This is a genomic window from Blautia sp. OF03-15BH, from assembly GCF_003463065.1.
GTDB lineage: Bacteria > Bacillota > Clostridia > Lachnospirales > Lachnospiraceae > Limivivens.
Window position 1 is genome coordinate 453 of sequence record NZ_QSCM01000009.1, and the last position, 114,098, is coordinate 114,550.

Sequence of the window (114,098 nt, forward strand, 5' to 3'; positions counted from 1 at the left end):
CCTTTATCATTGCATTTGTATTCAAGCTGTTTTCTAAACAAAAAAAATCCTTGTTCCTGTACTGCTTTGGATAAATGTCTATTTTTCATCATTCCGCTGACATTCAGATCTTCTATACAAATAAATCTTGGCTTTCGATTTACGATCTCAGATATGGTCTGATTCAAATAGTTTTTACGGATGTTTGTTAATCTGTGATTTCGTTTTAATAAAAGTTTTTCCTTTTTGATTACATTATTTGTTTTACAGTAACTTTCTCCTTTCTTATTTTTCTCGTAAGAACGAGAGATACTACGCTGTAATCTACGTTTCTGTTTTTCTAGTTTCTTTACTTTCTGACTCTTATTGATGTTCTTATACTTAACGGCATCAGAGCAGACAGCTAAGTCTTTAATTCCTAAGTCTATGCCAACTCCATCATCATTAAGTGTTTCCTTGCAGTTAGGAAATTCTACACATACACTGATCCACCAGTTCCATCCATCAAAGGATATTCTCGGATTCATATATTTAACATCTGTTGGAATACGTCCATGTTCTGCAAGTCTTACCCAATTCTTTTTTTGCTTATTTGCTTTCCTGCTGGAAGAAAAACCTTCAAGCTTAACGTGGGTATTACTGAATTGTATCTTAACGTTGTCCTGATAGAACTTCGGCATTGATCTCTTTCTGGACTTGAATCTTGGGAATTTTTGCAAACCCTTGAAAAAGTTCTTATACGCAGTACAGGCATCTTTGATTGCCTGTTTGGTTACATTATTTGAAATATTTAATAACCATGCGTATTCATCAGAATGTCTAAGCTTTGTAAATTCTTTTCTGAGTTCTGAATCTGAAATGAATTTGCCACCTTTTTCGTAGCTTTCTTTTTCCCTGACCAAAGCCCAGTTATAAGCAAATCTTGAAGCTCCTGCGTACTGAAACATCTTAGTTTTCTGTACGTTGTTTGGTATCAACATTACTTTTATGGCTTTTACCATCTGTTTCCTCCTGTATCAATTCTCGGATAAGTTTCTTAGCTTTGTTCGCTCGTTTTCCTTGTAATTTGCAACTGAATACTGTGATTATTTGAACCAGATCTTCAACAAGTTCCTGCTGTTCAGATTTTTCAGTATTATCAATAATCTCAATCTCACAATTATAAAGTGAAGCGATATATTCTATCAACTCAAAACCAAATCGCAATAGCCTATCTTTATATAAAACAACAACCTTTTCAACCTGATTTTGAGAGATTCGTCTGATCAATTCCTGAAGCCCTTTTTTCTTATAATTAATCCCAGAACCGATATCACTTATTATCTCAAACGGCTGCCCTTTTGCTAGAAGATATGTCTTGACATGATCAATCTGTCGTTCCAAATCATCTTTTTGTTTATGGCTGGAAACGCGACAATATCCAATTGTAATGCGATTTTTAGGCTTTACATTTATTACTTGGTTGAGTTGCTCATCGGAATAATATCTATAGCCACTTACTGTAGTATGATGCGGATGAAGTTTTCCATTGGCATCCCAATTTCGTAATGTCTGAGCAGATACGCCTATAATTTTTGAAAATTCATGTATAGAATAATATTTACTCAAAGTATCAACTCCTTTCAATAATATTCTACTCTAATATCTTATAAAACTCAACACCGGCTTATATAATTTTATAATTTATATTTAACTGTTAACAACCTCCTATCTGTCACTCAAGTAAAAGCGATTCCCTTTTTCAATATTATAACACACAACGTCAAAACCTACATCTGCGACTGATCCACGGCAAATTTGTTCAGGCATCCAATGAAAAAATCGACGACAGGTGATTTTTTGGAATCCCTCCATAGTGCTATTTGTGTGATTTGATTCTGGGTAATCGGCTCAATGGGCAAGTCAGCATATTCCATCACAACCGGGGCGCAACGAAGAAGCACCATCCGTGCATTATAATGAGTTTTTTCCGATACAGCTGTATTCTCCGGTAAAAAAATTATGTCCAGTTTGTGTGTTTCCAGTTCTCTGCACAGTTCACTTTCTTCTCCGCTAAAAATATGGATAGAGACATCTGGATGCTGTTTTCCGTAAGTTTCGAGAACATCTGAGAGGCTACCTGCCATTAATGGGTTGGAAAAACCAATTCTCAAGCTGCTTTCGCTGTAAGTCAGAGCATGTTCCTGCTCATTCCAATTGCTTTCCAGAAAAGCATCCAGTTTTTTCATCAGAAAATACCCAAAAATAAATATAGCTGATGTACTTACAAGTAAAATAACATCCTGCATGAATTCACCCCCCAATTCCTTTGATTTTTCTTAAAATCAAGTATGAAAGCACTTTTGCAAATTTCTGTTACTTCCCAACACCAACATGGTATCTCCTGCTTTCAGCACTGTGTCTGAAGAAATAGATAACTCCAGCTTGCCGCTTTTCTTGATTCCCATAATGTTAATGTTGAATTTTTTACGAATATCGAGCTTTCCAATCGAATGGTCCGCCCAATCTTTTGGAACGGGAATCTCAAACATGGCATGATTTTCATCCAGTTCTATGTAATCGAGAATATGGTCCACACTGTAACGGATCGCTGTCCACTTTGCAAGCTGTTTTTCCGGGTAGACTACCTCATTTGCACCGTTACGCAGCAAAAATTTTTCCTGAACATCGGTTGCAGCTCTGGAAACTACAAACCTCGCTCCTAATTCACTGAGCAGAGAAGTTGTTTCCAACGAACTTTGAAAATTGTTGCCGATGGCCACAATGCATACATCATAATTTCGAACACCGAGAGATTCCAAGAAATCGGCATTCGTACTATCTCCAATCTGTGCGTTGGTAACAATGGGCAGAACAGCCTCTACACGTTCCTCCGAAGTATCTACCGCCATCACTTGATGGCCCAAATGATTCAAGTGCAGGGCAATATGCTTTCCAAATCGCCCCAGACCAATTAAAAGAATTGATTTCATAATGTCTCCTTTATCCTACTGTTATTTTTTCCTTTGGTAGTTTTGATACTTTCTTTTGCACACCGGATAAGGCCGCAAAAATCAATGTAAGGCCACCGACTCGTCCAAAAAACATCAGCAGAATCAAAACAACCCGTGAGAGCAGATTCAGTTCCGGAGTAATCCCCAGGGACAGGCCGACTGTGCCAACAGCCGAGGCTGTTTCAAAAAGGCAGGTAAGCATGGGAAGTCCTTCGGAAACGCTGATGATAAGGCCACCGGTACAACATAGCGTGATATACATAAGCGAAATTGTCGCTGCGTTTTTTACGACATCATCATCGATACGACGTCCAAAGAGGTTTGCATTTTCTCTACGCCGAAAGGTGGAAATTGCGGTAGTAAGCAAAACAGCAATGGTTGTTGTTTTCAAACCGCCTGCGGTAGACCCGGGGCTACCGCCGATCAGCATCAGCGCAATGGTGATAAATTGTCCTGCCTCACTTAAATCCGTTAATTCCACCGTATTAAAACCCGCCGTTCGTGGTGTCACGGCTTGAAAAAGAGAAGATAAAAGCCGTTCCTTTCGCGTGAGATCATCAAACTCAAAAAAATAAAAGTACATTGCCGGAGCGATCAATAAAACCGCTGTGGTACAAAGAATCACCTTGCTCTGCATCCGGTATTTGCGCAAATGCAATCGATTTGTCCGAATATCATCCCAAGTCAGAAAGCCGATGCCGCCAAACACAATTAAGAACATAATAGTAAAGTTTATGACTGGATTTGCTGCATAGCTGGTCAGGGAGGAAAAGGGAGTGCGCACACCCAATAGATCAAAGCCTGCGTTACAAAAAGCGGACACGGAATGAAACAGTGCCATCCAAAGTCCCTTTTTCCCGAAATCACGGCAAAACACCGGTGCCATCACGGCTGCACACAGCAGTTCCATCACCAATGTCACCCTGACGATAAAGCCAGTCAGGCGAACGATTCCTCCTACCTTTGGCGCTGAAATCGCCTCCTGCATGGTACTGCGCTGCATCAAAGAAATCTTCCGCCCGGAAATCATTGCAAAGGATGCGGCTACGGTAATAACCCCCATGCCTCCAATCTGAATCAGCAGTAAAATGACAAACTGGCCGAAGGCCGACCAGTATGTTGCCGTATCATGTATAATGAGTCCGGTTACACAGACTGCTGAAGTAGAAGTAAACAATGCCTCCGAGAAAGGCGTTGCCAATCCGCTGCGACTGGAAAACGGTAGCATTAAAAGGAAAGTACCAAAAAGAATCACCCCGGAAAAACCGAGGATGATAATTTGAAACGAAGTCAACTTCCTTTTTAACAACACTGCCCTCATAACTGCAATCCTCCTTTATACCCCTTTATGTGTCCTTAATCATAAATCAAAAGGAGTAAAGAAGGTAAAAGAGAATGCGTATCTGTATTAAGACCGTCTAAAGATGCAGGACTTATTCTTTTTATCACGAACTTGCGCCAGAAATTCAATCAGCCGTTTCCTTGTCAGAATCCTGCATAAGACATCACAATTTTTGCTATGTTCATTTATTCATCCAGGATACCATCCAGCATCAGATTGACTTCCAGCACATTGACGGTCTCTTCACCAAAGATGCCAAGGAATCGTCCGTCGGTGCATTTTCGGATGATCTTGCGTACTTCATCATCGGTCATATCATTCGCTTTTGCAACACGTGCTACCTGATACTCCGCTGCCGCCGGGGAAATATGGGGATCAAGCCCACTGCCGGAACAAGTAACAAGATCCACCGGAACAGCTGTTTCATCCATATCCGGGTCGGCAGCCCGGAGCTTTTCCACCCGCTCTGCCACGAGCTGTGCATACTCCTCGCTTGCCGGAGAGATGTTAGATGGGGCGGCATACATCAGCGCCTTTCCGTTTTCATCTGTATAGGTAGAAACATCGATATTCATAATGCGCCCCCACATATGGGACTCATCCGTATATTGCTGCCCCAGCAACTCACAGCCGTATTTTTTCCCATCTACTTCAATGATACTTCCATTGGCATTATCCGAGAAAATAAGCTGAGCAATTCCTGTGACAACACCCGTATAGATCACGCCGCACAGCAGAGTAAAGATTAAAAAGATCATACCTGCCTTTGGTAATACACTTTTTATTGTTTTCATGATATATCCTCTCCTTATACCAGGCCGGTGAACACCAGCAGAACATCAATCAGTTTCACAAAGATAAAGGGAGCCGCCAGACCGCCCAGACCATAAACAAGCAGGTTCCGTGACAGCAGCTTTCCGGCAGCAACTTCACGATATTTCACACCTTTCAGTGCCAATGGAATAAGCGCAATAATGATGAGTGCATTATAAATAATCGCAGAGAGGACAGCACTTTGCGGGGAATGCAGCCCCATAATATTCAGAGCAGACAGTCCCGGATAAAGTCCCATAAACAGTGCCGGAATAATGGCAAAGTATTTTGCCACATCGTTGGCAATGGAGAAGGTAGTCAGGCTGCCTCGTGTCATCAAAAGCTGTTTGCCGATGCGCACAATGTCGATCAGTTTTGTGGGTGAAGAGTCCAAATCCACCATGTTACCTGCTTCTTTTGCTGCTTGTGTGCCGCTGTTCATTGTAACTGCAACATCTGCTTGTGCCAAAGCCGGAGCGTCGTTGGTGCCGTCGCCTGTCATGGCGACCAAATGACCCTTGGCCTGAAAATCACGAATCATTGCCAGCTTTCCTTCCGGCGTTGCTTCCGCAAGGAAGTCATCCACACCGGCCTCGGCAGCAATGGCCGCAGCAGTAATCGGATTGTCACCGGTGATCATAATGGTCTTGATGCCCATTTTCCGCAGATCTGAGAATTTCTCCTTCACACCCTGCTTGATAATATCCTTCAAATAGATAACGCCGAGAATCTTGTGGTTCTTAGCCACAACCAGAGGTGTGCCACCCTTGGACGCAATAGACTTGACAACTCGATCACAGTCTGGAGAATACATTCCGCCTGCATGGGTCACATAACTCTGCATGGCATCTGCTGCGCCTTTTCGGATTTCGTTGCCGTCAAAGTCGACGCCGCTCATACGAGTCACGGCAGTAAATGGGACAAAGTGCATATTCTTGTCCTGAAGGCTTCTGCCACGAATTCCAAACTGCTCCTTTGCCAGCACAACAACGCTTCTGCCCTCGGGGGTTTCATCGGCCAGAGAAGAAAACTGAGCGGCGTCCGCCAGTTCCTGAATATCAACACCATCTACCGGAATGAACTCCGATGCCTGTCGATTGCCCAGGGTGATTGTTCCGGTTTTGTCAAGCATCAGAATGTCTACATCACCGGCGGCTTCAATGGCACGTCCACTCATGGCCAGAACATTTGCCTGGTTCAGTCTGGACATACCGGCAATACCGATGGCAGAAAGCAAGGCACCAATGGTAGTAGGAGCAAGGCATACCAGCAGCGCTACCAAAGTTGTTACAGAGGTTGGATTCTCAATTCCCGCCAGCTTTGCAGAAAAAATGGAATAAGTGTAGAGGGAGACTGTCACCAAGATAAAGATAATGGACAAGGCTACCAGAAAAATCTGCAAAGCAATTTCGTTGGGCGTCTTCTTCCGGGCAGCACCTTCTACCATCGCAATCATCTTGTCCAGAAAGCTTTCTCCGGCTTCGTTGGTCACTCTGACAACAATCCAGTCCGACAGTACAGTGGTGCCGCCGGTTACAGCGCTGCGGTCGCCGCCTGCCTCACGAATTACAGGAGCGGATTCGCCGGTGATGGCGCTTTCATCCACAGATGCCGCACCTTCTATGACTTCGCCGTCTGCCGGAATCTGCTCTCCTGCTTTGACAATCACCAGTTCCCCTTTTTTCAGTAGGGCGGATGGAACCACAGTCACGCTGTCCTTCTGCGATACGGAGGGAATTTTATGTGCGTCCACATCCTTTCGGGATGCCCGGAGAGAATCTGCCTGTGCTTTACCACGACCTTCTGCAATGGCCTCGGCAAAGTTGGCAAATAGCACGGTAAACCAAAGAATAATGGCAATCGCCAGTGTATATCCGCTTGGAGCGTCTTTTAACCCGAACAGGGATACCACCCAAAGGATACTGGTCAAGATTGCAGACACAAAAACCAGAAACATGACCGGGTTTTTTGCCTGTGTTTTCGGACTTAATTTCGCAAAAGAATCTTTCATTGCCCTGCCGAGCATTTTCCGGTCGGCAAAAGCACTTTTCTGTTTTGTACGCATATCTGTAAACCTCCTTTATGCAATGCTGCCAAAGAACTCAGCAAGTGGACCAAGGGCAAGCGCCGGGAAGAAGCTCAGTGCACCGATCAGCAATACCACAACAATCAGCAGGAAAACAAACATTCCATTTGTGGTAGACAAGGTGCCCGCAGTCGTGGCAATTTTCTTTTTCCCAGCCAGGCTGCCTGCAATTGCAAGTGTGCCGATGATGGGCAGGAACCGGGCAAAGAGCATCACCAATCCCAGGCTTACATTCAGAAATACGGTATTCGCATTGAAACCGGCAAAGGCAGAGCCGTTATTGCCGCCACAGGATGAGTAGGCATACAGCATTTCAGAGAAACCGTGGGCACCGCCGTTATGCAGGCTATCCATGACAGAGGGTACTACAGCGGCAAGGCCGCTGCCGACCAGAATTGCAATGGGTGTTGCAAGGCAAACCAGTACCGACCATTTCATCTCATAAGGCTCAATTTTCTTTCCAAGGAATTCCGGAGTGCGGCCTACCATCAGGCCAGCAATAAACACCGCCAGAATGGCAAAAGCAAGCATACCGTAAAGACCGCAGCCCACGCCGCCGAAAATAACCTCGCCGAGCTGCATCAGCAGCATAGTCACCATACCGGCAAGCGGCGTGTAGCTGTCATGCATGGAATTTACAGAGCCGTTAGAAGCTGCTGTGGTGAAGGCTGCCCAGGTAGAGGACGCTGCAATGCCGAAGCGAGTCTCCTTGCCCTCCATATTGCCGCCTGCCTGTTCTGCCATTGACATATTGACTGCGCCGTTTTGTGCAAGCTGGGATGTTCCAACCTGTTCAGTAACGGCGATGCAGCTCAAGGCAACAACCAGACAGAGAAACATTGCCATAAAGATTGCAATACCCTGCCTCTTGTTCTTTACCGCAGAACCGAATGTGAAACACAGTGCCGCCGGAATCAGCAGAATGGAAATCATTTCGATCAGATTGGTAAAGGCATTGGAATTTTCCAAAGGATGTGCGGAGTTGACGCCCATATAACCGCCGCCGTTGGTGCCGGTCTGTTTGATTGCGACCTGGCTGGCCGCAGGACCCATCGGTACGAACTGCTCGGTGACGATCTGTGCATTCGAAACGATTTCGCCATCTACAGTGACGGTTTCGGTGTCTAAGTCAATTACCGCATCCTCAAGGATTTCGCCTTCTGCACTGACGGCAATCGGTTCTACAAGGGATACTGTTTCTGCACTTTTCAGGTTCTGAATCACGCCGCCGCCTACCAGCAGCAGAGAAATGACCAGATTCAGCGGGAGTAGGATGTGAACCACAATGCGGGTCAAGTCCACCCAAAAGCTTCCCAACCCGGAGGATTTCACCTTGATAAAGCCACGGGTCAACGCAAATAGAACGGCGATACCTGTGGCTGCGGAAACAAAGTTCTGAACAGTCAGACCTAAAGCCTGAGTGAGATAACTCAATGTGGATTCACCGGAATATGCCTGCCAGTTTGTATTGGTAATGAAACTTGCAGAAGTGTTAAATGCCAAATCCCATTTCACACCGGAAAGATTCTGCGGGTTTCCGGGAAGAACTCCCTGCAGAAGTTGAAGCAGGAACAGAAAAACAAGCCCGATACCGGAAAAAATCATTACACTTACCGCATATTTTTTCCATGTCATCTGTTCTTCTCTGTCTACACGCATAACCTTGTAAATCAGGTTTTCGCACGGTGTCAGAACTTTGGACAAAAAAGTTTTCTCGCCGCTCATGACGTTTTTTATGTATGCGCCCAGCGGAATTGCCAAAACAACCAGAATGGCAAGGTATAAAACATACTGAATCATGGTGCTCATGCCTGATCATCTCCCTTCATTAAAATATAGACATACCACAGCAGCATTGCTGCCGCACATACACCTATGAGTGCAATTAGCATTTGCATAAGATTTATCCTCCTTTTTTGCTGTCCCCAATATCATAAAACCTTTCCTCTAAAAATGGCATTAGTCATCTTTTGTGCGTTTAAAGATGAAATAAAAATTACAACCAACCCAAAAGCCATGCCATAGGAAAGGTGATAACGATCGTACTGATACAGACACACGCCAAAACCAGTAAGGGCATTCCAACAAAGATGGAGATGAAGCCAAGTAGCGGATGATGCCAAATAAAGCGCTCCGCTTTTGCGTCAAATCTCTGTTCAAATCTTCTCGCCGCATTTGTAATGCTCATAATTGTTCACCTCATTTCTTTCTTGCAAGGCCATAATACCGCTTAAAGTATTAAGTGGGGAAAAGGGTCCTGCAATCGAAACTAAGATTGTATAAGTTTTTATAAAAAAAGAGACAGCCCCGGAGGTGAGGACTGACTCAGCCATATTATGATTCTATACAGCAAACTCTTGTTTTTGATGTAGGAATGAATGTAATTCTATAATGTAGCGCTTATCATTGTTTTAAAATCGGTATAATCATACCTCTGTACAAGCATGATAAGGTTATTCCTTTGCAAGAATCGGAACGATACAATATTGTTGAGGTGAACGATTATACCGATTGACGATTTAACCGCTTTGGGCCAAATAATGCGGAAGGCCCGAAAGGAAAAGGACCTGACACAGCAGGAACTTTCAGACCTAAGCCATGTTTCTGTAAAGCAAATCGCCAATATCGAAAAGGGAAAAATGAATCCTTCTTATTGGATTTTAAGAGCATTGGCAAAGGTCCTGCACATCTCTTTAGATACGCTTATAAATCCAGATATTTCTCTGGAAGATGAAGGTGTCAATCAGATAAAAATGCTTTATTCCAGCTGTCCGCCAGAAATGCGTGACACCCTGCTGCATCACACCCAGGAAACGGTGAAAGAACTGACAGAGTTGTCCGAGAAATTTGAAACGAATTAAGCCAGTGAGTGAAATTTAACGATTCTCTCACTGGTTCTTTTCAATTTCGGAGAAAAGGGGTATGTGCTTTCTTCCCTAAGAGAACTGCCCGCAAATCTTCCAATCCATATTCTTCGCCCAAACTGTCCATGCGGGCGGCTTTCTCCCAACCAGAGAGCTTCAGTCGATACGATTTTCCGCGCTTTGAGACTTCACAACCATACTCTTGCAACAGCTTCAGCAGTTCTTCAAAGTCAGCAGGACTTTGTGATAATGCGTTGTCAATCGCTACACGAAGCAGCTCTCGGTGAGAGGGCTTTGCCTGATCGCCCAGCCATTTGTTATAGCTCTTTCCGTGAGGTTTCGGATTCTCTACAATGGACAGTCCATTCTCAATACAGATGGTGTCACTTAGCCGACGAACCGCCTTGGTGCTGCCCCAAAAGTTTCGGAATTTCCGGTCATATTCTAAGCTGACCAATGGCCAGATAATGTGATTATGAATGTGCGACTTGTCTATGTGAGTGCAGACTACAAAGGCATGATTGCCTTTAGTAAAACGCTTTGCAAATTCTACGCCCAGCCGGTTTGCTTCTTCCGGGGTAATCTCACCGGGGCGGAAGGACTGGCGCACATGATAGGCAATCACATCATCCGCGCCACGCACTCGTCCGGTAGCGGCAATGTACTGCCGCTTTGCCAGAAGGATTTCCGCATCCGCAGTCCGGCTGTCACACATATAGCCGGTAATGAGCCTGCCGTTATCTGTTTTCTTTGGATTGGCCACATAGTCGATGATGTCACTGATCGCCCGGCTCTCTGTGCGGCCCTTGCCGACATGAAGCGGCATGATTCTTGTAGTTGCCATAATGCTTCCTCCTCTCCAAACACAAAAGCTGCCACCCAACGAATTTTTATCGTCGAAGTAACAGCTTTCTGTCATTATACACACCTTTGTAATGGTGCTTTTATGTTCTTTTACTATTCAAAAATTCAACCAGCTCATAGACTGTCGTTACCGGATTACTGTCTCGGCAGATCACAGCAACCTGATCTCTGGTTAATCTCTCCACTCGTTCTTTTGCGTACTGAATAGCTTCTGGCTGGTGTTCCTGCAATTCTTCAAAAACATCCACACTTTTTCCGTAATTTTCCAAATATCCTTTGTTTTTCAAGATGTCAATTACCGTAGCGGAATCTTTCAAATATCCATTCCGTTTTTCAAAATGGAGCAGATACCAATATTCAAATGCCGGATTGGAATATGCGATTTTGTACCCATGCTTCTCCGAATAGGAAATTGCAGCTTGAAGCTCAGAGTCTTTATTATCATCACAGTCAAATACACACCAAAGCTGAGCTCCGTCTTTCGGATAATAATCTGCTTGGGAGATCAGAGATTTTGCGTGTTTCACCAAATGTTCCGCCGCTTAACTTTGTTCGGATCGTACTCTTTTCGCATCTTGTTCATCAGGCGTCACCTCCGATAAAAGGGATTGCGCCAAACCGTCCCTGAAGATAACCCTTACGCACATTTTCTCCTTTTCTTGGAGAGAAAGATGCCAACGAGTAAAGCTCTGTTGCACAAGTCTCATCGTTTTTTTCAGCAAACCAAATCTGATCTCTACGGAAGAAATTCAGGTCGAGCAGCATTTCGTCATGTGTTGTAAAAATCAGCTGCGCTCCCTGAGAGTGCCAAATCACCCTCAAAAATACCCCCGAAATTGCTCTCCGTTTAGGTATAAGAAAACCCCGGAAAACCTTGGCTTAACAGTGATAAGGAAGTAATTCTTATTTTTACTGTTGGCTGACAGATTCGGGTGTGCAGGGCAACCGTAAGGCTGCAAAAGCTGTCTGTTTCCAACAGAAACAGACAGCTTTTAATTTGCGTTGAAAGCATCTCGCTGTTTTCTCTCGAGCGGGGCGGTCTTCCCACGGACCGCCCCGCGAAACCGTTACGGCTCGATGATGTTGAAGGGGTTGGCTCCGGTGATCGGGAACTGGTTCATATTCTCCATCATCAGCGTCAGCAGCTCTGCGCTGCCCTTGACCTTGACGGCCTGTGTAACCGTTTCCTGATTGTTGGTCAGGATCGCAAACAGCGCATTCTTCGGGCAGGTAATAGACACGTCCGCATCATCAGACAATGTATCCGCATAGACCAGCAGCACACCATTCTTCACGCGGAGCATGTGCTGTTCGCCCACGTCAGGCAGGATCACGTTCATGGTGAAGTCGCGGTCAGCCAGCGCCTGCTTGTCCATGACAATGGCCATATAGTCAAACAGCATGGGCGCGGAGAGGGCCTTGACCATGTCGCCGGTAGATTTGGTGGAAGCGGTGAAATTGGCGTTTCCATGGCGCAGCTCCTGCGCGGCGGTCAGATATTCGTTGCGCCACGGACCGGACTCCGCCTGATACCCCAGCTGCTCCAGTGCATCGGCGCACAGAAGCCGTGCATCGGTGTTCGTCGGGTCGGCAAAGACGATGGTATTTGTGACCTCGGCGACCCACTGATATTCACCCTTGTCAAAATCCGCCTTTGCCATTTGCAGGACATTATCAACATCCCCCAGGTACTCCACCCATTTTTTTGCGCTGTCGCTTGGCATGAGGTGGTTCAGGTTGACAGGGTTGCTGTCATACCAGCCCATGAACTTCTGGTAGACCGCCTTGGCGTTGTGGGCGACCGTCCCGTAGTACTGGCGGGTGTACCAGATTTTATTGAGCGCCTCCGGCAGCTCGATCATGTTGGAGATCTCGTCGCTGGTGTAGCCCTGATTGATATAGGTCAGAGTCTGGTCGTTGATGAACTTATACACGGCAGCCGTGTTGACCATGTAGTCGTTCACCACGTTGTTTCCCCAGTGCGGCCAGTTGTGGGACTGGAAGGTGACCTCCGCGTCCTTGCCGTAAAGGGAAATGGCCTCGGTGATATAGCTTGCCCATGCCGCGCCGTCGCGCACCTCCGCGCCGCGCAGCGTGTAGAGATTGTGGAGCGTGCCGGTGCAGTTTTCCGCCATCCACAGCGCCTTGTACTGGGGCAGCCACGTGTTCATTTCGGCGGGCGCTTCCGTACCCGGCGTGAGCTGGAACTCCAGCTCCACACCGTCGATCGTCAGCTTTTCGCCAGACTGCGTGATTTCATAGCTGGGCGTCATGAACGAGACCGTTCCGGTGGACTGTCCCATGCCGATGCCCTGCGCCAGCTTGCCGGTCACGCCGGGGGTCAGAAGGATGCCATACTGATAATTGCTGCGGCGGCCCATACCCTTACCGGCGTAGACATTTTCCTTCACGGAGTGCTCCGTGAAGCCCACAGGCGTGATCACGGGGATCTTGCCGCTGGCGAGCTGATCTTCAATAGAAAGTGTCTCGTCTGCCTTATCCTCTTTCGCCATCACGCCGGCGATGCCGCCAAAATGGTCGACGTGGGAATGAGAGATGATGACGGCCTTGACCGGGAATTTACCAAGATTCTTTTCGATCAGCTGCATGGCAGCCTGACTGCACTCCACGCTCATCAGCGTATCAAAGACGATCCAGCCGGTATCGCCCTTGACAACGGTGAGGTTTGCCATGTCATAGCCGCGGACCTGATAGATGCCATCCGTCACTTCAAAAAGGCCATAAGCGTGGTTGTTCTTCGTGTTCTCCCAGAGACTTGGATTTACGCTGTCAGGCGCTTTTTCGTAATCGTCCAGGAACGCATAGGCTTCCTGACTCCAGAGGATCTTCCCATCCTCGTCCTTTAGTTCCAGTGTTTCCGGCGCTTCGATCAGTCCATGGGTGGCGAATTCATATTCCTGCTTATCATCGAAGTCAAGTTCATCGTAGATGGCGGCATTTGCCTTTGCCGTAAAGTCTGTGGCGGGCTTGACATCGGCAGTCAGACCCAGGTCTGCCTTTTCCGCGCCCGGCTCTTTGCGCCCATCCTGCGCACAGCCGACGCAGGACAGCAATAGTACCGATGTAAGAAGCATTGCTGCAATACGTTTCATAGCCATTCTTTTCCATCTCCTTATTGTTCGCGGATAACAGGTGGCTGCCAGCTATCCAGTGCTGTCATATCCGGTACATAGATCCGCATGAACAGATGAAATTCCCCATCGGAAACAGGCAGCCAGTTAGAGGTGTCTTTCGGTGCATCCTTGGACAGGATAATATCCAATGTGCCGTCCGCATTCAGCTTGAAGTCGGAGCGGTCGTTGATGCAGTAGCGGTCGATGGAATTGTCAATGAGGAAATCATCCTCTCCGTAGGCGGTCACGGACCAGAAGCCGCCCTCCAGCGTGGGAGGAAGGGTTTCAAAGTGGAGTGTATACTTCTTTTCTCCGGTCAGCGCTGCGCCGGTCTCATCCACCGCTGTCTTGGGATAGATTGCCACGTCCACGGTGTTGGCGCCAAGCCCCACCAGCGCTACCATCGCGCGGTAGGTATACTCCGTGCCGAAGTCGCCGATGGGCTTGCCGTAATAGATCCACTGACCGAGTTTTTGCGCATACTTCGCGCCGTCGGCGGCAAGCGTGGCGCGAAGCCCCTGAAGCATCTGCGTCCAGCGCTCGGCAGCTCCTTCGCCCAGGAGGGCGGCGTCGAAGGTCTTACCCGCGCCCACGTTGATGGCGGAGAGTTTCTTCAGCAGTTCCTCATCCGCATCGGCGGGCGGGTTGACCTGCATCAGAGCGTTCGCCGTATTGAAAAACTCTGCTGGCGTCATGGAAAGCACCTTGTTCACGGGAACAAAGTCATTTTCCTCTTTATAAGCTCCCTGCGGTGCGGTATACTCGCCTCCTTGTACATAAGCCGAAAGAGGCAGGAGCTGCATCTGCTCCTGAATGGCATAGACATTGGGCAGATCCTCGTTCCCAGACAGCACCGTGCGGGTGATCGACCACATCGTTGCGGTGGGCACGTCCACGCGCGTCACACCGTCGGGCAGCTCGCCCTCCCAGCCGGGAAGCGCAATGACATAAGCACCCGCCTTGTCCAGCACGGCGGCGGTGTTCGTCCACGCATCCAGAAGCTGTACATTGCAGAAGCGATCCGTTTCCGGCAGGACGTAGACCATAGGCTCTGTGCTGATGTCAAGCCATGCCTGCGAATAGACGGTATCGACGTTCGGCGTCACGACGGTGCGGAAAGAGGCGTCCGCCAGCTTTTTTGCATGGTTGAACTGATTGATGGGCGCACGGCCAGTCATGGTCCCGTCCGTATTGGTCGATAATGTTTTGGTTGCGTCGGTCAGCACCAGCGGGAACGCATAGATGTATGCCTCGCTGACCGTTTCCCACACGGTTTCAGTATCCAATGTATCCGGCTGCGTTTTTTCGGCAGAGCAGGCGGAAAGAAGCCCGCAGGAAAGCGTCGTAAGCAGCGATAGTAGAATTGCAAGTATCTTTTTCATGTTGTCCTCCTATGATTCTTTTCTGTTTTGGTCATCTCCTCGGAACGGTTTGTGCGTATGGATTAACTATGAAGTCGTTTGTGATTTTCTCTTTATAGTAAACTATCGATTATTCCGCCCCTTTCTTTCTGCAAGCCTTGAAAGCTCTTTTTTGACCGCTTCGATTTGTGGGTCAAACAGCGCTCGCTCGGCAAAGATCATATAATTGTTGATGGCGAGGATCGACAGATGAACGAACGGCGCAACCTCTTCGTCGGTGCAGCCGAGGATCTCCGCAATCCTACCCGTGTAATAAGGGTATCTTGCCGCAAGCCGCACAAGTGAAGGTTTTACCTTTTCTCCGTATTCGCGCGACACACATACGCCGACCAGAAAGCGCATGGTAGGCGACATTTTATCCGCCAGCTCACCGAGATGATCCATCATGCTTTGGATGTCACTAATATCTTCAAACACGATGCCAAACGCAGCTTTTTCAATTCGACTGATCGCTTCCTCGGCACAGGCAAGAACGATTTCCTCTTTGGTGGAGAAGTAATAGTAGATGCCGCCGTTTTGCAGCTTTGCCGCCTTACAGAGATCCTTTGTGGTGGTAACGGTCAGCCCTTTTTCGACAAAGCAGCCAAGGCAGACGCCTACAAGCTCCTGTCTCTTTTCAGCTTTCTTTTCTTCCCGCAAAACACAATCCCCCCATTTCTGTGCATTATCCAGTTTTTCTCGTAATAAGATATCAGACTTTACAAAATAAATCAAGCGATTGCTTGAATAAGAGTTATAGATTTTTAGGATCACAATGCCTGATCAAACATCACAACAGCCTTTTTCAGCAGCCGCACCTTCGGCAAGCTCTGGATGTACCGAATCGCCGTCCTTGCAAAGATATTGGACTTTATCGTGTCCCACTCCGCCAGCCAGACGATCTCCGCTGTGCCGGTTGCAAAGTCAAATCTGATCTCTCCCCATTCGCCGCCGCTGTCTACCTGATATAGGTAGACAGCGGCGGCTATTTTTTGTTCCTTTTGCGGCATTCGGTCTGCTTCAGCGTCACGGTATGGACAAGCCTGCTTTCAAGCAGCTTCATGCGCAGCTTGTCAAGCGTCCGCCGGTAGAATCGCTCCGCGCCACTTGCGGTTGTACCCTCGAAATCCACCGCCAAGTCCTCAAAGGTAGACTGCGTGGACAAAGGGCTGACGCGTCCACAGGTCATGCAGAGGCTTTCGCCGCCGACAGTTGCTCTGATCTGCTGGTTTTCCTTCTTGACATGAACAATGCTCCCTTCGTGATTGACAGTGTTTTTATTTCACTATCTCTCATAAAGGGAGCATATCAATCAGAAACGGGGGTGATTTTGTAGTTTTTTGACAGCCTTCCTTGAGTCTTACTTTGCAAGTACAACGGAAATTTTGATCTCCTTTTCCGCCTCGCTCAGGTCGAACGCGTCGCCGTCTGCGACACTCACACGCAGCTCATACAGTGTGCCATCGGACAGGGTATCCACGGCAGCGCCTTTCTCATCCGTGATCGACCACAGCTCTTTGCCGACCTCCGCCAGCTTTCCGTCTGCACCGTAGGCATAGAGTTTCAGTCCGGCGGCGTCCCCGGAAAGGTTGTTCATCCGGAACGAGACCGTCGTGTTGGGATGAACATTTTCTACAGTGACAGTATTGCGCCAGCTTGTGACCTCACCTTTGCCGCCGCCCTGTTCAAACTGTTCCTGTGTCAGCACGTTCCGCGCAGCCTTATCGAGATCGACCTCTCGGTACGGCATTTCGGGCAGATAAACGAAGCGATCCTGCAAGCGCAGTAGCTCCAGATAGCCCGTTGGGCAATAGAGTGCGTTGCCGCTGTTGCCGGCATACATGCCGATGGCCATGTTGTTGTAGCCGTATTTGTTGGAGACATCCATGGTAAAGACAGTCTCACCGGTTGCAAAGTCCAGGATGATGTACTGCCACATACCGGTGTTCAAGTCCTGCACATAACCGTAGATATAGCCGGTCGCGGTGGAGAGCTTCATAATCGACGTGTCGCTCAGATCATTGCGGCACCAGACGCTTTTCATCTCATAGCCGGAATCGGTTTTGACCGTATCGACACGTTCGACGCCGGGCGCGATCATGCAGTTGCCCTTTGTCAGCCAGTTCGTATCATAGATGTTGGCGTAGCTCTGGATGGAAGAGTCGCTGTTGGGATCAGCAAGACCTGCGTTGCCTGCGCCGAACCAGTTGCACACGATGGTGCTGACGGTGCCCTCGCTGTCATCATAGACGATGGCAGAGTTTTCAACCGCCACCTGATAGCCCTCGGGCAGATCATCCAGCACCGGCATGCTTGCAACGATCTCACCGGTCTTCATATCGAGCGCCCGCAGCTTGACGGGATCCGCGTTGTCGGTGAACATCACAAGATCCGGCGTCAGCGACGGGGAGCAGCCGCCGCCCCAGGCAAGACCGCCGCCGGTGGTCTTGTCACCCTCGCCGCTTACCTTTGCGCCGACACTCTCATACGGCGTACACCAGACAGCCTCGACACCGTTATTGGCACGCAGCAGATAGCAGTTCTGGTTCGTCAGTATGACAGTGCCGTCCTTGGAGGCGGCAATCCCGTTCTCCGCACCCTCACCGGGGGTGAGCTCATAAACAAAGACTGCATCGGAGAGGTCAGCCTGTTCGCCATTTAAAATCGCGTCGATGGCGGAGCGCGCAATGTAGCCCATCACGCCCTGCTGCTCGCGCTCCGGGTAGATGCGGAAGCCGCCGGTGGCAAACCAGAGATTTCCTTCATAATCAAACACTACAGACAGCAGGTTCTGCTCCAGCGTCTTGCCAAGCGCAGCCTCGGCGGCAGCTTTGATGTTGATATCCAGCACCTTTTCAAACTCCGGCAGGACGTTTCCTGCTTCATCGGTTGCGCGCAGCATCAGCACATGGTTGTTGCTGGTGGGGCAGACGATGCGGTTTTCCGAGTCCAGGAACGTATAGGAGCTCTGGATGACGTAACCGCCGCCGTCATGCTGCTTTGGGGAGAAATAGCCCAGCGTCGTGGTTTCCTCCGCGTTCAGATCGCGGATGGCGATGCCGCCGAGCAGCGGAACGACTGCGTGGCCGTAGCTGTCAAAGTAAATGGCAGGCGAAGCGTTCGCGTTGGTTTTTTCATAGGAAACATTGATCTCCGGATAGATGCCAAGAGGCAGGACTTCATCCGTAGAGTCGGTATTGTAGCCGTCGTGGTGAATGTTGGCGTCGCTTTTTGCCATATAAGGGTTTTCGTCAACACGTTTGGCATTCATGGCCTTTACCGGCAGGGCAGCGCTTACCGCGGAGTCTGTATCCGATGCAGGCACGTCGGAAGACTGCTTCGCACCGCAGGTCGCCGATGTCAGGCACAACACACCGGCCAGCAGAAGGGTTGGTACAGAACATTGTAACTTTTTCTTTTTCATTGATATCCTCCATTTTTGTACTTGTTGTCCCGGTTTGGTTCGATGCCCGTTTATTCAATCCAGGCATTCAGTCCTCGCTGGAATGCTTCTTCGGAAACCGGCTTCATCAGGAAATAGTCGGCCCGCAGCCGGAAGGCATGAAGAGAGAAATCCAGGTCACTGCACCATATCATCCGGCATGCGGGGCATAAGGACCGAAGGTGCTCCGCCGCATTCAACCCTGCCACCCCGGAAAGTGCAATGACGGCATTGGTTAGATCAGCTTTCTGCGCCATTTCAAAAAAATGTTCCTGATTGTCATATTGCATGACCTGCGGAAACAGCCCCTTCGCTTCACAAAACCGGGTAATTTGCTCGGCATAGCGCTGCCGCTCTGCTTCCTGTTCTGCCAGCACGGCAATACGATACACAGATCTCACTCCTTCCTTCATCCGATTTAGCATCTTGCTTGCGCTCAGTATAAAAAGGCCATTCGTTTTTTTCAAGTGCCGTGGCACGAAAGGGGAGATTTTAGCACGAATTCCGACAGCAGTTCTTTGTCATCCTCGACAAGCTGTGATATAATTATCTTGGAATTTAAGCACAAGGAGAGAAACCTGCATGAGAATTGCGATTGTGGATGATCTTGCCGCGGAACGCACACTGCTGAAAGGCCGGCTGGAGTGGCAGCTTCAGCGGAGAAAAGTACAGGCGGATATTCTGGAATACGAAAGCGGTGAGACATTTCTGGAAGCGGCAAGGAAAGAGCCCTTTACTGCCGCATTTCTGGATATTTATATGGATGGCATGACGGGCATGGAGGCGGCAAAGAAGCTGCGGAAAACCGACACTGACTGCCTGCTGGTTTTTATCACGACCTCGACCGACCATGCATTGGAGGGCTTTCAGGTACGGGCGCTGCACTATCTGGTCAAGCCCTTTACCGAAGCGGACATCGACGCGCTGACGGACGAGCTGCTTGCCCGCATACCGCAGCCGGACAAATATATGGAGCTAAAGGTGGAGGGAAGCGAGATCCATCTGCGCTATCAGGACATCGTCTATGCAGAACACTTCGCCCACTTGATCTACGTCCATACGACGGTTCAAAAGACGCTTGCCACACGCCAACCCTTCAAGACGTTCATCGCCCCACTAAAGGATGACACACGCTTTTTTGTGTGCGGGCGCGGAGTGATCGTGAATCTGGAACACGCGAAGGATCTGGAAGGTGCCGCCTTCCGCATGGCGGACGGAAACCGCGTGTTTGTCAGTCAGGACCTTCTGAAAAGCGCCCGGCAGGCGCTTATGGAATTCCTGCTTCAAAGGGGGCGGATGGTATAATGGAGTTGCTGCGTCCAATTCTTGAACTCGGCGTGGTGATTCCCGGCATGCTGCTCGCCTGCTTCCCGGTAAAATCCAGTTTAAAGCAGCCGCTGTCAAAGCTTGTTTTGTGGCTTGCCCCGCTGCTTGCGCTGCTTTGTGCCGCCGGAGGCGTGATGTGCTATGCGCGCCGCATGCCAACTGCGCCGATACTTGCAGGCCTAACCTTGCTTGCAGTCGTGATCTACATAAAAACGCTCCGGATTTCGCTTTGGAAATCCGGAACGATTGCGTTGTCCGTCTGTGCGGTATTTGCCTGTATCAACAGCCTTGCAAGAGCGCTCAACGCCGCTATGCTGGCCGGTTTGCCACAGGCGCAGGCTGCGCCATGGTTCTGTCTGCGGGCCGTGATTTGCTATCATGCGATCTGCTGGCTGTTTGCCGCCATCGCCTATTATCCTGCGACGCACAGCGTGCGGAGGATGGTCGAGGACGAAAATTTTGCACAGACCTGGTATGTGTTCTGGGTGCTGCCGCTGGTGTTCATTGCGCTGAATCTGTTTATGATTCCCAAGTATGCGGACACGCTCTATACCGGGCGTGTTTTGCAGGGGTATTTTGTGGTCAGCATCGCACTTTTGTTTTTGATGCTTTTCTTTAACGCAATCTTCCTTCTGATGGCGATCAGCATCAACCGGAATGTGAGATTGCAGCAGGAGAACCAGCTGCTTTCCATGCAGCAGCAGCGCTACGAAAGCCTGAAAGCTTCCATTGAGGAAGCACGGCAGGCGCGGCACGATCTGCGCCACCAGCTATGTCAGCTCGCTGCCCTTGCAGAAGAAGGGAATCTTGAAAAGATCAAAGCCTATCTTTCCGGCGCAGTTTCCAGAATCCCGAGTCTGGAGCTGCATTTCTGTGAAAACCGGGCGGCAGACGGCGTGGTCGGGTATTACTGTGCACTTGCGAAGCGGGAGCAGATCCCATTTTCCGTGCAGATTGATCTGCCGGAATGTCTTCCTGTAGACGAAATCAATCTGTGTCTGGTTCTCTCGAATCTGCTGGAAAATGCGCTGGAAGCCAGCCTGCGTACTGCACCTGCCAGACGCAGGATCAAACTGACAGCCTATCTGCATGGCAACAGTCTGGCACTGATTCAGGTTGAAAACACCTATGACGGAGTCATCCGCGAAATAGGTGGCATATTCCAGTCCTCCAAGCGAAAAGGAGACGGCGTCGGACTTCAGTCCGTCCGTCACATCGCAGAAAAATCCAGCGGGGTGAGTACGGTTACCTATCAGGACGGCCTGTTCTGTATAAAGGTCATGCTCTGCGGGTAATTATGCCCTGCCTTTCCAAAACGGCACGGTCACAGATTTCAGCAGTCCCGCTTCCGGAAATCCCTGTATGTACCGGATCGCCGTTTTTGCAAAGACGTTAGATTTCACTGTGTCCCAATCTGCCAGTTTTACTATCTCGGCTGTGCCGTTTTCAAAATCGAACCGAATTTCGCCCCATTCGCCGTCGTTGTCCGCCTGATATTGGTAGGATAATCAAAGTTCTTGAGGGTTTGCCAAACTTGTTGAGGGGCTTTCGTGAGGGTTTCACTATAAAAACAAGCATAGTTAATAAAAAGCAGTGGAAACCAAGTTCTATAAGTAGTATTGTTAAGTCACCACAACCAACAATCAAACAGGAACGACATCCCCACTGCCTATGAAAAGAATACCATTGAGTTGCCTTTCTGGCAAGCAGTTTTATTATGCTAATGCTCCTCCATGTAAGCAGTGTTTTTACATTTACGATTTACTTTACATGGAGGATTTTATTATGTACGAAGAAATTTTTAATCAGATTAGATATGCTGCGAATAAACGGAATCTCAAGGATTCCACGATTCATGCATACTGTACCAGTGTTGCTCATTTTTTGAACCACACAGCCAAGGATATAGATGCATTAACAAATGATGATGTTGATATATTTCTGACCGAAAAGAGACTTTCCGGAATTTCTCCGGAAACATACAATCACTACCATTCAGGAATCCGCTTCTTTTACAAGAAAGTATTGAAGATGAATTGGAACGATGATGACATACCTCGTATTTCTGATTGTTGCTGTTGCTTCTGGACGAGATAACAATCTCGTTATCGCGGTATTCGCCGAATAGATATGCAAGCATATCTGCCCGGCTCATTACTCGCGTAAATAGAAAAAGCCGCCACTCCAAAATAAAAAGTGAAGTGACGGCTCTTTCTATCGCCGGAATCTCTGAAATCCGGTGTCTGAGAGTGCCAAAATCACCCTCAAAAATACCCCCGAAATTGCTCTCTGGTTGTCCTATTTTTTAACAACTAAGGCTGTTTTTTGACCCCATTTTTGCCGGTTGTCCTATATTTAACCACTAAAAATCGGGTGAAAACGGCTCTCGTTTGGTCAAATGAGGTCAAACTTTTGTCACCCGTTTAGGTATAAGAAAACCCCGGAAAACCTTGATTTTCCGGGGTTTTGTAAACCTTTTGATATAGTCTGAGCAGTCGATTATCGTTTGCTGAACTGCGGAGCGCGACGAGCTGCTTTGAGACCCGGTTTCTTTCTCTCTTTCATTCTCGGGTCACGAGTCAGGAAGCCTGCTTTTTTCAGAACAGGTCTGTAATCAGCATCTGCCTGGCAAAGAGCTCTTGCGATACCATGACGGATGGCACCAGCCTGACCGGTTGTACCGCCACCACGTACATTTACAAGAACGTCAAATTTATCAGCGGTCTCGGTTGCTACCAGCGGCTGACGAACGATCAGTTTCAGGGTCTCAAGACCAAGATACTCATCGATATCTCTTTTATTGATGGTTACTTTACCGGTTCCCGGTACTAAGTATACTCTTGCGATGGATTTTTTTCTTCTTCCAGTGCCGTAGAATTTATTAGCCATTGTTTCCCTTACCTCCTAATTAAAATGTTAATGTTTCCGGTTTCTGAGCCTGATGATTGTGCTCAGCACCAGCATAAACATGAAGTTTGGTCATCATCTGTCTTCCCAGGGGTCCCTTCGGAAGCATGCCTTTAACTGCGAGCTCGATAACCTTCTCCGGTTTCTTGTTCAACATTTCTCTCAGAGTGGTCTCTTTCATTCCACCAACATAATCAGAATGATGATAGTAAATCTTCTGATCCAGTTTCTTACCGGTTACTTTGATGTGCTCAGCGTTGGTGATGATCACATAATCACCTGTATCTTCATGAGGGGTGAATACCGGTTTATTCTTTCCTCTCAGGATCTTTGCTACTTCAGAAGCCAGACGACCTAAGGTCATGCCAGTAGCGTCTACTACATACCATTTTCTCTCAATCTTTGCTGGATTAGCCATAAATGTTTTCATGGATTTACCTCCTTGGAAATTTTCATTGCATTATAGTAAAACGCCATTACCGGGGCTTTGGCTTATGCGTTTACAAACTATGTCACAGTGATTTATTATATTATACGTTGCCACGTGTGTCAACCTTTTTTTGAAACTTTCTTTGCGGATTTTCGGGATTTTTCCACATTTTCTGAAAAAAACCTTCCTTTTATCCACAGAAAAAAGGCATAAACACACAAACACTGTTATTATATCAGCTTTTTTCCACACGTCAAGCGAAAAATCCACATTTTCCACATTTTCTTCCAAGCATTTTACCTATGTCTACGCGGATAGTTTCCCTTGCTTGTGATTGTGCTGCCGAACGTTCATGGATTCCCTCTTTATTCCGGACGGTACAGATAAACCCCTCTGGCATAACCGGCCATATGACCATCCATCAGCCACTTTTTATAAGCCCGTTCCAGACCTGTGTTTTCTGGAAGATTCTCAAAACCCTTCTCTTCGGCTCCATAATAGATTCTCCAGAGATCTCCGTTGTCTTCGTTTGACTTATAAACATCAAAATCATTCATAAACGCACGGATATTAGAGTATTCCGGCAAGATCTCCTTATGAGCCGGGAAAAGCAGCCAGGAATTGCAGACAAAGACCAGCGGCTGATCCTGGAACTCTTCCTTATAAAATTCCGCCGCCTTTGCATAAGATGCCTTGAACGCCTCCGGATCCAACGGCCCGCAGGAAGGAATATGAACATTTATCACCGGACTGTCCTTATGAAGAATCAATCCGTCTTTTTCATATTCATCTCCAAAAGTAATCCGTTCAAACTGCAGACGTCCCAGTGCAAAACGCTTCAGCCGGAACCACCAGGGGAACCATTCGATCACAAAGGTGCCCCAGATGCCATACATTTTGTGGCACTCCAGAAGTTTCCAGTGCATATCCGCCATGGAATCGTGGAAGATCTCCATGCTGATGCCCTGCTCCTCATAAAGTTCTCTGGTGTGTCTGCTGATTCCGATGATAAAAAGAAGCTCCAGCGTATATTTGGAGATTCCGTCTGTTCCATCCAAGGCCTCCAGAGTCGCCCAGAGTGTCTGATAATCCATATCCGGATCTTTCCAGTAATTTTCTTCCCAGGTGCGGAAGATTGCATACAGGCGGTCATCCGCTCCGATGATCTCCAGAGCATCCTGCAGGCTTTCTGTGGCCTCTGCAGGAAATTCATGCTCAGATGCAAAATCCTGCAGGTTTGCCTGCCAGTCTTTTAAAATCTCTTCTCTTGCTGTTTTGTAGACAGTCATATCTCCTTTTCCTCCAGATAAAAGTTTGGGGAGAAGCGCTCTTCTCCCCGTTTTCATGCTGTCTTTTATTATAGCTTATTTTGTACGGCCATACAACCGTAAACTCGTTTACTGGGCGACAAACTGTACTAGTTTCATGTCCTCGTCGTAGCCCACGGTATACTTGATTTCGCCCTCCGCATACTTGACCACATAGATCACAGCCGCATATTTCTGGCCTTCTTTTTCCTGACCCACAAAGGCGGTTTTTCCGAAGGATTCAAAGTCGCCTTTCTTCGCAAGCATATCCAGATAGGGCTGATACACCTCTTCCGTGATGCTGCTCTGCAGGGAATCCGCAAAACGCGCTTTCCAGCCTTCAAAGTCATTGGATTCCGCCAGCTTGATATCGGCTTCCGCCTGGGTCTTCACACCTTCCTCCGTAAAACCCTCGGGAAGCTTGCTGCTCTTGCTGCAGCCCACAGCCAGAAGGGCCACCAGCGCTGCCAGAACTAATAATTTCCAACCATATCTCTTTTTCATCATGATCTCTCCTCTCTCCGGACAAACCGGATCACCAATAATAGCACCGCCACGGCTTCAATAGCCAGGAGTCCCTCCACGACAGCCAGATTTCCGATAACCAGCTGAAAATCCGTCAGTCCGTGAAGGAGCACCGCCAGAAGCCACCAGCGAGCCTTTTTTTCTTCTACTCCTTTGAAAATCAGGAAGCTGAAGCCCACATGAAGCGTCATGGCAAAGAGCCGCTCCACGCCCCCTAAGAGAACCTGGCTGCCGTCCGCAGTAAAATCAAGATTTCCAGCCAGAAGACCGGACACCGCCACCCAGACCGCTTCCACGCCTCCATGGCCCAGGCCCAGAGCCAGCGCATCCTTCCAGTCTAAGGCTCGCCGTCTTCTCTTCATCAATCCGAAGGCCGCCCAGCGCCCCGTCTCCTCAAAAAGTCCCGCCGTCAGTCCCAGAAACCCATAGTAGAGCACCAGGCTTGTGTAGGGAAGAAGCATCAGCCACTCCCATTTTTTCCCGGCGTACTGTAAGAGCGGGATCCGGATCAGAAGCTGGGACACCGTAAAGGACAGAATCCCCGCAAAAAACATCCAGATTCTGCCGTCCCGCCTCCATAAATAATAAATACAGGCCGCCAGGGGAACGCCGAGCATCAGTAAGAAGCCGATGACGTTTCCCAGTATATTTCCAATCATTCTCTCACCTCTTTTCCATAGGAAGCATCAGCCGCACCTGAAACTCTTCTTTCGTCTCCTCCATTTTCATCGTGCCATGATATTTTTCCAGCGTATTGCGGACATTTCCAAGGCCAAGGCCCATATGGCCTTCCTTTTTCTTCTGCTCCGCCTGGATGCTGTTTCGGATCTCGCCCACCCGGAACTCCCGGACCTCATCCAACTTGATGGAAAGCCTGCCGTCCTTCCCCGCCGCCTCTATAGCATTATCCAGAAGATTAGCAAAAATCGTGGTAAGATCGATCTCCTTGATATCAGAAAGGTCGATGTCTCCCACCCGGACAGTCACCGTGATGCCCTTTGCCTCCGCCTCCCGGATTTTCTCATTCAGAATGATGTTGAGCATCTGATTTTCTGTGTAGCGCTTCTCTCCCAGCACATTTAACATATGGTAGAGATCCTTCACATAGCGATCCCCAGCCTCTGTTTTCTGGCCGGCGTAGAGATCCTCCACGGCCTGCAGATGATTTTTCATATCGTGGATCACCTTCCGGGACTCCCGGTATTTCCGGTCCAGCTCCTCATAATAGTGGTAGCGGAGCTCATTTTCCCGCTGATAAAGCGCCAGCTCCTCCTCCAGCCGCCGGGAGCGGATGAGATGGGAAAGCAGGTAGAAAAAGTACACGTTCATCAAAAGGACCGCCGCAACATTGGCCGTCAGAAGCTCCATCCCGTAGAGCTGCAGGTAAACGCCGCTTATTTCCGTCAGAGAAGTAATATAAAAAAGACTGAACCCTGGCAGGATCAGGATGGATAAAAGCTGCTTTCCTGAAAGTCTCCCTTTGAGCTTTTTTCCCATAAAAAAGGTCAGAAGCCTGGTGCCGATAATCAGTAACAGGCATTTCAAAAACATGGCGAGATTCCCATAGAGCAAAATGCTGCTAAATTCCAGTCGGACCGAAAGCCACATGGCCGCCAGGATTCCGCCCTGAATCGTCAGGAGCAGAAACACACCGTAAAGCCCGTCCAGCACCAACGCTTTCGCCCTCCGGTGAAAACCGATGGCTCCCATCACCGGCACCCCGAAAATAATCACCAGAATCGACAACAGATTTCCCACAGTAGCCGGTATTCTGCCGTCTGCCCCCGTCAGAGCGGTTGCCGCAAAAAGCGCCGCATAATCCACAAAAAACAGGAGAAAATACCAGCCTTTTTTCAGATAAATCATCCTTTCATTATGGGAAAGGAACTCATACTGGCAGACGCTTAATGTCAGAAATTCCAGCATAAGCAAAAAAAGATTCAACCAGGCCACTTTGCACCTCCTTCAGATCTGTTCTGACAGCCAGACCGCCAGCTCTTCCCGGAACACGGATGATTTCTTCTGGGAAAGCGGCACCAGACTGCCGTCCGACATCGTGATATCGTAGCCTTTCAGGTTCTTCACATGGAAAAAATTGACCACGAAGCTTTTGTGTGGCATGTAGAAACTGTAGGGCGCCAGTCTTTTTTCCATGGCTCCGATGCTTTCCCGCAGCCAGAACTCTCCCGCCAGAGTCACAAGGCGGACTTTTCGATTCCGGTATTCCAAGTAGAGAATATCCCGGCTTCCGATTTTGCGAAAGCCAGTCTCCGTCTCAAAGCCCAGAAGAACGTCCACCTCTTCCTCCGTGTACTCCATGGCTTCCTTTAAAATCTGCCGTATTTTTTCCCCGTCCAGAGGCTTCACAAGGTAAGCGAAGGCGTGGACGGAAAAAGCGTACTCCCGGAAGTCATCGTAGGCCGTCACATAGATAATCTTCGCTTTCTTGTCTTTTTTCCGGAGGAGGCGGGCCGTCTCGATCCCGGAGATCCCTTTCATATCAATATCCAGGAAAATGACCGGAAAGGTTTCTTCCAGGCGGAGCAGCGCTTCTCCGCTTTCAAATTCCTGTATGGAAACCAGAAAGCCCGTCTCTTCGAGAAATTTTCGAAGCCGTTTCCGGTCCTCCCGGCTGTCATCACAAATGGCTATGTTCAGCATGCTTTTTTCTCCTTCTGTTTTGACTGTCCTCAGTATAAACGGAACTCTCCCGTTTCGCAAGAGGTGTCGCACAAGGTACGGTTTTTCCGCCTGAAAGACAGAAAAAAACTGCAAAGCCATTTCCATAGAAACAGCTTTGCAGCCTTTTTATACATATTCGATTTTCACCAGTGTCAGTCCTTCCGGGCGGGCCGTCTCGCCTGCAGCGCCCCGGTCTTTTGCTTCCAGGATCTTCGGGATATCCTCCGGCTCCAGAAAACCGCCGCCCACACGGATCAGGGTACCGGTGATGATCCGGACCATATTATAGAGAAAGCCGTTTCCCCGGATCCGGAGGGTGATCATATCATCCTCCCGTTTCAGATCCAGTGAATATACGGTACGGACCGTATTGGTCACTTCCGGTTTTGCCGTGCAGAAGCTCTTGAAATCATGCTCGCCGACAAGATAGGCAGCAGCTCTCTGCATTTTCTCCACATCCAGAGGATAATGATAAAAAAAGGAATAGAGACGCTTCGTCGGATCCGGGAATTTCCGGTTAAAGATCCGGTACTCATACGTTTTCACCGTATTGGCAAAGCGTGGATGAAATTCCATCGGAACCTCTGCGGATTCCTGAATCCGGATATCTGCCGGCAAACGGGTATTCATGGCAAAAGAGATCCGATCCGCCGCCATCCGTGCGCTGGTATTGAAAGCCGCCACGTTTCCCAAAGCATGGACTCCCGCGTCCGTCCGGCTGGCTCCGGTGATACGGATCTCCTCGCCCAGCAGGTCCGAAAGATGTTTTTCCAGCACTTCCTGTACGCTGAGGCCGTTAGGCTGGACCTGCCAGCCGCAGTAATTGGTGCCGTCATAGGCCACCACGATCTTTACACGCTTCATATCCTGTCCTCATCTTTCCGTAGTCATAACTTCTGTCCGCTGTAGGCAGCGGAGTATGGAAACCGCCTTTTCCCGGCTGATCAAAACGGAGCAAACCGTCCCACAAGGATCATAACTGCAAGATATCCCAGAAGCACTCCATAAGCCATCCGGTCTCTTTTCTGATAGATCAGAGGCTTCATTTTTGTTCTTCCTTCACCGCCCCGGTAGCCTCTGGCTTCCATAGCCATGGCAAGATCATTGGCACGGCGGAACGCAGAGATAAAGAGCGGCACCAGTAAAGGAACCAGACTCTTGGCTTTCTGGATCAGATTTCCGGAGTCAAAATCCGCTCCTCTGGCTTCCTGCGCTTTCATGATCTTATCTGTTTCCTCCAGAAGGATCGGAATAAAACGAAGTGCGATCGACATGATCATGGAAACCTCATGGACCGGTACATGGAGTTTGTTCAGCGGCGCCAGACCTTTTTCCATACCGTCCGTCAGATGATTCGGTGTGGTGGTCAGTGTCATCACGGAAGAGCCCACGATCAGAAATGCCAGCCGGATCGCCATAAAAGCGGCCTGTTTTACACCTTCCACCGTAAGGGTCAGCTTCCAGATCCTGATAAACGGCGTTCCCGGCGTGAGGAACATATTGAAAACCACGGTGATCAGAAGCAGTACCATGATCGCCTTTAAACCTTTTATCATAAAGCGGAAAGGCACTTTGGAAGCCTTGATCACAATGGTCAGGAAAACAGCTGCCACCAGATACATCAGAAAGGAACGGTGCAAAAACAGAGAAATGATAAAGGTCAGTGTTCCGACCAGCTTCACTCTGGGATCCAGCCGATGGATCACGGATTCTGCCGGATAATACTGTCCGATGGTGATATCACGGATCATAAAGCTGCCCCCTTTCCGGGATCTGTCTTCTCAGATACCGTCTTTTTTAACGGGCGCTTCAGGGCTTTTAATATTGCATTCTTCGCTTCTTCCACAGTCGTGGCATCTGTGTCTATATCCCAGCCTTTTTCTTTTAATGCATGGGTCACATAAGTGACCTGTGGTGCCGCCAGTCCCAGCTTTTCCAGCTCTTTATAGTGAGAAAAGACTTCTCTTGGCGTTCCGTCAAAACGGACTTTTCCATCGTCCATAACGATAAGCCTGTCTACGTATTTGGCCACATCCTCCATACTGTGAGAAACCAGCACAACTGTGATTTTTCTCACCTGATGAAGTTCTGCCACCAAATCCAGAATTTCATCCCGTCCTTTGGGATCCAGTCCTGCGGTTGGTTCATCCAGAACGATCACTTCCGGCTCCATCGCCAGAATTCCCGCAATGGCAACTCTTCTCTTCTGTCCTCCAGAAAGCTCAAACGGTGATTTTTTATAAAAATCCGGTCCCAGACCTACATGCTCCAGAGCTTCTTTTGCACGAGCCTCGATCTCTTCCTGTGGAAGTCCCAGATTTTTCGGGCCAAAGCAGACATCAGAAAAAACATCGATTTCAAAAAGCTGGTGCTCCGGATACTGAAAAACCAGTCCAACCTTGCTTCTCAGCTTTTTCATATCATAATTTTCCTGATAAATATCTTCATTATTATAGTAGATCGTTCCGGAGGTTGCTTTCAGAAGACCATTCAGATGTTGGATCAGCGTCGATTTTCCGGAGCCGGTATGTCCGATGACACCTAAGAACTGTCCATCCGGAATCTCCATCGTTACATCATTCAGTGCTTTTTTTTCAAAAGCCTCGCCTTCCCCATATAAATGGCTTACATGTTCGATTTTAATTGACATAAATTATCCACCAATTCCTCAATACTCAAAATGCCGGCAGGCAAATCCAGTCCGGCTTTCTTCAGTTCGTAGGCCAGAAGCGTCACCTGTGGAACATCCAGCCGGTATTTTTTCAGAGTATCCACCTGAGAAAAAATCTCTCCCGGTGTTCCCTGCATGACGACTTTTCCATCGTCCATGACAATCACTTTGTCCGCATAAATGACCTCTTCCATATAGTGGGTAATGAGGACGACTGTCACATCTTCCACCATATTCAGGGCACGTACGGTACGGATAACATCTTTTCTTCCCACGGGATCCAGCATAGCCGTCGGCTCGTCAAGAACGATACATTTCGGATGCATAGCTACTACACCTGCGATTGCCACCCGCTGTTTCTGACCGCCGGAAAGCTTATTCGGAGAAGAATGGCGATACTCCCACATTCCTACTGACCGCAGACTCTCTTCCACCCGCTCCCAGATCTCTTTCGTGGGGATTCCCATGTTTTCCGGTCCGAAACCTACATCTTCATCCACCACAGAACCAATGATCTGGTTGTCCGGATTCTGAAAAACCATACCGGCACTCTGACGGATATCCCAGACCTTTTCCGGATCCTTCGTATCCATTCCGTCCACATAAAGAGTTCCTTCTGTAGGGACCAGAAGAGCATTGATCTGTTTGGCCAAGGTTGATTTTCCAGAACCATTGTGACCCAGAATTGCCACAAAATCACCCTTTTTTACATCCAGATCCACGCCGTCCACCGCCCGAAGCGTTTCTTCCACCTGTCCGTCTTCGCCGTAACGCTTGTACTCGTAGGCCAGTTTTACTGCTTTAATGATATTCATGTTTCCTCCTGGTTAAGAACACATCTGAATCGTTTTCGCGTCCGGGAGTCCTAAGGCTTCCCGGCGCACGGAACCTCTGTCCCTGCTTTGGACAAATGTTCCTTTTTGTATCCCGTCCATTTTATTTCATTTGACAGACCTTGTCAACGGCTCCGCTGAATGGTTTCCTAAAAAATGCAAGCATGGTTTCCATCTGCCCAAAAAGCAACAAAAAAAATCCCGGAAGTTTCCTTTTCAAACAGGCTTTCCGGGATCTTTTCATTCACTTTCTCTTTTTTACCGATTCTCCTGGCACCAGCTCCCCGTCAAAGATCAGCTGCTGTACTTTGGTCTTTTTCTTGATACTGTCAAAAAGAAGCTTGATCGTCTCTTTTGCCATGATTTCCGCAGGCTGGCGGATCGTTGTAATGGCCGGATTATAATAAGCAGCCATCTCCGTTCCATCAAAGCCAGCTACCGAAATATCCTCCGGTACTTTTTTCCCGGCATCGATCAGGGCACGGACAGCTCCTATGGCCATGCTGTCAGAAAGGGCAAAAATCGCTGTACAGTCCACTCCTTCATCCAGAAGTTCTCTCGTCAGCTTATAACCGCTCTTTATGGAATAGGTATCCACTTCCGGATCCATATGGCGGATCCTGCTTTCCTCCACCGGAATCCGATGGCTTTCCAGAGCCTTTTTATAACCGGCCAGACGGAGCGCACCGATACTCACATCATTTTCACTGGAACAAAGAATTGCGATCTTTTCATGTCCTTGCCGGATGAGATAATCCGTCATACGGAAGCTCTCCTCCACATCATTTACGGAGACAAAAGAATAATCATTCTTATATTCTTCTCCCAGAAGACTTACCGTACTTAAAACAAACGGCACCGGTATCTTTTTCAGCTGCTCCTCAGAATGGGAGGCGAAACCACCCAGAAATACGATTCCTCTCAGCCGTTTCTCTTTCTCCAGCTCCAGAGCCACTTCTGTCTCATCCTGCCACTCATCTACATGCTGAAGAACCAGCGTATATTTCTTCTTCTGGATCTCTTCTTCAAATACCTTGATCATGCTGTTAAAAAATGGATTGCTGATACCCTTGATCAAAATGGCAATGGCTCTGGCATCGGAACGTTTCAGATTACGGGCACTGTTGTTTGGAACATAATGGTTTTCCTTGATGACCTGCATGATCATTTCCTTTGTCTCCGGATTGATATCTGGATGATTGTTGATCGCGCGGGAAACCGTACTGACTCCCACGCCGCAGATCCGTGCCACATCCTTGATCGTAATACTCTCCATGCCTTCACCTCTTTTCCGTTTTTTCATAACTGTTTTGCAGGGTCACAGTTCTATTTTCTTCTTATGCAGTCAAAGTCTCTGCCCGGCTTTTGTTCCAGCCAGGCGGAGACTCTCTGTTAGTGAACTCTAAATTTTTTATGCAAGACGACCGTAAAGTTTGGTCATCCGGCGAATCCTAGCTGTCAGTTCCGGAGTGATCTCTCCCTCCAGCATTCTCCATTTCCAGTTATTTCCAAGCGTGGACGGAGTGTTAATCCGTGCTTCTTTTCCCAGTCCAAGATAGTCCTGTACCGGAATGATCGCCGTATCAGCCACACTGGACAGAGCCGCACGGACAAATTCCATGGGGATCTCTTCTTCTTTTCTTCCATAAAGATTCAGATAATCATCCGCAAATTTCCGATCCTGATCATTCAGTTCCTTGTACCAGCCGCTGACGGTTTCATTGTCATGCGTTCCTGTATAAACCACACAGTTTCTCGGATAAGTGTGCGGCAGGTAATCGCTCTCTTCTCTGGAATCAAAAGCAAACTCCAGCACCTTCATACCCGGATAACCGGTATCTTTTACCAGCTGAAGAACCGTTGGTGTCAGAAATCCCAAATCCTCCGCAATAACGGGAACCTCTCCCAGTGCTTCTTTCAATGCATTGAAAAGATCGATACCCGGTCCCTTTTCCCAGTGCCCGAATTCTGCGGTCTCATCCCCGTAAGGAATGGAATAATACTCGTCAAAACCACGGAAATGATCGATACGTACGATATCATAGAGTTTAAAGCAGTACTCGATCCGGCGGATCCACCACTGATAACCTGTCTTTTTATGATATTCCCAATCATAAAGAGGATTGCCCCACAGCTGACCTGTAGCGGAAAAACCATCAGGCGGGCAGCCTGCCACAGCCTTCGGTTCGTTTTTCTCATCAAACTGGAACATCTCCGGTGCAGCCCAGGTGTCCGCACTGTCAAAAGCCACATAAATCGGAATGTCACCGATGATCTGAATTCCATTTTGGTTGGCGTAATCCTTCAGTGCTCCCCACTGGGTATAAAACTCATACTGCAGCCAGGCGTAGAAGTCGATCTCCTCCCGGCACAGCTCACGGTAATGCTCCATGGCCTTCTCTTCCCGGTTCCGGATATCTTCATCCCACTGATTCCAGCTCACACTGTTGAAGTGTTTTTTTACAGCCATATAAAGACCATATTCTCCGACCCACTCGCTGTTTTCTTTTTTGAATACTTCAAAAGCTTCTTCCGGCTTTTCCAGACTGCGGATATAAGCTTTTTTCAGCAGAGTAAAACGGGATCCGTACAGTTTTCCATAGTCGATATATCTGGGATCACTGCCAAAATCACAGGCATCACACTCTTCCTGCAGAAGCAGTCCTTCTTTGATCAGCTGATCCAGATCGATAAAATAAGGATTTCCAGCAAAGGTGGAAAATGACTGATACGGAGAATCCCCGTAACTGGTGGGTCCCAACGGCAGGATCTGCCAGTATTTCTGTCCGGCTTCCTTTAATGTGTCTACAAAACGATATGCGCTCTCTGAAAATGCTCCGATACCATAGGGAGACGGAAGGCTCGAAACAGGAAGCAACATTCCACATGCTCTCATAATTTATCCTCCAACTCTTTTTCCAAATTTTAAGTATAATCAAATCCTTTATCCTTTGCAAGGAAAAAATCCGTTCTGCAAAAAATCAGCCCTTTACAGCTCCTGCCACAACGCCTTCAATAATATATTTCTGGCAGAAAAGATAGAACACAATAATAGGGATGATCGCCAGAACCAGTACACCCATCATAGCTCCCATATCAACAGAACCGTAACCGCCTTTCAGATACTGAACAGCAATCGGAATGGTGGTATATTTTTTCAGATCCAGTACCAGATAAGGAAGCAGATAGTCATTCCAGATCCACATGGTCTGAAGGATCGCTACGGTCACGCAGGTCGGTTTCATGATCGGAAGTACCACGCCAAAGAAGGTCTGCAGCGGGTTACAGCCATCGATCATAGCCGCTTCCTCGATCTCCAGCGGAATGGATTTGACAAAGCCGGTAAACATGAAGACCGCAAGACCGGCGCCAAAGCCAAGATAGATGATCCAGAGTCCCCAGGGAGTGTTCAGCTTCAGAGTGTTTGCCAGCTTTGACAGGGTAAACATCTCCATCTGGAACGGTACGATCATAGCAAACAGGCACAGATAATAAATTGCGCTGGTAACAATGCTTTTCACACGAACGATATACCAAGCACACATGGAGGTACACAGAAGGATCAGGAATACAGAACCAACGGTAATGACCAGGCTCCATTTGGCACCTTCGAAAAAGTTTGCCTGTTTGACGCCGCGGAAATAGTTGTCCAGTCCCACATACATTTTTCCACTGGGGATAGCAAAGGGTTTGCGGCTGATGTATGCCTTCTTCTTGAAGGAGTTCATCAGAACCAGCAGGATGGGGAACATATAGACTACGGAAATGATGCTGAAAATCGTTGTCAGCAGTGCACCGTGTTTCGTTTTTCTCTTTTCCATTACTGCTGAACCTCCTTTCTTCTGGTCAGATAGTTCTGTGTCAGGGCAATCGCTGCAACCAGAATGAAGAAGATCACTGCTTTCGCCTGGCCCACGCCTTCATAACCGGCTCTGCCGTAGAAGGTATTGAAAATATTCAGTGCAAGCATCTCAGACATCTTGGACGGCTCACCATTGGTCAGCGCCAGGTTCTGGTCAAAGAGCTTGAAGGAGTTGGTCAGTGTCAGGAAGGTGCAGACGGTGATGGACGGCATTACCATGGGAATGGTAACACTCTTCAGGACCTGTCTTTTGGTGGCTCCATCGATCTCGGCTGCCTCGATCAGTTCTCCCGGGATATTCTGGATACCGGCAATGTAGATGATCATCATATAACCGATCTGCTGCCAGCACATCAGAATGACCAGTCCCCAGAAACCAAAGGTGGAGGAATACGTCAGCGTACGGCTGAATTTCATCAGGATGCCGTTTAAGAGCAGCTGCCAGATGTAACCAAGCACGATACCGCCGATCAGGTTCGGCATGAAAAATACGGTACGGAAAACGTTGGTTCCTTTGATGCCTTTTGTCAGAAGCAGTGCCACTGCAAACGCCAGTACATTGATCAGGATCACACTGACTACCGTAAAGGCTGCCGTATACCAGAATGCGTGTACAAAGGTACTGTCTTTGAATACTTTGCCATAGTTGGAAAGTCCAATAAATTTTGCATCATTAACCGTTGTGAATTTACAGAAGGACAGGTATACACCTTCTGCAAATGGAATGATAAATCCCAGTGTAAATGCGATCATCGTAGGAAGCACGAAGATCGGAAAATATCTCTTGATTGCTTTTTCCATAATCTCACCTTTCCAGTCTTAAGGTTTTTGCCGGATAGGAAACCCGGGGAAGTTTCCTATCTGGCAAAAGAAAGGCAGGCGATCTCTCGCCCGCCCCTTTTTTCATTGCTGCTTATGCGGCCTCAGTTGCTGTCTCGGTCTCAGTTTCAGCTGCTTCGGTATCTGCCTCTGTAGATGTCTCTGTAGCTGCCTCAGAAGCTGCTTCGGTATCTGCCTCAGAAGCTGCCTCTGTAGCATCCTCTGCTGCTCCCTCATTCTGCTCTGCATACTCAGCTGCCCAGCCGTCAACAAATGCGGTCTTCACTGCATCCCAGTCGCCAGTTCCCTGTGCATACTCAAGAAGTGCACTACCCACGCCGTTTTTCCAGTTCTCAGACGGCATTGTGGTGAAGCACCATGCAACAGACTCTTTACCTGCATCGATGTACTCGTTTGCTGCGGTTACAAGCGGATTCTGTGCCTGATACTCTTCTGTGAAGGTATCAAACGGAGTTACAAAGCCCATATCCTGGGAGAGAGAGGTTCTTCCCTCATCGCTGCTGATTACCCAGTTCATGAAGTCCAGAGTTGCCTGAATGTCAGCCTCAGATGCCTTGTTGTTTACGCACCAGTAGTTCTCACTTCCGGTACACAGACCCTGATTCTCTTCTCCTTCTACACCAATGTAGATCGGAAGCATACCCAGATCTTCATCTGCTACTTCGTTATCTTTGATATCATTGTATGCCCAGGTACCATTCTGATAGAAGACAGCCTCGCCAAGTGCGAATTCGGAAGCTGCATCCTCACCGGTCTTGCTGGAAAGTACAGTCGGCTCACAGGTGGAATCTGTGATGTAAAGATCGAAGATCTGTTTGTAGTTGTCAAGGTAGGTTCCTTTGATCGCATCGGTAGAGTTGATGCCATCTGCCTTGTACTCATAGTAGATCGGCAGGTTTGCCAGATGTGTCTTGAATCTCCAGTCGGAAGAAGAATCAAAACCGGTAGAAGCGAAAGCTCCCTCGATTCCCAGATCATCTTTCTTTGCCTGGATGTCATCTGCTACTGCTTTCAGAGTTTCAAAATTGTTGAGCTCGTCAACAGAGGAGATCACTGCTCCGTCCGTTGCCATGTAATCGTTCAGAAGTTTCTTGTTGTAGATCAGACCGTAGGTCTCGATTACGTAAGCGATACCCTGTACGGAACCGTCATCGTTCTTCAGTGCGAAATCATCGCTCTTCAGATGTTTGTAAATCTCACTGTCTTTCAGGTCATAGCAGTAATCTTTCCATGTAGCAAGACCAACAGGACCGTTTACCTGGAACAGGGTCGGTGCCTCTGCCTTTGCCATTTCAGATTTCAGAGTGGATTCATAGGTTCCGGAAGCTGCGGTAACTACGTCTACCTGTACGCCGGTCTCCTCGGTGTATTTTGCTGCCAGATCTTCCCACTGTGTAGCCTGCTCCGGTTTGAAGTTCAGATAGTAAACCTTTCCTGTTTCCTCATCTGCAGATGCCAGTGTTGCCGGAACCATGCTCATTACCATGGCTGCTGAAAGTCCAAGTGCTGTGATTTTCTTTAAATTTTTCATTTTGAAATCCCTCTTTCTTTCATAATTAGATAGATAATTAGTGCCGACTGGAACGTTTCGGGAACGTTGTCAGTAACGTTTCCGGTAACGTTACCGGTTGATGGCTTTATAGTAGCACCAATTGGATAGTTTGACAAGTGTTTTTTGAGTGTTTTTTATTTTTTATTCACTTTATCCAAGTTTATTATATGCTTTTTGTGCAGTTTTTATACTGGTGGGAATTTTTACTTTTTTTGTAGAAAAAATGCTTTGTGACTATTATGTGGATTGGAAAATCAAAAGATTTAGTAAGGTTTGCCCTGACTCCACATGGAGCCTGACGAAGTTTGGGATTCGGCACTGGTAGTGACTGATTGAAAAAAAGAGACTGTCCGAAGGGCTTTCGGCATAACAGAGAGTTCTATTGGATGTTGGAACTTTCTGATACAAAAAAACCTGACTGAACAGGGGGAGCTGTGCAGTCAGGTCTGATTTTCTTACCAGAGTTTTTCGTAAATCTCCATGATGTCATCTTTGGATGGCTGTCTCGGATTGGTTGGAGTGCAGGCATCCTGAAGAGCTGCTTCTGCCATATCCGGGATCGCTTTGAAATATTCTGCTCTGGTGCATTTTCCGGTCTGGGAAATACTTAAGGGAATATCCATCTCCCGGAGCATAAACTGTACCCAGGCTACCAGGGCACGGATCGTGGTCACAGTGTTGAAGTTCTGTACGCCAAGAAGTCTTGCGATCGTGCAGTACTTCTCTACCTGGCGCGGATAGGTCTTCTGGCTCCGGCTGTTCTTGGAGATCATGCTGTTGTACTCAATGATGTGAGGAAGCAGCATGGCGTTGGCTCTTCCGTGAGGAATATGGAAATGAGCTCCCAGCTGGTGTGCCAGGCTGTGGTTGATCCCAAGAGAAGCAGCATTAAAGGAAAGACCGGCCAGACAGGAAGCGATATGCATCTTCTTTCTGGCATGCGTATCGTTTCCGTCTAGATAAGCTCTGAGAAGGAAGGTTCCGCAGATTTCAATGGCTTTCTCGGAAAGAGCTGCTGAAAACTCTGTACTCTGGGTGCTGACATAGGCTTCCAGTGCATGCGTAAAGACATCCATTCCGGTATCAGCAGTAATAGAAGGCGGAACCGAACGGGTGAGTTCCGCATCCAGGATTGCCTCTGTCGGAAGCAGGCTGTCGGAAACCAGCGGATATTTTCTCTGCTCCTGCGGATCTGAGATCACAGAGAAAGAGGTTACCTCTGATCCGGTTCCACTGGTAGTCGGAACTGCAATAAGGGCAATATTGTCCAGTCCGCCTACCCGGGAAGCAAACTCACGGATCGCTTTGGCGGAATCAATGGCAGAACCGCCGCCCACTGCCACGATAGCCTCAGGCTTATAATCCATGACTGCTTTCACTCCGGCTACCACTTTATCAATGGGTGGGTCTGGAACGACATCCTTAAATACTTCAAATTCAATCTTTGCCTCATCCAGGCGGCTGGTGATCATCATAACCATACCGCTCTGCACCACGAACGGATCTGTGATGATCATGACTTTTTTGTACGGTATCTGAGTCAGGCGGTCCAGCGCACCGTCGCCGTAGTAAATCTTGGTTTTAATGTCAAAACTATGCATACCTTTACCCCTTCTGCTATCCTCCGGGACAGCTTTTGTTTCCCCCGTTTTTTCTTTTGGTGATGGATTGTGAATCGTTACATAATTAACATAATTATAGCATAATCCTTCTCAAACCGCAAGGAATTTCACACAAAACAACGTGAAACCAACTGAGAAATCCTCTCACATCCGTTTTACAGAAGATAGACCGGCAGTTCCTTCGTAAAAGGAATATGATTCGTTTCCGGCTTTTTCTCTGTTGTGTCAGCTTTTACTTCTGTTGTTTTGGTTTCTGCTGTTTTGGCTGCTTCCGGTTTTCTTTTCCGTGTTGTCTTGGTTTTTTCCGCTGCTGCAGATGTTTCTGCTGCGGCTTTTGTCTTTCTGGAAACGCTGCTCTTCTTCGGTTTCACTTCTGACGGCTCCGCCTTTTTTTCTTTCTCCGGCTCTGCGGCTGCCTGTACCTTTGCAGCGGTCTCTGTAACGGTTTCTGTTTTTTCCGGTGCTTCCTTTTCGGAAACCGGAATCTTCTCCGTCTTCACTTCCGTTTCTGCCGCTTTTGCCGCCCGTTTTAAACTTGCTTTACCTACTGCCATACTCCATTACCTCCTTGGCTAATTCCATATATTCACCGGCACTTCTGCTGCTCTTTTTAAACTCCACCACCGGGGCACTGCTGTCCTGTGACCACTCGATAGAACTGTCTACACGGATCAGCGTGTCAAACAGATGAATGTCCGGCATTTCCTGAAAGGTTTCCATGGTCTGTCTGAAATAATTCTTTCTCGTATCTACCTTCGTAAGAACCACACCCATGACCATGAGCTCCGGTGCGATCTGTTTTACATCATTGAGAAAATCAAACATGTTTGCCAGCCCGAACATCCCCCAGGGACTGGCTTCCACAGGAATGATGACCCGGTCTGAGGCACAGAGAATATTCATGACCCAGCCGCCGAGTGTAGGCGGCGCATCAATCAGGATATAGTCATAAACGCCGGAATCTTTGATCTTCTGCAGGCACTTTCGCAGAATCAATTCCCTCTGCCATTTCGTGAAAAGCTCGTACTCAATGGAACTCATCAGCGTAGAAGATGGGATCAAATCCAGGTTCGGATAAGCCGTATGCACAATAAAATCTGTAAGATCCTGCTGTTTTCCGATGGCATAATAGAGATTTTTCTCTCCTGCCGCCATTTCCAGCACTTTATCCTCGGAAAAAAAGGAAAGGGAAAGATTCAGCTGCATATCCCCATCCACCAGAAGTACTTTTTTCCCGGCTCTGGCCATGGCTGCTCCCAGATTGGAGCAGGTAGTGGATTTGCCACTGCCTCCTTTGTTATTGGTAAAACAGATGGTCATTGTCTTGTCCATTGGCACCTTCTTCTTTCTGTCATATCAATCTTTTTTATCATACAAATACCGTACGGACAGAAGTTTTTTTATCCATACGCTTAAATTATACCGAATGCTTTCTCTCTTGTAAAGCAAACATTCGGATTTTACCATGCCGTTTGTGTAAAAAAACGCCTGTTTCGTCAAAATAATCTCATAATTTCCGACTGTCAGCCTTCTCCTGATCCACAACTGTCTGAAAATGCTCCGGATAGAGCGCACAGAGCTTCTCCGCCGTCCTTCTGGAGGGCTGGTTATCCGGATGACAGAACAGATACGCCTGTGTTTCCCCGGTAAGTTCTTCCATCTCTCTGACCAGAATCCCCGCCGCTTCCGTGGCAATCCCCTGTTTCCGGAATGCCGCAGCCGTAAGATAGCCGAATTCGAGCACCGTTTTCCCATGATATTCCCGTTCTTGAAACCCTGCCCAGGCTGCCAGTTCACCTGTTGTTTTCAAAAGGACGGAATAGAAACCATATCCGAAAAAGGCATAGCGGTTCCGGACATAAGCTTCCAGCTTTTCCCGCTGCTCTTCCCGGGAATAGTTCTCCTTTTCCTCATCAAAAAGCCAGCGCACCGCTTCCGCATCTGAGAAAAGCTCCAGCAGTTTTTCCACATCTTCTTCCGTACTTTCCCGTATTTTCAACCGTTCTGTCTCACCGATACACCAGGGAAGCCCATAATGTCTCTCATAGACTCTCTGAAAAAAGAGCTCATCCAGATCATCCAGACTCTGCACGGTATAGTCTGCCTCATAGACCGGCTCTGCTCCGGGACGTTCATAATAAATCACCGGCAGGCCTCTGGCTGCTGTCTGCCTGGCAAGAACCGGCGAATCTGTGAGTAAACAGTCCTTACGAAAATCTTTTTCTTTCATGATCCTGCTCCTTGTATACTGATCCATTCATTTCTGTGAACGGATGCCTGCGAATTGCTCCGCTGCAAAGCAGCTCCAGCAAGTTCTCCGCTTCGGTCGGTGCTAAACGTGTTCCACTGGCACACCGCACCTATATTTTATCCGATTATGAAAAATCCGTAAAGCGCTTCTGTCAGCTTGCCATCCGCCCGGAAAAAGATTATAATAGCCACAGAATATTCAACAAAGGAGATTATATTATGGCACAGAATCCGATCGTTACCATTACCATGACCAATGGCGACATTATGAAAGCGGAGCTTTATCCTGAGATTGCTCCCAACACCGTAAACAATTTCATCAGCCTGGTGAAAAAGGGCTTCTATGACGGCCTGATCTTCCACCGCGTCATCAGCGGTTTCATGATCCAGGGCGGCTGCCCGGATGGAACCGGCATGGGCGGCCCGGGCTACAGCATCAAAGGTGAGTTCGCCCAGAACGGCTTCAACAATTCCCTGAAGCATGAGGCAGGCGTTCTTTCCATGGCAAGAGCCATGCATCCCGACTCTGCCGGAAGCCAGTTCTTCATCATGCACAAGGCTGCTCCGCATCTGGATGGCGCTTATGCCGCTTTCGGAAAAATCACCGAGGGCATGGATGTCGTAAACAAGATCGCTAATACCGACACCGATTACAGCGACCGCCCGCTGGACGAGCAGAAGATCCAGTCCATGACCGTTGAAACCTTCGGCGTGGATTATCCGGAACCGGAAAAACGCTAAAAATAAAACTCCATGGAGATCAGGTGGTATCTTGCCTGATTCCATGGAGTTTTTTTATTTCAGAATCTGTCTTTCTCTGCTTTCCCACAACGCAAAATCTCCTGCGGGCAGACTTTGATATAGGGCAGGATCACGGCAGCATCTTTCCTGCTGCCATATATAATTCATACCACTCTTCTCTCGTAAGCACGAGATCCGCAGCCTTTGCAATATCTGCCAGGCGTTTTTCATTCATGGTTCCGACAATGGGCTGGATCCCTGCCGGATGACGGAGAATCCAGGCTACCGCGATGCCATTGAGTGTGGTATCGTATGTTTCGGCCAGACGGTTCAGGACTTCATTCAGTTTCGGATATTTCTCACTCCCGATGAAGATTCCCTCAAACATGCCGTACTGGAAGGGGGACCAGGCCTGGACTGTGATATTTTTCAGGCGGCAGTATTCCAGAACACTGCCATCACGGTCACAGCTTTCGTTTTTATACATATTGACATTCAGTCCTGCATCGATCGTCGGACAATGGGCTACAGAAAACTGGATCTGATTGACTTTAACGGCCCCTTTTGTTGCCTGATTTAACAGTTCGATCTGCATGGGATTGTGATTGCTCACACCGAAGGCCCGAACCTTTCCCTGCTCTTTCAGGGTATCAAAGGCTTCAGCCACCTCTTCCGGCTCCATCAGTGCATCCGGCCGATGCAAAAGCAGGAGATCCACATACTCGGTATTCAGTCGTTTCAGGCTGTCATCTACCGACCTCAGAATATGCTCTTTTGAAAAATCAAAGCAGATTCCCGGACGGATGGCACATTTGGTCTGGATCACCACCTGCTCCCGAAGAGAAGGTGTCAAAATCTTTCCGAAAGCTGCTTCCGCCTCTCCTGCCGCATAAATATCTGCATGGTCAAAAAAATTGATGCCGTTTTCCAGGGCAGTGTCCACGATCGCACGGACCTCCTGATCTGTCTTTTTTTCTGTCAGACGCATACAGCCAAGTCCGACTCTGGATACGTTCTTGATATCTTCGCTGATTTGAAACGTTTTCATTTTATAAAATTCCTTCCTTTTCACTTTAATCCAAATTCTTTATTTTTTCCCTCAGTGGAAGGATCCTGGATGGCGGCACGGAAAGTTCATCCACTCCTTCTTTTACAAAAAACTCTGTCAGCGTTTCATCGCCTCCCAGATCTCCACAGATCCCGACCGGGATTCCTGCTTTTCCTGCATTCTTCACCGTGTAGCGGATGAGTCTTAAAAGTGCAGGATGGTGCGGATCGAAATACTCCTCCGTCCGCGGATTTTCCCGGTCCACTGCCATCGTGTACTGAGAAAGATCATTGGTACCGATGCTGAAAAATTCTGCTTCTTCTGCCAGAAGATCACTCAGAATGGCAGCTGCCGGCGTCTCGATCATAACGCCCTGGCGGACCTTTCCAAAGGGGATCCCGAGTGCTTTCAGCTCCTCCTCCACTTCTGCCAAAAGTGCTTTCGCTTTGCGAAATTCCTCTACAGAAGCGATCAGGGGATAAAGAACGGATATCTCGCCAAAGGCTCCCGCCCGGAGGATTGCCCGGAGCTGTGTCTTGAAAAGCTCTCTTTTTTCCAGAGAAAGCCGGATTCCCCGAAGTCCCATGGCCGGATTGGTCTCTTCCTCCAGATAGAGCGAGCTGTCTTCTTTTCCCGGTTCCGGTTTTTTTTCCATATAAGCAGCCCGTTTATCCGCTCCGATATCGATTGTCCGGATAATGACTGTTTTTCCGGCCATCATTTCCGCTGCCAGCCGATAGGTCTGAAACTGTTCTTCCTCCGTCGGACAGTGGTCTGCCGTGAGAAAAAGAAACTCACTCCGGAAAAGACCAATGCCCTCCGCTCCGTTCTGAAGAGCACCCGCTACATCTGCAATGCTCCCCACATTGGCACAGAGGCGGATTTTCCGTCCGCTTTTCGTCACGGTCTCCCGGTCTTTCCATTCCGTCAGAAGACGCTGCCGCTCCTGTTCTTCTTTTTGAAGAAGCTGCATTTTTTCCAGCGTTTCTTCATCGGGATCCACATACAGAATCCCGTTTATCCCGTCAATAGCTGCCAGTTTTCCGTCCCATTCCGCCTTTACCGGAATTCCGATAAGGGCAGGCAGATTCATCGTCCGGGCAAGGATGGCCGTATGAGACTGGCTGGAACCCTGCCTGGTCACAAAACCAAGCACCTGAGATTTGTCCATTTGAACGGTCTCGCTGGGTGCCAAATCTTCTGCAACCACAATTACCGGCTCCTGTTCCATTCTTTTTTTCTTTCGTCTGCCGCTCAGGATACCGATGACCCGTTCGGAAATATCCTGTACATCCTCTGCTTTCGCCCGGAAATATTCATCCTCCATGCCGGAAAACATCCGGGCAAAGTTATCTCCTGTAGCAGCTACCGCATATTCTGCGTTGACACTCTGCGTTTCAATGATATTTTTTACGGAATCACTGTAATCCCGGTCCTCCAGCATCATGGCATGGGCTTCAAAAATCGCGGCATTGATCTCTCCAAGCTCCCGGACAGCCTTTTTCTTCAGCCCGTTCAGTTCCCGGACCGCTTCATCTTTCGCCGCCTCATAACGATCCCATTCTTTTTCCGTATCCTCTACCTTGTATCGTTTTACACTCTGTTCTTCCTTCGTGTAAAACCAGATCCGCCCGATAGCAATCTTCTGTACGATAATCCGGCCTTGGTACTGTTCCATGGTTCTCCCTCCCTCACGCAATGCTTTACTTATTTCTCAGTAAATCCCTTTTGTCTGCCAGAGTGTGTTTGAAAAAGCCTTTCTGCAAAATGTACGTTACAATTTGTGGGAATGATTTGTAAAGCGGACATTCGCAATCCGCTTCGCTACAGATAAGTTTCAAAAAACTCTTTCAGCCTTGCCAGAACTTCTTCATCATCCGCACTGACTGTGATCTCATCACCTTTATGAATCCCAAGACCCATGACTGCAATGAGTTTTCCTGCATCAATAGACTTATCTCCTTTTGCGATGGTCACAGCACAGTCCGCATCTTTGACCAGTTTCGCCAGCATTCCGGCCGGTCTTGCATGAAGTCCGGTTTCATCTTTGATCACATACTGAAATTCCAGCATTTTATCTTCTTTTATCTCTCGTTCCATCTGTCTTATCTTCCTTTCTGTTTTGTGTCCATTTTTCAGGTTTCCGGCATGGCATCGGCAAAAGCTCTCATCATGGCAATCTCTTTTGCCCAGCCTGCATCGTCATTCGGTGTTTCCATGACAAATGGCAGCCCCTGAAGCTTTGGATGAGAAGCAATTCGTTGAAAGGCTTCCAGCCCGATGCAGCCCTCTCCAAGCCTTGCATGCCGGTCTTTGTGTGCTCCCAGCGGATTTAAACTGTCATTGCTGTGGATTGCTTTCAAGTATTTGAGTCCAATGACCCGGTTAAATTCTTCCAGCACCTCATCCAGGTGATCCACAATGTCGTAGCCCCCGTCCCAGACGTGACAGGTATCGAGGCAGACGCCCATTTTTTCCTTTAATTCCACCCGATCCAGGATCGCACGAAGCTCTTCAAAGCTCCGGCCAACCTCCGTTCCTTTTCCCGCCATGGTTTCCAGAAGCACTGTGGTGCTCTGCTCTTCTTTCAAAGACTGATTCAGAAGCTCTGCAATGAGCTCGATCCCTTTTTCTGCCCCCTGTCCCACATGGCTTCCGGGATGAAAATTATAATAGTTTCCCGGTATGTATTCCATCCGTTCCAGATCCTCCTGAAAGGCCCGGAATGCAAAATCACGAACCTCCGCCTTTGCCGCACAGGGATTTAACGTATAGGGTGCATGGGCAACCAGTTTTCCGAAATGATGCTCTGCTGCCAGTTTCCGGAAACGGGCAGCATCATCGGGATCGATGGCTTTGGCGTTTCCGCCTCTTGGATTCCTTGTAAAAAAAGCAAAAGTGTCCGCTCCAAGCTTCAGGGCATTTTTCCCCATAGCCTCAAAGCCCTTGGATGAAGAAAGATGACATCCTGTATAAATCATAAAGTTCCTCCTGTATCAATTCCGTTTTTTCAAATAAACCACTTCCTCTGCCGTACACTCCTGCCGGCTGTAGCGGGCTTTCTCATAGATCTGATGTGCTTTTGTATCGGCTACACCGGCTGTTTCTTCCGCTTCCTCGGGCGTACTGGTGTTTCCAGGCGTTTGTCCCGGTCCTCCCATGACCCATTTCCGATAATATTTCCGGATCTGTTCTGAAGCTGTCTTTTTCCTGAAAAATTTCGGGAGGACGATCTTTGGAGGAGCCAGACTCTCCGTCACATCGCCGCCCTCTGTCTTTTTCTCCGGCGTCCATTTTTCGTAACGGTTCCGATAGGCTTTCAGAAGCTTACAAACCGTCAATGTAACCAATGCGATAAAGCCTGCGATCAGCGCAATTGTCACCACATAATAAAGGATATTCTCCAGCGCTGTTACCCAGGCTGGCGGTTCGTAAACCTCATCGTCACCGAGAAGTCCGGACAGATCCATCTCCATGCCGCCGGATGGTTCAAACTGCTCCATGGTAACGGTCATATCCGGCGTATTCTCAGACTTGGTGAATTCCGGGTCCGCCGGCGCTTTCCAGTAAGCCACGATCATAGCCAGAGTCAGAAAGACGCCGAAAAAAATCATGACATGACGGTTTCTTTTTTCCAGACGCCGTTTCGGAAAACGGTGCAGCGTTTCATTCTCTTTAAGGTAAATCAAAAGCCGCTCCCGGTTTCCACAGAAAATCTGTAAGAGAATGACCAGCGCCGCAAAAATGCACACCCGGCCTTTGATGTAGTCCATTTTTTCCACATGAGCGATGAGATAAGCCACCGCAGGCACCGCCAGCATCGGGAGCGCCGGGCCGCCTAAGAACAGGTAATCGCCCTTCCAGCGCCCGTAAAAACAGGCAGCACCACCAAAAATGATACTACCTGTGAGGCAGGCTTTCTCAATGAGATCCCGTCCCGCCTCAAAGGCTGCTGCCCCAAAAGCAATCCAGATCAAAAGGTAAAGGAGAATGCTTTTTCTCCTGAGGGCCGCCTCGTAAAGGCAGAAGGCCGCCGCCATGGGAAGCAGAAGCCGCCAGAGAGAAAGTTCTCCCGGGCAGAGAAAGATGGGAAGGCTCATACAGATGCCTCCGTAAAGGATCTCGTAGATCCGAAGTTCTTTATCCTTCATGCTCCACCTCCCATTTCAGATAGTCTACGCCGTGAATATTCGGGCTGGACCAGCCTTCTTTTTTATAGAAAACGCCCAGCCACAGGAAACTCGCTCCCTTTACTGCCATTTTACGGACAGTATCCTGAAGCTCCCTGCTCTGGTTTTCTGTGATCAGGACCACCACCTGCTGCGTACCAGTCAGCTCCTGCTCCGCTTTCAGAAGCTCGGAATAAATGGGACCTGGCCGTTTCTTTGCATTCAGATCCAGACGGCTCAACGAACGGTTGACCTTCTCCGTCTGTCCCCGTCCGCTGCCCTCCGGTACCTGGACCAGACTGCCGGAAAGAAGATCTTCTCCATTCGTATAGAGAGAAGCCGGAATGCCCTTTTTCAGAACGCTTCGCAAAAGGGAAGCTGCCAGACGGATGGCCTCCTCGTGAATCTCCATATGTTTCCACATGGTCACATCCTCCACATCCACAAAGCAGGCCACCCGGGGCGAATAGGTGGAATTCTGAAGATTTACCATCAGGTTTCCGGAACGGGCCGAAGCCTTCCAATTGATGCGGTTCATAGGATCCGTGCCATCATATTCCCGCATCCCCGCAAAAGCAAAGGGATCTTCCACCATTCCACGTCTTCCTTCCAGCAGTCCGCCCAGCCGGTGCATGGGAAGCTTCAGCCGGTCAATAGGAACATCCCCCGGATAGACATAAAGAAAGGTATCCTGCGGAAGATCCTTGTAATAATTTTTCTCCATCTGGAGGCCTCTTGCAACCAGATTGGCTTCTCCGATGTGATAATACCCTCTTTTCCGGCATTTCAGTGGGATTGTCCGGCTGATCTTCTGATAAAAGGATACAGAAAAAACATCCCTTTTATACAGACGGTCGGAAAGCGAGGCGTTTTCCTCTTCATCGATCCCAAGACTCCGATCCAGCAGAAATTCCACCTGAAGCATAGGGATCGGAAGAATTTTTCTGTTTTCAATGATTTCTGTCAGGCAGGCTTCTTCTCCCTCTCTGGCCGGATAAGACTGAAAATGAACTTCTACATGAAGATCCTTACTCCAAAACCTTCGATAGCCCCTTTCCAGAAGAAAAAGAAGCAGAAAAGCCACCCCTAAGATAAGGATCAGTTTCATTTTTTCTTCCAGTCCTCCACAGGTACTTCCACACGCTTTAAGATTTCCTCCATGATTCTCCGCTCTGCATCCGTATCGCCGGCTCCTGCCAACACCAGACGGTGAGCCAGCACCGGAACAGCCAGCGCCTTCACATCCTCAGGAACCACATAATCTCTGCCTTTGAGCCATGCATAAGCCCGGATTCCCTTAAAGAGGGCCAGTGTTCCTCTGGGACTTACACCGGAAAGAAGTTCCCCGTCCTGACGGGAAGCCTCCGCAAGATCCACCAGATATTTCTTGATCTCCGGATGGACATAGATTTTCCGGATCTCCTCCATTGCTTCAAGAATTTCCTCTCTCGTGCAGACCGGCTCCAGTGTTTTCAAAGGTTCTTCGATCTGGAAACGGTCCAGAATCGCAAGCTCCTCCTCCTTACTCGGAAAACCCATGGACAGCTTCATGAAGAAACGGTCCATCTGTGCCTCCGGAAGCGGAAAAGTACCGGAGCTTTCAATGGGGTTCTGCGTCGCAATAACAAAAAAGACCTCGTCCAGCTTTCTCGTCTCTCCGTCAATCGTCACCTGGCGCTCCTCCATACACTCCAGAAGACTCGACTGCGTTCTCGGCGTGGCACGGTTGATCTCATCTGCCAGAAGAATCTGGGTAAACACCGGTCCCTCCCGGAACTGAAATTCTCCTTCCTTCTGATTAAAATAATGAAGTCCCGTCACATCCGAAGGAAGCAGGTCCGGAGTAAACTGAACACGGCGGAACTCGCCGTTCATGGACTTTGCCAGAGATTTGGCCAACACCGTCTTTCCCGTGCCCGGAAGATCCTCCAGAAGCACATGTCCCCCGGAAAGCAGCGCTGTCAGGATCTTATCCATGACCTCGTCCTTTCCGATAATAACCTTCTTCATATTTTCCTTGATACGCAGTATGTTTTCTCTCATGGTTCTCCAATCCGCCAGTCTACGGCTGTTGTATTTCACTCCAATTTCTGGTATGGTCATAGTGTACCATAAATTTGAATCAGGAGGAGAAATTTTATGAAAAATTTCGTTTTTTTAGGGGACAGCATCACGGACGCCGAACGGCTATGGATTCCGGAATACAACGGACTCGGAAACGGATATGTACAACTTCTTGCCGAAAAGCTTTCCAACAACTTTACTGTCATCAACAAAGGCCATGACTCCTTCACCCTCCCCTTTCTCCTCCGGAACCTGGAGACCGACTGCCTCTCCTTTTCCCCCGCTGCCGTTTCCATCCTCATCGGCATCAACGACATAGGCGTCGCAAAAAATACAGGAAAAAGCCTCCGGGCTCAGGAATTCGCATCCAACTACGACACTCTGATCCGAAGGCTTCTTGAAGCTTCCCTTTCTTCTGTTTTTCTGCTGGGATCCTTTATTTTTTCCCGACCCCAGGAATACTTAAACTGGCTCCCGGAAGTCCGGGAAGTTGAAAATACCATTGAAAATCTCGCCCGCCAGTATCAACTCCCTTTCCTGCCTCTTCAGGAACGAATGCAGAAATCTGAAAAACAGTACGGCACAGAAATGCTCACTCCTGACGGTATCCATCTCACACCGTTCGGCCATAAGCTGCTGGCGAAGTGGTGGCTGGAAGCTTTTGCCGACCTTTACTGATTTTCCGACGCAAGCTTTACGAAAGTCTCTGCCTCTTCTCCCTTCTGAATCATCGCGCAGTCGATCCAGGAGTTTTGGAAGTTCCGATTGTTCACTTTCTCAAACAGGAAGTTATATATCTTCTTTAAGGCGCAGTAAAGATTTTTTTGTTTCAAATCCGTCTGGATATCTCATCTTTAATTTATCGATATTTGCTTGAAAAATATCTTCAAGAGACATATCCAGCGCTGTTGCAGCTTCTGCCAAATACCAAGCTACATCTCCAAGTTCCTTTGCCAAATGTTCCTTGTCCAATTCATGTCCCTGAGCCATCCATTTTTTAACTATGTCAATGACTTCTCCTGACTCACCACATAAGCCCATTACACTATTTATTAATATCTCTCTTTTACTTAGTTCAGGATTTAAAGTAGTCATTGCCAATTCCTGATATTCATTAATCGTCATTCTGGTCTCCTCCATAATCCACAACTCTCGATTGAGATTCCGCCTGTTTTACCTTTCACTTCCCAGCCCTTCCCGGTACATCCGGTTGATCGCTGCCTGGGCCTGTTCCAGTTCTTTTTTCTGGATGATCGCATTGCGGTCGCTCTGGATTGCCAGCATTTCGTCTACCACGTCTTCGATCCTGGGCTCGGAGATCCGGTAAAGGTAGCCCAGCATTCTGGTAGCGGTATAATCGGTGTTCAGTTGTCGGTAGGCCAGTTCCCTGCAGAAATCATCCGGGTAGCCCTTCGCCTGTAAGGCCTGATAAAGTTCTTTGCTTCTGGATGATGCCATATATATCGCTCCTTCCTATCACTTAGTCAAACAAAACTTTCCCGTTCTCATCTTTTTCCGCTTTAAAACACATCTCGATCTACGCCTTTGCAGCCTTTTCCCACAGCTTACCATAAAACTCCCCAAAAATCTATCCTGCAAAAAATATGGAACCCGATCGGCATCATACCTTTTGGATTCCACATTCTTAATCACATTTCTTTTTTCGTACAGATTCCTTCCCGGATCTCGTAGATCTCGTCGCAGACGGTCTTCGCCAACACCTTGTTGTGGGTGATGAAAAGGTAGGCCGTCTCGTGCTCTTTCTGGTATTCCTGAAGGAAATGGACGATCTGGGCCTGGGAGATCACGTCCAGCATGCTGGTGGGTTCGTCCAGAATGATGAGTTCCGGCTCCAGCACCAGGACCCGAGCCAGGGCGGCTCGCTGAAGCTCGCCGCCGGAAAGCTCCAGCGGTGTCCGGTAGAGATGCTCCCGGTGAAGGCCAAACCGCTCGATATCCGCAAGGATCGCTTTCTCACTGCTGTCTTTTTTCATGAGCTTATAGGGCTCCACCATACTCCGGATCAGAGGCAGCATCGGATTGAAGGAAACTTCCGGGTGCTGGAAAAGGATCTGGATCTTCTTCCGCAGCTCCCCTTTCAACGGATAGGAAAGGCGCTCTCCTTTGTAAAAAATTTCCCCGGAAGAGGCCTCGATCAGCCCCACGATCATCTGGCCCACGGTGGATTTTCCGCTGCCGCTGGGCCCCAGAAGGCCTACGGTCTTTCCCTCCGGAATTTCCACGCACACCTCTTTGGCCGCCCAGAAAACAGGCTCGCCTTTTTTCCGGCTCTTGTAAGCCTTAGAGAGCTTTTCCGTTGTCAGAAGCATGACGCTCTCCCTCCTTTCCCGTATAAAGCCAGCAGCGTACCTGATGGCCCTCCACCTCCAGCATCGGAGGCGTCTCCTTGCATTTTTCCTTGCAGAACCGGCAGCGAGGCGCATATTTGCAGCCGCCCTCGGCGTAGTCCTCGTGGGCCATGGCAAAGCCCTCGGAAAAATGAAGTCCGTTTTCCGGCATCGCCGCGATCATATCCTGTGTGTAAGGGTGCAGCGGATGCTCCAGAAGTTCCTTCGCAGAGGCGTACTCCACCTGGTTGGAAGCGTACATAACGGAGATGCTGTCGCTGATCTCCCGGGCAAAATTCAGGTCATGGGTCACACAGAGCACAGCCTGGTCTTTCAGGCTGTGGAAAGCATCCACCACCATCTCGATGCGCTCCTCATCCAGTCCCTTGGTAGGCTCATCCGCCAGGATCATATCAGCTCCCGCGATGATGCCCATGGCGATCATGGCACGCTGCTTCATGCCGCCGCTGTAGGTGAAGGGATACTGAGCGGCCACCTCTTCCTCGTCACCGATGTGAAAACGCTTCATCAGCTTTACCGCCTCGGCGATGGCTTCTTTTTTTCCAATCTTCTGATGCTCGATCATGGGTTCCGCCACCTGAAAACCAACGGTCAGAAGAGGATTCAGGCCGTTTCCGCTTCCCTGGGGCACATAGGAAATTCTGGTTCCGCGGATCTTGTCCAGCTGGCGGCGCTTCATCCGGATCATGTCCTCCCCCTCGAAAAAGGCCTCGCCTGTGACGATGGCATTTTCCGGAAGGAGATGGAGGATTGCCAGAAGGAGAATACTTTTTCCACTTCCGGTTTCACCGACGATGCAGACTTTTTCTTTTTTATTCACCGTCAGGCTCACATTTTCCACTGCCTGGACCCCATGGCCGGAGGCAAAACGCACGGACACATTTTTTACGTCAAGAAGCATCTTACTCTCCTCCCTTCTTAATCTTTCCATAGTAGCCGATGAGCATAAAGCCCAGCACGCAGACGCAGATGCAGACGATAGGCGGCACATACCACCAGTACTGTTTTTTCATGATGCTGTTCCGGAAAAAGGCATAGTGAAGAACGCTTCCCCAGCTCTTCTCTCCGAATTCTCCCAGTCCCAGGAAGCTTAAGCCCGCCTCCGTCATCATGGCGCCGGAAATAGCCATGGCTCCTCTGGTCAGAATGATGTCCTTGATATTCGGCAGAATGTGTTTGAAAAGGATCACCGCCGGGTGAACGCCCATCGTCTTTTCGATCTTGATGAAAGGCAGTTCTTTCAGCTGCATGACCCGGGCTCTTAAGATTCGCGCCGTACCGGTCCAGGCCGTGATGCTGATCGCGATGATCAGGCTCCATTTGCCGGGATTCAGGTAGGCAATCAGAAGAACTGTCAGAGGAAGACTTGGCACCGCCATGGCAATATTTGTAATGGCCGTGATAATCTTGTCTGCCAATCCGCCGAAATAACCGGATACCAGCGCCAGCACCGTTCCCACACCGGTCACGATGAAAGCGGCAAAAATGCCAATATAGAGGGAAACTCTTGTGCCGTAAACCATCTCCGAGAAAATATCCTGGCCCACATCGTTGGTTCCCAGAATGTGCTCTTTGCTGGGCGGCAGATAGGACGCGATCATCTCTTTCGGGTCATAAGGGGCAATCACCGGAGCGAAAACAGCGATGATCAGGAAAAAAAGAATGATCAGAAGGCCTGCCGTAGCCGCCGCATTCAGACGAATTTTCTTATGCATCCTGAATTCCCTCCTCTCTGATTCTCGGATCGATGGCCGCGTTGACAATATCGCTGATCAGGTTTGCAAAAACCACCAGGGCCGCAGACAGAAGGAAACAGAACTGGGCTGTGGGGAAATCCCGGTTGGACACGGCATTATACAGGATCGTTCCCATTCCCTTCCAGCCAAAAACGACCTCAATGATCATGGAGCCGGAAAGAATACCGCCGAACTGCATACAGAAGGAAGTCGCATAAGGAACCATCGCATTTTTCATCACATGACGGAAAAGGACTTTTCTGGAGGGAAGACCTTTGGACTCCGCCGTCATGATGTACTCCTCGCTCCGCACCTGGGAAACTGCGCTCTTCATCAGCATGAAATCACCGGAAGTCCGGTAAAGAATCATGATAATCAGCGGCAGGAACATATGCTGGAGGATGCTCTGCACCCTCGCCATTCCTTCGACGCCCGGGGAGACCATTCCGTTGATGGGAAAAAGCTTCATCCGGTAGGCCAAAAAGATCAGCAGGATCAGACAGAAACAGTTTGAGGGGATCGTATTCACGATCAAAAGAATAGGCGTCATAATCTTATCAAAGAGTTTTCCCGGCTTCCAGCCCGCAATAACTCCCAGAAGGGCTCCTAAAAGTCCGCCGATGATCCAGGTGGGAATCGACAGAAAAAGCGTCCATTTGCAGGCTTTGAGAACGTTGGAGACGACCGGTTTCTGGTTCGTATAAGAAGGACCGAAATCCATGGTCACAATGTTTTTCAGGTATTTTCCGTACTGCACCGGAAGGCTGTCATCCAGGCCGTACCTGGCAATGAGTTTGTTCAGGGTCTCCGGATCGTTATCCAGCAGATAATAATATTCCTCCTGGCCCACCAGATGGATCACCGGATCTCCCGGCATGATATGTACCAGAAAAAAGCTGATGGTGATGATAACAAAGATCGTCACAAAGGCCGTCGCAATTTTCTGTGCGATATGACGGGTCATAAACGATTTCTCCTTTCACATGAATCAGGGCGTTCTGTGCTTTCGCTTTTTCCCGCCCATACAGAAAAACCGCCGGAACCCTGAAAGTCCCGGCGGCAAATGCTGTCTTTCTATAAATTATTTCGCAGTCAGGCGATACCAGGTTGTCGCATGAACAGTACCCCAGGACGGATAGTTCTCCCATCCGGTATATTTATCGGTACGATAGGGGAAGAAAGCAGTCTCCCAGCACAGAGCCTCTGCTGCCATGGTATCTGCCACATACTTCTGAAGCTTCTGATTATTTTCGATATACTGCTCGTCATTGACAGCCTGTGTCATTGCATAGTAGGTATCACGGAAGCTGTCATCGCGGATGGTTCCCCAGAGCCAGGAGCTCTCGCCGTCTCTCAGCTCGCCCATGAAGTAACGGAAAGCGGTGCTGTAGGAAGCCATTCCGGAAGTGGTCAGAGTGATGGAGATATCATAGTTTCCTTTGGTAACGGTATCTTCCCAAACTTCGCTGTTGGAAAGGCTGTCGTTATCCACATGGTTCTTAATGCCAACTTTGTCCAGGCTGTTCATGATAACCTCTGCGATACGGTTTCTCATATCCATGGATTTGGAGCTGTACTGCGGGATCACAGTCAGATCCATCTGGCTTCCGTCCGGAAGCTCACGGTAACCGTCGCCGTCCACATCTTTGTAGCCAGCTTCATCCAGCATCTCGGCTGCCTTGTCAGCGTCAAATTCCAGAGAACCGATGCTCTCGTCGTATCCTTTGCAGGAAGGCGGAATCACACCTTTTCCCGGAACCTTTCCGTACTCGCCGTTGATGGTGGTTGCCAGCTGATTGTAATCGATTGCATAGGAAGCAGCCTCACGGAAAGCCTGATCATTTCCCGGAGCTCTGTCTTTACCATACTCCATCTGGTAGCAGCCGGTGAAATCGCTCTCGCCGAGGTCGAGATCCGGTGTACCCTGAACGGTGTCGATGACGTCAGCGTCGATCGGGTTTGCATAGTTATACATGGTATCGATCTCGCCGTTCATCATAGCCATCATCAGAGTGGTCTCGTCAGAATAGCTCTGTACGGTTACTTTATCAACGGTGATCTCGCCTAAGAAATCGTTCTCCGGAACAGCCTCATAATAGGAAACCTGAGCGTCGGAATCGTAGGAAACCAGTTTGTAGGGACCACAGCCGATGGCTGCTTCCGGTCCGTCCAGAGTGGTCGGATCATCAATGCCCTCCCAGATATGCTTTGCGTATACGCAGGAATTGTTGTTGCAGGAAGAATTGATCCAGTAATAAGCATCCGGCTCAGAGAAGATCAGAGATGCACTGTCATCACCGGTTACTTTTACTTCTGTAAGATTCTGAAGGCTTCCGTTCTTCCTCACATCTCTCATATATTCGAAGGTGAATACCACATCATCCATGGTTACCGGCTCGCCATCATGCCATACAGCGTCCAGCGGAATTGTGAAATCGATCTGTTTTCCATCCTCGGAGATCTCAAAGGATTTCCAGAAATAGGGCTGCAGATTGTTGTTCTCATCGCGGTATACGAAGTCACCCTGGGTAAAGCCATTGTAGTTCATACGTCCGAAAGCGTCGGTCTGGGTCAGGGAGTTGAATACGTTCTGATCTGCGATGGTTCCAACGATCAGATTCTCTACATGGTTGCCAGTGCTCTCGCTGACTGCCTCGGTCTCGGTCTCTGTGGATGTCTCTGCTGCAAATACGCTCTGTCCCGGCAGCATGGTCAGGCACATAGCCAGACTCAGCAGCAGACTTACGGTCTTCTTTTTCATTTGTTTCCTCCTTAAATGCTAGGTATAGTAGGTACAAAATGCTTACCGGATTGCTCCGCTGCAAAGCAGCTCCCGCAATCCTCTCCCCGCCATTCGCATATCGCGAAGCTTCGCTCCGCTTTTATGCTCATGTCGGGCGGGTCTCAAGGTCTTGCACACCTCTGTGCAAGCACAGGCGTGCAAGGACTTTTCGACCCTATAAGCACAAAAAAGTGCCTGGAAGAATTTTCCAGACACACAGAACCAAAAGAGACGTCAGATCGACCTTCATCCGTCTCTTTGGAACATGCATCAGTCTTCCATTGAAACGGATACATCTCAAAATCAAAGGGGAGGTCTTCTGGCTCGGGGTCAGCCTCCTGGTCTTCCTTCTCAGCTTTCGCCAATGGCTATTGACCATTCGTCACCCTTACAGCAGCAAGGACTGCCGCAGATTCACACTGCGTTCCCTTTTCCCTTCGATCTATTCACTTTTTTCCTTTCGCCGAAAAGACCGGCTCTGCTTTGTAGTATAGCACACAAAAAACAAAATGCAAGAACATTCTGTCATTTTATTTTTTATGAACCAGAAGGTATTTTTATGAGTAATTTTCTTTCCTCTTTTTTAATCATCGTCAGCACCGGCACATGTTTTTTCCGCAGGGCATGGACGACCGGATAGGTGTAAAATACCTCCCCTTCCACATAGACCGCCTCGGGCTTTTCTTTCAGAATCGCCTTCACCTGGGCTTTAATCCGGTTCTTCCATTCCTGCTTTTCCATAGCCACTTCGGTGAAAATCCCATCTTCATTAAGTTCCGGAAGCTCCGGCAACGCCATCCGGACAATCTTCACTCCCGTCAGACCCGGAAGCTTTTGAAGAAGTGCCTCCGCTTCCTCTCCTCCCCCAAAGTTTACGAGAACCGGAGCCTCGTGAAACTCCGCCAGGCTGATTTTTGCCGCCTGAACCGCCTCCTCCAGCGTCTCCGTGGTCATGAGAAAACCGCCTTTGTGACAGAACACTGCCCCTGCAATGCCGGAAGCTGCCTCCAACTCCTCATTTTCCAGGCCCAGCCATGCCGGAGGAAAACTGCACTTATAATTCAGGGAATATTCCCGTTTCTGAGGCTGAATGCAGTAGCCGCCCCGGTTGGAGGGAAAGATCACAAAAGCGATCTCCGTCTCGGAGAGATGCTTCTGGCAGGGCACAAATTCCGGCAGAATCAGAATCTGTCGATTCTCCGCGGGGATTTTTCCAGCTTTGATAGCCCGCTCCTGTTCCGCCAGGATCTCCTCCACCCGACGGTCCGCCCGCTCATTTCCGCGGCAGCGCTCAAATTTGTTTTCCAGGATCATCCCGGCCACGCTCACCGCCTGGAAAAAAGCCTCATCCGTGCCTCCCTCCGCGTCCCAGGCCGGATTGAAATTGCCAATGAGAGACGCCAGCTCATTTTTCTCCCCGGTGTTGTCATTATTGTCCAGAGGCTGAACGAAGGTCTCGTCAAAAGAAAGCGCCAGTTCTTCGCCTAAAATCTCCGCCCCCAGCGCCTCCCAGAGAAGGCCGAAGGCCGCGTAGGGCACGCCGTTTTCCCGAATCCGGCTGTCCTTCTGGTGATGGTCGTAAGCGCCTCTTCCGATGTCAAAGACAATGCCGTCAAAATCTTCCGGCACCTGATTTCCCCTGCTGATCTGAATCTCCGGGTTCAGGTACAGGAGAAGGGCCGCGGAAAACACGTCGTCCGCGTGAAATTTTCCCCCATGGGTGAAGGCTTTCGCGTCTTTTTTTCTGATCTCATTTAATAACTGATTCATGATCCATTCCTTCCATAGATAAGTTCAGGGACCCGGCGCATCTGCTCAGGTCCCTGTGTTTTTTATTTCAGATATACAGCGTTCGTTCCCGCAAATTTTCCTTTTCCGTCCCGGATCTGGATCCGCACCCAGGCATCCTTTCCGTTCAGCGGAAACTCTACTTCCGCGATGGTCTCCCCTTTCGGAGCCAGTTTCTTGTAGCAGGCACGGCTGTCCGTCACCACAAAAATTTTCTCCACCGGAGAAGTTTTTACCTTCAGCACACCGTCCTCAATCTTCGCCTCGTGGATCTCTGGAGCCATGGAGAAATAGAAATTTCCCTCTTTCATGGCTTTGATCACAGCCTCATAGGTCAGTTCCGAGGCTTTGATCTGAATAAAGCCGCCGAAGGAATCGCACATGGGATCTGTCACAGGAAAAATGTTGTGGTTATCGTCGGTAGCCACGGTGAAAAGCTTCTGCCCGCTCCGGAGCATCTCGTCGTAGCTCTGGGGATTAAAACCGTAGAGACCGTCGTGCTCGCAGCCATGGTTGTAGATCTCCATGGCCCAGAGTCCCTCGAAATCCTTGTAATCGTCATAATTCTGCAAAGACCAGTAGGGATGATTGTAGCAGCACAGGAAACCTGCCTCCGTCCGCTCCTTTATGTAAGCGTTCTGTCCGGCCATATCCTCGTAGACATAGGTCGGCAGCGGGAACTCTTTTCCCTCCTCCGGATGCTCGTCGTAGAAATTCAGATGATAGCATTTGGCATGAGGCCAGCCGCCGCATTTTTCCGGATTCTCGGAAACATCCACCTCAATACCTGCCAGCGCGATGAAATTTTCATCCGTCAGCTCCGGATGGCAGCCATAGGTCCGGTGATCTGTGAACGCCACGATGGAATAGCCTCTTTTCTGGTACTCTTCCTTGATCTGTTCCTTGGTCAGTTTTCCATCGGAGATCACAGTATGACAGTGCAGATTTGCCTTGTAAAATTTACCCTCTCCCGGGAAAAAATCATAATCCTTCATTTACTTGCCCTCCATACATCAGGATGGGTCTATTGTACCACAGAATGAAGAGCTGCGGCATACTTTCTTTTCCGTTCTTCCATTTTTCCTTCCTGGAAAAAATCTCCTCTTTTGCAGTAACGGTTGATGGGTTCATGGGAAAACATATACAGCCGGTTGACTTTTTCCCCGAGAAGGCCCTCGGGATCGTCAATGACCGGTGCTCCGGGCCAGATTGCCGCCCTTCTTAAATAATCTTCCATCCGTTATCACCAGCCTAACTGCTTCTTATTCTCCATCTGCTTATCCAGCATCTCGATGAGTGCTGGGATTTCACTGGGATCACAGACCACATAATCCGGCGTTTCCTCCTCATTTTCCGGCTTCATCCGGTACCGGGGACTGTAACCTGCCAGCACGGAAGTAATTCCCATTCGGTTGGCTCCGACGATATCACGCTCCAGGTTATTTCCGATCATAATTATATACTTTTTGTCCGCCTCTTCAAGGTTCATTTTCTCCATGGCCGTCTTAAACATTTCTCCGGCCGGTTTGCAGACACCTACAGTCTCAGAGATTGCGCGCACCTCGAAATAAGTCTCCATCTCGTGCTGCTGATAAATATTATCAAAGGATTCCACCAGGCCGTCCGCCACCAGAGCCACCCGGAAACCCGCATTTTTCAGCTGAAAAAGGACTTCTTTGATTCCCGTAAAAAATTCTGCATGATCTACAACGTCACCTTTTATTCTCACCTCGGTGGATTCATCCACCAGCGTATCTCCACTGTCCAGAAAAATAATCGCATTTCTCATGATTTTTTACCCCTTTCTTTCTGTTATTATAACAGGCCTACGGGGTTTTTTTCTATACATGAATATGCCGAATTTATATATTTTTGTAACCTTCCATTTCAAAAAAAGACCATGTCCCCGGATCTCTTCTGATCTGAAAACATGGTCTTTTCTATAATAATGCCAATTCCAGCTCTTCCAGCATGGTTTCCACCTTGAAGGGTTTGGCGATATGACCGTTCATTCCCGCTGCCAGAGCTTTCTTCCGGTCCTCGTCAAAAGCGTTGGCCGTCATGGCCAGGATGGGAATCTTTCCTCTGGTTCCGAGCAGGTTCCGGATCGCCTTTGTCGCCTCGTAGCCGTTCATTTTCGGCATCTGGATATCCATGAGAACTGCGTCATAATAATCCTCCGGCTTCTTTTTCAGAGTTTCCACACATTCCTCGCCGTCTCTGGTCCACTCTGCCTGAAGGCCACATTCCTCCAGAAGCGTCACTGCAATCTCCGCGTTAAGCTCGTTGTCCTCCGCCATCAGAATCCGTTTCCCTTTCAGCATTTCCGCAAGATCTGCCCTTCCATTCTCTTTCTCGCGCTCGGGATCCGGTCCATCTGCCAGAGCAAACGGAAGCCGTATGATAATCTTCGTGCCGGCTCCAACCTGGCTTTCCACCTCGATAGAACCATCCATAAGCTCCGTCAGGGCTTTCACGATGGGAAGCCCCAGGCCGGTTCCCGTCACCTTGCTCTCCGTACTGGTTCGTTCGCGGGTAAACTCTTCAAAAATGTGAGGCAGGTACTCCTCACTCATTCCGATGCCTGTATCTGTAATCTCAAAACGGTAGGAAACCCAGCCTTCTTTTTTGCAGGGCTCTTCCTGGATCCGCACAGAAACACTGCCGCCCTCCGGCGTATACTTGATGGAATTGCTCACAACATTCAGAAGAATCTCCCGCACTTTGGTCCGGTCGCAGCGCACATATTCATGCTCCACCTGAAACTCGCAGCGGTAAGTCAGCCCTTTCTTGCTGACCGCCGGCTCAAAAACTGCATTCAGCGCTTCCTTCAGCTCCTCAAAATAGCCCACTTCCATTTTCAGTGTGGCTTTACCGCTCTCGATTCTGGCCATCTCCAGCACATAGTTGATGAGAGACAGAAGAAAGGAACTGGAGGAACGGATCTTCTGGATATAATCCCTGGCCCGCTCTTTTTCATCCATATGTTTTTCCAGCAATTCGGAAAAACCGATGATCGCATTCATGGGCGTCCGGATATCATGACTCATATTGAAGAGGAAGCGCGTTTTTGCCTCATTGGCCAGCTGTGCCTCCTTCGCCGCTTTTTCCAGCTCCTCTGCATGCACCTGGTCCCTGTAACGCCGCAGCTCAAACTGCCAGTAACCCAGCGTCACGAGAATGGTCAGCGCAATTACCAGAAGATAACCACCCGCCGCCTGCGTCGTTGACACCCAGCCACCCTGAGGGACAATCTCAAAATACCAGGTGTCGTTCGGTACCTCACAGGCTACCTCCATCGTATTCTCAAGGCCTCCGTCCTGGCACTGAGCGATGGAAACCCTCTCCCCGGTAGACATGGTCCGCTTCCAGATCCGGTAGTGGTAGCCCACATCCTTCAGTTTATCCAGCTCAATCTCATCGATGAATTTTTCCCAGTTGATAACCAGGAATGAAAAACCCCAGAAGGTCTCCTTCCCCTCTTTCATAAAATAGATCGGATTGAAGAGCAGCATTCCGGTTCCACCCTGCTTCAGCTCAAAAGGTCCTGCAATCGTGTACTCTTTGCTGTCCCTGGCCAGTCTGGCCTCCATTCTACGCTCCGAATTTTCCAGCATATCAAGACCCATGGCCGCCTCATTTCCCTCCAGGGGATATATCTGGTTGAAATGTCACCTAAAAAAATATCTGCGCACTTACTGCTATGGAAGTTCCTTTTTAAAAACGGTGTCTAATCGAAATACAAAAAGAAAAATGAACGCAAAAAAGACCCTACAGAAAAATCTGCAAGGTCCATTTTTTTCATCAATCTCAGATTAAACCAGCTCCAGAACAACTTCCATAGCTGCGTCACCTTTACGGAGACCAATCTTAACGATTCTTGTGTAACCACCGTTGCGGTTAGCGTATTTCGGAGCGATCTCGTTGAAGAGTTTCTCAGTAAGATCGATCTCTTTTGCTTTCTTACCCTCAACCTCTTTTACAGGGTAGAGAACTTTAGCCATCTGACGACGAGCATGCAGTTTGGAAGGAGCATCTTTCTTGATCTCTTTCTGAACTTCATCGTAAACGGTTGTTTTCTTTCCGTCAACAACCTCTTTTACTCTCTTGCCGTCTTTGTCCTTGCGGGCAACTTTAGCGGTAACAGTAACGGTCTCAAAGTTGTCTTTCTCACGTACTGCCATAGCGATCAGGCCTTCAGCGACCTTGCGGATCTCTTTTGCCTTTGCCTCGGTAGTAACGATTTTGCCGTGCTGGATCAGAGCGGTAACCTGGCTTCTGATCAGTGCTTTTCTCTGGTCTGCAGTTCTGCTAAGTTTTCTATAACCTGCCATTATTCTTTTCCTCCATTTGTGGAACACCAGTTAATGCTCTTCGGTCTTACTTAAAAGGTGCTGTCTCGTCCATTCATGTTATTTCTGTAAAAGCCCGGTCGTGAGCCTCACAGATAGTAGCTGCGATCGATCACTCGTCGCTGGGGTTCAGCTGTAAGCCTAACTCCTTCAGTTTGCCTAAAACTTCTTCCAGGGACTTGCGGCCCAGGTTACGAACCTTCATCATATCCTCGGAAGTTCTGTTGCAGAGCTCCTCAACGGTATTGATGCCGGCACGTTTCAGGCAGTTATAAGAACGAACGGAAAGTTCCAGCTCGTCGATGTTCATCTCCAGAACCTTTTCCTTCTCGTTGTCTTCTTTTTCAATCATGACCTCTGCGGATTTTGCATTCTCAGAAAGGTCGATAAAGAGATTCAGGTGTGCACTGAGTACCTTAGCGGCAAGGCTGACTGCCTCGTCCGGAGCCAGAGTTCCATTGGTCCATACGTCCAGTGTCAGTTTATCATAATCGGTAACCTGACCCACACGGGTATTCTCCACCTTCAGATTGACACGCTCAACAGGAGTGTAGATGGAATCTACAGCGATCACACCGATGGGCATATCATCTGTTTTGCCTTTTTCAGCACTTACATATCCACGACCCTTGGTGATGGTCAGCTCCATGTACAGCTTGCTGTCAGCTCCGCCGTTCAGGGTAGCAATGACCTGATCCGGATTCATGATCTCGATATCCTGATCAGCCTGAATGTCAGCTCCGGTTACAACGCCTTCGCCTTCAAACTCAATGTAAGCAACTTTCGGCTCATTGGTCTCACTGGAATTTTTGATTGCCAGTGATTTGATATTCATAATAATTTCAGTGACATCTTCTTTTACGCCCGGAATAGAACTGAATTCATGCAGGACGCCTTCGATTTTAACCTGGCTGACAGCCGCGCCCGGAAGGGAGGACAGCATAATTCTGCGAAGAGAATTGCCCAGGGTGGTGCCATAACCTCTTTCCAGAGGTTCCACAACAAATCTTCCGTACTTCTTGTCTTCTGAAATCTCAGCTATCTCAATTTTTGGTTTGTTGAAATCGAACATAAGCCCCTCCTTTTTTGGGTTTTAGAATCATGAGGGTGATCCCGAAGGAAACCTCAAGCGTGCCTGGTAAAACAGACACGCTCGGAAGTTTTCCAGGATTCTGATACGAAAATGCGCTGTTAATTATTTAGAATACAGCTCGACGATCAGCATCTCATCTACCGGAACGTCGATAACTTCTCTGGACGGAAGCTCTTTAACAACACCTTTCAGGTTCTCCTGATCAGACTCAAGCCACTCCGGAACCAGTCTTCCACCGGTTACCTCCAGAATGTCTTTGTATCTCTGCATGCTCTTAACTTTCTCTTTGATCTCGATGGTGTCACCGGCTTTTACAAGGTAAGACGGGATGTTTACCTGTTTGCCGTTAACGAGTACATGCTTGTGGTCAACGATCTGACGTGCTTCCTGTCTTGTACGAGCAAAGCCCAGACGGAAGATTACGTTGTCCAGACGGCTCTCCAGGATGGTCATCAGGTTGGTACCAGTCATACCCGGCATTCTCTCAGCCTTCTCATAGTAGTTGTGGAAGGGTTTCTCCAGAACGCCATAGATGAATTTTGCTTTCTGTTTCTCACGAAGCTGCAGACCGTACTCACTTACTTTACGGTTTGCTCTCTTCAGCTCTCTCGTGGATTTTTTATCAATTCCTAAATAGATCGGATCCAGGCCGAGGGATCTACATCTTTTCAGTACAGGAACTCTATTAACTGCCATCTCTCATTTACCTCCTAATTAGACTCTTCTACGTTTCGGCGGGCGACAACCGTTGTGCGGTACCGGTGTTACGTCACGGATGCTGGTTACTTCCAGACCACATGCCTGCAGTGCACGGATAGCAGCCTCACGTCCTGAACCCGGACCCTTTACAAAAACGTCAACAGTCTTTAAACCATGAATCAGAGCTGCTTTGGTAGCAGTCTCAGCAGCCATCTGTGCTGCATACGGAGTAGATTTCCTTGAACCTTTAAATCCCAGACCACCGGCACTTGCCCAAGATAAAGCATTTCCCTCAGCATCCGTCAGGGTAACGATGGTATTATTGAAGGAAGACTGAATATGTGCCTGTCCGCGTTCAACGTTTTTCTTTACGCGCTTTTTTGTCACTTTTTTGGTAACTTTTTTAGCCATTTTTAAACTAACCTACTTTCTCAAATATTCAACGATGGTTTATTATTTCTTCTTGTTAGCAACAGTTCTCTTCGGACCTTTTCTGGTACGAGCGTTTGTCTTGGTCTTCTGGCCACGAACCGGAAGTCCTTTTCTATGACGAACACCTCTGTAGCATCCGATTTCCTGCAGTCTCTTAATGTTCATTGCGATCTCACGACGAAGATCACCCTCAACGGTAAGGGTCTCGTCGATTGCATCACGAATACGTCCTACTTCTTCATCGGTCAGATCTCTGACACGGGTATCCGGATTGACATTTGCCTTCTCCAGAACTTTTACGGAACTTGCTCTACCGATACCGTAGATATAAGTTAATCCGATCTCTACACGTTTTTCTCTTGGTAAGTCTACACCAGCAATACGAGCCATGTAACATTTCCTCCATTAATATTTGATATCGTCTTAAATTGAGGCAGTGTGAATCTTTCTGATTCCACAGCCCAGCACAGCGAAGCCATGCCTTTCCGTACACTCGAACTTATCTGTGAGGCGCTTTGCAGCACTCTACGTTCAACTGCCGACCCGGTACAAGTCGGGAGCGGTGGGCTAACCGCAGCGTCCGGTATTGTAAGCAATATACGGTGAAACAAGTCCACTTTCTATTGTTATCAGTGTTTCCACGCCTCCTGGCGTTTCGCACTGCAGCCGCTCTTCATTGTTTGGAAAATCTCAGTATAAAGTGTGAATAAAATCAACCCTGACGCTGTTTGTGCTTCGGATTCTCACAGATAATACGGATACTTCCTTTTCTCTTGATGACTTTGCATTTCTCGCAAATCGGTTTTACTGAAGATCTAACTTTCATGATGGTCCTCCTTTCCACCTTGTCGTGAACATTTGGGCATAAAAAAAATAAGCCCTTTGCACAGTTCGTGAATGAGTATAACACCTTACCTAATAAAAAGCAAGCTTTTTTTCGTTTTTTCTTGTTCACTTTTGGGGATTTTTTTAAAAAACCGCACTTCCGACGATTTTCACTCGTCTGAAGTGCGGTTTCCTTTTATTTGGCTTATTTATCTCTCCAAATGATGCGTCCCTTGGACAGATCATACGGGGACAGCTCGATGGTTACTTTATCACCCGGCAGGATACGGATGAAGTTCATCCGAAGCTTTCCGCTGATATGAGCCAGAACTACATGCTTGTTCTCCAGCTCTACTTTAAACATAGCGTTGGGTAATTTTTCCAGAACGGTTCCTTCTACTTCAATAACATCTGCTTTTGACATCTGCCTTCAAAAACCTCCTATGACTCTTTCCTGAGATATTGTTTTATGATTCGCTTGACCGCCTCATTGGTGAGGGGGGCTGGCACTTCTTCCGTGCCTTTTTTAATAACCTGAATGTGTTTCCGGTTCTTCCGTTTGGGAGAATCTGTGTTTTTCAGTTTTCCGTCGGAAAGCCAGACAAATCTTTCATCTGCTTTCACGATATAATAAAGGCTGCCTTTGTCATGTCCGGCCAGAGAATACGCCAGCATGCCCGGTCTGATCTCTTCCATAGATCTGCCTTCCATTATATATGACCCAGAGTCAGGATATCCGGTTCGCCCTCTTCATTGATGAGAATCGTATTCTCATAATGGGCAGACAGGCTTCCATCCTCGGTTACAACCGTCCAGTCATCATCCAGCCATTCCACATCCGGACGACCAATATTGATCATTGGCTCAACCGCCAGTGTCATTCCAGCCATCAGGCGGATACCTTTTCTCTTCTGGCGGAAATTAGGGATCTGAGGATCCTCATGAAGTGCATGACCGATTCCATGACCAACCAGCTCCTCTACAATACCATAACCGTATGGCTCTACATAATCTGCAATGGCATTGGAGATGTCAAAGAGATGATTGCCGGCTGTTGCCTTCTTGATCCCTTCAAAAAAGCTCTGACGCGTCACATCGATCAGCTTCTGAGCCTCCGGAGAAATCTGGCCTACCGCATGAGTTCTGGCCGCATCGGAATGCATGCCTTTATAGATCAGGCCTGCATCAATGCTGACGATATCACCCTCATGAAGGATCTTTCGCTTATTGGGGATGGAGTGAACAACTTCGTCGTTTACGGAAATACAAAAGGATGCCGGATAACCATTATAATTCAGGAAATTCGGAATGCATCCAAGGCTGCGAATCGTTTTCTCACCCAGATGATCCAGTTCCCAGGTGGAGATGCCCGGCCGGATCGCTTCTTCCAGTTCTTTATGAACAATCTCAAGGAGTCTTCCGGCTTCTCTCATTAACTCGATTTCTTTCGCAGATTTAATTGTTACTGACATATGATCATTCTCCTAAAATATTGACAATTGCCTGGAATACGTCTTTCATATCAACGGTTCCATCCACATTTTTCAGAATGCCAGCCTTCTCATAATAATCAATCAGCGGCTGTGTCTGCTCATGATAAACATTCAGACGTTTCTGAACCGTTTCCGGCTTGTCATCATCACGAAGAACCAGATGCTCACCGCAGGTATCACAAACATCCTTTGCCTTCGGTGCATTGTAAACCACATGATAAGTCGCTCCACAACCAACGCAGGCACGTCTTCCTCCCATACGGTTAACAATGTTCTCATCCGGTACATCTACATTGATGGCAAAATCCATCTTCTGGCCAAGCTTATCAAGCGCTGTGGTCAGGCACTCTGCCTGGGGAATCGTTCTTGGAAATCCATCCAGTACATAACCATTGGCACAATCCGGCTGCTGAATACGATCAACTACGAGATCACAGGTCAGTTCGTCCGGCACCAGTGCGCCCTGATCCATATAAGTTTTCGCTTTCTTTCCAAGCTCGGTTCCGTTCTTGATATTTGCACGGAAGATATCACCTGTGGAAATGTGCGGGATTCCGTATTTCTCAGCAATCTTCTTTGCCTGAGTTCCTTTTCCAGCCCCCGGTGCTCCTAACATAATAATTTTCATACCGTTGCCCCACCTTTCTTCTTCATGAAACCGTTCCTTTATGGCATGACACAAAGATGTGTATCCTTGTAATCCCCCATACACATCTTGTTTGATGTTCATTCGGAACAGCCTATTCAGTTGGATTATATCATATATTTCAAAAGTAGTACAGAAAAAAATCCGCTTTAAGCGGCTTCTTCCTGAGATAATTTTCCCGAAAAAAAGAGAAGTGCACGCTCCTCCACCGCAGGAACTGCGGAAGAGAGAGCGTACACCATCAATCTCCCAGGAAACCTCTGTAATTACGAACGAGCATCTGAGACTCAATCTGTTTGAGAGTCTCCAGAATAACACCTACGATGATGATCAGAGAAGTACCACCAAAGGATACGCTTGCTCCGAAGACACCATTAAATACAAGAGGAATGGTCACAACAATGATCAGACCGATTACACCAATAAAGATGATGTAATTCAGGATCTTGTTCAGGTAATCCTGAGTCGGCTTACCGGGACGGATACCCGGGATAAATCCACCCTGCTTCTTCATGTTGTCCGCTACCTCAATCGGATTGAAGGTAATGGATGTATAGAAGTAAGCAAAGAATACGTTTAATACCACATACAGTACGAAACCAAGTGTATATACCGGCTGATGAAGATTAAACCAGCTGCCCTGATTCAGAGCGGTGATGATCTTACTGCCGATTCCAGTTCCACCAGTCTTTCCCATAAAGGAAGCGATCATGGTGGGCATGGACATCAGGGAAGATGCAAAGATAACCGGAATGACTCCTGCTGTGTTGACTTTCAGAGGAATAAAACTGCTCTGTCCGCCAACCATCTTGCGTCCCTGCATTTTCTTGGAATACTGTACCGGAATTTTTCTGGTTGCATCATTGAGGACAATAACCAGAACAATGGTTAACAGAATAATAGCAATGATGATCACAGCTGCCAGTGCACCCTTTGCAACCGTCTGACCTTCTTTGAAAACAAACATGTCAAAGAGGGTGTTGATATCGCTCGGGATACGTGAGAGGATGTTGACCATCAGGACGATGGAAGTACCATTTCCTACGCCTTTTTCCGTGATACGCTCACCGATCCACATGAGGAATGTAGATCCTGCCGTCAGTGCTGCTACTACAGTGATCACGGAACCCGCTTTTGTGAAGAAAGTAGCACTGGAGGAAGACATTGCAGGGATCAGACCCTGGTTTCCAAATCCAATTGCCATTGCTGTACCTTCAATAAGAGAAAGTGCAACAGTCACATAACGGGTGATAGCAGTCAGTTTCTTTCTTCCATCTTCGCCATCCCTCTGCATTTCCTCAAGCTGGGGAATTGCAATGGTTAAAAGCTGAATGATAATGGAAGATGTGATGTACGGTGTGATACTCAGAGCAAGAATAGACATCTGCTCAAAAGAACCTCCTGTAAAGGCATTGAAAAAGTTGAATGCCTCGGCACTCTGCTTTGCAAACCAACTGGAAAAATAGGTTCGATCAACGCCCGGGCAGGGCAGCTGGGAACCCAGACGGATTACCAGCAGCATAAGAAAGGTAAAGCACAACCGCTGCCTAAGGTCTTTCACCTTTAAGGCGTTACGCAGTGTTGCTAACATTAGATCACCTCTGCTTTTCCACCAAGAGCCTCGATCTTAGCTTTTGCACTCTCACTGAATGCGTTTGCCTTTACTGTCAGCTTCTTTGTCAGTTCGCCATTTCCGAGAATCTTCACGCCATCTTTCGGGTTTCTGATAACGCCGGCCTCAATAAGGGTCTCAACGGTAACCTCTGTGTCGTTATCAAATCTCTCAAGAGCACTGATATTGATTGCTTCGATATCCAGTGTATTTCTGTTGGTGAATCCTCTCTTCGGAAGACGTCTGTACAAAGGCATCTGACCACCTTCGAAACCGGTACGCGGAGCGCCGGAACGAGCTTTCTGTCCTTTATGTCCTTTGCCGGCAGTCTTGCCATTTCCTGAAGCATGACCACGGCCTCTTCTGAAGTTATCGCTGTGCTTGGAACCTGCTGCAGGCTGTAAGTTGGATAATTCCATGATGACACCTCCTTATATCAATAATTGTTATTAGATCTCTTCTACTTTTACTAAATGTTTAACCTGGTTAATCATACCTTTGGTAGCATCATTGTTCGGCAGCTCTACAGATTTGTTGAGTTTCTTGAGTCCAAGAGCTTCAACAGTAGCGCGATGCTTCGGGATGGCACCGATGGTTGATTTTACTAAGGTGATTTTTAACTTATCTGCCATTTTTGAAGACCTCCTTAAGCAAGAATCTCTTCTACAGATTTACCACGGAGTTTTGCAACCTCTTCCGGGGATTTCATCTGTTTCAGACCATTGATGGTTGCCAGAACAACGTTCTGTTTGTTTCTGGATCCCAGGCATTTGGTACGGATGTTCTTAATACCAGCCAGCTCCAGTACGCTACGAGCCGGACCACCGGAGATGATACCGGTACCTTCGGGAGCTCTCTTCAGAAGAACAGATGCACTTCCGAATACTCCAGTCCAGTCGTGGGGTACAGAATTGTTGGCATCCAGCTCAACCTTGATCAGTTTCTTGGTTGCATCCTCTTTACCTTTGCGGATTGCTTCCGGAATCTCGGTAGCTTTTCCAAGGCCAACACCAACGTGACCGTTACCATCGCCTACAACTACCAGAGCAGTGAAGCGCATAGTACGTCCGCCTTTAACAGTTTTGGATACACGTTTGATTGATACTACTTTATCATTTAATTCAAGCTGACTAGCATCAATAATTTCATGCCTCATGTGTTCTTTTCCTCCTTGTCTTAGAATTCCAGACCAGCTTCACGAGCTGCCTCAGCTAATGCTTTCACTTTACCCTGATAAATGAAGCCGCCTCTATCGAAGACAACGGTGTTGATACCCTTTTCCAGAGCTTTTTTAGCGATTACGGTTCCTAATTTTGCTGCAGCTTCAACGTTATTGGTTTTCTCAAGTCCCTCTTTTACATCCTGCTGAAGGGTGCAAGCGGAAACCAGAGTTTTTCCAACAGTATCGTCGATAATCTGAGCATACATATGATTGTTGCTTCTAAACACAGCTAATCTCGGTCTCTCGGTTGTGCCGCTGAAACGATTGCGGATCTTGCGGTGCTTATTTTCACGAACTTTAGTTCTAGATTCTTTGCTAACCATTTTCACACTCTCCTTAGATTATTTCTTACCAGTCTTACCAACTTTACGTCTGATAACCTCATCAGCATATTTGATTCCTTTGCCCTTGTAGGGTTCCGGAGCTCTCTTTTCTCTGATCTCGGCTGCGTACTGGCCAACTTTTTCTTTGCTGATACCTTTGACGATGATCTTGTTGCCATCTACAACGGTCTCAATGCCATCAGGATCTTCCATATCTACGGGGTGGGAATATCCAAGGGACAGAACCAGTTTCTTGCCCTGTTTTGCTGCTTTATAACCTACACCATTTACCTCAAGGGTTTTCTGGTAGCCTTCGCTTACACCAAGAACCATGTTGTGGATCAGTGTTCTGGTCAGACCGTGCAGAGATTTCATCTTCTTCAGATCATTCGGACGGGTAACAACTACGTGGCCATCCTCAACGGTAATGGTCATCTCTGCCGGAAGAACTCTCTCGAGAGTACCTTTAGCGCCTTTAACGGTAACTTTGTTGCCCTCAGCAACCTCAACAGTAACACCTGCCGGGATGACAACGGGCTGTCTTCCAATACGTGACATATGATATGTCCTCCTATAACTTAGATTTTCGGAGAAAGCCGAAGCTTTCTCTGTTTTCAGTTTCTATTTTCAAGCTTTCTGGAAGCCTGTTTTCGTTATCGGTAAATTACCAAACGAATGCCAGAACCTCGCCACCGATCTGGAGCTTACGAGCCTGTCTGTCAGTGATAACGCCCTGGTTGGTGGAAAGGATAGCTACGCCAAGACCGCCAAGTACTTTCGGCAGGTTCTCTTTGTCAGCGTATACACGTAAGCCCGGTTTGGAAATTCTCTTCAGGCCAGTGATGATCTTCTCATTCTTATCTGCACCGTATTTCAGTTCGATGTGGATAGTTTTGAATACGCCATCCTCGATAATGTCATATTTCTTAATGTAACCCTCATCCAGAAGGATATTGGCGATTGCAATTTTCATTTTGGATGCCGGTACATCTACGGTATCATGTTTCGCAGTGTTAGCGTTACGGATTCTTGTAAGCATATCTGCAATCGGATCACTCATGTTCATTGAGTTTTGCCTCCTTTACGTTAAATATATGGAATAATGGATATTTGAAGTTGAAACAGATGGTATATGGCACCTCGAAGCCTTCGGCTTCTCGGTGAAAAAGGGTTCGCTGATATCCAAAGGCAAGAGCCATAAAAAATGGCTGGCCAAAGAAGAAATCAGGACGCATGTCGGCAAGTGTGAATACTCACACTTGCTGTCGCAGTAAATCCGTCATAGCTTCAAAAGCCTGCGAGCAGTCTTTTGAAACGCTGTCGGTTTTCCTGCCGACATGCTGGTTGGGGATGGGAACCCTTTTGCTCTCCCCTGCTTACCAGCTGGCTTTCTTTACGCCCGGGATCTGGCCTTTGTATGCCAGCTCACGGAAGCAGATTCTGCAAATTCCATATTTTCTCAGGTATGCGTGCGGACGACCGCAGATTCTGCAGCGGTTATACTCTCTGGTGGAGAATTTCTGCTTACGCTGCTGTTTGATTTTCATTGACGTTTTAGCCATGAAATTGTCCCTCCTAATTATTTAGCAAACGGCATGTTGAACTGTGCCAGTAATTCACGAGCTTCCTCATCGGTCTTGGCAGTGGTTACGAAGATGATATCCATACCTCTTACCTTGTCAACTTTATCGTACTCGATTTCCGGGAAGATCAGCTGCTCTTTGATTCCGAGAGCGTAGTTTCCGCGGCCATCAAATGCGTTGGGATTAACACCTCTGAAGTCACGTACTCGCGGCAGTGCTAAGTTAATTAAGCGATCTGCGAACTCATACATTCTGTCGCCACGCAGAGTAACTTTACATCCGATGGGCATACCCTCTCTGATTTTGAAGTTAGCCACGGATTTCTTTGCTCTTGTTACTACTACCTTCTGGCCTGCGATGATTTCCATATCTTTAATGGCGGTCTCTAAAGCTTTGGCATTCTCTTTTGCTTCACCAACACCCATGTTGATAACGATCTTGTCCAGCTTCGGAACTTCCATAACATTTTTATATCCGAATTTCTTTGTCAGAGCTTCTACGATCTCGCTCTGATACTGCTCTTTCAGTCTGCTGCTCAACTTGTGCAACCTCCTCTCTTCTTATTAGTCGATAACTTCGCCGGTTGCCTTCGCAACACGAACCTTCTTGTCGCCGTCCATCTTGAAACCAACGCGGGTAGCTTTGCCATTTACAACAAGCATAACGTTGGATGCATCGATGGCAGCCTCTTTGTTTACGATACCGCCCTGCTGATTTGCAGCGGAGGGTTTCGTATGTTTGGTTACCATGTTGACGCCCTCAACCAGAACTTTACCGTCTTTAACAGCGAGGACTTTGCCTTCTTTATCTTTATCTTTACCAGCGATTACCTTTACGGTGTCGCCCTTTTTGATTTTCATCATTATACCGGCACCTCCTTATAATACTTCCGGAGCCAGGGAAGCAATTTTCATAAACTGCTTATCACGAAGCTCTCTGGCTACTGGCCCAAAAATACGGGTTCCTTTCGGAGTCTTATCATCTTTGATAATTACAGCAGCATTTTCATCGAAACGAATATAAGAACCGTCTTTACGACGAGTGCCATTTACGGTACGAACAACTACGGCCTTCACTACGTCGCCTTTTTTTACAACGCCGCCTGGTGTTGCATCTTTAACAGAAGCTACGATGATGTCTCCTACACTTGCATATCTTCTGGTAGAACCACCCATAACACGGATGCAAAGAAGCTCTTTGGCACCAGTATTATCAGCAACTTTCAGTCTTGTCTCCTGCTGGATCATGCTGAATACCTCCTAAATTATTTAACCTTCTCAACGACTTCCACAAGTCTCCATCTCTTATCTTTGGAGAGCGGTCTAGTTTCCATAACTTTTACGGTATCACCTTTGCGGCATTCGTTGTTCTCGTCATGTGCTTTCAGTTTATAGGTTCTCTTTACAATTTTTTTGTAAAGCGGATGTTTTACATGGTCTTCTACAGCAACCACGATGGTTTTGTCCATCTTGTCGCTGACAACTTTACCGGTACGAACTTTTCTCAGATTACGTTCCACAGTAGTACTCCTTTCTATTCAACCGATTACTCAGCCTTCTCGGTGATGATGGTCTGAATTCTTGCGATATTCTTGCGAACCTCTTTGATTCTGCTTGTATTGTCAAGCTGATTGGTCGCATTCTGGAATCTCAGGTTGAAGAGTTCCTTTTTAGCAGCTACTAATTCTTCATTTAATTCTGCAGCTGATTTTGCTTTTAAATCTTCTACATACTTATTAATTTTCACTGTTATCACCGCCTTCTAAGTCTGCACGAGAAACGATTTTACATTTACAGGGTAACTTGTGCATAGCAAGACGCAGAGCCTCACGAGCAACATCTTCGGGTACGCCAGCCAGCTCGAACAGTACGCGTCCGGGTTTTACTACTGCTACCCAGTACTCCAGAGTACCTTTACCGGAACCCATTCGAGTTTCAGCGGGTTTTGCGGTTACAGGTTTATCCGGGAAAATTTTGATCCAAACTTTACCACCACGTTTGATGTAACGGGTCATAGCCACACGGGCTGCCTCGATCTGATTGGATTTAATCCAGCAGGGTTCGGTTGCAACTAAACCATATTCACCATTGGAGATGGTGTTTCCTCTAAGCGCTTTTCCGGCCATGGAGCCACGGAACTGTTTACGGCGCTTTACTCTCTTCGGCATTAACATTATTTATCGCTCCCTTCCTTGTGTGCTTTTGTCGGAAGAACCTCGCCTTTGTAGATCCAAACTTTAACACCAAGTTTTCCGTATGTGGTGTCAGCCTCGGCGAAGCCATAGTCAATATCTGCTCTTAATGTCTGCAGGGGAATGGTTCCCTCGCTGTAGAACTCGGTACGTGCGATATCTGCACCACCCAGACGTCCGGAAACAGAGGTTTTGATACCTTTGATACCAGATTTCATGGAACGACCCATGCAGGATTTCATAGCACGACGGAAGGAAACACGGTTTTCCAGCTGGAGTGCGATGTTCTCTGCAACGAGCTGAGCATCACGATCCGGTCTCTTCACTTCCTTGATGTCTACGATGAGTTTCTTGGAAGTCAGTTTCTGAACTTCAGCTTTTACTTTCTCGATCTCTGCTCCGCCTTTACCGATAACAACGCCCGGTTTTGCGGTGTAGATGATAACCTTTACTCTGTCGGAAGCTCTTTCGATCTCGATGCGGGAAACTCCGGCACTATATAATCTCTTCTTCAGGTATGTTCTGATGTTGTAATCCTCCACAAGATTGTCAGCGAAGGAAGCCTCTGCATACCATTTAGAATCCCAGTCTTTAATAACGCCGACTCTCAGGCCGTGCGGATTAACTTTCTGTCCCATGCTTTACCTCCTAATTATCTCTCATTCAGCACAACGGTGATGTGGCTCATTCTCTTCTCGATTCTGTAAGCTCTTCCCTGTGCTCTCGGTCTGATTCTCTTCATGGTCGGTCCCTGGTTTGCGTAGCACTCCTCTACATAAAGATTATCAACATTCATTCCATTATTGTTTTCAGCATTTGCGATTGCTGATTTCAGTAATTTTTCAATCAGGGTGGAAGCATATCTCGGATTGTACATAACAATACCAAGAGCAGTCTTCACATCCTTACCTCTGATGGCATCTAATACGAAGCATGCTTTCTGAACAGATACGCGAGCGTAAGATAAAGTAGCTGACGGTCTGGTATCCTTCTTTGCATTTCTTTCACGTTTAATCTGACTTCTATGTCCCTTTGCCATTGATGTAACCTCCTTTCAAAAGTACGAATTATTTACGAACGCCGGACTTTTTCTCGTCTTTACCGTGACCTCTGTAGGTTCTGGTAGCAACGAACTCACCCAGTTTATGTCCAACCATATCCTCGGTTACATAAACGGGCACATGTTTTCTGCCGTCGTGAACTGCGATTGTATGTCCAACCATCTGCGGGAAAATAGTGGAACGGCGGGACCAGGTTTTGATAACCTGTTTGTTACCTGCAGCGTTCATAGCATCTACTTTTTTCAGTAAGCTTTCATCGGCAAATGGTCCTTTTTTCAGTGAACGAGCCATGAGTGTTAACCTCCTTGTTTACTATCCTTGTTAATTAGTTGATTGCTCTGCCGTCGCGTCTTCTTACAATCATCTTGTTAGATTTCTTGTTTTTCTTTCTGGTCTTCAGGCCAAGAGCAGGTTTGCCCCACGGTGTACAGGGACCCGGACGTCCAATACCAGTCTTACCTTCACCACCACCATGCGGATGGTCATTCGGGTTCATTACGGAACCACGGACAGTCGGTCTGATACCCATGTGACGTTTTCTACCAGCTTTACCGATGTTGATCAGATTGTGCTCAGCGTTGCCAACCACACCCACGGTTGCTCTACAAATAATCGGAACCATTCTCATCTCGCCAGAGGGAAGACGAAGAGTTGCATATTTACCTTCTTTAGCCATCAGCTGTGCGCCGTTTCCAGCAGAACGAACAAGCTGTCCGCCTTTGCCCGGATAAAGCTCAATGTTGTGAACCATGGTACCTACAGGAACCTCAGAAAGAGGCAGGCAGTTGCCAACTCTAACCTCAGCTTCCGGACCGTTCATAACTTTCATGCCAACTTTCAGTCCCTCGGGAGCAAGGATATATGCTTTTTCACCGTCTGCATAGCAGATCAGTGCGATGTTTGCTGTTCTGTTGGGATCGTACTCGATTCCAATTACAGTTGCGGGGATTCCATCTTTTCTTCTCTTGAAGTCGATGATTCTGTATTTCTTTCTGCTTCCACCACCCTGGTGTCTTACAGTGATCTTACCCTGATTGTTACGTCCAGCGTTTTTCTGGAGAGATACAAGCAGGCTTTTCTCCGGTGTAGTTTTTGTGATTTCAGAGAAATCAGAACCGGTCATATGTCTTCTGGAAGGGGTATATGGATTATATACTTTAATTCCCATTGTTGTTTCTCCTTTCGATGTTTATCATCATGCTATCGAAGCAGCATATAGATTAAGGACAAAGATTAAAGTCCTTCGAAGATCTCGATATCCTTGCTGTCAGCAGTAAGGGTAACGATTGCTTTCTTAGTTTTGGAAGTCTTGCCAACTACCATTCCACGACGACGGTTTTTTCCGTCCTGATTCATGGTATTTACGCGCTCTACTTTTGTTCCTTCGAACATTTTCTCAACGGCTTCCTTGATCTGATTCTTAGTAGCATCGGTATGAACCAGGAAAGTGTATTTTTTCTCGGTCATAGCATTCATGCTTTTCTCGGTAACAACCGGTTTCAGGATGACATCATAGTACTTTACGTCTGCCATTATGCGTACACCTCCTCGATTGCTGCTACAGCGTCCTTAGTCAGGACTACGGTATTGTATTTCATTACATCGTATACGTTAATGGTGTTTACCAGAGCGGTTTTTACAGACGGGATGTTTCTTGCGGAAAGAACCACGTTTGCATTGTTCTCTTTGGTAACTACCAGAGCTTTGTTCACGTTCAGGCTGTTCAGTACATTCTGCATAGCCTTTGTTTTCGGAGCATCCATAGTCAGCTGATCCAGTACGATAAGCTTGTTAGCCTGTACACGGCTGGTCAGAGCGGACTTCAGAGCTGCTCTTTTCTCTTTTTTGTTCATTTTGAAAGAATAGTCTCTCGGAACCGGTGCGAATACAACTCCGCCGCCTGTCCACTGGGGAGCTCTTGTTGAACCCTGTCTTGCATGACCGGTTCCTTTCTGTCTCCAGGGCTTTCTTCCGCCGCCGGATACCTCAGAACGTGTTTTGGCTTTCTGTGTACCCTGACGATTATTTGCAAGCTGGTTTACAACTGCCATGTGTACGAGGTGCTCGTTGATCTCTACACCAAATACAGCATCGCTCAGTTCCATGGTACCAACTTCTTTACCTTCCATATTGTAAACGGTTACGTTTGCCATTCTGTTGTTCCTCCTTTCCTAAAAAGTGCCTTATTTACCGGACTTAACGGTCTCTTTAACAGTTACTAATGCTTTCTTCGGTCCCGGTACGGCACCTTTCACTAAGAGAAGATTGTTTTCTACGTCAATTTTAACGATCTCAAGGTTCTGAACAGTGATCTGTTTGTGACCCATATGACCGGGCATTCCTTTTCCTTTGAAAACTTTGGACGGATCGGAACAAGCTCCGTTAGAACCCTGATGACGATGGAATTTAGAACCATGAGCCATGGGACCTCTGTGCTGTCCGTGTTTCTTGATCGCACCCTGGAAGCCTTTACCTTTGGAAATTGCAGTAGCATCGATCTTGTCACCAGCGGTGAAGATGTCTGCTTTGATCTCCTGAGCAACTGCGTACTCCTCTGCGTTTTCAAATCTGAACTCTCTTACATATCTCTTGTAAGATACGCCAGCCTTGTCAAAGTGTCCTTTCAGCGGTTTGTTGATGAGTTTCTCTCTCTTGTCAACAAAACCTACCTGTACTGCTTTGTAACCGTCGTTATCCTCGGTCTTTACCTGAGTTACTACACAGGGTCCAGCCTGAAGTACGGTTACCGGGGTTAATACTCCGTCTTCGTTGAAGATCTGAGTCATTCCGACTTTTGTAGCTAAGATCGCTTTCTTCATTCTTTTTACCTCCTGTTTTTCTACAGCGGATCACGTTTTGTGATCATCCTAGTCAAACAGTCAATATAAGTGGAACTTGACGTTACTTCTATATCAACCTTTTAGGATTCGCTCTAATCAAAGAATTGTTTTGGCTTATCAGCCTTTTGCTTTCATCTTGATGTCAACATAGACACCAGCGGGCATTTCCAGTCTGGACAGTGCATCTACTGTCTTCTGGGTCGGAGCGGTGATATCGATCAGTCTCTTGTGAGTTCTCTGCTCAAACTGTTCTCTGGAATCTTTGTACTTATGAACGGCACGAAGAATGGTTACTACCTCTTTCTTAGTGGGAAGGGGAACCGGTCCGCTCACCTGTGCTCCATTTTTCTTTACAGTTTCAATGATTTTTTTAGCAGATGCATCGATTAACTGATGATCATACGCTTTGAGAGTGATTCTCATTACCTGACTTGCCATAAAAAAAGTCGCCTCCTTATTCGCACTTTTAATGAGTACGACAAGCGGTGACTGTACACGCTCCCGGGTGTTTCATCTACATTCCGGGTTGTTTTCCATCAAGGCCTGGTGTGTTTCAGGCTCCCGAACACAATTATGTTCCTTTTCTGTGATGGTCAGTTTTAGTACAGTGACTTGTCGCCAGTTTTTAAACTTGACATTCGCTCCACGGAAAACCTGCGGATACCCGCAGCAACCTCACGTTTCAACGCTATCAAGGTCACAACAGTTTGTATTATAACGGAAAGGATTTCAAAATGCAAGAGGTTTTTTCAAATTTTTTTAATTTTTTTCAATTTTTGTTTTTCCGAGTGTTTTTCTGCTGAAAAACTCCGATCTGGCACTTTTTTCACCAGACCGGAGTTTTAAAGAAACAGTTTCTTCCTTATATATAATGGTAAGATCTCTTTTACGGGTTCTGTCGCAGATAAGGTACTGCGATCTTTTCGATACCATCCGGATGTTTTTCATTCCAGGTATTGAAATCCATTCCGCTTTCTGCAACCGTTTTTCCAAGTTCTACCAGAAATTCCGGAATGTCCTCTTCCGTCATCATTCCTGCTTCATGCCCCATGCGTTCTTCTCCCTGACGTTCACATCCATTAAGATAAAGAAGATAAGCAGGCTCTGATTTTCCATCAATCTTTACAGAAGCTCCTCGAAATCCCATAGGACCTGTCTGATGTGTGCCGCAGGAGGAAGGACAGCCGGAAATATGGATCTGCGGCAATGCTCCATCCGGAATAGCGGCTTCTTTCACCTTCTTCACACAGGCAGCCAGCAGTCCCTGTGAATCACGAAGTCCCACCTGACAGATGGATGCTCCAATACAGCTGACAGATGTTTCAAATCTTGTTACGGCCGTATCTTTCCGAATGATCCTGTCAATTACCTCCGCCTCTTTGCCGGTCAGATTGATGACATAAGCGGTTTCATAGGGAGCCAGACGAAGTTCTGCCCCTTCTATCTCTTTCATGGCAGCTGCCATCTCGCAGAAAGTTTCCACTGACGGCAGGCCACCGATCGGATGCCAGGCCAGGGCATACAGTCCTCCCTGTTTCTGTTCCACAACATTGCTTCCTGAGAAAACCGTGCCATCTCCTGTCTTTTCCGTAACGTTCTCTTCCAAAAGACCACCGCACTCCTCTGCAGATGCTTCTCCAGTCTTTTTCAGTTTCAGATTTTCTCCAGACGCATACACTTCTTTCAGTTTTTCAAGAAAAGCTTCTTTGTATTTGTCCGCCCCGCCCAAGGCTTCCTGCATATAACGGGTTCTTGCCTTGCCGCGATTCTCATAATTCCCATATGTGCGGAAGGTCAGCCACATGGCTTTGATATAATAGAGGATCTCTTCCGGCTGAACTGCTTCTGCCACTTTTACCCCAAAACGTGGATTATTTCCCAGTCCTCCGGCACTGTAAATGTCAAATGTCCCATCTTTTCTGGCTGCAAAGCCAAGATCCCGGTAGGTTGCATGCGTAAGATTTTCCGGAGAGCCGGAGAAACCGACTTTGAGTTTTCTCGGCATTTTCTCTGCTTTGATAAAGTGCATGAGGTAGTCGCCTGCTGCTTTTGCATAGGGTTCCACGTTAAAATACTCTCCCTTTTCCACTCCGGCCAACGGGGAACACATGATATTTCTCGGAAAGTCTCCGCCTCCGCCCATAGTCACAATTCCTGCATCCAGTGCTTTTTCCATGATTTCACAGACTGCTGTTTCATCCAGATCATGAAGCTGAATGGACTGACAGGTAGTAAAATGCATTTTTTTTACCTGATATTCCCGGATCATATTTGCGATAAAAAGCATTTTTTCTTTTGAAACGCTGCCCGCTGTCATGCGGAGACGGAGCATACTTGCCTTTCCGTCCTTCTGAGCATAGCTTCCGTAAAGACCGGAAAAGCCTTTGTAATCATTTTTCTTTAACTCGCCTCTGTAAAAGGCTGCTGTTTTTTCTCGGAAAGCAGGAAGGTCCTGCTTCCAGGAAGCGGATTCTATCGGTTTCATCTCTACATTCCTCCTGTTGATTTCTCTCAAAAGTATACCACCAAAAAGTCAGAAGAACAACGGGAGTTCTACATTTGTCTTTCTTTTCTGAAAGCCATCATGCCACAGGACAGGCACAACACAAGCAGAGCCAGCATAAACGGCAGCCGCAGCCTGTTCCATGTCCTGTGAGGATCCTTCTTATCATAATAGACGGTGACCTTTTGTCCTTCTCTGTAAAAAATGCGTGACAAAATCTGCTGTTTTTCCACATAGGAAACACCATCAGCCATATAGCTGACCATGATATATTCTTCCTGGTTCTCTGTCTGCAGATCTCCCTGCCATCCGACAGTTACCACCTGCCCTTCCGTTTTCTGGAAGTTTTTTCTCTGAAAAATATCATATCCAATGAGCAGAAGCAGTATGGCTGCAGCCATCAGACAAAACGCTCCAATCCTTTTTTTACCTATAATAATGTCCTCCTTTTAACCGTGGTTCCTGGGTAGTTACCTTCCTTCTTTTATTCTTTCCATCTGCTCTCCCGTAAGCTTTCCGGCATTGAAAAGCAATTCTGCCATCTGGCTTCCGGTCTCCGGCTCGGTCTGAACCAGCTGTGCCAGAACAGTCAGATCTTTCTCATCCAGTTCCCTTATACTTTTGACAGGTATGGAGACGATCTCTGTCCTGTCTGAAGCATCTGCGGCATAAAGTCCTGTCACAGCTGCAAAGGAAACCTGCTTTTTCTCATAAAGCCGGCGCAGAAGCTCCAGCATCCGTTTTCTGGACTGTTCCGGAAATTCTGCAAACGACGCTGCCGCTTTTTCGGCATCTTCCCAGTTCCGGCTTTCTGCCAGCGTACGCAATACCGTCCTTTCCTCTTCCGGAAGAACACCCAGCATTTCTTCCAACTCAGACAACTCGCTGTCTGTTCGCTGTTCTGTTTCCGCTGTTTCAGGCTCTGTTTCAGAAATATCCGTTTTCTGCCGTGTTTCTTCCTTCGGGTTTTCCTGAATATCCTGCCAGATTTCTTCTCTTTGTGCAAGCGTCCGGTCATAGCCCCTTGACAGGCTGGAAGGACTATAAAGATTTGTCATCTCATTCACTCCTGTCACGACTCCTGCCGATGGATCATAGTCAAATACATGCCAGAGTGTTCCGATTTTTCCAGTCGGAACCGAATATTTTGCAATGATCTGGTTTCCGGTATAAATTTTTACCATTGCTCTCGAAGTGGAAAGCGAGCTGCTATAGCTGTAGCCTTTATCCGTGTAATTGTGTACATAATAACTGTAGCTTCCATTCGGATTGATGGAATAGACCGTTGTCGTTTCCGGTCCGTAACCATTTGTATCATCCAGGTCAAGATTTGCTGTCTTTTCGCCATTTTCCGTATACGTTTCATTCCGGTAATAGATATGGAAATCATCGCCATCACTGCCTGTTCCGAGGAGATGGGAATCCAGGTCTGCCGGAGAACGGCCCCAGATCAGGACAATGCGAAGGTCATTCCCCACCTTTACATTTTCCGGTGACAGATAAGCCGGAATTTCACTGCTCTTATCGCCTACCACCGTCACATTTACATTATTTGCAATGAAATCTGCTTTTGCAAAATGGATTGTATAGTTTCCGGCTTCCAGCTTCAGAGAGTAGCTTTCATCCACAGTACCGCTCTCGAGCGGAGCTCCCAGGCTATTATTCCAGTTCTTTCTGACTTCATAGGTCACACCATCCAGCTTCTCACCAGTCAGTGCATTGACAATATTTCCATATACCGTTCCCTCTGTTGTTTTCTTCCGGTCAACCATCATAGAAGCTTCTGCATAGGTCACTTCGTTCTTCTTTACGGACACGGTATTTTCGTAGGTCTTATATCCGGTCGCCGATATTTTCAGCGTATAATCACCCGGAGCCAGAGCCGTCAGCGTATAATTTCCTTCCTCATCCGTATAGACATTTTTCAATTCATCCCCGTTCAGATAGAGAAGGACTCTGGATTTTTTCAGTGCCTTGTGTGAATCGGCATCCTGCACACTTCCGGATATCGAACCTTTTCCAAGGGTACACTCTTCTACTTTTTGTCCGTTTTCCAGATGGATGCTCAGCTTCAACGGGCTGTTCTTTTCCGTGAGCAGATCCCAGGAACAGGTATAGTGATGCTTCTTGGAGAGAAGCTTGCCAAATGCAGTCTCCGGATCCAATTCCATACTTAAGTAAGCATTGATCACACCATTTGCACAATACAGCGGTTCAGAAAGAAGCACGCCGCCATTCATGTCATGCTCTGTAAATTCTGCTTTTCCCTGGATACCGCCCTGTGCGTCCACACCAACAAGATCAATGAGTTCAAAGGCATCCAGCACCAGGCTTGCTCCCAGCCCGGCTTTTGCCGTTCCACAAAGAGAAAAACTGTCCAGGCTGTCCTCAAAGCCGCTCAGATTTCTAAAATTTCCATTGGCATACTGAAAGCCTTCTGTTGCCTGGATCTCATAAGTAAAGCTTGCAGAACCGTTCACACCTGCCGTATAGAAAAAGACGATTTCCAGTGACAGACCTGTCGTTCCAAGCTTCAGGGGCGGCGTACGTCCCAGTTCGATCCTGGAGAATTCATACTCGTGGCCCGAACCGCCCTTCATCGTATATTTGGTTTCTGCAAATTTGTAATCAATACTTCCTTTGAATTTTACTTTCTGTGTCGTGGAAAGCGTCAGCTCTTCGATAGAAAAACCTTTTCCTGTTTTTAATTTACAGGTGACATCCGGAATTGTTACCGTAAGTGTTCCTTTAGCCGCTGCTTTCTCTGACAGCTTCTTGTTATCCAGGGTAAAGGTCCAGGAGCCCGGTACTTTCATACTTCCGCCGATCGTTCCCGTGCTCAGTCCCTCTGAAGGATTGTATACACAGCTGACGCCCTCTGCCGGAATAAACTGATCCGGTTTTACATCCAGCTGCCCGTCAAAGGATACTTCCGATAAAACCTCCTGAACTTCCGGCACTTTGCCGTTGATCTTATAATTAGCGCCCTGTTTTTTTACGCTGACTGCTTTCAGTGCAACTCCGTTTGGATGGTTCTTGTTGGCCGGAAGTACAAACACTCTGCCCTTTTTGATGTTCTTTGCAGCACTCGTGGCTGGAAGAACGACTGTATAAGAACCATCGCCATTCTTTGTAATTGTATATCCGGTTGTCTTCTTCAGCGGAGCCTGAATCACATTTTTTTCATAGCTTACAGACTGGGTTGTTTTTGCCGGGGCTGTATTCTTGTTCTGATAACGGTTTAAAAGAGAAACTGCATCAAACAATACATCCTTGTCTCCGTAAGTAAACGGAGTGGACGGCTGAAAACAGTTCGCTTTCAGAAGCAGAAGCTTCTGTCTCACTGCAATGTTGTCTTCTTCCGGATATCTGAGCTCAGAAGCATCCTCACTGTTCAGCCTGGTTCCGTCATTCTGGAAGCCCAGTGCTTTTACTGCCGTATAGGCGGCAAACTCCCTGGTTGCTGTTTCTTCCGGACGGAACAACGGAATATCCTGCTCCGAATCTTCAAATCCTTCCGAATCTGCCGGCGGTAGGATTCCGCTCATCTGGGCTGTTTCAATCTCCGCCTCGTAGACGGTTCCTTCGGTATCTCCAAAATAGTGAACTGCCAGGTTTTCTTTCGCAGCAACCTGCTTCTGTAAGCCCTGCATCAACAGATGGATCCATTCTCCCCTGCTGATTTCCATTCCGTCCTGTGCTGTTCTTTCGGATACTGTCAGCGCGATCCGGATGCTTTTCCCTCCGGAAACGGCCTTCAACGTTGTTTTTCCGGTCTTTTTGCAGGTTACTTTTCCTTTGGCAGTTATTTCTGCCACACTTTTATCCGATGATGACCAGGCAATCGGGGAATAACCGGATTCCGGAATGGAAACATAGGCAGAAACCTGGAAAACATCACCTACTTTTTTTGAATAAGAGGCCAGTCCGTCATTTACCAGTTTTACCGTTTTTTGATAGACTGTCACTTTACACCTTGCAACCGCTTTTTTATTTTTGGCGCTGACTGCTTTGATGACAGCTGTACCCTTGCCTTTTGCTGTCACCTTTCCTTTACTGTTTACCACTGCCACCTTTTTGTTGCTGCTGGTCCATTTCACTCTGCTGCTGGCTCCAAGCGGCCTTATCCGTTTTATCTTTAAGGTCTGGGATTTTCCTTTCATCAGCGTGAGCTTCGTTTTATTCAGAGTAATGGAACGTGCTGCCGTCCCCTTTTTGAAGACGGTTACCCTACACACGGCTTTCGCTTTCCTGTTGCTTCTGCTTGTTGCTGTAATTTTTGCAGTGCCCGGTTTTTTCGCTATCACCCGCCCTTTTTTATCCACGGATGCGACTTTCGGATCAGAAGACCTCCAAAGCACACTTTTTGACGCTGTCGCCGGCGTTACTGCTTTGACTTTTAAGGTGATCCTTTTCCCCGGCAGCAGAGATTCCTTTGCTGCACTGAGTTTCAGCTTCTGTGGCTTTGCTGCAGCCGCCTGGCTTTTCAACGATAACGGCATGAGAAACACCAGAAGAGCCAGAAGCAGTATTCCCGTTTTTTTCCAGATTTTTTTCATTCTCTCTTTCCTCCTCACTGTAAATCTGTCCGGATGAGCTGAAAATCCGCCTGTCTCCAGACTATTAAAAAGTGCTGCTGAATCATCACAAAAAATGCACGTTCTTATTTTGCAGATTATTTTGGACAGAAAATCCGGCGGGTTGGGAAGGAGGGGCCGGATCCACATCTTTTACTAATCCGTCTGAATAAAAACGTGCTTTTGACACCATAATTATTTTACACTATTTTTTCTTCTTCGGTAGATTTAGACATTCTTTTAGACATTTTTTTACTTTGTCTTGCATCTCTTGACATTCTTTTTTCTTTAGAATAAAATGGTTTATATTTACACTTTATATTTTTAAGTAAAGGAGGATTCTTCCTTGTCCGATTTTTCTGATTTACTTGATCACGCCATCGCCCGCTCCAACCTCTCCATGCTGGAGCTCCAGGAAGCCAGCGGCATTCCCGTCAGTTATCTCTACAAACTCCGCAAAGGAGTCCGTTTCACAAAAAAATATACACTGAACGTCCTCTCTCTGATCTATGCTCTCCAGTGCCCTAAAGCAGAAGAAATCCGGCTGTTGCAGGAATTTCACATTGAAAACATTGGAAAAGAGGCATTCCGCTGCCTTCATTCCATTCAGGAGATTATTTCCTCCATCGGCCCCAGAGACCTTCGTGCGTTTCCACCAGTCACTTATGAGGCTTACCCTTTTTCCGGTTCCGCTTTTCTTTCCAGTGAACTGGAGATCAATGCCTGTCTCAGAAAACTTCTGCTTCAGCAGGCTACGCAGAAAGAAAAAGGCTCGGTGCTGATGCTCGGCGGCGAACAACACTCTTTTTTAAAAGAAAGTATCCCCCCTATTCTTCACAATTCCAGGGTGCAGGTAGAGCATCTTTTCCGCCTGGACAGTCACACTTATCCGGAAAGCGAATCTCATAATCTGGATACCTTAAAACCCATTTTGCGCTATTTCTTCTGTGGCTTTGCTTACTCACCAAAATATGTGTATACCTACAACGACTCTTTTGACCGCCGTACTACAATCTTTGACACACTGCTTATTTTTGGTCATAAGATCGTTCTTGCCCTTACCGGTGAAGAACAGGGTCTTGTTTTTACCAATTCGGAAGAAATCGCTTTTTTTGAAAAAAGATTTCAGACACTGTATGCTTCCGGTCAGGTCCTTATGAGTTCCGTCAGCGGTCTTGACAATCTTCAGAATGCCTTTATGAAAGCAGAACGTTCTCTGAAAAGCTATACCTATTATTCTCTGGAAAATTCATTCTGCTCTCTTTCTTTTCTTTCCAGAGATATGCTTTATAATCATCTGTCGGTCCGAGATGAGAAAACAGAACAACTCCTGTCGGATTTTATCTACCGTTCCGAATATCTGATGGAGCGGAAACGGGTGTTTCATTATACCAAGGAATCGGTCCTTCAGTTTCTGAAAAACGGCTGGTTGGAATATCTCCCGCACAGCCTCTATACCCCATTGAATCCCCAGGAACGGCTGTTGGTTCTGAAGCGTCTGTTAAACCGATGTACCCATCCTTCAAAGAATATAGAATATCACCTGATAAAAAGCAATCTTCTTCCTATTCATCCCAATGCCATGATTGATGCAATGTCAAAAAGCATCAATTTTGTCGGGTATTATAATAATGACGATAATTTCGAGGCTTACCGCATCAATGAACCAAATCTTTCTAAATGGATCTATTTATTTCTGGAATCACTGCCTTCCAGCGAATGGATCTACAGCCAGGAAGAACAGATTGCTTTTCTGGAAGAAACAATACAGGATTTTTCGCAGGAACAGCTTCATAAGTGAAATCCTACTTATAAAAAACCTTCCTCTCACAAAAATATCAAAAGAGGAAGGTTTTATTTTTTAACCAGTTAAAGTGTATCATACCCATTAATCTGACAGGTTAATGGGTAGCCGCCGTTTCCGTAAACAGACGCTTCTCCGACAAAGGCCAGCTCCGTATCATAGCAAAGTCCATCCACAATCGTCCAACAGTGGCGGGTAAAGCCATCTCCTGCTCCGTCTCTGGTTCCATGGATACGCCCGCGCACTATCGTGGCATCACAGCCTACGGCTTTTGTCAGATGCGCAAACGCTGCCGCAAAATTGTAACAGTTTCCCATATGAGACGTCAGCATTTCATATGCATAATCCACATCCCAGTCATCATAGTAACTATAATCTCTCCAGGTCATGTAACTGAAATTGCTGTGGCTCACCATATAATTATAGCAGGAGCGGATCTTATCTGAACGGCTCATAGAGTCATTGGTGATCTGACCTACGATTTCCTGACATTTGAGTTCCAGGAGTTCCGATTTGTTCAGAGGCGCTTCTCCTTTGAAATTGATCTTCGTCCCATCAATGGTACGATTCTTGAGCATCACGCCTGTCTTCGAATTAAAATAATATTTTTTACCGTCAACGATCTGCCAGCCGGTAAGCATCTCTCCCCGATAGGAAAAGCAGTATTTCTTTTTCCCGATGGTCCGGATTCCCGGCAGCGCACGCCCACGCTCACTGAAATAAAACTGCTTTTTATTGATTTTTCTCCAGCCGGTAAGAAACTGTCCTTTGCTGTTGGCAAAATAAACCTTCGTACCTTTCCGGATAAAGCGGCTGGTCATGAGACGTCCTCGCTCATCGAAGCAGTAAAACTTCCCGTTAAGCTTAATGATGGCATCTTTGACCATCTTTCCTCTGGAATTGTACCAATATTTGTGTCCCTTATACGTCACCCATCGGCTGATCCGTGGTCGGATCTGTGCCATCCTGTCCGAATAGTCATCTACCGTTACTTTCTTTATGCATTCCGCATTCTCAGCAGCCATTGCCGGAGTCAACGCAAAAAACACAAATAAAATAACCGTACTTAAGACTGCACATCTTCTTATCTGCCTCATCTCATGCATTCTCCTTAGCTTCTTAAAGTGCTACACGGAGGATTGGATGCAGTTCGTAGACTCCATAGGGAGCTCCGTAATATTTATTGTAATCTTTTGCCTCTGCAAACAGCGGATCGTAAACCAGACCATTGATCTCAGCCCAGCTGTGTGCCAGCCCGTAGGTTCCGTCAGAATCGGTGCAGACATGAATATCGGTGTAACCAATGGCCTTTGCCAGATAGGCAAACGCTGCTGCATCGGATTCGCAGTTTCCACCACCGAGCAGGAAATGATCATTGGCATAAAGTGCCGGCCAGCCCGGTTCATTGACAAATTTCCGTCTCATCACATAGGGTTTCTTGATGACCCAGTCAAAGCAGGCTTTCAGCTTCTGTGACTGACTCATACCTGAATTTGTGATCTCTGCAGCGATCTTTTCCGCCCGCTCCAGCGTTTCGATATCCTGCACCTTCACATCGCTGAGTTTTTTGCCATTTCCGTCATAGTAGAGTGTTCCGTTTCCGGTGGAAACCTTCTTCATCTCCAACCGTCCTCTGTCCGAAAGATAATAGGTGGTCTTTCCTACCGTCTGGGTTCCGGTGAGAAGAATTCCTTTCTGGCTAAAAAGATACGTTCTCCCGTTGATGACCGTAAGCCCTTTCCGAATGGCTCCGTCCTTGCCAAAATAGGAAATCCCATAAGAAAACTTCTGCCAGCCTTTTCTCACGCTTCCATCTGCTTTCAGCGAATAAAACTTACCGTCTACTTTCACAAAACAGTTCTTTTTGATCGTACCGCAGCGGTCTGCCCGGTATTTCTTTCCTTTATAAATGACCCAGGCATTTTTTACCAGTTTTCCCTTTTTGTTGAAATAGCAGGTCTTATTTTTGATCTTAACAAAGCCCTTTGCAATCTTTCCATTCTTATAATAATAAACCACTCCGTTGGAGGCCTTATGCCACCCATCTTTTTTCGCTGCTGCTGCAGAAACCGGCAGACTCAGAAGGAGACAGATCAGCAAAGCCAGAAGGCTGATTTTTCTCTTTTTCATATTTTTCTCTCTTTCTTATTACTGATGTTCTGAACGATTGATCAATACTCTTCTCTTGCGGTGCTTCCGTCGGAATAGGTGATCTCATAATAGCCATGACCGCTTCCGTCACAGTCATCATAAGCCTGACGGCTCACTTCATATTTGCCCTGTGGTGCTGCACTGCTCTGTCCGGCAGAGGCCTGAGCTGCTGCCTGCTGAGCTGCCGCCTGCTGAGCTGCTGCCGCTGCCGCCACCTGAGCCTGCGCTGCTTCTTCCGCTTTCACAGCTGCATCTGCACTCTCTTTGTCTTTGCTCAGGAAAGAACGTGCAATATAACCGGTTACTTCTCCCTGCTCTACTTTATACCATTTCGGAGCTGCTCCGATCACGCGGATCTCCTGTCCTAAAGATGCCACTGCCAACGCCTCGGAATCGCCATTTGCCTCTGCACGGATATAAACGTCATTCACCACATACATGGTTTCCGGCTGATCAAATTCCACTTCCTCCGCAGTCTCAGCTGCCTCCTTCTCTTTACCTTCAGCATTTTTGTACTGGATATAAAGGAAACCATGATCCTTTACCAGTACCGGTTCTGTCATGGCTGTTACATCTGCATCCGGAAAAACATGGACCTCTCCATCCTCACCGGTAAGTGTAATACCTGCAACGTTCTCTTCCTTCTCAGCATCGGCTTCGGTTTCTGTCTCCTCTTCCGCTGTTTCCGTGGTGCCCGCAAGAGCCTCTTTCACCACATAACCGGATTCATTTTTCAAAGTCACAATGGTCTTGCCATCTTGTTTTACTTCTACATCCGGTGCGGCTTCTGTCTCTGTTTCTGTCTCTGTTTCTGTCTCTGTTTCGCTCTCGCTTTCCAGCTCAGTGCTGACCGTTTCTGTCTCTGTTTCTGCTGCAGACACAGCCGGTGCGGTCATTCCAAGTACAGATACCACTGCCAGTCCCAGCATTGCTTTTACTGTCTTTTTTTTCATTGCTTGATCTCCTCCGTTATTTCATGATCATATATTTTATCAAGGACTTCTCCACGGTCTGTGAGGATTTCCACGCGGTCTCCCGCTCCGGAAAGCTTATCTGTGGAAAGATAGAGTGTAAAAGCTCCATCGCTTCCTTCCTCACTTCTCGGAAATGCTTCATAAACCGTCTGTCCGTTGACACGTACATAAATTCTGGAATCCCAGTCCAGATATTCCGGGCGGATCCTTCCTGTGATCTGGAAGAAAAGCCCCTGTCTGCGCATGACTACATTTTCTGCTCCGTCAGCATCTGTCGCTTCTTCCTCTTTATCAAGAAGTGTCAGGCTTCCCTCCAGCACCGGTGGGTTTTTCGCCATTTCCGGCAGAAAACGTTCTGCCCGTTCCACAACAACCGTATCCGCATTCTGCGCATCCACATCACTGAGCTGATAAGGAACACCCCTGGAAAAATAAGCGTTGGCGTAGGCGTCCGCAAAGAAAGGAAGAAGGGTATTTCCGAAGGAATCCCGGTACATCACAAGGCTCCCCTCCTTCACCGGATTTACCGTGGTGATCTTCGGGTCGAAATTGCTCTCCACTTCACCCACGTAGGCAAACGTTGTCGCCTTGTCATAATAAACTTCATCCTCCGGCGTCAAGGCTCTCGGATAAAGCATTTTGTCCAGATCACCGATGTGGTCGGTTCGGATCTCGTAAGTTTCGTCTTTATAAGAATCATGGATTTTCACCAGATCCGTCATGATGGCGTCTGCCGCCAGCGCCGCTCCTTTGTTATTCCAGTGGGAATCTCTCTCGTGGTAAAGGACTTCATCCTGCGCGTCAAAAAGACTCTTGAGATCTGTATAATTGACCCCTTCCTGTTCCAGAATGGGTGTCAGCCGGGCCAGATGATTGACCTCGGTAACCTTCAGCGAATCATAATAGGGCATATGCTCTCCATAAAGAGAGTTCTTGTTTGGTGCGACCGTAAAAAGAAATTTTTTTCCTCTTGCTGTCAGATTCTTCTGCATCAGAGACAGCGTATGGGCAATGTTGAAAAGCCCTCTGTCTGAAAGCTGGTTGATCCCCAGATAATCATCCAGAGAATCCTTATAATAGAGCCAGCCTCCGCTTCCCTGGATCACGCCGGAAGCCGTGGAAACCTGAAAGATTTTTCCGTTCACCAGGGCATTTGCTGTCACAAGTTCATTCCGGAAAGCAAAATGATCCTGAAAGTAGTCTCCCGCCTCGGAGAGCCAGTTGATATTCAGCCCTCCCTCCGTCTTCAAAGACGGAAAAGCGCTGAGTGTCCGGTTTTCTGTGGATGCCTCTTCTTTGGTGAGCCCCATCCCGACAAAAGGGGTCAGGCAGATGCCGAAAAACAGGACACTGTATGCCAATTTCCATTTTTTCATCGGTTCTGCCTCCTAAAACCGGAAATAAATAAAGGGATTGTAGGTACCGCTGGCCAGACTCAGCATACAGAGAAGCAAAAGCGCCAGACTTCCTGCTGCTGTCACTGCTTCGTAGGCTCTGCCTTTTTTCACCAGCATTTTAACCGGGCAGCAGGCAACGATCCCCACTGCAGCGGTCACCAGATAAAGAGGCGTCAGCTGTTCCAGTGCAAGGGACATGGCTGCCGTATTGCTTCCGAAGCCCGTAAACATGGTCTTTATCCAGGCAGCGCCCTGATGCATGCTGTCGGCCCGGAAGAAAACAAAACCGATCAGGACTACCAGCAGGGTATAGACGTGCTGGAAAAAGCTTTTCACTTTTCCCCCCTGTTCCCGGATAGCCGGGACAATTTCCTCCAGCATGAGGAAACAGCCATGATACAGCCCCCAGAAAAGGAAGGTCACGTTGGCACCATGCCAGATACCGGTACAGAGAAACACAATGAATTTGTTGATGACCGTCCGGATCTTTCCTTTCCGGCTGCCTCCCAGCGGAATATAAAGATACTCCTGAAACCAGCCGGAAAGAGACATATGCCATCTCCGCCAGAATTCCCGGATGCTTCCGGAAATGTAAGGATAGTTAAAGTTTTCCTTGAAATGAAAACCAAACATTTCTCCCAGCCCAATGGCCATATCACTGTATCCGCTGAAATCAAAATAGATCTGCAGCATATAGGAAACTGCTCCGATCCAGGCTGCCGCCGCATTGAGACCGGAAACATCTGCCGCAAAAAGAGTGTCCGCCACCAGTCCGACTGTATTGGAGATCAATACCTTTTTGGAAAGTCCCACAACAAAACGGCGGATGCCATCTGTGACACCGTCCACTGTCTGTGTCCGATTCTCGATCTCCTGCGCGATGTCATGATACTTCACGATCGGTCCGGCAATGAGCTGCGGAAAGAAGGAAATATACAGAAGTACCTTTCCAAAATTTTTCTGTGCTCCGGTCACACCCCGATAAACATCAATGACGTAGGACATTGCCTGGAATGTAAAGAAGGAAATTCCGATAGGAAGACGGATGGATGGCATCGGAATTGCTGTTCCAAAAATAGTATTCACGGATTCTGCCAGGAAACCGGTGTATTTAAACAGCACCAGTACACCCAGGTTCAGGATCACATTGACTGCCATGACTGCTTTTTTCCTCGCCGGATTTTTCCCGATCAGAAGAGCCGAAAGGTAATTGACAAATGCGGAAGCGATCATCAAAATCACATAGACCGGCTCTCCATAAGCATAAAACGCCAGGCTCGCAAGAAGAAGCATTCCGTTTTTTGCCCGGATCCCGGGAAGCAGCAGATGAAGCAGGAATACCACAGGAAGAAAGATACATAAAAACACCATGGAACTGAAAACCATTGCTTCTGTTCTCCTTATCTGGCGATGAGGCCTAAAAAGATTTCGGTTCCATCCAGATTCTCATGGGCAGAAATCTGGAAGTTTTTATAAGTATAGATAACGTCATAACCATCGCCGTAGCAGCCTTCCAGTTTTTGAGTCTTCAGCGGTTTGAGGCCAATGTTTTTCAGAAGCCGCTTCAACGTAGCAGTACTCTTCTTGTACTTGCAGGCGGAACGGAGTTTCACGCTGAGTGTTCCGTTCATTTTTCCGTTTTTGGAAGAAAATACATAGAATTTATTATTCGCCACATAGGTACCTTTCAGCATATGACCCAGACGGTCGAAACCGTAGTAAGCACCGCTGATCTTTTTGACTGCGGGAACGGAGGTGCCATACACTTTGGTCCCGGCATAGGCGGCTCCATTGGCTCCGAAATAATACTTATAATATTTTCCATTTCTCTTCAGCGTGAGCCATTTGTTTTTTACCTTGACACCATTTTTGTAGTAGTAATATTTTCCTCTTTCAAGTTTCAGACCTTTTTTCTTTGCTGCGGTCTGAAGGGTATTCTCCGTGGAGACCACTGCCTTCGCGTTGTTGTCCAACGGAGCTGCTGCTCCTGCTGCCACCGGAGCCTGAAGAGCCATCGTGCAGGCGAGAATAGCTGTCATTGCTTTGTTCTTTCTCATATCTCAAACTTCCTTTCCTGATCAGATCTTTACATCCACATAGGTGGGATTTCCGACGCCATTGGCTCCTTTATAGAGCTTTCCGACCATGGCGCTGCGTTTCTGTTTGTAGAAGGATTTGCCTTTGGCGGCTGGGTTCGTGATGCCTTGGGGATTATTTTTTGCCACCCAGGCTGCGTTAGGATCGAAGGTATACCAGGTTTTACCGATCTGGACCTCACACCAGGCATGAAGCTGCCAGTTGCTCTCCCGGAAAAGGTTTGTGCTTCCCATAGCAATTCTCACGGGAAGGCCGGTGGTCCGTTTCACCAGATAGGCATAAGCGGCCGCAAAGCTGTAGCAGTTTCCTGCCTTTGTGCTCAGCATTTTTCCCGCATAAGTGACATCCCAGCCCTTCTGAGAAGCTGCAGGGAAGTCTTCCCGCCCATATTTGCAGGTATTTCTCATATAATTATAGAGTTTTAAAAGAGCCGTATTGGTTCCGGTCTTATAGGTGATTTTCTGGCTCTTGGCGATCCGGTCCACGGAAGTGATAACTTTCCGAAGATCCGCACTCACAGACTTGGTAAATCTGGAATTCATCACGCCGGTGGTACCAAAATAGTAGGTTTTGGCACCGATCGTATACCAGCCGGTCTTAGCCGCTCCGTCTGCTCCCAGATAATATTTCTTTTTCTTCACCGTCACCCAGCGGTTTTTCAGCATTCTTCCACTTTTGTAGTAATAATACTTTCCCTTTTTCTTCACCAGACCGTTGGATGTTTTGGCTGTGGAAAGGCTCTCTGCTGCTGTGGCTGTCTCCGGCTCTTCTGCTGCCTGGGCAAGGATACTACCTCCCTGGGGTACACTTAAAACACCAGCCATAAGCAGTACTGCCATTCTTTTCCTGTTGTTCATAGAATACACTCTCCTCTCACATTTCTCCAGCAGACGATGGTCTGCGCATTCTTTTTTATTATACCATTTTCCTCCTGTTCAGTTCAAGAAAATATAGCAATTCTGCAAACTGCTGCGTCAGAAATCTTTGCGGTATAAAAAGAACCGCTCCATGGATCTTCCTTCCATGAACCGGTTCTTCTCTTATTCTTTATTCTTTATTCTTTTCCGTCCCAGCAATAGGTACAGAGTTTACATTTCGGAAGACCGATGGATTCCACAAGATCATCCAGACGATGAAACCGGAGAGAGGTAAAGTTCAATCTCTTACGGATCTCTTCCACCATTTCCGCATAATTCTGACTGTCCGGATCTGCGTAATCCTGCAGAGTCTCAGCACTGGGGTTATCCCCTTCTCTTTCCTGAATGATCCGTCTCGTGATCAGATCCAGTTCAGAAGAAGACCGGGAGAAATTCAGGAATTTACAGCCATAGACCAGCGGCGGGCAGGCCGGACGGATATGTACCTCTTTGGCTCCGCTGTGATAAAGAAACTCTGTGGTTTCCCGAAGCTGTGTTCCGCGGACAATGGAGTCATCGATAAGAAGAAGTTTTTTATCCCGGATCAGACCATCCACAGGGATCAGCTTCATCTTGGCGATCAGATTTCTCTGGCTCTGTGTCGTCGGCATAAAGGATCTCGGCCAGGTCGGTGTATATTTGATGAAAGGACGGGAAAACGGAATTCCTGACTCATTGGCATAACCAACGGCATGGGCAATACCGGAATCCGGAACACCTGCCACACTGTCCGGATGCACGTTATCCTTATCCCGCTTCGCCAGCATACGGCCGCAGGCATAACGCATTTCCTCAACGTTTACTCCCTCATAGGTGGATGTGGGATAACCATAATAAACCCACAGGAAGGAACAGATCTTCATCTCTTCTCCCGGCTCGCTGACGGTCTCCACGCCCTCCGGTGTCATATAGACGATCTCTGCCGGTCCCAGATCTTTCAGATGATCGTAACCTAAATTCAGATAGGCAAAGCTTTCAAAGGAAGCACAGTAGGCTCCGTCTTTTTTACCCAGGATCACCGGTGTCCGTCCCAGGCGGTCTCTGGAACAATAAATTCCTTTATCCGTCATGACCAGTACGGTCATGGAACCTTCCACCTTCTCCTGCACAAATTTCAATCCATCTACAAGAGAATTTTTCTGATTGATCAGTGCTGCCACGATCTCTGTCTGATTGATATTTCCGTTGCTCATCTCCAGGAAATGACTGAAGCCTTTCTCAAAGCACTCCTGTATCAGTGCATCGGCATTGTTGATCTTTCCCACACAAGTAATGGCAAAGCTTCCCAGATGGGAATGTACCAGTAAAGGCTGCGGATCAAAATCTGAAATACAGCCGATTCCCAGATTTCCATCCAGTTCTTCCACATCCTGTTCAAACTTTGTACGGAAAGGGGAATTCTGAATATTATGGATCGCCCGGTTGAATCCCTCTGCCCCGTGAACTGCCATACCGGCTCTTCTTGTTCCCAGGTGTGAATGATAGTCCGTTCCGAAAAACAGGTCAAGTACACAATTTTCTTTTGAAGCTACTGCAAAAAATCCACCCATGATCAAATCTCCTTTATCTGTCTTGGTGTGAAACGCTCTAAAACTATTTAAGGATAGCAATAAAACATAGAAAAATCAATCCATTTTTTCAAAAAGTCTTTGCATTCCAGTAGGAATTCCTTTACAATAGGGTTCGATGCAAAAAAATGAACCATTTAACAGAAAGGAGGAGCTTCATGTTTGATGTTTTACTTGACGCGATCCTTGATTCTCTGAAAACGCTTCCATTTCTTTTCGGTGCATTCCTTCTCATGGAGGCAGCGGAAAAGCATTATGGAAAACATATGGACGCGATCCTGAAAAAGTCCAAATGGGGAGGGCCTCTGGCCGGGTCCCTTCTTGGCTGTATCCCCCAATGTGGATTTTCTGTCATCGCTTCCAACCTCTATGCCGGTGGACTGATCACACTTGGTACCCTTCTCGCTGTCTATCTTTCCACTTCAGATGAGGCAATCATTCTTCTGCTGGCGGATTCCAGCCGCGGAAGCGATATTCTGAAGCTTATGCTGACCAAAGTCATCATCGGCATTCTTGCCGGATATGTGACAGATCTGATCTTTTTCAAGCAGCGACAGGGAAGAAATATGGAGCAGATCTGCTCCGACTGCCATTGTGAGGAAGAAAACGGTATTTTAAAACCCGCTCTTCACCATACCATCCATCTCTTTTCCTGGCTTCTGGTTCTGACTCTGATCCTGAATGTTGTCATGGAACTGACAGGTGCAGAACAGCTTTCTGCCTGGCTTCTCGGCAATACCGTTTTCCAGCCGGTCCTGGCTGCCCTCATTGGTCTGATCCCCAACTGTGCGGCCTCCGTGATCCTGACCCAGCTTTATCTGAGCGGAGCGATCAGCTTTGCCTCCGTTGTTGCCGGACTCTGCACCGGAGCCGGCGCCGGCCTTCTGGTGCTGTTCAAAATGAACAAAGACAAAAGAGAAAACTTAAAAATACTCAGCCTTCTCTATGTGATCGGCGTCCTTGCCGGAATAATTCTGGAGCTTTTTGCTTAAACCACCTTACTGCTGAGTACAGCCGGAATACAAAAAAACCATCTGACCGGATATGCCCGTATCAATTTCAGGGTATATCTCCTGTCAGATGTTTTTTTTTATTTCTCCCAGCGTCCGGATGCACCGCAGGGCAGCACCAGGCCGGTCTTTGTTACCGGCAGGCCGATTTCCTGAGAATCCACATGACCACCGAACCTTTTCAGCTCCGTAGACAGCATATAGGTAAGCACTGCAGGTGCAAGACCTGTAGTATAGGAATTCACAAGGAAAAATAACGGATCATCGCTGAGGATCTTCGTGCAAAGCCGGATAAAATCATAAATGGAGTCCTCGATTTTCCAGATTTCTCCTTTGGGACCTCTTCCATAGGAGGGCGGATCCATGATGATGCCGTCATAGTGGTTGCCACGGCGGATCTCCCGCTCCACAAATTTCATACAGTCATCCACCAGCCAACGGATCGGTGCCTCCTCAAGACCGGAAGATTTTGCATTTTCTTTTGCCCAGTTTACCATGCCCTTGGAGGCATCTACATGCGTCACAGCTGCTCCTGCGGCCGCTGCTGCCAGCGTTGCTCCACCGGTATAGGCAAAAAGGTTCAATACTTTTACCGGGCGTCCTGCATTTCTGATCTTATCAGAAAACCAGTCCCAGTTCACTGCCTGTTCCGGAAAAAGCCCCGTATGCTTAAAGCTGAAAGGTTTCAGATTGAAGCGAAGCTCTTTATAAGCGATCTCCCACTGTTTGGGCAGATCAAAAAACTCCCATTCTCCACCGCCCTTGCTGCTTCTGTGATAATGGCCGTTCATTTTTCTCCAGCCCGGAAGCTCCTTCGGAGTATTCCAGATGACCTGAGGATCCGGACGCACCAGAAGATACTCTCCCCAGCGCTCCAGTTTTTCTCCTTCGGACGTATCCAGTACTTCATAATCTTTCCACTGATCTGCAATCCACATATCGTTATCCTTTCTTCTTAACTGATCTCCTGCTGCGTTCCGATGACATTTTTCCCCCGGAACCAGTACGTATAGAAATCTTCATAGCCTAATGTTGTATACAAATGTTTCGCATGAACATTTCCCTTCACTACCTGAAGGTAGGCATGTTCTGCGCCTTTCTTTTTCGCCTCGGAAAGAATGGAGCTGCAGATACAGCGTCCCAGTCCTTTTCTCCTGCAGCTGGCATCCACATAAATGGCATAAAGCCCCACATGTCCACGGTCCAGGATCCCCAGGCCCACAGCCACAGTCCTGCCTTCGATCTCCACGCTGGCCACAATCGTTTCCTTTGGGATCGCTTTAAACATAGAAGGAACGATCCGCCGGAGTGTGGGATTGGAAGTACCATTCAGGCGAAAGAGCGAATGGATCCATTCATCCGTGATCCGGTCACGAAGCTGTACGATCGTCTCGTTCGGGTAATAAATAGAAGAAGGCAAACCGGAATTTCTTCCATAGTATTCATATTCCGCAGAAAGAGGCGCATACGCGTTCAGTTTCTTCAGATCCATAGTCATCACTTCTGTGATATGCTGGATCTCATATCCTCTCTCCTCCAGCATCCGGTCAAAGGACGGGTCCATCAACGGATTGATCTTAAAAATGGCCGGCGTATGATAATTGGCATACATCGCCTCGCAGTATGCGATCTTTTCCTCCACGGGAACAGAAGAAATCCCTACCTGCTGCACACTGTTGGTCCGGTGTGTATAATTGTGAGAAAACCGTATGAGCCAGCCGTCATAAAGTTCGATCTTATGGGAGGGCCAGGCATTCAATGAGATCTCCTCAATGAGTTTCATATATGCTTCACGATTCAAACTGTATTCCTTCTTTCTTCCGGAAATATTCGGATACCTGCAATTTTTTTCGCTGCAATGCAGCTCCTGTAGAAGCCAAAACTCAAATCTCCCTCCAGACAGATGCGAATAATTTTTGAGTTTGGGAGCTTATAGCAAGTAAAGCGGACATTCGCAATCCGCTTCGCTACTTGCTTATGAACGCAGTATTTTGCAGAATTGCTATGGTGTATCTAAGTATAATGGAAAAACCGTCCGGAATCAATATAAAACTTGACCTTCTCTCCTTATTTTGGTACAGTGAATACAGCGTGTCGGTAAGAGTCCTTTGCTTCTCTTCCGGCGCACGCGTGACACACGATGTCTGCCGTTCATCCGGCAGTATCTTCTGTCCTGTACGCGGGAATCTCTCCTGCGTTTCATCTAAGCTAAGGAGGTCTGAAATTATGCGGTTAGGTTTTATTGGCTGTGGAAATATGGGAGGTGCCATGGTCAGCGGAATTTTGAAAAATCAGCTTCTTTTCAAAGAAGAATTGATCGCTTCCGCTCTCCACGAAGCATCCCGAAACGCTCTCCGTGAAAAATTCGGAATCACAGTCACTGACAACAACCTGGAAGTGGCTGCTGTCTCTGATGTTCTCGTACTGGCTGTCAAGCCCCAGTTCTACGCAGAAGTCATTCATGAAGTCCGTGAACAGATCCGGCCGAACACCCTTGTGGTATCCATTGCTCCGGGCAAGACTCATCAGTGGCTGGAAGAGCAGTTTGATCGTCCGGTTAAAACGATCCGCTGCATGCCCAATACTCCCTCCATGATCGGTGCCGGCATTACCGGTATTGCCCCCGGCGAACATGTTACAGAAGAAGAAACTGCTTTGATCCTTCGCCTTTTCTCCTCTCTGGGAGAAGCGGAAGTGGTTCCGGAACGGCTTATGGATGTGGTTGCTTCTGTCAGCGGCTGTTCTCCCGCCTACGTCTTCATGTTCATCGAAGCCATGGCTGACGCAGCCGTAGCAGACGGTATGCCACGGGCACAGGCTTATCATTTTGCAGCCCAGGCTGTCCTCGGCAGTGCGGAAATGGTACTCAAGACCGGCAAACATCCCGGTGAACTCAAAGATATGGTATGCTCTCCCGGAGGTACCACGATCGAGGGATTGTCTGTTCTGGAGGAAAAAGGCATGCGCAGTGCGGTGATCGAAGCACTCCGTGCCTGCACCAGAAAAAGCAAAGGATTATAAGTAAGGAGGATTTTTCAAGATGGAAAGAAAAATCGCATGGGAAAAATATTCCCAGGAAGAAATGGAAAAAGTATTTACATTTGCAGAAAACTACCGTCAGTTCTTAAGCCTCGGTAAGACCGAGCGTGAGTGTGTAAAACTGGCTGTTGCAGAAGCAAAAGCGCATGGTTATGAGGATCTTCAGGATGTGATCGCATCCGGAAAAGCTCTGAAGGCCGGTGACAAAGTTTACTCTGTCTGCATGGGTAAAACACTTGCTATGTTCCAGATCGGTGAAGAGCCTCTGGAAAACGGTATGAATATCGTTGGTGCCCACATCGACTCCCCGCGTATCGACCTGAAGCAGAACCCGCTCTATGAAGATACCGATATGGCTATGTTCGACACTCACTACTACGGCGGAATCAAGAAATACCAGTGGGTAGCTCTTCCTCTGGCCCTTTACGGCGTTGTCGCTAAAAAAGACGGCACAACCGTAGATATTGCCATTGGTGATGATCCCAGTGATCCTGTATTCGGAATCTCCGATCTGCTTCCGCATCTGGCCCGTGAGCAGATGGCTAAGACCGCATCCAAGATCATCGAGGGTGAGGATCTGAACCTCCTCATCGGAAGCATTCCCGTAAAAGATGAAGAGAAAGATGCCGTTAAGAAAAATGTTCTGGCTCTCCTGAAAGAGAAATACGATATCGAGGAAGATGATTTCATCTCCGCAGAGATCGAGGTTGTTCCTGCAGGCGCTGCAAGAGATTACGGCTTTGACCGCAGCATGATCATGGGTTACGGCCATGATGACCGTGTCTGCGCATACCCCTCCTATGAGGCAATGTTTGAGCTCGGCAGCGTAAAACGTACCGCTGTCTGCCTGCTCGTTGATAAAGAGGAAATCGGAAGTACCGGTGCTACCGGAATGACTTCTTTCTGTTTCGAGAATACCGTAGCAGAAGTGATCAATGCCTGCGGTGATTACAATGACCTGAAGGTAAGAAGATGTCTGAACAATTCCCGTATGCTTTCCTCTGATGTAAGTGCAGGTTTTGATCCCAACTATCCTTCTGTCATGGAGAAAAACAACTCTTCTTTCCTTGGAAAGGGACTGACCTTCAACAAATACACCGGTTCCGGCGGAAAGAGCGGCTCTAATGATGCCAACGCCGAGTACGTGGCTCTCGTTCGTCGGATCATGGACGATGCCAATGTAACCTGGCAGACAGCCGAGCTTGGTAAGGTTGATGCAGGCGGCGGCGGAACCATCGCTTATCTCATGGCCAAATATGGTATGGACGTTATCGACAGTGGTGTTCCCGTACTGAGCATGCATGCTCCCTGGGAGATCATCAGCAAAGCGGACCTTTATGAAGCGCTGAAGGGATACATCGCATTCCTGAACGCCTGAACATATAAAAAGACCTTCATCCCTTATGAACAGGGATGAAGGTCTTTTTCCTTACTTTTTTAATTCCTGCAGAACTTCCTCTACGCAGCCTGCCGTATCTTCTGTCTGGCAGACGTTTTTCACCAGTGCATCAATGGTCTCGGCCAGCATAGAACGGTCGATCCCGACAGATGCTGCCAGTTTTGCAGCATAGGCAGCTCTTGAGACACAGTAACAGAAGCTTCTGGCGTACTGTTTGTTATACTGAACTGTACCACAAACTTCCACCATTCCTTTTTTCTTGATGGAACGCAGCATGTTCAGAATATATTCCTGGTTCCAGCCATGCTCTTTGCTCAGCTCCGTCAGCTCCACACTGGTAAGCGGACGGTTTTCAAGCCAGAAAATATTCATCAGATCTTCTTCGCTCGGTGTCAAAACAAATGGTTTCTTCATTTCATGTCCCTCCTGATTAGCAGATAAATCTTCCTACCCGTTCCTATTATAAACAGTCTTTTTCTTTTTGTCCACAAGAATCTCTTAACAATTCCCTTAACTCTTGACTTTTGGGACAATTACATGGATAATAAACAGAAGGGCGTCCGTCTTTTTTACAGGCGCGTCTATTTTTTTGCCCGTACATAAGAAAAGGAGGATATTTTTTTGGAAAATCAACACGAAAACCCGCTTGGCTGTGAACCGATCAATCATCTGATGGCCCGATTCGCTATCCCAAGCATCATTGCCATGCTGGTAAGCGCTCTTTACAACATGGTAGATCAGTTTTTCATCGGCCACAGTGTCGGTATGCAGGGAAATGCCGCCACGAATGTCGCTTTTCCTTTGACGATCACCTGTACCGCAGTCTCTCTTCTCTTCGGGATCGGAGGCGCTGCGAATTTCAATCTTTCCATGGGACGGAAAAAAGCAGAAGAAGCCAAACACTTTATCGGAAATGCCATTTTCCTCATGCTTTCTTTCGGTATCTGTCTCTGCCTTGTGGTCTGCCTCTTCCTGAACCCGCTCCTGAAGCTTTTCGGAGCCACAGCAGATATTCTGACCTATTCACAGACCTATACTTCCATCACGGCTTTTGGATTCCCCTTTTTGATCCTGTCTACCGGTGGTTCCAACCTGGTGCGTGCTGACGGCAGTCCCCGTTTTTCCATGACCTGCACTCTGGTTGGCTGTCTGGTCAATCTGATCCTGGATCCGCTTTTTATCTTTGGCTTTGACATGGGAATGGCAGGCGCTGCCTGGGCCACCATCATCGGTCAGATCATTTCTGCCCTGATGGTCATCCGGTATCTGACGCATTTCAAGACCGTTAAGCTGACCCTGAAAGAATTAAAACCCAGAGGCTATGCCTGCGGCCGGATCATTTCGCTTGGAATGTCTCCCTTCTTAAACCAGCTAGCTATCATGATCGTTCAGGTCGTTATGAACAATGTTCTGGTTTTTTACGGAAGCCAGTCCGTTTACGGAGGTGAGATCCCCCTGGCCTGTGCCGGTATCATCAGTAAGGTGAATATGATCTTTTTCTCCATTTCCATCGGATTGTCCCAGGGTATGCAGCCAATCGCCAGCTTCAACTATGGTGCAGAAAACTATGACCGTGTCCGGGAAGCTGTCCTTAAAACCCTGACAGCTTCTACACTGATCTGCACACTGGCCTTCCTTTTATTCCAGCTGTTTCCCAGACAGATCACAGGAATCTTTGGCTCCGGAAGCGAGGAATATTTCACTTTCGCCAGCCGTTATTTCCGGATCTTCCTGTTTTTCACCTTCCTGAATGGAATCCAGCCTGTAGCCGGAAACTTTTTCACAGCCATTGGAAAACCGGTTTATGGAATCTTCATCTCTCTGACCAGACAGATTATTTTCCTGCTGCCGCTGATCCTGATCCTGCCCCGTTTCTTTGGCATCGACGGTGTCCTTTATTCTGCTCCCATCGCAGATTTTCTGGCCGCCTGCCTTGCTCTCTTCCTGACTTTGCGGCAGTTAAAAAAACTCAGTCAGTAAATCAGACCTTTGCAATCCCGGCTCACTGCAGCCGGGGTTTTTTCGTCACAAAACTTTCACAATTTTCCTGCTTCACTTTTTCAAAAAGGTGCTATAATACAGAACTGAAGAAAGAAATAATCAATCAGATTCATGAATCCGACTGAATAAATAGTTAATATAGGAGGCATTTATCATGATTACACTGAAACTTGAAAAAAGAAACCCGGAAGTAAAGGCAAAGAAACTGAGACGTGACGGTTTTGTCTGCGGTGTCCTTTATGGAAAAGAACTGAAAGAGTCTGTTCCTGTTCAGCTCCCGGAGTCAGTAGCTCTCGGCTTTATCAAAGCCAACAAAGAAGGTAGTCAGGTAATGCTTGATCTCGATGGAAAACAGATCGATGCCCTTGTAAAAAACATCGACTATGATCCCATGAAGAAACAGGTCATGGCTCTTGATTTTCAGGCTCTGGTTGCCGGAGAAACAGTGGCTACTTCTGTTCAGGTCGTTCTGGAAAATGAGGATGCCGCCCAGGGTATCGTAGAGCAGACACTGACGGAAGTCCACTATAAAGCAGATCCTGCGAACATGTTGGATACCATTGTCATCGACTTCAAGACCCTTTCTCCGGATGTCCGCGAGTTTCATGTAAAAGACCTGGTTATCCCGGAGGGCAAAAAGGTTCATTTCACCACACCGGAAGATACTCTGATCTTTCACGTTGCCGAATATGCCAGCAACGGCGAGGAGGAAGAGGACGATGCTGCAGATGATACTGCCGCAAAAGCCTGAAGAAACGGAATATTTCTGGTCACAAAAAATCCTCTGCTTTCATTGCATCCGCAATGAGCAGAGGATTTTTTTATTTCATTAAATCTCAGCCAGTTTTAAGAGATCCGGAATCTTGGATTCCCAGCCAAGTGCCATGATATGTACACCCTGACAGTACGGCTTACACTCTTTGATGATACGAGCAGCGATTTCAACTCCTGTAATACCTGCTTTTGTCTTTTCTTTGTCTGCTTTCAGTTCCTCGATCATTTCATCCGGAACATGAATACCGGCAACGTTATTATTCATGAATTTTGCCATTCCTGCAGATTTCGGAATGATGATACCAACCTGTACCGGTTTTCCGAACTGTTTTGCTTTTTCCATGAACTTAATGAATTTCTCCGGCTCAAACACAGCCTGAGTCTGGAAGTAATCTGCACCTGCTGCTACTTTTCTTTCCATTTTTGCAAGCTGTGCGTCAACGGAATCGCTGCACGGAGATACCACAGCACCCTTGGAGAATTTCGGAGGCTCACCAACAAGCGGATTCCCACCAAGATCCACTCCGGATTCCAGAAGCTTTACTGTATGGAGAAGGGAAACAGAATCCAGGTCAAAGACCGGTTTTGCCTGCGGATGGTCACCCATCTTGGTATGGTCGCCTGTAAGGCAGAGGATGTTCTCAATACCAAACATTGCCGCACTGAGAAGATCGGACTCCAGCGCAATACGGTTTCTGTCACGGCATGCCAGCTGGAAAATCGGATCCATACCTGCATCTTTGAGAACCTTACACATTGCAAGAGAACCGAGACGCATAACGGAAGACTGGTTGTCTGTTACATTTACTGCATGAACACCCTTGAGATAAGTTTTTGCTTCTTCTACCAGCTCATCTACATGGATCCCTTTTGGAGGTCCTACTTCAGCAGAAACAGCAAATTCACCACGGTCGAATAATTCTTTCATTTTCATTGTACATTGCTCCAATCATTAAATATATTATATGTAACTGTTTAGTACTTTCACCGTTACAATCAACCTATTTCACGTCATCATCAGTTGCAAAATTATGGATCTGTGTCGGACATTTCAGCAGATCCAGGCGTCCGATCTCCTCCAGACGTCTGTAGATACGCTCCCATCCGCATTCCATCTCACTGTCCACTTCGCATTTTCCGTTTTTGGAACCACCACACTGGCCATTCACAAGGCTCTTGGAACATGCTGTGATCGGACAGATTCCACCGGTCAGGTTCAGATAACACTCACCGCACTGATCACATTTATACTCTAACGGTGTCACACCCTGGAAACCTGGTACCGGATAGGTATCACAGGCTGCACAGACGGTCTTATCCTCCAGATATTCAGCAACGGTCTGTACACCAACACCGCAGGAGAATACCAGGACCAGATCTGCTTCCCGGATCTTGTCCATGTGTTTTTTCAGGCGTAACTCCATATTTTCCGGATTACAGATGTAATCTGTTGTTACGATCCCTGTCACGTTTCCTTCCGCAACAAGCTCCTTCTGAAGTTCCACAGCTTCTTTTTCCGGAAAATGAACTTCTTTACATCCGTGGCAGTTGATCACAAATACTTTCTTTCCGGCTGTCAGTGATGTAATCGTTTCTTTTGCTTTTAACTGGGTAATCAACATATTACTTCATCCCCCTTATTGCATTTTTTCCGGCTTTGATGCTGTCGATGATCGGAATCTTGGAAGAACAGATATACTGACAGCATCTACACTCAACACAATCCATGACATTTTTGTCTTTCATAGCCTGCCAGTTCTCTTCCTTCGCATATTTTACAAAGTACAAAGGAGAAAGTTCCATCGGACATACATCCACGCAGCGTCCGCACTTGATACACGGCTGCTCTTTGGTCTCATCTGTATCAATGGCAATGATACCATTGGATCCCTTCATCATGGGTACATCCAGTGTATGCAGCGGGAATCCCATCATCGGTCCGCCCATTTTAACCAGAACATCGTCATCTGTGAAGCCGCCACAGTAATCGATCAGTTCTCTTACACTTGTACCGATCTTGATGATAAAGTTGCCAGGATTCTTGATCTTCTCACCGGTTACAGTTGCAACACGCTCAACCAGAGGCATACCTGTCTGGATCGCATCGGAAATTGCTTTTACCGTACTGATATTATCTACGATAACACCGACATCTGCCGGGAGACCGCCGCTCGGGACTTTTCTTCCCATAACACGCTTGATGAGTGTTTTCTCAGCGCCCTGCGGATATTTGGTCCTTGCAACAAAAACTTCCATGTTTCCAATAGTGGAAACTTTTTCCTGCATGACTTCGATCGCATCCGGTTTGTTATCTTCAATCACAATGATACCCTTCTCGGCACCGGTTGTCTTAAGGATTGCTTTCAGACCGAACACAATATCATCCGCATACTCAAGAAGGACTCTGTGGTCTGCTGTTAAGAGCGGCTCACATTCACATCCGTTGAGAAGGATGGTATCGACCGGTTTCGCCGGTTTCAGTTTGACGCAGGTCGGGAAACCTGCTCCACCCATACCAACGATTCCTGCTTCTTTTACGATATTGATGATTTCATCCGGTGTCAGTTCCTCTAACGGTTTATGCGGCTGTACGGATTCGTGCAGTGTATTTTTTCCGTCGGATTCAATGACAACAGCCATGACCTCACGACCGCTTGTACCATGCATACGCGGTTCCACAGCAACTACGGTTCCGCTCACGCTGGAATGTACCGGAGCACTGATAAAGCCGGAAGCCTCACCGATCTTCTGGCCAACCTTCACCAGATCACCCACCTGAACGATCGGATTTGCCGGTGCGCCAAGATGCTGTGACATGGAGATCACAACGGTCTTCGGATCCGGGAATTTCTTTAAAGCGATATGTTCACTGAATTCTTTACGTTCTGACGGATGAACACCGCCATAGTATCCATTCAGTCTGTCTTCTCTGATCGATTTTACATAATCGTTGATCACCTTGAAATTAACCTTGGAGAAATCGCGTACCTGTACAGGCTGATTGAGGAATTCCTCCAGCCGTCCCTGTTTTGCAAGTCTCTGGTAAATCTTTTCCCATGCACAATCCTTATTCGGATCCACCTCACATTTACCGTTCTTGGCTCCTCCACACTGTCCGTTAACGAGGCTCTTAGAGCAATCAACGATAGGACAGACACCACCGGTAATGTTCAGGTAACACTGAGCACAGGCATCACAGCTCTTCTTTGTAAGAGCCATGCCATGATGACCTCTGTAATTAAGAGAATTACTTGCTGCATAAACTGGTTTCTCTGCCAGATCTGCAACTGTCTGAATACCAAGGCCACAGGAGATCACGATCACATTCTCTGTCCCCTCCGGAAGCAGATCCTGTAATTTTCTTTCCGTGTGCATCTTATTGCACAAAAAGTCTACCTTTGTGCTGCCGGTAACTGTCTTGCCCTGCTCTGCGGCAAATTTCAGAAACTCATCGCAGTCCGGCTCGTCAATGGCATCAAATTCCTTGAAGCACTTGTTACAGGCAATGACATATAAATTGTCCTTACCCTCAAGCAATGATGAGAGCTCTTCATTGCTTTTCAGCTGATACTTAGTATAGTTCTCCAATTGCTCACCTTCCTTAATGAAATTATTTGAACCTGTATATTTATCAGCTTTTATTTTCCATTTTTCTCCCATACAGTAAAAAAAACAATAAAAATCCGATAATCCGGTTCTAAAATTGCTTTCCATATAAATGTAACACAAACTGCTCTTTTTATCCAGATGTTCTTGTATCTTTTTGTAAAATATTGCTTCGCTGATTTTTAAGCAAGAAAAAACACTGTAAACCACTCTAACGGTTTCAGTGCTTTTTCAGACTATTCAAGGATGCCTCGACATTCTTGCTGTAAGATGCACGTCATACGACACATGATCCATTCTTCTGTGCATCTTTGCAATCCGTCGGGGCGATATCAGACGGAGGCTTGATTCCGCTGCAAAGCGTTCCATACCCCAGCCGCGGATCCGGGTAGTTTTTGACCACAGGCAACGGACGGGCGCCTTTGAGAAGCCAGGCCTTCATTTTGGCGCCGTAGAGGTAAGGATCATGAGCGTCAACAATTCCCCACTGCATGAGAAGAGCTGCGGAGCCGGAGACAAAGGGTGCTGCAAAGGAGGTGCCTGTTCTTGGTGTGTAACCTCCTCCCGGAGCTGTCGCCATGATATTGACACCGGGAGCAGACAGATCCGGCTTCACAGTTCTGCCATCTCTGGTATATCCCCTTCCGGAAAATGCTGCATAAGTCATCAGCCTGGAATCATACGCCCCGACTGAGATGACTTTTCCTGCTGTAGATGGAATGGTCAGCGTCGTCTCCGGATCCGGCCGGTAAAAATAGGTCTCCTGATTTCGCTCTTCTTTTGACGGAAGCCATAGGTCATAACGGCCTTCTACGATTTTTCCCGGTGTCAGAAGGATTTTCCAGATACCGCTGTCGATGTATTTTTCCATGGAAAGAAGATCCATATAGATTTCCTGAGCCATGCTGTAGGGACTTGGTTCTCCATAGTAGACCAGAACTTCTGTCCCTTCCACCCGGTAACGCTGACTTCCCATATTTTCCCGGAAGGGGCCGATGGTCATACCCTCCGGAGAAATCAAAGAAACGGAGAAGTTATCCACATAGGACTTCCAAAGCTGAATATTTGTCCCCGTTTCATACTCTCCGATCGCCAGTTCCAGTGTTTTCTCTTCTCCTTCTGTCAGCCATCCGCCTGTATGACCGCCTGCCTCCCCTTCATTTCCTGTTCCCACTACAATACAGCTCCTGCCATAACCGGAGATGTCATCCAGGAAGGTTTCAAGAAGAGAGGTCCCGTCATGAGAGCCATAGGTGTTCCCAAAGCTCAGATTGATCACCAGAGGCATGGAAAGTTCCAGGGCTTTCCGCACCGCATAGTCCACCCCCTGGATGAGTTCCGTCGTCCGTGGAAAAGAATCCGGCCGTGGGATTCCAAGCTTCACCACCAGAAGCTCACTTTCCGGCGCCACGCCCCGGTATCTTCCATTAGAAGTTCTCCCATTTCCTGCCGCGATCCCCGCAACTGCCGTTCCGTGACCGGAAAGATCCCGGCTCAAAACACGATTTTCCCGGAGAGACTGATTCAGCTCCTCCCTGGTAAATTCCGTTCCGATCCGATAGTCTGCCGGCGGCGTTCCTTCTATCGTCTGATCCCACAAAGCCAGAAGCCGGGTAGTTCCATCAGCGTTTCGGAAATCCGGATGGGTATAGTCTATACCGCTATCGATGATCGCCAGAAGCACACCTTTCCCTGTCAGTCCCAGCGGAGCTCTTGAAAGCCCGTTAATGCAGGAGGCTGCCCTTCCCTGATCAACAGCGAAAGACAGCCTCTTTGGTTTTTCAATATATTCGACCTGCACCCGGGATGCCAGCCAGGGAATCAGTTCCTGATCGATCGTCACAATCGCATACTCATTTACCAGTGGTGTGAAAGCAGCGCCTTCTCTCTCCAGTCCTGTAAGGTCTCCATGATATTTGATGATGAGATCCCAGGTGTTTGCCGCCCGGTCATAACCTTCTGCGAGACGTTCCGAGCGCTCGATTTCCTCCGGCGTGGCATCCAGAGCCAGATTCAGGAGATTTTCAAGTTTTTGATCATTCATACACTATCGCCATATATGGTATTCTTTTTAATATATGCACGATCCACAACTCTCTAACACTGACTCAGTTTCTTATACATCTCCAGCACGCCTTCATAATTCCCCCCATAAATAAAGTAGTAATCCAGCTGCTTCCCTTCCATATAGAGGTAGGAACCATACATGGGGATCGTGCAGCAAAGGGCTGTGCCCTCCGAGACCAGGCCGATGCCATAGCCGTACTCCGATACCACCAGCGGCATGCGGAGGGCTTTCTGGCCGAAGCTGATGTAGCGGGCTTTCTGATTCATGGGCTCCAGCTTGCTGTCGAGGACGCCTTTTGCGTAGAGCTTCTCTTTCTTGGGCCAGTCAAAGTAAAGCCAGCCTTCTGCGATGGAGCGGTACTCCATTTGTCTCGGAAGGGCCGCTTTCTCGGCCAGCAGGCATTTTCCAGTCTTGTCCAGAAAAGTGAGAGCCCCCGTCTTCTTGTCGATCCGCACCGTGAGCTTCTCTGTCGTGAGCTCTGCCAGATTCTTGCCCTCTCTTGCGGACCACTTCACAGGGCTTTCCGGCTGGTAATCCCAGTAGCCCGGCTCAAATTCCGCCCGGATACCCTTCTGGAACTGTACTCGGATCAGGCCGTCCTCCAACGGAATCAGATGAAGGATTCCATAATTGCTGATGATCTCCAGATATTTCTTCGTTTTCCGCAAAATACGGACAGTCGTATCGATGCGGCTGTGGCCTTTCGGCCGTAAAACACTGCTGTTTGGGATGCCGCCGAAGGGATAGGGCGAAGCATTAATGGGCGCTGTAGTCTGCACCTTGCTCTCCAGTGCTTTTCGCACCGGCACCTCCCGTTTCAGCGGCTGTTCGGTCTTCGGAAGTTCCCGTTTGGGCGGCGCAGGCTGCTCTCCCACAAAGCCCAGCTTCATCGGACGGCTGTAGGAGGAAAGCGAACGGGCCTTCCCGGTCTCCGAAACCTTCATGCCGCCGGAGATCTCGACCTTCTCCTCCGGTTTTAGAGCCGCTTTCACGAGAAGCCCCCGCGCTTCTGCCGCAGAAGCCTTCTCTGATACCGGATCAGCTGCCTTTTTCTCCACAGGGGCCGGCTTTTTCCGGAGTGCCTGAGACTCCTTGTGGACCTGATTTTCCAGCGAATGAACCTTTTTTTCCTCGGAAACCTTCGTACCGATGAGGTCCGTCAGATCTCCTGTATGGACCACCGCCAGCTCATGAAGGGCACGGGTGGCCGCCACATAGAGAAGCTTTACATAGGCATCCTCGCTGGGGTAATGTTCCTCGGAAGGATGGTAGAGAAGAACCGCGTCAAACTCCAGGCCCTTCGTGTACTCCACGGGCAGCACCATGACGCCGCTTCCAAATTCGGCCGTGGCAAGATCGCTGTTTACCAGAGGAATCTTTTCCCCCAGCCGAACACTGACTTCCTTCGTCTCCTCCTCGTCCCGGCAGATCACAGCGATGGTCTCATGGCCCGCCTGCTGCCATTTTTTGATAAACTCTAGGGTCTTTTCCAGCATGGTTTTTTCATCCACACAATCGCAGATTTCTACTGCGTTTCCGTGACGGATCACCGGCTCTACCGGGTAAATGGGGAAATTTCCGTGGCGGAGGATCTCCGTCGCAAAATCTGAAATTTCCACGGTGTTTCGGTAGCTCTTTTTCAGCAGGCCGAAGCTGTCAAAAGGGCCTGTGAGGATCAGCTCCTGAAGATTCTTCCAGTCGTTGAGACCATAGCCAAAATGGATATTCTGGGAAACGTCCCCCATGATCGTGTAGGTGCAGCCTCTGAGACAGTAGGCCAGCACACCGTAGGCCATCATACCGAAATCCTGGGCCTCATCGATGATCACATGGCTGGCCTCCCGGATGCCGTCGTTCTCCCTGATCCGCTTATAAAGATAAGCGAGAGCCGCAAGATCATAGAGGTCAAACTCATTTTCCGTAAAGGGAACCTTCTTCCCTTTCTTCTTCTGCACCTCCAGAAACTCCTGATACACCTCAAAAATGGATCCTTTCCACTCTTTTTTCCCAAAATGCCACCGGTACAGACGCTGAAGCTCTTTTTTCTCCTCATCCGTGTAGGAGACAAATTTTCCGGTGAGCTCATTTTCCAGCCTTGCATGGAGCATCTCATTGAGCATGTCGATTTTTCCCTGGACGGAAACCGTGGGATTGTCTTTCCGGTAAGTGCGGATCACATTTTCATCCATGAGAAGCACGCCGTTTTTCTCGATCCGGATCTCCTCCGACGGGATTGTCCGCTCCTCGTACTCCTCGCAGAAAGCCTCAAGCTCATGGAACCAGTCGTAGCTTCCCTTCACCCAGGCTTCCCGTTCTTTCGCATCCAGAGCCTTGATCCGATGAAAACGCGGATCCCAGTCCTCATAGAGAAAGCGGACAAACAGCTGCTCCATCGTCATCTGAGAAACACCGTAGACATCCAGATCCGGCAGAACACTGGTAATATAATTGAGCAGGATCCGGTTACTTCCGATGATATAGAAATCCTCCGGACGAAATCTGTCCTCGTAGTTGTAGAGAATGTAGGAAATCCGGTGCATGGCCACCGTAGTTTTTCCGGAACCGGCCACTCCCTGAACGATGATGTTTGTCTTCGGTGAGGTCCGGATGATCGCGTTCTGCTCCTGCTGGATCGTGGCGATGATCTCGCCAAGCACCGCTTTTTTGCTCTTTGCCAGGTACTTGGTGAGGAGTTCGTCGTTGGCCACTACGTCTGAATCAAAGAAATCCTTCAGCCGGTCATTTTCGATCTCATACGTCCGTTTCCGTTTCAGATCCACCTCATAGCTTCCGTGATTTTTCACCTCATACTGACAGAGTCCCGTACGGTTCTCGTAATAAATGGAGGCCACCGGAGCACGCCAGTCAATGACGATGGGCTCGGAACCTTTGTCAGAAATGCCTACCCGTCCCACATAGTAGGATTCTTCCTGAGGAAGCTTTTTGTCGCGGAAGTCGATCCTTCCGAAATAAGGCTTTTTTCTCGCCTTTTCACAGCGCACCAGATTTCTTCTGCTGTCCTGCAGCTGAGCCTGGGTATTCCGAAGCAGCGAAAGTGCTTCTTTATCTTTTGGTCCATAAGTCTCCATAAGATCATAGACTTCTTCAGAAAGAGACCGGATCTGCTCCCTGGTGTGCTCCAGATTGCTCTGTGCGATGGTAAGAATGTCAGCCAACTGTTTTTCTTCTTCCTCCCGGCTTAATCCCGGGATGGAACGAAAGGTCTTTTTTTCTTTCATTTTCTTCTCCTTTTTCGATAGATTCATCCCGATAAGGAATATCTTACCATCCCTTGCTGAGAATGTATATATAGAAACGTAACTATTCAGCCCCATCTCGATTCCGCTTGGCTCTGAATAGTTACAAAAAGACACCGCAGTATGTTTTCTACTGCGGTGTCCCTGTTTTTATCTGTCAAAA

121 protein-coding genes, 1 pseudogene and 1 riboswitch (1 of these 123 only partly in view) are annotated in these 114,098 nt (G+C 47.8%); of the genes and pseudogenes, 12 read left to right on the forward strand and 110 right to left on the reverse strand.

Annotation, left to right across the window (positions count from 1 at the left end):
- From DXA57_RS10590 to DXA57_RS10630, 9 genes are all read right to left on the reverse strand, one after another.
- The coding region (locus DXA57_RS10590) for an RNA-guided endonuclease InsQ/TnpB family protein (protein WP_147345686.1) at positions 1–980 on the reverse strand (980 nt) is incomplete at its 3' end.
- On the reverse strand, positions 928–1,587 hold the full coding sequence (locus DXA57_RS10595; protein ID WP_117767345.1) for an IS607 family transposase: 660 nt from the start codon (positions 1,585–1,587) through the stop codon (positions 928–930). The genes DXA57_RS10590 and DXA57_RS10595, both read right to left, overlap by 53 nt.
- 161 nt (positions 1,588–1,748) lie before the next feature.
- Positions 1,749–2,267, reverse strand: a complete 519-nt coding sequence (locus DXA57_RS10600; RefSeq protein ID WP_117767347.1) for a LysR substrate-binding domain-containing protein — start codon at positions 2,265–2,267, stop codon at positions 1,749–1,751.
- Positions 2,268–2,303: 36 nt separating this feature from the next.
- Positions 2,304–2,951, reverse strand: a complete 648-nt coding sequence (locus DXA57_RS10605) for a potassium channel family protein (RefSeq protein WP_117767349.1) — start codon at positions 2,949–2,951, stop codon at positions 2,304–2,306.
- A gap of 10 nt (positions 2,952–2,961) precedes the next feature.
- Entirely contained in the window at positions 2,962–4,293 is a 1,332-nt protein-coding gene (locus DXA57_RS10610) for a TrkH family potassium uptake protein (RefSeq protein WP_117767351.1), read from the reverse strand.
- Between the two features lie 206 nt (positions 4,294–4,499).
- Positions 4,500–5,108 (reverse strand): potassium-transporting ATPase subunit KdpC, encoded by a 609-nt coding sequence (gene kdpC / locus DXA57_RS10615; RefSeq protein WP_117767353.1) that lies wholly within the window; start codon positions 5,106–5,108, stop codon positions 4,500–4,502.
- Between the two features lie 14 nt (positions 5,109–5,122).
- Positions 5,123–7,192 (reverse strand): potassium-transporting ATPase subunit KdpB, encoded by a 2,070-nt coding sequence (gene kdpB / locus DXA57_RS10620; protein ID WP_117767355.1) that lies wholly within the window; start codon positions 7,190–7,192, stop codon positions 5,123–5,125.
- Positions 7,193–7,207: 15 nt separating this feature from the next.
- Positions 7,208–9,022, reverse strand: a complete 1,815-nt coding sequence (kdpA, locus tag DXA57_RS10625) for a potassium-transporting ATPase subunit KdpA (RefSeq protein WP_117767357.1) — start codon at positions 9,020–9,022, stop codon at positions 7,208–7,210.
- 187 nt (positions 9,023–9,209) lie between these two features.
- A complete protein-coding gene (locus DXA57_RS10630; protein WP_117767359.1) occupies positions 9,210–9,401 on the reverse strand; it encodes a hypothetical protein in 192 nt (63 codons plus the stop codon).
- A 316-nt stretch (positions 9,402–9,717) separates the two neighbouring features.
- Here DXA57_RS10630 and DXA57_RS10635 point away from each other — a divergent pair, with 316 nt between their 5' ends.
- Entirely contained in the window at positions 9,718–10,074 is a 357-nt protein-coding gene (locus DXA57_RS10635) for a helix-turn-helix domain-containing protein (protein WP_117767361.1), read from the forward strand.
- A gap of 55 nt (positions 10,075–10,129) precedes the next feature.
- Here the strand turns inward: DXA57_RS10635 and DXA57_RS10640 are convergent.
- The 9 genes and pseudogenes from DXA57_RS10640 to DXA57_RS10685 all read right to left on the reverse strand — a co-directional run.
- Positions 10,130–10,921 (reverse strand): annotated as a pseudogene (locus DXA57_RS10640) (relaxase/mobilization nuclease domain-containing protein); the annotation flags it as partial.
- Between the two features lie 100 nt (positions 10,922–11,021).
- Positions 11,022–11,468, reverse strand: coding sequence for an RloB family protein (locus DXA57_RS10645; protein ID WP_243005771.1), 447 nt, complete (start codon positions 11,466–11,468; stop codon positions 11,022–11,024).
- A gap of 55 nt (positions 11,469–11,523) precedes the next feature.
- Positions 11,524–11,763 (reverse strand): AAA family ATPase, encoded by a 240-nt coding sequence (locus DXA57_RS10650; RefSeq protein WP_330423249.1) that lies wholly within the window; start codon positions 11,761–11,763, stop codon positions 11,524–11,526.
- Between the two features lie 245 nt (positions 11,764–12,008).
- On the reverse strand, positions 12,009–14,060 hold the full coding sequence (locus tag DXA57_RS10655; protein ID WP_117767363.1) for an alkyl/aryl-sulfatase: 2,052 nt from the start codon (positions 14,058–14,060) through the stop codon (positions 12,009–12,011).
- 14 nt (positions 14,061–14,074) lie between these two features.
- Positions 14,075–15,457, reverse strand: coding sequence for a DUF1254 domain-containing protein (locus tag DXA57_RS10660; protein ID WP_117767364.1), 1,383 nt, complete (start codon positions 15,455–15,457; stop codon positions 14,075–14,077).
- A 102-nt stretch (positions 15,458–15,559) separates the two neighbouring features.
- Complete coding sequence (locus tag DXA57_RS10665) at positions 15,560–16,135, reverse strand: TetR/AcrR family transcriptional regulator (protein ID WP_158571302.1); 576 nt, start codon at positions 16,133–16,135, stop codon at positions 15,560–15,562.
- 110 nt (positions 16,136–16,245) lie between these two features.
- Positions 16,246–16,485, reverse strand: a complete 240-nt coding sequence (locus tag DXA57_RS10670; protein ID WP_117767366.1) for a hypothetical protein — start codon at positions 16,483–16,485, stop codon at positions 16,246–16,248.
- A gap of 350 nt (positions 16,486–16,835) precedes the next feature.
- Entirely contained in the window at positions 16,836–18,899 is a 2,064-nt protein-coding gene (locus DXA57_RS10680) for a hypothetical protein (RefSeq protein ID WP_117767368.1), read from the reverse strand.
- A gap of 50 nt (positions 18,900–18,949) precedes the next feature.
- Complete coding sequence (locus DXA57_RS10685) at positions 18,950–19,330, reverse strand: response regulator (protein WP_117767369.1); 381 nt, start codon at positions 19,328–19,330, stop codon at positions 18,950–18,952.
- A gap of 169 nt (positions 19,331–19,499) precedes the next feature.
- Here DXA57_RS10685 and DXA57_RS10690 point away from each other — a divergent pair, with 169 nt between their 5' ends.
- The 3 genes from DXA57_RS10690 to DXA57_RS10705 all read left to right on the forward strand — a co-directional run bounded on the left by DXA57_RS10690 (position 19,500) and on the right by DXA57_RS10705 (position 22,340).
- Positions 19,500–20,222 carry a LytR/AlgR family response regulator transcription factor gene (locus tag DXA57_RS10690; protein ID WP_117767370.1) on the forward strand — a complete coding sequence of 241 codons (723 nt, stop codon included), beginning with the start codon at positions 19,500–19,502 and terminating at the stop codon, positions 20,220–20,222.
- Positions 20,222–21,538 carry a sensor histidine kinase gene (locus DXA57_RS10695; RefSeq protein WP_117767371.1) on the forward strand — a complete coding sequence of 439 codons (1,317 nt, stop codon included), beginning with the start codon at positions 20,222–20,224 and terminating at the stop codon, positions 21,536–21,538. Before DXA57_RS10690 ends, DXA57_RS10695 begins: the two co-directional genes overlap by 1 nt.
- A 490-nt stretch (positions 21,539–22,028) precedes the next feature.
- Complete coding sequence (locus DXA57_RS10705; protein WP_243005772.1) at positions 22,029–22,340, forward strand: phage integrase N-terminal SAM-like domain-containing protein; 312 nt, start codon at positions 22,029–22,031, stop codon at positions 22,338–22,340.
- Between the two features lie 402 nt (positions 22,341–22,742).
- Here the strand turns inward: DXA57_RS10705 and rpsI are convergent, their stop codons facing one another.
- From rpsI to DXA57_RS10805, 20 genes are all read right to left on the reverse strand, one after another.
- On the reverse strand, positions 22,743–23,132 hold the full coding sequence (gene rpsI, locus DXA57_RS10710; RefSeq protein ID WP_117767372.1) for a 30S ribosomal protein S9: 390 nt from the start codon (positions 23,130–23,132) through the stop codon (positions 22,743–22,745).
- A gap of 19 nt (positions 23,133–23,151) precedes the next feature.
- Positions 23,152–23,580: a 50S ribosomal protein L13 gene (gene rplM, locus DXA57_RS10715; RefSeq protein WP_117767373.1), complete on the reverse strand. Its 429-nt coding sequence runs from the start codon at positions 23,578–23,580 to the stop codon at positions 23,152–23,154.
- A gap of 365 nt (positions 23,581–23,945) precedes the next feature.
- Positions 23,946–24,869: an acyltransferase domain-containing protein gene (locus tag DXA57_RS10720; RefSeq protein WP_117767374.1), complete on the reverse strand. Its 924-nt coding sequence runs from the start codon at positions 24,867–24,869 to the stop codon at positions 23,946–23,948.
- 108 nt (positions 24,870–24,977) lie between these two features.
- Positions 24,978–25,394, reverse strand: coding sequence for a DUF3887 domain-containing protein (locus DXA57_RS10725; RefSeq protein WP_117767375.1), 417 nt, complete (start codon positions 25,392–25,394; stop codon positions 24,978–24,980).
- Entirely contained in the window at positions 25,391–26,071 is a 681-nt protein-coding gene (locus DXA57_RS10730; protein WP_117767376.1) for a YhfC family glutamic-type intramembrane protease, read from the reverse strand. Before DXA57_RS10730 ends, DXA57_RS10725 begins: the two co-directional genes overlap by 4 nt.
- A 4-nt stretch (positions 26,072–26,075) precedes the next feature.
- Positions 26,076–27,365 (reverse strand): sensor histidine kinase, encoded by a 1,290-nt coding sequence (locus tag DXA57_RS10735; protein ID WP_117767377.1) that lies wholly within the window; start codon positions 27,363–27,365, stop codon positions 26,076–26,078.
- 12 nt (positions 27,366–27,377) lie between these two features.
- Positions 27,378–28,073 carry a LytR/AlgR family response regulator transcription factor gene (locus DXA57_RS10740; RefSeq protein ID WP_117767378.1) on the reverse strand — a complete coding sequence of 232 codons (696 nt, stop codon included), beginning with the start codon at positions 28,071–28,073 and terminating at the stop codon, positions 27,378–27,380.
- A gap of 147 nt (positions 28,074–28,220) precedes the next feature.
- Positions 28,221–28,958 (reverse strand): tRNA pseudouridine(38-40) synthase TruA, encoded by a 738-nt coding sequence (gene truA, locus DXA57_RS10745; RefSeq protein ID WP_117767379.1) that lies wholly within the window; start codon positions 28,956–28,958, stop codon positions 28,221–28,223.
- Between the two features lie 80 nt (positions 28,959–29,038).
- On the reverse strand, positions 29,039–29,845 hold the full coding sequence (locus tag DXA57_RS10750) for an energy-coupling factor transporter transmembrane component T family protein (protein WP_117767380.1): 807 nt from the start codon (positions 29,843–29,845) through the stop codon (positions 29,039–29,041).
- Entirely contained in the window at positions 29,842–30,744 is a 903-nt protein-coding gene (locus DXA57_RS10755) for an energy-coupling factor transporter ATPase (RefSeq protein ID WP_117767381.1), read from the reverse strand. The genes DXA57_RS10750 and DXA57_RS10755 overlap by 4 nt, the downstream gene beginning before the upstream one ends.
- Positions 30,720–31,580 (reverse strand): energy-coupling factor transporter ATPase, encoded by an 861-nt coding sequence (locus DXA57_RS10760; RefSeq protein WP_117767382.1) that lies wholly within the window; start codon positions 31,578–31,580, stop codon positions 30,720–30,722. The genes DXA57_RS10755 and DXA57_RS10760 overlap by 25 nt, the downstream gene beginning before the upstream one ends.
- 262 nt (positions 31,581–31,842) lie before the next feature.
- The gene (locus DXA57_RS10765; protein WP_117767468.1) at positions 31,843–32,874 is read right to left on the reverse strand and encodes a LacI family DNA-binding transcriptional regulator; all 1,032 of its coding nucleotides are present in this window, start codon (positions 32,872–32,874) and stop codon (positions 31,843–31,845) included.
- Positions 32,875–33,009: 135 nt separating this feature from the next.
- Positions 33,010–34,494 (reverse strand): 4-alpha-glucanotransferase, encoded by a 1,485-nt coding sequence (gene malQ / locus DXA57_RS10770; RefSeq protein ID WP_117767383.1) that lies wholly within the window; start codon positions 34,492–34,494, stop codon positions 33,010–33,012.
- Positions 34,495–34,579: 85 nt separating this feature from the next.
- Entirely contained in the window at positions 34,580–35,419 is an 840-nt protein-coding gene (locus DXA57_RS10775) for a carbohydrate ABC transporter permease (protein WP_117767384.1), read from the reverse strand.
- Complete coding sequence (locus DXA57_RS10780) at positions 35,419–36,261, reverse strand: carbohydrate ABC transporter permease (RefSeq protein ID WP_117767385.1); 843 nt, start codon at positions 36,259–36,261, stop codon at positions 35,419–35,421. The genes DXA57_RS10775 and DXA57_RS10780 overlap by 1 nt, the downstream gene beginning before the upstream one ends.
- A 112-nt stretch (positions 36,262–36,373) precedes the next feature.
- Positions 36,374–37,786, reverse strand: a complete 1,413-nt coding sequence (locus DXA57_RS10785) for an ABC transporter substrate-binding protein (protein WP_442857676.1) — start codon at positions 37,784–37,786, stop codon at positions 36,374–36,376.
- A gap of 521 nt (positions 37,787–38,307) precedes the next feature.
- Positions 38,308–39,453 (reverse strand): 1-propanol dehydrogenase PduQ, encoded by a 1,146-nt coding sequence (locus DXA57_RS10790; protein ID WP_117767387.1) that lies wholly within the window; start codon positions 39,451–39,453, stop codon positions 38,308–38,310.
- Positions 39,454–39,629: 176 nt separating this feature from the next.
- Complete coding sequence (locus DXA57_RS10795) at positions 39,630–40,028, reverse strand: hypothetical protein (protein ID WP_117767388.1); 399 nt, start codon at positions 40,026–40,028, stop codon at positions 39,630–39,632.
- Positions 40,015–40,806, reverse strand: a complete 792-nt coding sequence (locus DXA57_RS10800) for a ParA family protein (protein ID WP_117767389.1) — start codon at positions 40,804–40,806, stop codon at positions 40,015–40,017. The genes DXA57_RS10795 and DXA57_RS10800 overlap by 14 nt, the downstream gene beginning before the upstream one ends.
- Positions 40,807–40,981: 175 nt before the next feature.
- Entirely contained in the window at positions 40,982–41,704 is a 723-nt protein-coding gene (locus tag DXA57_RS10805) for a GNAT family N-acetyltransferase (RefSeq protein ID WP_158571303.1), read from the reverse strand.
- Between the two features lie 239 nt (positions 41,705–41,943).
- Here DXA57_RS10805 and DXA57_RS10810 point away from each other — a divergent pair, with 239 nt between their 5' ends.
- A complete protein-coding gene (locus tag DXA57_RS10810) occupies positions 41,944–42,465 on the forward strand; it encodes a peptidylprolyl isomerase (protein WP_117767391.1) in 522 nt (173 codons plus the stop codon).
- Between the two features lie 130 nt (positions 42,466–42,595).
- Here the strand turns inward: DXA57_RS10810 and DXA57_RS10815 are convergent, their stop codons facing one another.
- The 8 genes from DXA57_RS10815 to DXA57_RS10845 are packed head-to-tail and all read right to left on the reverse strand — an operon-like array spanning position 42,596 to position 49,725.
- Positions 42,596–43,513: an aldo/keto reductase gene (locus DXA57_RS10815; RefSeq protein WP_117767392.1), complete on the reverse strand. Its 918-nt coding sequence runs from the start codon at positions 43,511–43,513 to the stop codon at positions 42,596–42,598.
- 25 nt (positions 43,514–43,538) lie between these two features.
- Positions 43,539–45,191, reverse strand: coding sequence for a phosphoenolpyruvate--protein phosphotransferase (ptsP, locus tag DXA57_RS10820; protein ID WP_117767393.1), 1,653 nt, complete (start codon positions 45,189–45,191; stop codon positions 43,539–43,541).
- Positions 45,192–45,220: 29 nt separating this feature from the next.
- Complete coding sequence (locus tag DXA57_RS17925) at positions 45,221–45,322, reverse strand: DUF6783 domain-containing protein (RefSeq protein WP_442857675.1); 102 nt, start codon at positions 45,320–45,322, stop codon at positions 45,221–45,223.
- A gap of 15 nt (positions 45,323–45,337) precedes the next feature.
- The gene (locus DXA57_RS10825) at positions 45,338–45,613 is read right to left on the reverse strand and encodes an HPr family phosphocarrier protein (RefSeq protein ID WP_243005773.1); all 276 of its coding nucleotides are present in this window, start codon (positions 45,611–45,613) and stop codon (positions 45,338–45,340) included.
- A gap of 35 nt (positions 45,614–45,648) precedes the next feature.
- Positions 45,649–46,494, reverse strand: coding sequence for a deoxyribonuclease IV (locus tag DXA57_RS10830; protein WP_117767394.1), 846 nt, complete (start codon positions 46,492–46,494; stop codon positions 45,649–45,651).
- 15 nt (positions 46,495–46,509) lie between these two features.
- Entirely contained in the window at positions 46,510–47,664 is a 1,155-nt protein-coding gene (locus DXA57_RS10835; protein WP_117767395.1) for a hypothetical protein, read from the reverse strand.
- On the reverse strand, positions 47,654–48,790 hold the full coding sequence (locus DXA57_RS10840; protein ID WP_117767396.1) for a DUF58 domain-containing protein: 1,137 nt from the start codon (positions 48,788–48,790) through the stop codon (positions 47,654–47,656). Before DXA57_RS10840 ends, DXA57_RS10835 begins: the two co-directional genes overlap by 11 nt.
- Positions 48,787–49,725 carry an AAA family ATPase gene (locus DXA57_RS10845; protein WP_117767397.1) on the reverse strand — a complete coding sequence of 313 codons (939 nt, stop codon included), beginning with the start codon at positions 49,723–49,725 and terminating at the stop codon, positions 48,787–48,789. The genes DXA57_RS10840 and DXA57_RS10845 overlap by 4 nt, the downstream gene beginning before the upstream one ends.
- A 96-nt stretch (positions 49,726–49,821) precedes the next feature.
- Here DXA57_RS10845 and DXA57_RS10850 point away from each other — a divergent pair, with 96 nt between their 5' ends.
- Positions 49,822–50,424 (forward strand): SGNH/GDSL hydrolase family protein, encoded by a 603-nt coding sequence (locus DXA57_RS10850; protein WP_117767398.1) that lies wholly within the window; start codon positions 49,822–49,824, stop codon positions 50,422–50,424.
- Between the two features lie 111 nt (positions 50,425–50,535).
- Here DXA57_RS10850 and DXA57_RS10855 read toward each other — a convergent pair whose 3' ends face one another.
- The 47 genes from DXA57_RS10855 to DXA57_RS11085 form a co-directional block, all read right to left on the reverse strand.
- Positions 50,536–50,871 (reverse strand): nucleoside triphosphate pyrophosphohydrolase family protein, encoded by a 336-nt coding sequence (locus DXA57_RS10855; protein WP_117767399.1) that lies wholly within the window; start codon positions 50,869–50,871, stop codon positions 50,536–50,538.
- A gap of 48 nt (positions 50,872–50,919) precedes the next feature.
- Entirely contained in the window at positions 50,920–51,204 is a 285-nt protein-coding gene (locus DXA57_RS10860) for a hypothetical protein (RefSeq protein WP_117767400.1), read from the reverse strand.
- Between the two features lie 191 nt (positions 51,205–51,395).
- A complete protein-coding gene (locus DXA57_RS10865) occupies positions 51,396–52,076 on the reverse strand; it encodes an ABC transporter ATP-binding protein (protein ID WP_117767401.1) in 681 nt (226 codons plus the stop codon).
- Entirely contained in the window at positions 52,048–53,016 is a 969-nt protein-coding gene (locus DXA57_RS10870) for an ABC transporter ATP-binding protein (protein ID WP_117767402.1), read from the reverse strand. The genes DXA57_RS10865 and DXA57_RS10870 overlap by 29 nt, the downstream gene beginning before the upstream one ends.
- 1 nt (position 53,017) lies before the next feature.
- A complete protein-coding gene (locus DXA57_RS10875; protein WP_117767403.1) occupies positions 53,018–53,830 on the reverse strand; it encodes an ABC transporter permease in 813 nt (270 codons plus the stop codon).
- Complete coding sequence (locus DXA57_RS10880) at positions 53,823–54,815, reverse strand: ABC transporter permease (RefSeq protein ID WP_117767404.1); 993 nt, start codon at positions 54,813–54,815, stop codon at positions 53,823–53,825. The genes DXA57_RS10875 and DXA57_RS10880 overlap by 8 nt, the downstream gene beginning before the upstream one ends.
- Before the next feature lie 117 nt (positions 54,816–54,932).
- Entirely contained in the window at positions 54,933–56,612 is a 1,680-nt protein-coding gene (locus DXA57_RS10885; RefSeq protein ID WP_243005774.1) for an ABC transporter substrate-binding protein, read from the reverse strand.
- Positions 56,613–56,925: 313 nt separating this feature from the next.
- A riboswitch (cobalamin riboswitch) is annotated at positions 56,926–57,127 on the reverse strand.
- Between the two features lie 43 nt (positions 57,128–57,170).
- Complete coding sequence (locus tag DXA57_RS10890) at positions 57,171–58,403, reverse strand: MYG1 family protein (RefSeq protein ID WP_117767405.1); 1,233 nt, start codon at positions 58,401–58,403, stop codon at positions 57,171–57,173.
- A 62-nt stretch (positions 58,404–58,465) separates the two neighbouring features.
- Positions 58,466–59,416 carry a PHP domain-containing protein gene (locus DXA57_RS10895; protein ID WP_117767406.1) on the reverse strand — a complete coding sequence of 317 codons (951 nt, stop codon included), beginning with the start codon at positions 59,414–59,416 and terminating at the stop codon, positions 58,466–58,468.
- Positions 59,417–59,445: 29 nt separating this feature from the next.
- Positions 59,446–59,658, reverse strand: coding sequence for a hypothetical protein (locus tag DXA57_RS10900; RefSeq protein ID WP_117767407.1), 213 nt, complete (start codon positions 59,656–59,658; stop codon positions 59,446–59,448).
- A gap of 6 nt (positions 59,659–59,664) precedes the next feature.
- Positions 59,665–60,210 (reverse strand): HAD family hydrolase, encoded by a 546-nt coding sequence (locus tag DXA57_RS10905; RefSeq protein WP_117767408.1) that lies wholly within the window; start codon positions 60,208–60,210, stop codon positions 59,665–59,667.
- Between the two features lie 151 nt (positions 60,211–60,361).
- Positions 60,362–62,080 (reverse strand): hybrid sensor histidine kinase/response regulator, encoded by a 1,719-nt coding sequence (locus DXA57_RS10910; RefSeq protein ID WP_330423253.1) that lies wholly within the window; start codon positions 62,078–62,080, stop codon positions 60,362–60,364.
- A gap of 156 nt (positions 62,081–62,236) precedes the next feature.
- Positions 62,237–62,755: a bL17 family ribosomal protein gene (locus DXA57_RS10915; RefSeq protein WP_117767410.1), complete on the reverse strand. Its 519-nt coding sequence runs from the start codon at positions 62,753–62,755 to the stop codon at positions 62,237–62,239.
- Positions 62,756–62,885: 130 nt separating this feature from the next.
- Positions 62,886–63,845: a DNA-directed RNA polymerase subunit alpha gene (locus tag DXA57_RS10920; RefSeq protein WP_117767411.1), complete on the reverse strand. Its 960-nt coding sequence runs from the start codon at positions 63,843–63,845 to the stop codon at positions 62,886–62,888.
- A 123-nt stretch (positions 63,846–63,968) separates the two neighbouring features.
- Positions 63,969–64,562, reverse strand: coding sequence for a 30S ribosomal protein S4 (rpsD, locus tag DXA57_RS10925; RefSeq protein ID WP_117767412.1), 594 nt, complete (start codon positions 64,560–64,562; stop codon positions 63,969–63,971).
- 18 nt (positions 64,563–64,580) lie between these two features.
- Positions 64,581–64,976 (reverse strand): 30S ribosomal protein S11, encoded by a 396-nt coding sequence (gene rpsK / locus DXA57_RS10930; protein WP_117767413.1) that lies wholly within the window; start codon positions 64,974–64,976, stop codon positions 64,581–64,583.
- Between the two features lie 42 nt (positions 64,977–65,018).
- On the reverse strand, positions 65,019–65,387 hold the full coding sequence (rpsM, locus tag DXA57_RS10935; protein ID WP_117767414.1) for a 30S ribosomal protein S13: 369 nt from the start codon (positions 65,385–65,387) through the stop codon (positions 65,019–65,021).
- 322 nt (positions 65,388–65,709) lie between these two features.
- Positions 65,710–65,823, reverse strand: a complete 114-nt coding sequence (gene rpmJ, locus DXA57_RS10940) for a 50S ribosomal protein L36 (RefSeq protein ID WP_003022746.1) — start codon at positions 65,821–65,823, stop codon at positions 65,710–65,712.
- Positions 65,824–66,027: 204 nt separating this feature from the next.
- Positions 66,028–66,246, reverse strand: a complete 219-nt coding sequence (gene infA / locus DXA57_RS10945) for a translation initiation factor IF-1 (RefSeq protein WP_005428560.1) — start codon at positions 66,244–66,246, stop codon at positions 66,028–66,030.
- A gap of 17 nt (positions 66,247–66,263) precedes the next feature.
- The gene (locus DXA57_RS10950; RefSeq protein ID WP_243005775.1) at positions 66,264–66,518 is read right to left on the reverse strand and encodes a KOW domain-containing RNA-binding protein; all 255 of its coding nucleotides are present in this window, start codon (positions 66,516–66,518) and stop codon (positions 66,264–66,266) included.
- A gap of 14 nt (positions 66,519–66,532) precedes the next feature.
- Positions 66,533–67,294 carry a type I methionyl aminopeptidase gene (gene map, locus DXA57_RS10955; RefSeq protein WP_117767415.1) on the reverse strand — a complete coding sequence of 254 codons (762 nt, stop codon included), beginning with the start codon at positions 67,292–67,294 and terminating at the stop codon, positions 66,533–66,535.
- 4 nt (positions 67,295–67,298) lie between these two features.
- Positions 67,299–67,943, reverse strand: coding sequence for an adenylate kinase (locus DXA57_RS10960; RefSeq protein ID WP_117767416.1), 645 nt, complete (start codon positions 67,941–67,943; stop codon positions 67,299–67,301).
- A 259-nt stretch (positions 67,944–68,202) separates the two neighbouring features.
- Positions 68,203–69,552, reverse strand: a complete 1,350-nt coding sequence (gene secY, locus DXA57_RS10965) for a preprotein translocase subunit SecY (RefSeq protein WP_117767417.1) — start codon at positions 69,550–69,552, stop codon at positions 68,203–68,205.
- On the reverse strand, positions 69,552–69,992 hold the full coding sequence (gene rplO, locus DXA57_RS10970; protein WP_117767418.1) for a 50S ribosomal protein L15: 441 nt from the start codon (positions 69,990–69,992) through the stop codon (positions 69,552–69,554). Before rplO ends, secY begins: the two co-directional genes overlap by 1 nt.
- Positions 69,993–70,022: 30 nt before the next feature.
- The gene (rpmD, locus tag DXA57_RS10975) at positions 70,023–70,205 is read right to left on the reverse strand and encodes a 50S ribosomal protein L30 (RefSeq protein WP_117767419.1); all 183 of its coding nucleotides are present in this window, start codon (positions 70,203–70,205) and stop codon (positions 70,023–70,025) included.
- 14 nt (positions 70,206–70,219) lie between these two features.
- Positions 70,220–70,729 (reverse strand): 30S ribosomal protein S5, encoded by a 510-nt coding sequence (rpsE, locus tag DXA57_RS10980; protein WP_117767420.1) that lies wholly within the window; start codon positions 70,727–70,729, stop codon positions 70,220–70,222.
- A gap of 20 nt (positions 70,730–70,749) precedes the next feature.
- Positions 70,750–71,118: a 50S ribosomal protein L18 gene (gene rplR / locus DXA57_RS10985; RefSeq protein WP_117767421.1), complete on the reverse strand. Its 369-nt coding sequence runs from the start codon at positions 71,116–71,118 to the stop codon at positions 70,750–70,752.
- 18 nt (positions 71,119–71,136) lie between these two features.
- A complete protein-coding gene (gene rplF / locus DXA57_RS10990; protein ID WP_117767422.1) occupies positions 71,137–71,676 on the reverse strand; it encodes a 50S ribosomal protein L6 in 540 nt (179 codons plus the stop codon).
- Positions 71,677–71,782: 106 nt separating this feature from the next.
- The gene (gene rpsH / locus DXA57_RS10995; RefSeq protein WP_117767423.1) at positions 71,783–72,184 is read right to left on the reverse strand and encodes a 30S ribosomal protein S8; all 402 of its coding nucleotides are present in this window, start codon (positions 72,182–72,184) and stop codon (positions 71,783–71,785) included.
- Between the two features lie 310 nt (positions 72,185–72,494).
- Positions 72,495–72,680, reverse strand: a complete 186-nt coding sequence (locus DXA57_RS11000) for a type Z 30S ribosomal protein S14 (RefSeq protein WP_075721580.1) — start codon at positions 72,678–72,680, stop codon at positions 72,495–72,497.
- 17 nt (positions 72,681–72,697) lie between these two features.
- Positions 72,698–73,240: a 50S ribosomal protein L5 gene (rplE, locus tag DXA57_RS11005; protein WP_117767424.1), complete on the reverse strand. Its 543-nt coding sequence runs from the start codon at positions 73,238–73,240 to the stop codon at positions 72,698–72,700.
- Between the two features lie 24 nt (positions 73,241–73,264).
- The gene (gene rplX / locus DXA57_RS11010; RefSeq protein ID WP_117767472.1) at positions 73,265–73,561 is read right to left on the reverse strand and encodes a 50S ribosomal protein L24; all 297 of its coding nucleotides are present in this window, start codon (positions 73,559–73,561) and stop codon (positions 73,265–73,267) included.
- Between the two features lie 18 nt (positions 73,562–73,579).
- Positions 73,580–73,948, reverse strand: a complete 369-nt coding sequence (gene rplN, locus DXA57_RS11015; RefSeq protein WP_117767425.1) for a 50S ribosomal protein L14 — start codon at positions 73,946–73,948, stop codon at positions 73,580–73,582.
- A 17-nt stretch (positions 73,949–73,965) separates the two neighbouring features.
- A complete protein-coding gene (gene rpsQ / locus DXA57_RS11020; RefSeq protein WP_117767426.1) occupies positions 73,966–74,220 on the reverse strand; it encodes a 30S ribosomal protein S17 in 255 nt (84 codons plus the stop codon).
- A gap of 26 nt (positions 74,221–74,246) precedes the next feature.
- Positions 74,247–74,447, reverse strand: coding sequence for a 50S ribosomal protein L29 (gene rpmC / locus DXA57_RS11025; RefSeq protein ID WP_117767427.1), 201 nt, complete (start codon positions 74,445–74,447; stop codon positions 74,247–74,249).
- Complete coding sequence (rplP, locus tag DXA57_RS11030) at positions 74,437–74,874, reverse strand: 50S ribosomal protein L16 (RefSeq protein ID WP_117767428.1); 438 nt, start codon at positions 74,872–74,874, stop codon at positions 74,437–74,439. The genes rpmC and rplP overlap by 11 nt, the downstream gene beginning before the upstream one ends.
- Positions 74,874–75,530 carry a 30S ribosomal protein S3 gene (gene rpsC, locus DXA57_RS11035; RefSeq protein WP_117767429.1) on the reverse strand — a complete coding sequence of 219 codons (657 nt, stop codon included), beginning with the start codon at positions 75,528–75,530 and terminating at the stop codon, positions 74,874–74,876. Before rpsC ends, rplP begins: the two co-directional genes overlap by 1 nt.
- Before the next feature lie 14 nt (positions 75,531–75,544).
- Positions 75,545–75,931 (reverse strand): 50S ribosomal protein L22, encoded by a 387-nt coding sequence (gene rplV, locus DXA57_RS11040; RefSeq protein WP_117767430.1) that lies wholly within the window; start codon positions 75,929–75,931, stop codon positions 75,545–75,547.
- A 28-nt stretch (positions 75,932–75,959) separates the two neighbouring features.
- Positions 75,960–76,244, reverse strand: coding sequence for a 30S ribosomal protein S19 (rpsS, locus tag DXA57_RS11045; RefSeq protein ID WP_117767431.1), 285 nt, complete (start codon positions 76,242–76,244; stop codon positions 75,960–75,962).
- A 34-nt stretch (positions 76,245–76,278) separates the two neighbouring features.
- On the reverse strand, positions 76,279–77,121 hold the full coding sequence (gene rplB / locus DXA57_RS11050) for a 50S ribosomal protein L2 (RefSeq protein WP_117767432.1): 843 nt from the start codon (positions 77,119–77,121) through the stop codon (positions 76,279–76,281).
- A gap of 65 nt (positions 77,122–77,186) precedes the next feature.
- Complete coding sequence (rplW, locus tag DXA57_RS11055) at positions 77,187–77,486, reverse strand: 50S ribosomal protein L23 (protein ID WP_117767433.1); 300 nt, start codon at positions 77,484–77,486, stop codon at positions 77,187–77,189.
- Positions 77,486–78,106: a 50S ribosomal protein L4 gene (gene rplD / locus DXA57_RS11060; RefSeq protein WP_117767434.1), complete on the reverse strand. Its 621-nt coding sequence runs from the start codon at positions 78,104–78,106 to the stop codon at positions 77,486–77,488. Before rplD ends, rplW begins: the two co-directional genes overlap by 1 nt.
- A 30-nt stretch (positions 78,107–78,136) precedes the next feature.
- Entirely contained in the window at positions 78,137–78,772 is a 636-nt protein-coding gene (gene rplC / locus DXA57_RS11065; RefSeq protein ID WP_117767435.1) for a 50S ribosomal protein L3, read from the reverse strand.
- Between the two features lie 138 nt (positions 78,773–78,910).
- Positions 78,911–79,231, reverse strand: coding sequence for a 30S ribosomal protein S10 (gene rpsJ / locus DXA57_RS11070; RefSeq protein ID WP_117767436.1), 321 nt, complete (start codon positions 79,229–79,231; stop codon positions 78,911–78,913).
- Between the two features lie 448 nt (positions 79,232–79,679).
- Complete coding sequence (locus tag DXA57_RS11075; protein ID WP_117767437.1) at positions 79,680–81,278, reverse strand: nitrite/sulfite reductase; 1,599 nt, start codon at positions 81,276–81,278, stop codon at positions 79,680–79,682.
- A gap of 68 nt (positions 81,279–81,346) precedes the next feature.
- A complete protein-coding gene (locus tag DXA57_RS11080; RefSeq protein WP_117767438.1) occupies positions 81,347–81,697 on the reverse strand; it encodes a DUF3592 domain-containing protein in 351 nt (116 codons plus the stop codon).
- A gap of 69 nt (positions 81,698–81,766) precedes the next feature.
- Complete coding sequence (locus DXA57_RS11085; protein ID WP_158571304.1) at positions 81,767–85,855, reverse strand: Ig-like domain-containing protein; 4,089 nt, start codon at positions 85,853–85,855, stop codon at positions 81,767–81,769.
- Between the two features lie 364 nt (positions 85,856–86,219).
- Between DXA57_RS11085 and DXA57_RS11090 the strand changes: the two genes are divergently transcribed.
- Positions 86,220–87,674: a hypothetical protein gene (locus DXA57_RS11090; RefSeq protein ID WP_117767440.1), complete on the forward strand. Its 1,455-nt coding sequence runs from the start codon at positions 86,220–86,222 to the stop codon at positions 87,672–87,674.
- A 68-nt stretch (positions 87,675–87,742) separates the two neighbouring features.
- Here the strand turns inward: DXA57_RS11090 and DXA57_RS11095 are convergent, their stop codons facing one another.
- The 8 genes from DXA57_RS11095 to DXA57_RS11140 form a co-directional block, all read right to left on the reverse strand.
- Positions 87,743–88,774 carry a transglutaminase domain-containing protein gene (locus DXA57_RS11095; protein ID WP_158571305.1) on the reverse strand — a complete coding sequence of 344 codons (1,032 nt, stop codon included), beginning with the start codon at positions 88,772–88,774 and terminating at the stop codon, positions 87,743–87,745.
- A gap of 22 nt (positions 88,775–88,796) precedes the next feature.
- Positions 88,797–89,807, reverse strand: a complete 1,011-nt coding sequence (locus tag DXA57_RS11100) for an N-acetylmuramoyl-L-alanine amidase family protein (RefSeq protein ID WP_117767442.1) — start codon at positions 89,805–89,807, stop codon at positions 88,797–88,799.
- 41 nt (positions 89,808–89,848) lie between these two features.
- Positions 89,849–90,781: an SH3 domain-containing protein gene (locus DXA57_RS17220; protein ID WP_158571306.1), complete on the reverse strand. Its 933-nt coding sequence runs from the start codon at positions 90,779–90,781 to the stop codon at positions 89,849–89,851.
- The gene (locus DXA57_RS11120; RefSeq protein ID WP_117767443.1) at positions 90,778–92,178 is read right to left on the reverse strand and encodes an alginate O-acetyltransferase AlgX-related protein; all 1,401 of its coding nucleotides are present in this window, start codon (positions 92,176–92,178) and stop codon (positions 90,778–90,780) included. Before DXA57_RS11120 ends, DXA57_RS17220 begins: the two co-directional genes overlap by 4 nt.
- A gap of 12 nt (positions 92,179–92,190) precedes the next feature.
- On the reverse strand, positions 92,191–93,585 hold the full coding sequence (locus DXA57_RS11125; protein ID WP_117767444.1) for an MBOAT family O-acyltransferase: 1,395 nt from the start codon (positions 93,583–93,585) through the stop codon (positions 92,191–92,193).
- Between the two features lie 14 nt (positions 93,586–93,599).
- Positions 93,600–94,256: a hypothetical protein gene (locus DXA57_RS11130; protein ID WP_117767445.1), complete on the reverse strand. Its 657-nt coding sequence runs from the start codon at positions 94,254–94,256 to the stop codon at positions 93,600–93,602.
- Between the two features lie 21 nt (positions 94,257–94,277).
- Positions 94,278–95,153 (reverse strand): transglutaminase-like domain-containing protein, encoded by an 876-nt coding sequence (locus tag DXA57_RS11135; protein WP_117767446.1) that lies wholly within the window; start codon positions 95,151–95,153, stop codon positions 94,278–94,280.
- A 197-nt stretch (positions 95,154–95,350) separates the two neighbouring features.
- Positions 95,351–96,763: an amidophosphoribosyltransferase gene (locus DXA57_RS11140; protein WP_117767447.1), complete on the reverse strand. Its 1,413-nt coding sequence runs from the start codon at positions 96,761–96,763 to the stop codon at positions 95,351–95,353.
- A gap of 176 nt (positions 96,764–96,939) precedes the next feature.
- Here DXA57_RS11140 and DXA57_RS11145 point away from each other — a divergent pair, with 176 nt between their 5' ends.
- Positions 96,940–97,773, forward strand: coding sequence for a putative manganese transporter (locus DXA57_RS11145; RefSeq protein ID WP_117767448.1), 834 nt, complete (start codon positions 96,940–96,942; stop codon positions 97,771–97,773).
- Between the two features lie 98 nt (positions 97,774–97,871).
- Here the strand turns inward: DXA57_RS11145 and DXA57_RS11150 are convergent, their stop codons facing one another.
- Together DXA57_RS11150 and DXA57_RS11155 are read right to left on the reverse strand one after the other, a co-directional pair.
- Positions 97,872–98,729, reverse strand: coding sequence for a class I SAM-dependent methyltransferase (locus DXA57_RS11150; protein WP_117767449.1), 858 nt, complete (start codon positions 98,727–98,729; stop codon positions 97,872–97,874).
- 17 nt (positions 98,730–98,746) lie between these two features.
- Entirely contained in the window at positions 98,747–99,592 is an 846-nt protein-coding gene (locus DXA57_RS11155) for a GNAT family N-acetyltransferase (protein ID WP_330423252.1), read from the reverse strand.
- 425 nt (positions 99,593–100,017) lie between these two features.
- On the opposite strand from DXA57_RS11155, the gene proC reads away from it, so the two are divergent.
- On the forward strand, positions 100,018–100,812 hold the full coding sequence (proC, locus tag DXA57_RS11160; protein ID WP_117767450.1) for a pyrroline-5-carboxylate reductase: 795 nt from the start codon (positions 100,018–100,020) through the stop codon (positions 100,810–100,812).
- A 19-nt stretch (positions 100,813–100,831) separates the two neighbouring features.
- A complete protein-coding gene (locus tag DXA57_RS11165; protein WP_117767451.1) occupies positions 100,832–102,208 on the forward strand; it encodes an aminopeptidase in 1,377 nt (458 codons plus the stop codon).
- Positions 102,209–102,259: 51 nt separating this feature from the next.
- Here the strand turns inward: DXA57_RS11165 and DXA57_RS11170 are convergent, their stop codons facing one another.
- The gene (locus DXA57_RS11170; protein WP_117767452.1) at positions 102,260–102,643 is read right to left on the reverse strand and encodes a BlaI/MecI/CopY family transcriptional regulator; all 384 of its coding nucleotides are present in this window, start codon (positions 102,641–102,643) and stop codon (positions 102,260–102,262) included.
- A 258-nt stretch (positions 102,644–102,901) separates the two neighbouring features.
- Here DXA57_RS11170 and DXA57_RS11175 point away from each other — a divergent pair, with 258 nt between their 5' ends.
- Both DXA57_RS11175 and DXA57_RS11180 read left to right on the forward strand, forming a co-directional pair.
- Complete coding sequence (locus DXA57_RS11175) at positions 102,902–104,209, forward strand: MATE family efflux transporter (protein ID WP_199612723.1); 1,308 nt, start codon at positions 102,902–102,904, stop codon at positions 104,207–104,209.
- Positions 104,210–104,384: 175 nt separating this feature from the next.
- The gene (locus tag DXA57_RS11180) at positions 104,385–104,981 is read left to right on the forward strand and encodes a 50S ribosomal protein L25 (RefSeq protein ID WP_117767454.1); all 597 of its coding nucleotides are present in this window, start codon (positions 104,385–104,387) and stop codon (positions 104,979–104,981) included.
- A 78-nt stretch (positions 104,982–105,059) separates the two neighbouring features.
- On the opposite strand, the gene DXA57_RS11185 is transcribed toward DXA57_RS11180, so the two are convergent.
- The 6 genes from DXA57_RS11185 to DXA57_RS11210 form a co-directional block, all read right to left on the reverse strand.
- Positions 105,060–105,938, reverse strand: a complete 879-nt coding sequence (locus DXA57_RS11185) for a methylenetetrahydrofolate reductase (protein ID WP_117767455.1) — start codon at positions 105,936–105,938, stop codon at positions 105,060–105,062.
- Between the two features lie 67 nt (positions 105,939–106,005).
- Entirely contained in the window at positions 106,006–106,626 is a 621-nt protein-coding gene (locus DXA57_RS11190) for a methylenetetrahydrofolate reductase C-terminal domain-containing protein (protein WP_117767456.1), read from the reverse strand.
- Between the two features lies 1 nt (position 106,627).
- Positions 106,628–108,592 carry an electron transport complex subunit RsxC gene (gene rsxC, locus DXA57_RS11195; RefSeq protein WP_117767457.1) on the reverse strand — a complete coding sequence of 655 codons (1,965 nt, stop codon included), beginning with the start codon at positions 108,590–108,592 and terminating at the stop codon, positions 106,628–106,630.
- Between the two features lie 295 nt (positions 108,593–108,887).
- Positions 108,888–110,654, reverse strand: coding sequence for a S8 family peptidase (locus DXA57_RS11200; protein WP_117767458.1), 1,767 nt, complete (start codon positions 110,652–110,654; stop codon positions 108,888–108,890).
- Positions 110,655–110,707: 53 nt separating this feature from the next.
- Positions 110,708–113,917, reverse strand: coding sequence for a 3'-5' exonuclease (locus DXA57_RS11205; RefSeq protein WP_117767459.1), 3,210 nt, complete (start codon positions 113,915–113,917; stop codon positions 110,708–110,710).
- Between the two features lie 168 nt (positions 113,918–114,085).
- Positions 114,086–114,098: the final stretch of a cytidylate kinase-like family protein gene (locus DXA57_RS11210; protein WP_117767460.1), read on the reverse strand. 614 nt of this gene lie beyond the right edge of the window; only the last 13 of its 627 coding nucleotides appear in the window; its start codon lies off the right edge, out of view; it ends in the stop codon at positions 114,086–114,088.

What these genes read in the sequence shown, in the direction of transcription:
- DXA57_RS10685 (WP_117767369.1), bottom strand. Translation starts at nt 19,330, where the DNA reads ATGAAGGAAGGAGTGAGATCTGTGTATCGTATTGCCGTGCTGGCAGAA.
- infA (WP_005428560.1), bottom strand. Translation starts at nt 66,246, where the DNA reads ATGTCAAAAGCAGATGTTATTGAAGTAGAAGGAACCGTTCTGGAAAAA.
- DXA57_RS10775 (WP_117767384.1), bottom strand. Translation starts at nt 35,419, where the DNA reads ATGGAAAAGAGAAAAACGAAACACGGTGCACTGCTGACAACGATTTTC.
- DXA57_RS10720 (WP_117767374.1), bottom strand. Translation starts at nt 24,869, where the DNA reads ATGACTGTCTACAAAACAGCAAGAGAAGAGATTTTAAAAGACTGGCAG.
- kdpC (WP_117767353.1), bottom strand. Translation starts at nt 5,108, where the DNA reads ATGAAAACAATAAAAAGTGTATTACCAAAGGCAGGTATGATCTTTTTA.
- DXA57_RS10835 (WP_117767395.1), bottom strand. Translation starts at nt 47,664, where the DNA reads ATGAAGGATAAAGAACTTCGGATCTACGAGATCCTTTACGGAGGCATC.
- DXA57_RS10875 (WP_117767403.1), bottom strand. Translation starts at nt 53,830, where the DNA reads ATGCATAAGAAAATTCGTCTGAATGCGGCGGCTACGGCAGGCCTTCTG.
- DXA57_RS10680 (WP_117767368.1), bottom strand. Translation starts at nt 18,899, where the DNA reads ATGAAAAAGAAAAAGTTACAATGTTCTGTACCAACCCTTCTGCTGGCC.
- DXA57_RS10610 (WP_117767351.1), bottom strand. Translation starts at nt 4,293, where the DNA reads ATGAGGGCAGTGTTGTTAAAAAGGAAGTTGACTTCGTTTCAAATTATC.
- DXA57_RS10805 (WP_158571303.1), bottom strand. Translation starts at nt 41,704, where the DNA reads ATGAAAGAAAAAGATTTTCGTAAGGACTGTTTACTCACAGATTCGCCG.
- DXA57_RS10830 (WP_117767394.1), bottom strand. Translation starts at nt 46,494, where the DNA reads ATGATTTATACAGGATGTCATCTTTCTTCATCCAAGGGCTTTGAGGCT.
- malQ (WP_117767383.1), bottom strand. Translation starts at nt 34,494, where the DNA reads ATGAGAGCATGTGGAATGTTGCTTCCTGTTTCGAGCCTTCCGTCTCCC.
- rpsS (WP_117767431.1), bottom strand. Translation starts at nt 76,244, where the DNA reads ATGGCTCGTTCACTGAAAAAAGGACCATTTGCCGATGAAAGCTTACTG.
- DXA57_RS10725 (WP_117767375.1), bottom strand. Translation starts at nt 25,394, where the DNA reads ATGATGAAAAAGAGATATGGTTGGAAATTATTAGTTCTGGCAGCGCTG.
- rpsH (WP_117767423.1), bottom strand. Translation starts at nt 72,184, where the DNA reads ATGAACATGAGTGATCCGATTGCAGATATGCTTACAAGAATCCGTAAC.
- DXA57_RS10920 (WP_117767411.1), bottom strand. Translation starts at nt 63,845, where the DNA reads ATGTTCGATTTCAACAAACCAAAAATTGAGATAGCTGAGATTTCAGAA.
- DXA57_RS10740 (WP_117767378.1), bottom strand. Translation starts at nt 28,073, where the DNA reads ATGCTGAACATAGCCATTTGTGATGACAGCCGGGAGGACCGGAAACGG.
- rpsE (WP_117767420.1), bottom strand. Translation starts at nt 70,729, where the DNA reads ATGAGGCATGAAATTATTGATGCTAGTCAGCTTGAATTAAATGATAAA.
- DXA57_RS10855 (WP_117767399.1), bottom strand. Translation starts at nt 50,871, where the DNA reads ATGACGATTAATGAATATCAGGAATTGGCAATGACTACTTTAAATCCT.
- DXA57_RS11100 (WP_117767442.1), bottom strand. Translation starts at nt 89,807, where the DNA reads ATGAAAAAGAGAAAAATCAGCCTTCTGGCTTTGCTGATCTGTCTCCTT.
- DXA57_RS10800 (WP_117767389.1), bottom strand. Translation starts at nt 40,806, where the DNA reads ATGGACAAGACAATGACCATCTGTTTTACCAATAACAAAGGAGGCAGT.
- truA (WP_117767379.1), bottom strand. Translation starts at nt 28,958, where the DNA reads ATGAAGCGTGTAAAGATCGTGGTGGCCTATGACGGCACCAATTACTGC.
- DXA57_RS11200 (WP_117767458.1), bottom strand. Translation starts at nt 110,654, where the DNA reads ATGAATGATCAAAAACTTGAAAATCTCCTGAATCTGGCTCTGGATGCC.
- rplN (WP_117767425.1), bottom strand. Translation starts at nt 73,948, where the DNA reads ATGATCCAGCAGGAGACAAGACTGAAAGTTGCTGATAATACTGGTGCC.
- DXA57_RS10865 (WP_117767401.1), bottom strand. Translation starts at nt 52,076, where the DNA reads ATGCTTCTGACAACGGAAAAGCTCTCTAAGGCTTACAAGAGCCGGAAA.
- DXA57_RS10670 (WP_117767366.1), bottom strand. Translation starts at nt 16,485, where the DNA reads ATGCCGCAAAAGGAACAAAAAATAGCCGCCGCTGTCTACCTATATCAG.
- DXA57_RS10765 (WP_117767468.1), bottom strand. Translation starts at nt 32,874, where the DNA reads ATGGAGAGTATTACGATCAAGGATGTGGCACGGATCTGCGGCGTGGGA.
- DXA57_RS10845 (WP_117767397.1), bottom strand. Translation starts at nt 49,725, where the DNA reads ATGAGAGAAAACATACTGCGTATCAAGGAAAATATGAAGAAGGTTATT.
- DXA57_RS10760 (WP_117767382.1), bottom strand. Translation starts at nt 31,580, where the DNA reads ATGAATATCATTAAAGCAGTAAAACTGGCCTACGAGTACAAGCGTTAC.
- rplX (WP_117767472.1), bottom strand. Translation starts at nt 73,561, where the DNA reads ATGAAAATCAAAAAGGGCGACACCGTAAAGGTAATCGCTGGTAAAGAT.
- DXA57_RS11170 (WP_117767452.1), bottom strand. Translation starts at nt 102,643, where the DNA reads ATGAAGAAACCATTTGTTTTGACACCGAGCGAAGAAGATCTGATGAAT.
- DXA57_RS10790 (WP_117767387.1), bottom strand. Translation starts at nt 39,453, where the DNA reads ATGCATAGTTTTGACATTAAAACCAAGATTTACTACGGCGACGGTGCG.
- DXA57_RS10905 (WP_117767408.1), bottom strand. Translation starts at nt 60,210, where the DNA reads ATGAGAAATGCGATTATTTTTCTGGACAGTGGAGATACGCTGGTGGAT.
- rpmD (WP_117767419.1), bottom strand. Translation starts at nt 70,205, where the DNA reads ATGGCAGATAAGTTAAAAATCACCTTAGTAAAATCAACCATCGGTGCC.
- rplM (WP_117767373.1), bottom strand. Translation starts at nt 23,580, where the DNA reads ATGAAAACATTTATGGCTAATCCAGCAAAGATTGAGAGAAAATGGTAT.
- DXA57_RS10785 (WP_442857676.1), bottom strand. Translation starts at nt 37,786, where the DNA reads ATGGTAATGAGCATGGTTCCGGCAACACTGGCATCTGCAGATGAGGAA.
- rplO (WP_117767418.1), bottom strand. Translation starts at nt 69,992, where the DNA reads ATGGAATTATCCAACTTACAGCCTGCAGCAGGTTCCAAGCACAGCGAT.
- rplC (WP_117767435.1), bottom strand. Translation starts at nt 78,772, where the DNA reads ATGAAGAAAGCGATCTTAGCTACAAAAGTCGGAATGACTCAGATCTTC.
- map (WP_117767415.1), bottom strand. Translation starts at nt 67,294, where the DNA reads ATGTCAGTAACAATTAAATCTGCGAAAGAAATCGAGTTAATGAGAGAA.
- DXA57_RS10605 (WP_117767349.1), bottom strand. Translation starts at nt 2,951, where the DNA reads ATGAAATCAATTCTTTTAATTGGTCTGGGGCGATTTGGAAAGCATATT.
- rpsC (WP_117767429.1), bottom strand. Translation starts at nt 75,530, where the DNA reads ATGGGACAGAAAGTTAATCCGCACGGCCTGAGAGTCGGCGTTATTAAA.
- DXA57_RS10815 (WP_117767392.1), bottom strand. Translation starts at nt 43,513, where the DNA reads ATGAAAACGTTTCAAATCAGCGAAGATATCAAGAACGTATCCAGAGTC.
- DXA57_RS10890 (WP_117767405.1), bottom strand. Translation starts at nt 58,403, where the DNA reads ATGAATCAGTTATTAAATGAGATCAGAAAAAAAGACGCGAAAGCCTTC.
- DXA57_RS10750 (WP_117767380.1), bottom strand. Translation starts at nt 29,845, where the DNA reads ATGATCCGTGATATCACCATCGGACAGTATTATCCGGCAGAATCCGTG.
- DXA57_RS10655 (WP_117767363.1), bottom strand. Translation starts at nt 14,060, where the DNA reads ATGGCTATGAAACGTATTGCAGCAATGCTTCTTACATCGGTACTATTG.
- rplW (WP_117767433.1), bottom strand. Translation starts at nt 77,486, where the DNA reads ATGGCAGACGTAAAGTACTATGATGTCATCCTGAAACCGGTTGTTACC.
- DXA57_RS11095 (WP_158571305.1), bottom strand. Translation starts at nt 88,774, where the DNA reads ATGAGGCAGATAAGAAGATGTGCAGTCTTAAGTACGGTTATTTTATTT.
- DXA57_RS10730 (WP_117767376.1), bottom strand. Translation starts at nt 26,071, where the DNA reads ATGATTGGAAATATACTGGGAAACGTCATCGGCTTCTTACTGATGCTC.
- rpsK (WP_117767413.1), bottom strand. Translation starts at nt 64,976, where the DNA reads ATGGCTAAAAAAGTTACCAAAAAAGTGACAAAAAAGCGCGTAAAGAAA.
- DXA57_RS11120 (WP_117767443.1), bottom strand. Translation starts at nt 92,178, where the DNA reads ATGAAAAAATGGAAATTGGCATACAGTGTCCTGTTTTTCGGCATCTGC.
- DXA57_RS10810 (WP_117767391.1), top strand. Translation starts at nt 41,944, where the DNA reads ATGGCACAGAATCCGATCGTTACCATTACCATGACCAATGGCGACATT.
- DXA57_RS11125 (WP_117767444.1), bottom strand. Translation starts at nt 93,585, where the DNA reads ATGGTTTTCAGTTCCATGGTGTTTTTATGTATCTTTCTTCCTGTGGTA.
- DXA57_RS10850 (WP_117767398.1), top strand. Translation starts at nt 49,822, where the DNA reads ATGAAAAATTTCGTTTTTTTAGGGGACAGCATCACGGACGCCGAACGG.
- DXA57_RS10960 (WP_117767416.1), bottom strand. Translation starts at nt 67,943, where the DNA reads ATGAAAATTATTATGTTAGGAGCACCGGGGGCTGGAAAAGGAACTCAG.
- DXA57_RS11175 (WP_199612723.1), top strand. Translation starts at nt 102,902, where the DNA reads ATGGCCCGATTCGCTATCCCAAGCATCATTGCCATGCTGGTAAGCGCT.
- DXA57_RS10600 (WP_117767347.1), bottom strand. Translation starts at nt 2,267, where the DNA reads ATGCAGGATGTTATTTTACTTGTAAGTACATCAGCTATATTTATTTTT.
- rplF (WP_117767422.1), bottom strand. Translation starts at nt 71,676, where the DNA reads ATGTCACGTATTGGAAGACAGCCCGTTGTCATCCCGGCAGGTGTTACT.
- DXA57_RS11085 (WP_158571304.1), bottom strand. Translation starts at nt 85,855, where the DNA reads ATGAAAAAAATCTGGAAAAAAACGGGAATACTGCTTCTGGCTCTTCTG.
- DXA57_RS11205 (WP_117767459.1), bottom strand. Translation starts at nt 113,917, where the DNA reads ATGAAAGAAAAAAAGACCTTTCGTTCCATCCCGGGATTAAGCCGGGAG.
- DXA57_RS11075 (WP_117767437.1), bottom strand. Translation starts at nt 81,278, where the DNA reads ATGAAACCGATAGAATCCGCTTCCTGGAAGCAGGACCTTCCTGCTTTC.
- DXA57_RS10915 (WP_117767410.1), bottom strand. Translation starts at nt 62,755, where the DNA reads ATGGCAGGTTATAGAAAACTTAGCAGAACTGCAGACCAGAGAAAAGCA.
- kdpA (WP_117767357.1), bottom strand. Translation starts at nt 9,022, where the DNA reads ATGAGCACCATGATTCAGTATGTTTTATACCTTGCCATTCTGGTTGTT.
- rpmJ (WP_003022746.1), bottom strand. Translation starts at nt 65,823, where the DNA reads ATGAAAGTTAGATCTTCAGTAAAACCGATTTGCGAGAAATGCAAAGTC.
- DXA57_RS10825 (WP_243005773.1), bottom strand. Translation starts at nt 45,613, where the DNA reads ATGGAACGAGAGATAAAAGAAGATAAAATGCTGGAATTTCAGTATGTG.
- DXA57_RS11135 (WP_117767446.1), bottom strand. Translation starts at nt 95,153, where the DNA reads ATGAACAACAGGAAAAGAATGGCAGTACTGCTTATGGCTGGTGTTTTA.
- DXA57_RS10705 (WP_243005772.1), top strand. Translation starts at nt 22,029, where the DNA reads ATGTACGAAGAAATTTTTAATCAGATTAGATATGCTGCGAATAAACGG.
- DXA57_RS17925 (WP_442857675.1), bottom strand. Translation starts at nt 45,322, where the DNA reads ATGTCCGCTTTACAAATCATTCCCACAAATTGTAACGTACATTTTGCA.
- rplR (WP_117767421.1), bottom strand. Translation starts at nt 71,118, where the DNA reads ATGGTTAGCAAAGAATCTAGAACTAAAGTTCGTGAAAATAAGCACCGC.
- DXA57_RS17220 (WP_158571306.1), bottom strand. Translation starts at nt 90,781, where the DNA reads ATGAAAAAAAAGACAGTAAAAGCAATGCTGGGACTGGCAGTGGTATCT.
- rplB (WP_117767432.1), bottom strand. Translation starts at nt 77,121, where the DNA reads ATGGGAATTAAAGTATATAATCCATATACCCCTTCCAGAAGACATATG.
- DXA57_RS10780 (WP_117767385.1), bottom strand. Translation starts at nt 36,261, where the DNA reads ATGGAAAAAGCAATCAAGAGATATTTTCCGATCTTCGTGCTTCCTACG.
- rpsM (WP_117767414.1), bottom strand. Translation starts at nt 65,387, where the DNA reads ATGGCTCGTATTGCTGGTGTAGACTTACCAAGAGAAAAACGTGTAGAG.
- DXA57_RS10870 (WP_117767402.1), bottom strand. Translation starts at nt 53,016, where the DNA reads ATGCTTCTTGACGTAAAAAATGTGTCCGTGCGTTTTGCCTCCGGCCAT.
- rplV (WP_117767430.1), bottom strand. Translation starts at nt 75,931, where the DNA reads ATGGCAAAGGGACATAGAAGTCAGATTAAACGTGAAAGAAATGCAAAG.
- secY (WP_117767417.1), bottom strand. Translation starts at nt 69,552, where the DNA reads ATGTTAGCAACACTGCGTAACGCCTTAAAGGTGAAAGACCTTAGGCAG.
- rplD (WP_117767434.1), bottom strand. Translation starts at nt 78,106, where the DNA reads ATGGCAAACGTAACCGTTTACAATATGGAAGGTAAAGAAGTTGGTACC.
- DXA57_RS10860 (WP_117767400.1), bottom strand. Translation starts at nt 51,204, where the DNA reads ATGGCATCATCCAGAAGCAAAGAACTTTATCAGGCCTTACAGGCGAAG.
- DXA57_RS10840 (WP_117767396.1), bottom strand. Translation starts at nt 48,790, where the DNA reads ATGAAACTGATCCTTATCTTAGGGGTGGCTTTTCTGCTTCTTTTTCTT.
- rplP (WP_117767428.1), bottom strand. Translation starts at nt 74,874, where the DNA reads ATGTTAATGCCGAAGAGAGTAAAGCGCCGTAAACAGTTCCGTGGCTCC.
- DXA57_RS10880 (WP_117767404.1), bottom strand. Translation starts at nt 54,815, where the DNA reads ATGACCCGTCATATCGCACAGAAAATTGCGACGGCCTTTGTGACGATC.
- DXA57_RS10900 (WP_117767407.1), bottom strand. Translation starts at nt 59,658, where the DNA reads ATGGAAGATTATTTAAGAAGGGCGGCAATCTGGCCCGGAGCACCGGTC.
- rpsJ (WP_117767436.1), bottom strand. Translation starts at nt 79,231, where the DNA reads ATGGCAAGTCAGGTAATGAGAATCACTCTCAAAGCGTATGATCATCAG.
- DXA57_RS11140 (WP_117767447.1), bottom strand. Translation starts at nt 96,763, where the DNA reads ATGGGTGGATTTTTTGCAGTAGCTTCAAAAGAAAATTGTGTACTTGAC.
- rpsI (WP_117767372.1), bottom strand. Translation starts at nt 23,132, where the DNA reads ATGGCTAATAAATTCTACGGCACTGGAAGAAGAAAAAAATCCATCGCA.
- DXA57_RS10660 (WP_117767364.1), bottom strand. Translation starts at nt 15,457, where the DNA reads ATGAAAAAGATACTTGCAATTCTACTATCGCTGCTTACGACGCTTTCC.
- rpsD (WP_117767412.1), bottom strand. Translation starts at nt 64,562, where the DNA reads ATGGCAGTTAATAGAGTTCCTGTACTGAAAAGATGTAGATCCCTCGGC.
- DXA57_RS11000 (WP_075721580.1), bottom strand. Translation starts at nt 72,680, where the DNA reads ATGGCTAAAACGTCAATGAAAATCAAACAGCAGCGTAAGCAGAAATTC.
- kdpB (WP_117767355.1), bottom strand. Translation starts at nt 7,192, where the DNA reads ATGCGTACAAAACAGAAAAGTGCTTTTGCCGACCGGAAAATGCTCGGC.
- DXA57_RS10950 (WP_243005775.1), bottom strand. Translation starts at nt 66,518, where the DNA reads ATGGAAGAGATCAGACCGGGCATGCTGGCGTATTCTCTGGCCGGACAT.
- DXA57_RS11185 (WP_117767455.1), bottom strand. Translation starts at nt 105,938, where the DNA reads ATGAAAATGAAAGAATTATTCGACCGTGGTGAATTTGCTGTTTCTGCT.
- DXA57_RS10795 (WP_117767388.1), bottom strand. Translation starts at nt 40,028, where the DNA reads ATGGCAGTAGGTAAAGCAAGTTTAAAACGGGCGGCAAAAGCGGCAGAA.
- DXA57_RS11165 (WP_117767451.1), top strand. Translation starts at nt 100,832, where the DNA reads ATGGAAAGAAAAATCGCATGGGAAAAATATTCCCAGGAAGAAATGGAA.
- proC (WP_117767450.1), top strand. Translation starts at nt 100,018, where the DNA reads ATGCGGTTAGGTTTTATTGGCTGTGGAAATATGGGAGGTGCCATGGTC.
- DXA57_RS11130 (WP_117767445.1), bottom strand. Translation starts at nt 94,256, where the DNA reads ATGAGAAAGAACAAAGCAATGACAGCTATTCTCGCCTGCACGATGGCT.
- DXA57_RS11145 (WP_117767448.1), top strand. Translation starts at nt 96,940, where the DNA reads ATGTTTGATGTTTTACTTGACGCGATCCTTGATTCTCTGAAAACGCTT.
- DXA57_RS10690 (WP_117767370.1), top strand. Translation starts at nt 19,500, where the DNA reads ATGAGAATTGCGATTGTGGATGATCTTGCCGCGGAACGCACACTGCTG.
- DXA57_RS10630 (WP_117767359.1), bottom strand. Translation starts at nt 9,401, where the DNA reads ATGAGCATTACAAATGCGGCGAGAAGATTTGAACAGAGATTTGACGCA.
- ptsP (WP_117767393.1), bottom strand. Translation starts at nt 45,191, where the DNA reads ATGGAACAGTACCAAGGCCGGATTATCGTACAGAAGATTGCTATCGGG.
- DXA57_RS11080 (WP_117767438.1), bottom strand. Translation starts at nt 81,697, where the DNA reads ATGGCTGCAGCCATACTGCTTCTGCTCATTGGATATGATATTTTTCAG.
- DXA57_RS11180 (WP_117767454.1), top strand. Translation starts at nt 104,385, where the DNA reads ATGATTACACTGAAACTTGAAAAAAGAAACCCGGAAGTAAAGGCAAAG.
- DXA57_RS10755 (WP_117767381.1), bottom strand. Translation starts at nt 30,744, where the DNA reads ATGTCAATTAAAATCGAACATGTAAGCCATTTATATGGGGAAGGCGAG.
- DXA57_RS11190 (WP_117767456.1), bottom strand. Translation starts at nt 106,626, where the DNA reads ATGTTGATTACCCAGTTAAAAGCAAAAGAAACGATTACATCACTGACA.
- DXA57_RS10885 (WP_243005774.1), bottom strand. Translation starts at nt 56,612, where the DNA reads ATGAAAAAGAAGACCGTAAGTCTGCTGCTGAGTCTGGCTATGTGCCTG.
- DXA57_RS11150 (WP_117767449.1), bottom strand. Translation starts at nt 98,729, where the DNA reads ATGTGGATTGCAGATCAGTGGAAAGATTATGAAGTACTGGATACGTCC.
- DXA57_RS10695 (WP_117767371.1), top strand. Translation starts at nt 20,222, where the DNA reads ATGGAGTTGCTGCGTCCAATTCTTGAACTCGGCGTGGTGATTCCCGGC.
- DXA57_RS10895 (WP_117767406.1), bottom strand. Translation starts at nt 59,416, where the DNA reads ATGAAGGATTATGATTTTTTCCCGGGAGAGGGTAAATTTTACAAGGCA.